The sequence below is a fragment of the Mycobacterium sp. TKK-01-0059 genome, from assembly GCF_000709305.1.
In the GTDB taxonomy this organism is placed as follows: Bacteria; Actinomycetota; Actinomycetes; order Mycobacteriales; family Mycobacteriaceae; genus Mycobacterium; species Mycobacterium intracellulare.
In genome coordinates, this window is sequence record NZ_KL446993.1 from 515137 (window position 1) to 630479 (window position 115343).

At 68.1% G+C, this 115343-nt stretch carries 108 protein-coding genes, 1 tRNA gene and 1 pseudogene (2 of these 110 only partly in view); 57 read left to right on the forward strand and 53 right to left on the reverse strand.

The genetic code is table 11. The features are described from left to right. The 27 genes from K883_RS02680 to nuoN form a co-directional block, all read left to right on the forward strand. Nucleotides 1–859 carry the 3' portion of an acyl-CoA dehydrogenase family protein gene (locus K883_RS02680; protein ID WP_008259399.1) on the forward strand. Its footprint begins 347 nt before the window's first position, so the window shows 859 of its 1206 coding nt (coding positions 348–1206); the start codon falls outside the window, past its left edge; its stop codon occupies nucleotides 857–859. A 132-nt stretch (nucleotides 860–991) separates the two neighbouring features. Next, nucleotides 992–1990: an acrylyl-CoA reductase family protein gene (locus tag K883_RS02685; RefSeq protein ID WP_008259411.1), complete on the forward strand. Its 999-nt coding sequence runs from the start codon at nucleotides 992–994 to the stop codon at nucleotides 1988–1990. Between the two features lie 22 nt (nucleotides 1991–2012). Next, on the forward strand, nucleotides 2013–2984 hold the full coding sequence (locus K883_RS02690) for an NADPH:quinone oxidoreductase family protein (RefSeq protein WP_008259413.1): 972 nt from the start codon (nucleotides 2013–2015) through the stop codon (nucleotides 2982–2984). 242 nt (nucleotides 2985–3226) lie between these two features. After that, nucleotides 3227–4321: a homogentisate 1,2-dioxygenase gene (locus K883_RS02695; protein ID WP_008259415.1), complete on the forward strand. Its 1095-nt coding sequence runs from the start codon at nucleotides 3227–3229 to the stop codon at nucleotides 4319–4321. After that, nucleotides 4321–5517, forward strand: a complete 1197-nt coding sequence (locus K883_RS02700) for an alpha/beta hydrolase family protein (protein ID WP_008259417.1) — start codon at nucleotides 4321–4323, stop codon at nucleotides 5515–5517. The genes K883_RS02695 and K883_RS02700 overlap by 1 nt, the downstream gene beginning before the upstream one ends. Then, complete coding sequence (locus K883_RS02705; RefSeq protein ID WP_008259419.1) at nucleotides 5514–6719, forward strand: CaiB/BaiF CoA transferase family protein; 1206 nt, start codon at nucleotides 5514–5516, stop codon at nucleotides 6717–6719. Before K883_RS02700 ends, K883_RS02705 begins: the two co-directional genes overlap by 4 nt. Beyond that, entirely contained in the window at nucleotides 6716–7627 is a 912-nt protein-coding gene (locus tag K883_RS02710; protein WP_008259421.1) for a hydroxymethylglutaryl-CoA lyase, read from the forward strand. Before K883_RS02705 ends, K883_RS02710 begins: the two co-directional genes overlap by 4 nt. Beyond that, nucleotides 7627–8250, forward strand: coding sequence for a TetR/AcrR family transcriptional regulator (locus K883_RS02715; protein WP_008259423.1), 624 nt, complete (start codon nucleotides 7627–7629; stop codon nucleotides 8248–8250). Before K883_RS02710 ends, K883_RS02715 begins: the two co-directional genes overlap by 1 nt. Nucleotides 8251–8259: 9 nt before the next feature. After that, complete coding sequence (locus K883_RS02720) at nucleotides 8260–9498, forward strand: acyl-CoA dehydrogenase family protein (RefSeq protein WP_008259425.1); 1239 nt, start codon at nucleotides 8260–8262, stop codon at nucleotides 9496–9498. Next, nucleotides 9495–10883 carry a phosphotransferase family protein gene (locus K883_RS02725; RefSeq protein ID WP_020823312.1) on the forward strand — a complete coding sequence of 463 codons (1389 nt, stop codon included), beginning with the start codon at nucleotides 9495–9497 and terminating at the stop codon, nucleotides 10881–10883. The genes K883_RS02720 and K883_RS02725 overlap by 4 nt, the downstream gene beginning before the upstream one ends. Before the next feature lie 11 nt (nucleotides 10884–10894). Beyond that, nucleotides 10895–11308: a nuclear transport factor 2 family protein gene (locus K883_RS02730; RefSeq protein ID WP_008259430.1), complete on the forward strand. Its 414-nt coding sequence runs from the start codon at nucleotides 10895–10897 to the stop codon at nucleotides 11306–11308. A gap of 32 nt (nucleotides 11309–11340) precedes the next feature. Beyond that, on the forward strand, nucleotides 11341–11889 hold the full coding sequence (locus tag K883_RS02735) for a YceI family protein (protein ID WP_170320606.1): 549 nt from the start codon (nucleotides 11341–11343) through the stop codon (nucleotides 11887–11889). A 54-nt stretch (nucleotides 11890–11943) separates the two neighbouring features. Further along, a complete protein-coding gene (locus tag K883_RS02740) occupies nucleotides 11944–12357 on the forward strand; it encodes an Rv3143 family two-component system response regulator (RefSeq protein WP_008259435.1) in 414 nt (137 codons plus the stop codon). Between the two features lie 266 nt (nucleotides 12358–12623). Beyond that, nucleotides 12624–13001: an NADH-quinone oxidoreductase subunit A gene (locus tag K883_RS02745; protein WP_008259436.1), complete on the forward strand. Its 378-nt coding sequence runs from the start codon at nucleotides 12624–12626 to the stop codon at nucleotides 12999–13001. Between the two features lie 8 nt (nucleotides 13002–13009). Next, nucleotides 13010–13564 (forward strand): NuoB/complex I 20 kDa subunit family protein, encoded by a 555-nt coding sequence (locus K883_RS02750; RefSeq protein WP_008259437.1) that lies wholly within the window; start codon nucleotides 13010–13012, stop codon nucleotides 13562–13564. After that, nucleotides 13561–14268: an NADH-quinone oxidoreductase subunit C gene (locus K883_RS02755; RefSeq protein WP_008259438.1), complete on the forward strand. Its 708-nt coding sequence runs from the start codon at nucleotides 13561–13563 to the stop codon at nucleotides 14266–14268. The genes K883_RS02750 and K883_RS02755 overlap by 4 nt, the downstream gene beginning before the upstream one ends. Next, a complete protein-coding gene (gene nuoD, locus K883_RS02760) occupies nucleotides 14268–15593 on the forward strand; it encodes an NADH dehydrogenase (quinone) subunit D (protein WP_008259439.1) in 1326 nt (441 codons plus the stop codon). Before K883_RS02755 ends, nuoD begins: the two co-directional genes overlap by 1 nt. Further along, entirely contained in the window at nucleotides 15590–16348 is a 759-nt protein-coding gene (gene nuoE / locus K883_RS02765; RefSeq protein ID WP_008259440.1) for an NADH-quinone oxidoreductase subunit NuoE, read from the forward strand. The genes nuoD and nuoE overlap by 4 nt, the downstream gene beginning before the upstream one ends. Continuing rightward, the gene (gene nuoF, locus K883_RS02770) at nucleotides 16345–17685 is read left to right on the forward strand and encodes an NADH-quinone oxidoreductase subunit NuoF (protein ID WP_008259446.1); all 1341 of its coding nucleotides are present in this window, start codon (nucleotides 16345–16347) and stop codon (nucleotides 17683–17685) included. The genes nuoE and nuoF overlap by 4 nt, the downstream gene beginning before the upstream one ends. Before the next feature lie 7 nt (nucleotides 17686–17692). Continuing rightward, a complete protein-coding gene (locus K883_RS02775; RefSeq protein WP_008259449.1) occupies nucleotides 17693–20107 on the forward strand; it encodes an NADH-quinone oxidoreductase subunit G in 2415 nt (804 codons plus the stop codon). 8 nt (nucleotides 20108–20115) lie between these two features. Then, nucleotides 20116–21387 carry an NADH-quinone oxidoreductase subunit NuoH gene (gene nuoH / locus K883_RS02780; RefSeq protein WP_008259451.1) on the forward strand — a complete coding sequence of 424 codons (1272 nt, stop codon included), beginning with the start codon at nucleotides 20116–20118 and terminating at the stop codon, nucleotides 21385–21387. Continuing rightward, nucleotides 21380–21925: an NADH-quinone oxidoreductase subunit NuoI gene (nuoI, locus tag K883_RS02785; protein WP_008259453.1), complete on the forward strand. Its 546-nt coding sequence runs from the start codon at nucleotides 21380–21382 to the stop codon at nucleotides 21923–21925. Before nuoH ends, nuoI begins: the two co-directional genes overlap by 8 nt. Then, nucleotides 21922–22746, forward strand: a complete 825-nt coding sequence (locus K883_RS02790) for an NADH-quinone oxidoreductase subunit J (RefSeq protein ID WP_008259454.1) — start codon at nucleotides 21922–21924, stop codon at nucleotides 22744–22746. The genes nuoI and K883_RS02790 overlap by 4 nt, the downstream gene beginning before the upstream one ends. Then, nucleotides 22743–23042: an NADH-quinone oxidoreductase subunit NuoK gene (nuoK, locus tag K883_RS02795; RefSeq protein WP_008259456.1), complete on the forward strand. Its 300-nt coding sequence runs from the start codon at nucleotides 22743–22745 to the stop codon at nucleotides 23040–23042. The genes K883_RS02790 and nuoK overlap by 4 nt, the downstream gene beginning before the upstream one ends. A gap of 10 nt (nucleotides 23043–23052) precedes the next feature. Next, entirely contained in the window at nucleotides 23053–24954 is a 1902-nt protein-coding gene (gene nuoL / locus K883_RS02800) for an NADH-quinone oxidoreductase subunit L (RefSeq protein ID WP_008259458.1), read from the forward strand. Nucleotides 24955–24959: 5 nt separating this feature from the next. Further along, nucleotides 24960–26540 carry an NADH-quinone oxidoreductase subunit M gene (locus K883_RS02805; protein ID WP_008259459.1) on the forward strand — a complete coding sequence of 527 codons (1581 nt, stop codon included), beginning with the start codon at nucleotides 24960–24962 and terminating at the stop codon, nucleotides 26538–26540. Next, nucleotides 26537–28126 carry an NADH-quinone oxidoreductase subunit NuoN gene (gene nuoN / locus K883_RS02810; RefSeq protein ID WP_008259460.1) on the forward strand — a complete coding sequence of 530 codons (1590 nt, stop codon included), beginning with the start codon at nucleotides 26537–26539 and terminating at the stop codon, nucleotides 28124–28126. The genes K883_RS02805 and nuoN overlap by 4 nt, the downstream gene beginning before the upstream one ends. Nucleotides 28127–28145: 19 nt before the next feature. Here the strand turns inward: nuoN and K883_RS02815 are convergent, their stop codons facing one another. From K883_RS02815 to K883_RS02835, 5 genes are read right to left on the reverse strand one after another with little or no spacing between them, the layout of a single operon-like run. After that, complete coding sequence (locus K883_RS02815; protein ID WP_014380857.1) at nucleotides 28146–28610, reverse strand: hypothetical protein; 465 nt, start codon at nucleotides 28608–28610, stop codon at nucleotides 28146–28148. Next, on the reverse strand, nucleotides 28603–29865 hold the full coding sequence (locus K883_RS02820) for a DUF58 domain-containing protein (protein ID WP_036453688.1): 1263 nt from the start codon (nucleotides 29863–29865) through the stop codon (nucleotides 28603–28605). The genes K883_RS02815 and K883_RS02820 overlap by 8 nt, the downstream gene beginning before the upstream one ends. Before the next feature lie 7 nt (nucleotides 29866–29872). Then, nucleotides 29873–30850 carry an AAA family ATPase gene (locus tag K883_RS02825; RefSeq protein ID WP_009952989.1) on the reverse strand — a complete coding sequence of 326 codons (978 nt, stop codon included), beginning with the start codon at nucleotides 30848–30850 and terminating at the stop codon, nucleotides 29873–29875. A 19-nt stretch (nucleotides 30851–30869) separates the two neighbouring features. Continuing rightward, the gene (locus K883_RS02830; RefSeq protein ID WP_036453691.1) at nucleotides 30870–31352 is read right to left on the reverse strand and encodes a hypothetical protein; all 483 of its coding nucleotides are present in this window, start codon (nucleotides 31350–31352) and stop codon (nucleotides 30870–30872) included. Further along, nucleotides 31349–32296 (reverse strand): DUF4129 domain-containing protein, encoded by a 948-nt coding sequence (locus tag K883_RS02835; RefSeq protein WP_014712174.1) that lies wholly within the window; start codon nucleotides 32294–32296, stop codon nucleotides 31349–31351. Before K883_RS02835 ends, K883_RS02830 begins: the two co-directional genes overlap by 4 nt. Before the next feature lie 186 nt (nucleotides 32297–32482). Between K883_RS02835 and K883_RS02840 the strand changes: the two genes are divergently transcribed. Further along, entirely contained in the window at nucleotides 32483–33868 is a 1386-nt protein-coding gene (locus tag K883_RS02840) for an HNH endonuclease signature motif containing protein (RefSeq protein ID WP_036453692.1), read from the forward strand. A 6-nt stretch (nucleotides 33869–33874) separates the two neighbouring features. Here the strand turns inward: K883_RS02840 and K883_RS02845 are convergent, their stop codons facing one another. Together K883_RS02845 and K883_RS02850 are read right to left on the reverse strand one after the other, a co-directional pair. After that, nucleotides 33875–34747, reverse strand: a complete 873-nt coding sequence (locus K883_RS02845; protein ID WP_036453695.1) for an SDR family NAD(P)-dependent oxidoreductase — start codon at nucleotides 34745–34747, stop codon at nucleotides 33875–33877. Beyond that, entirely contained in the window at nucleotides 34744–35346 is a 603-nt protein-coding gene (locus K883_RS02850; RefSeq protein WP_008259472.1) for a TetR/AcrR family transcriptional regulator, read from the reverse strand. The genes K883_RS02845 and K883_RS02850 overlap by 4 nt, the downstream gene beginning before the upstream one ends. A 59-nt stretch (nucleotides 35347–35405) precedes the next feature. On the opposite strand from K883_RS02850, the gene K883_RS02855 reads away from it, so the two are divergent. From K883_RS02855 to K883_RS02865, 3 genes are read left to right on the forward strand one after another with little or no spacing between them, the layout of a single operon-like run. Next, on the forward strand, nucleotides 35406–36542 hold the full coding sequence (locus K883_RS02855) for a phosphotransferase family protein (protein ID WP_008259474.1): 1137 nt from the start codon (nucleotides 35406–35408) through the stop codon (nucleotides 36540–36542). Continuing rightward, nucleotides 36542–37657 (forward strand): Rv3169 family protein, encoded by a 1116-nt coding sequence (locus K883_RS02860; protein WP_008259476.1) that lies wholly within the window; start codon nucleotides 36542–36544, stop codon nucleotides 37655–37657. Before K883_RS02855 ends, K883_RS02860 begins: the two co-directional genes overlap by 1 nt. A 57-nt stretch (nucleotides 37658–37714) precedes the next feature. Continuing rightward, nucleotides 37715–39061, forward strand: a complete 1347-nt coding sequence (locus tag K883_RS02865; protein WP_008259483.1) for a flavin monoamine oxidase family protein — start codon at nucleotides 37715–37717, stop codon at nucleotides 39059–39061. Here the strand turns inward: K883_RS02865 and K883_RS02870 are convergent. The 6 genes from K883_RS02870 to K883_RS02895 all read right to left on the reverse strand — a co-directional run bounded on the left by K883_RS02870 (nucleotide 39056) and on the right by K883_RS02895 (nucleotide 46319). Continuing rightward, nucleotides 39056–40021: an alpha/beta fold hydrolase gene (locus tag K883_RS02870; RefSeq protein WP_020823320.1), complete on the reverse strand. Its 966-nt coding sequence runs from the start codon at nucleotides 40019–40021 to the stop codon at nucleotides 39056–39058. The genes K883_RS02865 and K883_RS02870 overlap by 6 nt on opposite strands. A gap of 175 nt (nucleotides 40022–40196) precedes the next feature. Beyond that, the gene (locus tag K883_RS02875; RefSeq protein WP_008259489.1) at nucleotides 40197–41279 is read right to left on the reverse strand and encodes a helix-turn-helix domain-containing protein; all 1083 of its coding nucleotides are present in this window, start codon (nucleotides 41277–41279) and stop codon (nucleotides 40197–40199) included. Nucleotides 41280–41321: 42 nt separating this feature from the next. Continuing rightward, entirely contained in the window at nucleotides 41322–42485 is a 1164-nt protein-coding gene (locus K883_RS02880; RefSeq protein WP_036453698.1) for a glycosyltransferase, read from the reverse strand. Nucleotides 42486–42633: 148 nt separating this feature from the next. Then, complete coding sequence (locus K883_RS02885; RefSeq protein WP_008259492.1) at nucleotides 42634–44475, reverse strand: CheR family methyltransferase; 1842 nt, start codon at nucleotides 44473–44475, stop codon at nucleotides 42634–42636. A 54-nt stretch (nucleotides 44476–44529) separates the two neighbouring features. Then, complete coding sequence (locus K883_RS02890) at nucleotides 44530–45288, reverse strand: STAS domain-containing protein (protein ID WP_036429425.1); 759 nt, start codon at nucleotides 45286–45288, stop codon at nucleotides 44530–44532. Next, nucleotides 45285–46319 (reverse strand): chemotaxis protein CheB, encoded by a 1035-nt coding sequence (locus K883_RS02895; RefSeq protein WP_036453700.1) that lies wholly within the window; start codon nucleotides 46317–46319, stop codon nucleotides 45285–45287. The genes K883_RS02890 and K883_RS02895 overlap by 4 nt, the downstream gene beginning before the upstream one ends. 156 nt (nucleotides 46320–46475) lie before the next feature. Between K883_RS02895 and K883_RS02900 the strand changes: the two genes are divergently transcribed. Then, nucleotides 46476–48578 carry a catalase gene (locus K883_RS02900; RefSeq protein ID WP_008259503.1) on the forward strand — a complete coding sequence of 701 codons (2103 nt, stop codon included), beginning with the start codon at nucleotides 46476–46478 and terminating at the stop codon, nucleotides 48576–48578. Nucleotides 48579–48650: 72 nt separating this feature from the next. Next, the gene (locus tag K883_RS02905; RefSeq protein WP_008259505.1) at nucleotides 48651–48908 is read left to right on the forward strand and encodes a DUF7218 family protein; all 258 of its coding nucleotides are present in this window, start codon (nucleotides 48651–48653) and stop codon (nucleotides 48906–48908) included. On the opposite strand, the gene K883_RS02910 is transcribed toward K883_RS02905, so the two are convergent. Next, nucleotides 48902–49480, reverse strand: coding sequence for a nucleotidyltransferase family protein (locus K883_RS02910; RefSeq protein ID WP_008259507.1), 579 nt, complete (start codon nucleotides 49478–49480; stop codon nucleotides 48902–48904). The genes K883_RS02905 and K883_RS02910 overlap by 7 nt on opposite strands. A gap of 203 nt (nucleotides 49481–49683) precedes the next feature. Here K883_RS02910 and K883_RS02915 point away from each other — a divergent pair, with 203 nt between their 5' ends. From K883_RS02915 to K883_RS02925, 3 genes are all read left to right on the forward strand, one after another. Further along, entirely contained in the window at nucleotides 49684–50637 is a 954-nt protein-coding gene (locus K883_RS02915) for an acyl-CoA dehydrogenase family protein (RefSeq protein ID WP_008259509.1), read from the forward strand. Beyond that, nucleotides 50634–51416: a PIG-L deacetylase family protein gene (locus K883_RS02920; RefSeq protein WP_008259510.1), complete on the forward strand. Its 783-nt coding sequence runs from the start codon at nucleotides 50634–50636 to the stop codon at nucleotides 51414–51416. The genes K883_RS02915 and K883_RS02920 overlap by 4 nt, the downstream gene beginning before the upstream one ends. A gap of 69 nt (nucleotides 51417–51485) precedes the next feature. Next, nucleotides 51486–52250 (forward strand): endonuclease/exonuclease/phosphatase family protein, encoded by a 765-nt coding sequence (locus tag K883_RS02925; protein ID WP_008259511.1) that lies wholly within the window; start codon nucleotides 51486–51488, stop codon nucleotides 52248–52250. Nucleotides 52251–52260: 10 nt separating this feature from the next. Here the strand turns inward: K883_RS02925 and K883_RS02930 are convergent, their stop codons facing one another. Together K883_RS02930 and K883_RS02935 are read right to left on the reverse strand one after the other, a co-directional pair. Then, nucleotides 52261–52548, reverse strand: coding sequence for a DUF3349 domain-containing protein (locus tag K883_RS02930; protein WP_008259512.1), 288 nt, complete (start codon nucleotides 52546–52548; stop codon nucleotides 52261–52263). 108 nt (nucleotides 52549–52656) lie between these two features. After that, complete coding sequence (locus K883_RS02935; protein ID WP_008259513.1) at nucleotides 52657–52893, reverse strand: microaggregate-binding protein 1; 237 nt, start codon at nucleotides 52891–52893, stop codon at nucleotides 52657–52659. A 179-nt stretch (nucleotides 52894–53072) separates the two neighbouring features. Between K883_RS02935 and K883_RS02940 the strand changes: the two genes are divergently transcribed. Further along, the gene (locus K883_RS02940) at nucleotides 53073–53876 is read left to right on the forward strand and encodes an SDR family oxidoreductase (protein ID WP_008259514.1); all 804 of its coding nucleotides are present in this window, start codon (nucleotides 53073–53075) and stop codon (nucleotides 53874–53876) included. Between the two features lie 2 nt (nucleotides 53877–53878). Here K883_RS02940 and K883_RS02945 read toward each other — a convergent pair whose 3' ends face one another. Genes K883_RS02945 through K883_RS02975 form a run of 7 tightly spaced genes read right to left on the reverse strand, consistent with a single transcriptional unit; the run spans nucleotide 53879 to nucleotide 58349 of the window. Then, nucleotides 53879–55621: a complex I subunit 5 family protein gene (locus tag K883_RS02945; RefSeq protein WP_008259515.1), complete on the reverse strand. Its 1743-nt coding sequence runs from the start codon at nucleotides 55619–55621 to the stop codon at nucleotides 53879–53881. A 4-nt stretch (nucleotides 55622–55625) separates the two neighbouring features. After that, entirely contained in the window at nucleotides 55626–55994 is a 369-nt protein-coding gene (locus K883_RS02950) for a Na+/H+ antiporter subunit C (RefSeq protein WP_008259516.1), read from the reverse strand. Then, a complete protein-coding gene (locus tag K883_RS02955) occupies nucleotides 55991–56935 on the reverse strand; it encodes an MnhB domain-containing protein (protein WP_008259517.1) in 945 nt (314 codons plus the stop codon). Before K883_RS02955 ends, K883_RS02950 begins: the two co-directional genes overlap by 4 nt. Then, nucleotides 56913–57212, reverse strand: a complete 300-nt coding sequence (locus K883_RS02960; RefSeq protein ID WP_008259518.1) for a Na(+)/H(+) antiporter subunit B — start codon at nucleotides 57210–57212, stop codon at nucleotides 56913–56915. Before K883_RS02960 ends, K883_RS02955 begins: the two co-directional genes overlap by 23 nt. Beyond that, nucleotides 57209–57556 (reverse strand): monovalent cation/H(+) antiporter subunit G, encoded by a 348-nt coding sequence (mnhG, locus tag K883_RS02965; RefSeq protein WP_008259519.1) that lies wholly within the window; start codon nucleotides 57554–57556, stop codon nucleotides 57209–57211. The genes K883_RS02960 and mnhG overlap by 4 nt, the downstream gene beginning before the upstream one ends. Further along, complete coding sequence (locus K883_RS02970; RefSeq protein ID WP_008259523.1) at nucleotides 57553–57813, reverse strand: MrpF/PhaF family protein; 261 nt, start codon at nucleotides 57811–57813, stop codon at nucleotides 57553–57555. The genes mnhG and K883_RS02970 overlap by 4 nt, the downstream gene beginning before the upstream one ends. Next, on the reverse strand, nucleotides 57810–58349 hold the full coding sequence (locus K883_RS02975) for a Na+/H+ antiporter subunit E (RefSeq protein WP_008259526.1): 540 nt from the start codon (nucleotides 58347–58349) through the stop codon (nucleotides 57810–57812). Before K883_RS02975 ends, K883_RS02970 begins: the two co-directional genes overlap by 4 nt. Before the next feature lie 323 nt (nucleotides 58350–58672). Here K883_RS02975 and K883_RS02980 point away from each other — a divergent pair, with 323 nt between their 5' ends. From K883_RS02980 to K883_RS02990, 3 genes are all read left to right on the forward strand, one after another. Beyond that, the gene (locus K883_RS02980; protein ID WP_008259529.1) at nucleotides 58673–59071 is read left to right on the forward strand and encodes a heme-binding protein; all 399 of its coding nucleotides are present in this window, start codon (nucleotides 58673–58675) and stop codon (nucleotides 59069–59071) included. A gap of 141 nt (nucleotides 59072–59212) precedes the next feature. Continuing rightward, nucleotides 59213–60268, forward strand: a complete 1056-nt coding sequence (locus K883_RS02985; protein WP_036429590.1) for a DNA topoisomerase IB — start codon at nucleotides 59213–59215, stop codon at nucleotides 60266–60268. 222 nt (nucleotides 60269–60490) lie between these two features. After that, complete coding sequence (locus K883_RS02990; RefSeq protein ID WP_008259533.1) at nucleotides 60491–62284, forward strand: thiamine pyrophosphate-requiring protein; 1794 nt, start codon at nucleotides 60491–60493, stop codon at nucleotides 62282–62284. A gap of 22 nt (nucleotides 62285–62306) precedes the next feature. Here the strand turns inward: K883_RS02990 and K883_RS02995 are convergent, their stop codons facing one another. Then, nucleotides 62307–62966: a UdgX family uracil-DNA binding protein gene (locus K883_RS02995; protein WP_008259535.1), complete on the reverse strand. Its 660-nt coding sequence runs from the start codon at nucleotides 62964–62966 to the stop codon at nucleotides 62307–62309. Nucleotides 62967–63033: 67 nt separating this feature from the next. Then, on the reverse strand, nucleotides 63034–63594 hold the full coding sequence (locus K883_RS03000) for a hemerythrin domain-containing protein (protein ID WP_008259537.1): 561 nt from the start codon (nucleotides 63592–63594) through the stop codon (nucleotides 63034–63036). Between the two features lie 169 nt (nucleotides 63595–63763). Between K883_RS03000 and K883_RS03005 the strand changes: the two genes are divergently transcribed. Together K883_RS03005 and K883_RS03010 are read left to right on the forward strand one after the other, a co-directional pair. Beyond that, entirely contained in the window at nucleotides 63764–64780 is a 1017-nt protein-coding gene (locus K883_RS03005) for a sensor domain-containing protein (RefSeq protein ID WP_008259538.1), read from the forward strand. Between the two features lie 249 nt (nucleotides 64781–65029). Further along, on the forward strand, nucleotides 65030–66001 hold the full coding sequence (locus K883_RS03010) for an aldo/keto reductase (RefSeq protein WP_008259540.1): 972 nt from the start codon (nucleotides 65030–65032) through the stop codon (nucleotides 65999–66001). On the opposite strand, the gene K883_RS03015 is transcribed toward K883_RS03010, so the two are convergent. From K883_RS03015 to K883_RS03035, 5 genes are all read right to left on the reverse strand, one after another. Then, complete coding sequence (locus K883_RS03015) at nucleotides 65998–66765, reverse strand: SDR family oxidoreductase (protein WP_008259541.1); 768 nt, start codon at nucleotides 66763–66765, stop codon at nucleotides 65998–66000. The two genes, K883_RS03010 and K883_RS03015, sit on opposite strands and share 4 nt — an antisense overlap. 105 nt (nucleotides 66766–66870) lie before the next feature. Beyond that, complete coding sequence (locus K883_RS03020; protein ID WP_020823330.1) at nucleotides 66871–68664, reverse strand: sensor domain-containing diguanylate cyclase; 1794 nt, start codon at nucleotides 68662–68664, stop codon at nucleotides 66871–66873. Between the two features lie 86 nt (nucleotides 68665–68750). Beyond that, complete coding sequence (glgX, locus tag K883_RS03025; RefSeq protein ID WP_008259545.1) at nucleotides 68751–70910, reverse strand: glycogen debranching protein GlgX; 2160 nt, start codon at nucleotides 70908–70910, stop codon at nucleotides 68751–68753. Nucleotides 70911–71003: 93 nt separating this feature from the next. Further along, nucleotides 71004–72185 carry a zinc-dependent alcohol dehydrogenase gene (locus K883_RS03030; RefSeq protein WP_009954047.1) on the reverse strand — a complete coding sequence of 394 codons (1182 nt, stop codon included), beginning with the start codon at nucleotides 72183–72185 and terminating at the stop codon, nucleotides 71004–71006. Between the two features lie 66 nt (nucleotides 72186–72251). Then, the gene (locus tag K883_RS03035; protein ID WP_036453703.1) at nucleotides 72252–72959 is read right to left on the reverse strand and encodes a GAF and ANTAR domain-containing protein; all 708 of its coding nucleotides are present in this window, start codon (nucleotides 72957–72959) and stop codon (nucleotides 72252–72254) included. 307 nt (nucleotides 72960–73266) lie between these two features. On the opposite strand from K883_RS03035, the gene K883_RS03040 reads away from it, so the two are divergent. After that, entirely contained in the window at nucleotides 73267–74577 is a 1311-nt protein-coding gene (locus tag K883_RS03040) for an NAD(P)/FAD-dependent oxidoreductase (protein ID WP_020823332.1), read from the forward strand. Between the two features lie 3 nt (nucleotides 74578–74580). Here K883_RS03040 and K883_RS03045 read toward each other — a convergent pair whose 3' ends face one another. Further along, complete coding sequence (locus K883_RS03045; RefSeq protein ID WP_020823333.1) at nucleotides 74581–75117, reverse strand: DUF1360 domain-containing protein; 537 nt, start codon at nucleotides 75115–75117, stop codon at nucleotides 74581–74583. 64 nt (nucleotides 75118–75181) lie between these two features. Next, nucleotides 75182–75562 (reverse strand): MerR family transcriptional regulator, encoded by a 381-nt coding sequence (locus tag K883_RS03050; protein ID WP_008259554.1) that lies wholly within the window; start codon nucleotides 75560–75562, stop codon nucleotides 75182–75184. Between the two features lie 143 nt (nucleotides 75563–75705). Between K883_RS03050 and K883_RS03055 the strand changes: the two genes are divergently transcribed. The 4 genes and pseudogenes from K883_RS03055 (at nucleotide 75706) to K883_RS03070 (ending at nucleotide 78463) form a co-directional block, all read left to right on the forward strand. After that, a complete protein-coding gene (locus K883_RS03055) occupies nucleotides 75706–76155 on the forward strand; it encodes an Hsp20/alpha crystallin family protein (protein WP_020823334.1) in 450 nt (149 codons plus the stop codon). Nucleotides 76156–76248: 93 nt separating this feature from the next. Next, the gene (locus K883_RS03060) at nucleotides 76249–76938 is read left to right on the forward strand and encodes a PAS and ANTAR domain-containing protein (RefSeq protein WP_036455249.1); all 690 of its coding nucleotides are present in this window, start codon (nucleotides 76249–76251) and stop codon (nucleotides 76936–76938) included. 57 nt (nucleotides 76939–76995) lie between these two features. Continuing rightward, nucleotides 76996–77451: pseudogene (locus K883_RS03065) on the forward strand (DUF5931 domain-containing protein); the annotation flags it as partial. Then, nucleotides 77411–78463, forward strand: coding sequence for a hypothetical protein (locus K883_RS03070; protein ID WP_036453705.1), 1053 nt, complete (start codon nucleotides 77411–77413; stop codon nucleotides 78461–78463). The pseudogene K883_RS03065 and the gene K883_RS03070, both read left to right, overlap by 41 nt. 14 nt (nucleotides 78464–78477) lie before the next feature. On the opposite strand, the gene K883_RS03075 is transcribed toward K883_RS03070, so the two are convergent. The 5 genes from K883_RS03075 to K883_RS03095 form a co-directional block, all read right to left on the reverse strand. Beyond that, on the reverse strand, nucleotides 78478–79560 hold the full coding sequence (locus K883_RS03075) for a PDR/VanB family oxidoreductase (RefSeq protein ID WP_020823338.1): 1083 nt from the start codon (nucleotides 79558–79560) through the stop codon (nucleotides 78478–78480). A 2-nt stretch (nucleotides 79561–79562) separates the two neighbouring features. Then, nucleotides 79563–80486 (reverse strand): alpha/beta fold hydrolase, encoded by a 924-nt coding sequence (locus tag K883_RS03080; RefSeq protein ID WP_036453707.1) that lies wholly within the window; start codon nucleotides 80484–80486, stop codon nucleotides 79563–79565. 17 nt (nucleotides 80487–80503) lie between these two features. Continuing rightward, nucleotides 80504–81412 carry a metal-dependent hydrolase gene (locus K883_RS03085; RefSeq protein ID WP_036453709.1) on the reverse strand — a complete coding sequence of 303 codons (909 nt, stop codon included), beginning with the start codon at nucleotides 81410–81412 and terminating at the stop codon, nucleotides 80504–80506. A 21-nt stretch (nucleotides 81413–81433) separates the two neighbouring features. Beyond that, nucleotides 81434–84682, reverse strand: coding sequence for a thioester reductase domain-containing protein (locus K883_RS03090; RefSeq protein ID WP_020823340.1), 3249 nt, complete (start codon nucleotides 84680–84682; stop codon nucleotides 81434–81436). A gap of 435 nt (nucleotides 84683–85117) precedes the next feature. Next, nucleotides 85118–86149, reverse strand: a complete 1032-nt coding sequence (locus K883_RS03095; RefSeq protein WP_020823341.1) for a diacylglycerol/lipid kinase family protein — start codon at nucleotides 86147–86149, stop codon at nucleotides 85118–85120. Between the two features lie 186 nt (nucleotides 86150–86335). Between K883_RS03095 and K883_RS03100 the strand changes: the two genes are divergently transcribed. Together K883_RS03100 and K883_RS03105 are read left to right on the forward strand one after the other, a co-directional pair. After that, the gene (locus tag K883_RS03100) at nucleotides 86336–87211 is read left to right on the forward strand and encodes an oxidoreductase (RefSeq protein WP_008259588.1); all 876 of its coding nucleotides are present in this window, start codon (nucleotides 86336–86338) and stop codon (nucleotides 87209–87211) included. A gap of 103 nt (nucleotides 87212–87314) precedes the next feature. Beyond that, the gene (locus K883_RS03105; protein ID WP_008259591.1) at nucleotides 87315–88232 is read left to right on the forward strand and encodes a DMT family transporter; all 918 of its coding nucleotides are present in this window, start codon (nucleotides 87315–87317) and stop codon (nucleotides 88230–88232) included. Nucleotides 88233–88282: 50 nt separating this feature from the next. Here K883_RS03105 and K883_RS03110 read toward each other — a convergent pair whose 3' ends face one another. Together K883_RS03110 and K883_RS03115 are read right to left on the reverse strand one after the other, a co-directional pair. After that, nucleotides 88283–89590, reverse strand: coding sequence for an MCE family protein (locus K883_RS03110; protein WP_008259593.1), 1308 nt, complete (start codon nucleotides 89588–89590; stop codon nucleotides 88283–88285). A 314-nt stretch (nucleotides 89591–89904) separates the two neighbouring features. Beyond that, nucleotides 89905–91197, reverse strand: a complete 1293-nt coding sequence (locus tag K883_RS03115) for an MCE family protein (RefSeq protein ID WP_008259594.1) — start codon at nucleotides 91195–91197, stop codon at nucleotides 89905–89907. A gap of 271 nt (nucleotides 91198–91468) precedes the next feature. Here K883_RS03115 and K883_RS03120 point away from each other — a divergent pair, with 271 nt between their 5' ends. Together K883_RS03120 and K883_RS03125 are read left to right on the forward strand one after the other, a co-directional pair. After that, entirely contained in the window at nucleotides 91469–92005 is a 537-nt protein-coding gene (locus K883_RS03120) for a hypothetical protein (protein ID WP_008259597.1), read from the forward strand. A gap of 20 nt (nucleotides 92006–92025) precedes the next feature. Further along, nucleotides 92026–92514: a glutathione peroxidase gene (locus K883_RS03125; protein ID WP_008259599.1), complete on the forward strand. Its 489-nt coding sequence runs from the start codon at nucleotides 92026–92028 to the stop codon at nucleotides 92512–92514. Nucleotides 92515–92525: 11 nt separating this feature from the next. Here K883_RS03125 and K883_RS03130 read toward each other — a convergent pair whose 3' ends face one another. The 3 genes from K883_RS03130 to K883_RS03140 form a co-directional block, all read right to left on the reverse strand. Further along, nucleotides 92526–93305, reverse strand: a complete 780-nt coding sequence (locus K883_RS03130; protein ID WP_008259601.1) for an RsiV family protein — start codon at nucleotides 93303–93305, stop codon at nucleotides 92526–92528. A 616-nt stretch (nucleotides 93306–93921) separates the two neighbouring features. Continuing rightward, nucleotides 93922–94872, reverse strand: coding sequence for a nucleotidyl transferase AbiEii/AbiGii toxin family protein (locus K883_RS03135; RefSeq protein ID WP_008259603.1), 951 nt, complete (start codon nucleotides 94870–94872; stop codon nucleotides 93922–93924). Next, nucleotides 94862–95431 (reverse strand): type IV toxin-antitoxin system AbiEi family antitoxin domain-containing protein, encoded by a 570-nt coding sequence (locus K883_RS03140; RefSeq protein ID WP_008259605.1) that lies wholly within the window; start codon nucleotides 95429–95431, stop codon nucleotides 94862–94864. Before K883_RS03140 ends, K883_RS03135 begins: the two co-directional genes overlap by 11 nt. Nucleotides 95432–95671: 240 nt before the next feature. On the opposite strand from K883_RS03140, the gene K883_RS03145 reads away from it, so the two are divergent. After that, nucleotides 95672–98029 carry a DEAD/DEAH box helicase gene (locus K883_RS03145; RefSeq protein WP_008259613.1) on the forward strand — a complete coding sequence of 786 codons (2358 nt, stop codon included), beginning with the start codon at nucleotides 95672–95674 and terminating at the stop codon, nucleotides 98027–98029. Between the two features lie 392 nt (nucleotides 98030–98421). Here the strand turns inward: K883_RS03145 and K883_RS03150 are convergent. The 4 genes from K883_RS03150 to K883_RS03165 all read right to left on the reverse strand — a co-directional run bounded on the left by K883_RS03150 (nucleotide 98422) and on the right by K883_RS03165 (nucleotide 100513). Then, nucleotides 98422–98498 (reverse strand) — tRNA-Met (locus tag K883_RS03150). Between the two features lie 95 nt (nucleotides 98499–98593). Then, nucleotides 98594–99130, reverse strand: a complete 537-nt coding sequence (locus K883_RS03155) for a cupin domain-containing protein (RefSeq protein ID WP_008259615.1) — start codon at nucleotides 99128–99130, stop codon at nucleotides 98594–98596. A 17-nt stretch (nucleotides 99131–99147) separates the two neighbouring features. After that, on the reverse strand, nucleotides 99148–99843 hold the full coding sequence (locus K883_RS03160) for a nitroreductase family protein (RefSeq protein WP_008259616.1): 696 nt from the start codon (nucleotides 99841–99843) through the stop codon (nucleotides 99148–99150). Nucleotides 99844–99862: 19 nt separating this feature from the next. Next, entirely contained in the window at nucleotides 99863–100513 is a 651-nt protein-coding gene (locus K883_RS03165; RefSeq protein WP_008259620.1) for an HD domain-containing protein, read from the reverse strand. Nucleotides 100514–100614: 101 nt separating this feature from the next. Between K883_RS03165 and K883_RS03170 the strand changes: the two genes are divergently transcribed. Continuing rightward, entirely contained in the window at nucleotides 100615–101595 is a 981-nt protein-coding gene (locus tag K883_RS03170; protein WP_020823342.1) for a GlxA family transcriptional regulator, read from the forward strand. Between the two features lie 3 nt (nucleotides 101596–101598). Here K883_RS03170 and K883_RS03175 read toward each other — a convergent pair whose 3' ends face one another. Together K883_RS03175 and K883_RS03180 are read right to left on the reverse strand one after the other, a co-directional pair. Then, nucleotides 101599–104580: a UPF0182 family protein gene (locus tag K883_RS03175; protein ID WP_008259625.1), complete on the reverse strand. Its 2982-nt coding sequence runs from the start codon at nucleotides 104578–104580 to the stop codon at nucleotides 101599–101601. Nucleotides 104581–104653: 73 nt separating this feature from the next. Further along, nucleotides 104654–105676 carry a YlbL family protein gene (locus K883_RS03180; protein ID WP_008259626.1) on the reverse strand — a complete coding sequence of 341 codons (1023 nt, stop codon included), beginning with the start codon at nucleotides 105674–105676 and terminating at the stop codon, nucleotides 104654–104656. Nucleotides 105677–105782: 106 nt separating this feature from the next. On the opposite strand from K883_RS03180, the gene K883_RS03185 reads away from it, so the two are divergent. The 3 genes from K883_RS03185 (at nucleotide 105783) to K883_RS03195 (ending at nucleotide 109487) form a co-directional block, all read left to right on the forward strand. Beyond that, nucleotides 105783–107159, forward strand: a complete 1377-nt coding sequence (locus K883_RS03185; protein ID WP_008259627.1) for a zinc-dependent metalloprotease — start codon at nucleotides 105783–105785, stop codon at nucleotides 107157–107159. A gap of 87 nt (nucleotides 107160–107246) precedes the next feature. Then, a complete protein-coding gene (locus tag K883_RS03190) occupies nucleotides 107247–108062 on the forward strand; it encodes a cyclodehydratase (RefSeq protein WP_081614506.1) in 816 nt (271 codons plus the stop codon). Between the two features lie 81 nt (nucleotides 108063–108143). Beyond that, entirely contained in the window at nucleotides 108144–109487 is a 1344-nt protein-coding gene (locus tag K883_RS03195) for a macrolide-binding ATPase MABP-1 (RefSeq protein ID WP_008259631.1), read from the forward strand. 9 nt (nucleotides 109488–109496) lie between these two features. Here K883_RS03195 and K883_RS03200 read toward each other — a convergent pair whose 3' ends face one another. Both K883_RS03200 and K883_RS03205 read right to left on the reverse strand, forming a co-directional pair. Beyond that, nucleotides 109497–109748: a WhiB family transcriptional regulator gene (locus tag K883_RS03200; protein ID WP_008259632.1), complete on the reverse strand. Its 252-nt coding sequence runs from the start codon at nucleotides 109746–109748 to the stop codon at nucleotides 109497–109499. Between the two features lie 403 nt (nucleotides 109749–110151). Continuing rightward, on the reverse strand, nucleotides 110152–112263 hold the full coding sequence (locus K883_RS03205) for an ATP-dependent DNA helicase UvrD2 (RefSeq protein WP_008259633.1): 2112 nt from the start codon (nucleotides 112261–112263) through the stop codon (nucleotides 110152–110154). 161 nt (nucleotides 112264–112424) lie between these two features. On the opposite strand from K883_RS03205, the gene mrx1 reads away from it, so the two are divergent. After that, nucleotides 112425–112679: a mycoredoxin Mrx1 gene (gene mrx1 / locus K883_RS03210; protein WP_008259646.1), complete on the forward strand. Its 255-nt coding sequence runs from the start codon at nucleotides 112425–112427 to the stop codon at nucleotides 112677–112679. Between the two features lie 11 nt (nucleotides 112680–112690). On the opposite strand, the gene nudC is transcribed toward mrx1, so the two are convergent. The 3 genes in view from nudC to K883_RS03225 are tightly spaced (at most 48 nt apart) and all read right to left on the reverse strand, a layout consistent with a single transcriptional unit that may run on beyond the window. Beyond that, nucleotides 112691–113623, reverse strand: a complete 933-nt coding sequence (gene nudC, locus K883_RS03215; protein ID WP_008259652.1) for an NAD(+) diphosphatase — start codon at nucleotides 113621–113623, stop codon at nucleotides 112691–112693. Continuing rightward, entirely contained in the window at nucleotides 113623–114693 is a 1071-nt protein-coding gene (locus K883_RS03220) for a potassium channel family protein (RefSeq protein WP_008259653.1), read from the reverse strand. The genes nudC and K883_RS03220 overlap by 1 nt, the downstream gene beginning before the upstream one ends. Before the next feature lie 48 nt (nucleotides 114694–114741). Next, nucleotides 114742–115343, reverse strand: the 3' portion of a protein-coding gene (locus tag K883_RS03225) for an ATP-dependent helicase (RefSeq protein ID WP_020823348.1). 2746 nt of this gene lie beyond the right edge of the window; 602 of the gene's 3348 nt are visible here — the last part of the coding sequence; the start codon falls outside the window, past its right edge — the gene reads right to left on this strand; its stop codon occupies nucleotides 114742–114744.

The window sequence follows — 115343 nt, forward strand, 5'->3', positions numbered from 1 at the left end:
GAACGACGAGCAGCTGCAACGCCTCGGCAAGGTGTGGGCGGCGATGGCGATCACCGAGCCCGGCTTCGGGTCGGACTCGGCGGCGGTCGCGACGACCGCCACCCTGGACGGCGACGAGTACGTGATCAACGGCGAGAAGATCTTCGTCACCGCCGGGTCGCGCGCCACGCACATCGTGGTGTGGGCGACCCTGGACAAGTCGCAGGGCCGCGCGGCGATCAAGTCGTTCGTCGTGCCGCGCGAGCACCCCGGGGTCACGGTCGAACGGCTCGAGCACAAGCTGGGCATCAAGGGTTCCGATACCGCCGCCATCCGGTTCGACAACGTCCGCATCCCGAAGGAAAACCTGCTCGGCAACCCCGAAATCGAAGTCGGCAAAGGCTTTTCCGGTGTCATGGAGACCTTCGACAACACCCGGCCCATCGTCGCCGCCATGGCCGTCGGCGTGGGGCGCGCAGCGCTCGAGGAGATTCGCAAGATCCTCACCGAGGCCGGCGTGGAGATCTCTTATGACCGACCGGCGCACGTTCAGAGCGCGGCGGCCGCCGAGTTCTTGCGAATGGAAGCCGACTGGGAGGCCAGCTACCTGCTGTCGTTGCGGGCGGCCTGGCAGGCCGACAACAAGATCCCCAACTCCAAGGAAGCGTCGATGAGCAAGGCCAAGGCCGGCCGGATGGTCACCGACGTGACCCTCAAGTCCGTCGAATTGGCCGGCACCGCAGGGTATTCCGAACAGACCCTGTTGGAGAAGTGGGCGCGCGACTCGAAGATCCTGGACATCTTCGAGGGCACCCAACAGATCCAGCAGCTGGTCGTCGCGCGCCGACTGCTGGGCCTGTCCTCGGCCGAGCTCAGGTAACTCGCGAGTTTCGGCGTCCGCGCCGAACGTGCAACCACGGCGAGACTTCTGCTGCTGATTTCTCGCCCTGAGCACACGTTCGGCGGAATTGGGCAGTGTCGCTTTGGTCTGCGGTCAGGTTAGCGTCGAAGCATGGACACGTTTCACGCGCTCGTCGCGCGCCAAGATGGTGACCGGATAACCGCGTCGGTCGAGACGCTTCGTCCCGACGACCTACCGTCCGGGGACGTGACGATCCGGGTGTTGTATTCGAGCGTCAACTACAAAGACGCCCTGGCGCTGACGCCCGGCGGCGGCGTGGTGCGCAACTATCCGGTGGTGCCCGGCATCGACCTGACCGGCGAGGTCGTCGAGTCCACCTCACCGGACTTCGCCGTCGGCGACGCGGTGCTGGCCCACGGTTATGCGATCGGCACCGGCCACCACGGCGGCTACGCCGAATACGCGCGGTTACCGGCCGACCAGGTGGTGGCGCTCGGCGCGTTGAGCCCCCACGAGGGCGCGGCGATCGGAACCGCGGGCTTCACCGCGGCGATGAGCGTGCAGGCGCTGATCGACTGGGGCATCGCGCCCGACGCCGGCGACATCGTCGTCACCGGCGCGACCGGCGGAGTCGGCTCGGTCAGCGTGGACCTGCTGGCGGCCGCCGGGTACCGGGTTGTCGCCTCGACCGGCAAGGCCGACGCCGCCGAGCGGCTGAAAACCCTTGGCGCCGCGGAGGTTATCGGTCGCCTGCCCGCCGATCCCGACGCCAAGCCGCGACCGCTCGGCAAGGCGCGCTGGGCGGGCGGGGTGGATTGCGTGGGCGGAGCGACGCTCGCCGATGTGCTCAGCACCATCGACTACGGCGGCGCGGTGGCGGCCAGCGGTCTCACCGGCGGTCCCGCCCTGCACACCACGGTGATGCCGTTCATCCTGCGCGGTGTGGCGCTGCTGGGAATGGACTCGGTGCTGATGCCGATCGGGCCGCGGCGCGCGCTGTGGGCACGGCTGGGTGATTCGTTGCGGCCGCGTCACTTGGACTCGCTGGTCAGCGACGTCGACGTGAAGGACGTCGTCGGCGTGATCGATCAGGTGCGCGCCGGCAAGTTCTCCGGCCGGGCCGTGGTGCGGGTCGCCGGCGGCTTTTGAGGCGGCAGTAGGCTCTGCTGGCATGCGCGCGGTACGGGTGACTCGGCTCGATGGTCCAGACGCGGTCGAGTTGGCCGACATCGACGAACCGACAGGTGAGGGGGTCGTCGTCGACGTGCACGCCGCCGGGGTGGCGTTCCCGGACGCCCTGCTCACCCGCGGCCTGTACCAGTACCGCCCGGAATTGCCCTTTGTGCTGGGCGCCGAAATCGCCGGCGTGGTCCGGTCGGCGCCCGCGGGCGCGCACGTGGGTCCCGGCGACCGGGTGGTCGGCCTCACGATGCTGTCCGGCGGCATGGCCGAGGTCGCAATCTTGGCCCCGGACCGGGTGTTCAAGCTGCCCGACAACGTGAGCTTCGAGGCCGGCGCCGGCCTGCTGTTCAACGACCTGACGGTGTACTTCTCGCTCACCGTGCGGGGCCGGTTGCAGCGCGGCGAGACGGTGCTGGTCCACGGCGCGGCCGGCGGCATCGGCACCTCGGCGCTGCGGTTGGCGCCGGCGCTGGGCGCCTCGCGCACCATCGCCGTCGTCAGCACGCAGGACAAGGCCGACATCGCCACGGCCGCTGGCGCGACGGACGTGGTGCTGGCTGACGGGTTCAAGGACGCGGTCAAGGAGCTGACCCACGGCCGTGGCGTCGACATCGTCGTCGACCCGGTCGGCGGCGACCGGTTCACCGATTCCCTGCGCTCGCTCGCCCCCGGCGGACGACTGCTGGTCGTCGGATTCACCGGCGGTGAAATCCCCACCGTCAAGGTAAACCGATTGCTGCTCAACAACATTGACGTCGTCGGCGTGGGCTGGGGCGCGTGGGCGGGCACGCATCCGGGCGCGCTGGCCGAGCAATGGGCCGGCCTCGAACGTCTGCTCACCTCCGGGGAGCTGGCCCCGCCCGAGCCGGCCACCTACCCGCTGGACGAGGCCGCGGCCGCCGTCGCCTCACTCGAGAACCGCACTGCCAAGGGCAAGGTCGTGCTGCGCGTCCGGGGTTGACGGACGTATTTGTTGGCCGCCTCCCAGCGACAAAAGTCTGAGCGGGCGCGTTGCCATCGGAGTTGTCGCTGGGAGGTGGGCACCGAGCGGGTCCGGCCCGCCGGAGACGCCTGTGGCGACTGTGACTGACGCGAGACGACGACGGCCTCGCGCTCTTGCGGCCCTTGTGTCCGACCAAAACAAAAAGTAATGTCACTTTCAGTTTTGTGACCGCCGAGCTTGGCCCATCCGAGGAGCCGTCCATGGAATCCTTTGTGCACCTGCGGAAAGGGAAGACGCCACGCCGGCTTCATGCCGATCTTGACGGGCTCAAGGACGACGAGCTGGGCCGCGGCGGATTCACCGGCCGCACCGCCAACCTCTACCGGCGCAACGATCCCACCGCCTACCGGTCGGTCGGCCCGCTGCGCCCCCTCGACGTGCTGTCCAGCGAGCTCAAGCCCGGCGACGCCACGGACGCGGGCGGCGGGCCGCTGCTGATGTTCCGCAACGACGACTGCCGAATTCTGTTGAGCCGTCGCCATGAGCCGATGCCGTTCTTCGCTCGTCACGTCGACGGCGACCTGTTGTGCTTCGTCCACCAGGGCAGCGGTCTGGCCGAGACGGAGTTCGGGCCGCTGCGCTATCGGGAGGGCGACTGGCTGTACATCCCTAAGGCGTGCACCTGGCGCCAGCGCCCCGATACCGCGACGACGATGCTGATGATCGAGGCCCGCGACGAGTTTCGGATACCGCCGCCCGGCGCGCTCGGCCGCCACTTCCCCTTCGACCCGTCGCAGGTCGTCATCCCCGAGCCGGTCCCCGCCGACGACGACGCATCCGGCGGCGAGTACGAGGTCCGGCTGATCCACGAGGGCGGTCCGACAACGCTGTTCTACCAACACAATCCGCTCGACGTCGAGGGCTGGCGCGGCGACAACTTCGCGTTCACGTTCAACATCTCCGACTACAACGTCGTCACCTCCGACAGCGTCCACCTGCCTCCGACCGTGCATCTGTTCATGCAGGCCACCGGCGTCTACGTGATGAACTTCCTGCCCAAGCCCGCCGAGGGCGTCCCGGGCACCGAGCGCACACCGTGGTATCACCGCAACGTCGACTACGACGAGATCGCCTTCTTCCACGGCGGATCGCTCTACGGCATCCCGATGCCGCCCGGTTTGATTTCGCATGCGCCGCAAGGGGTTCACCACGGGGCACCGGAGAAGGCGCGGGAACGGGCGCGCCGCAAGTTCGACGAATACTCCCGCGTCGACTGGCAGGTGATCGCCATCGACACCCGCCGCCGGCTGACCCCGTCGGCGGAAATACTCGCCCACGACCTAGGACAACATTGATGACCACGCCGGTGAAACCCAAGAAGCACGAGTACGACCGCATCCCCTATCTCGTTGCCTTCCAGAACAATTCCGGTGTCCGGGACGTCTACGGCGGCCTGGCCGAGATCACCGTGCTGGAAAGCTACCTGCTCAAGCCCAAGGACAATCCGTCGGACACCGTGCTGGTGTTCATGCACCCGATCGGCGGTGGCGCCTACCTGCCGATGATCAATGCCCTGGCCCGCGCCGGTCATCACGTCATCTACTGCAACAGCCGCTTCCGCGGCACCGACTCAGCGCTGCTGATGGAGAAGGTGGTCGAGGACCTCGGCGAGTGCATCAAGGACGCCAAGAAACGGCTGGGCTACTCCAAGGTGGTGCTGGCCGGGTGGAGTGGCGGAGGTTCGCTGTCGGTGTTCTACCAGCAGCAGGCGCAGAATCCGACGATCACCTCCAGTCCGACCGGTGACGGCCCCGACCTGACCAAACTCGACCTGCCCGCCGCCGACGGCATCATGCTGCTGGCCGCGCACATCAGCCGGCACGGCACGCTGACCGAATGGCTGGACGCGTCGATCCTCGACGAATCCGACCCCACCAAGCGCGATCCCGAGCTGGACCTGTACAACCCGGACAACCCCAACCAGCCGCCCTACAGCCAGGAATTCCTGGCCCGGTACCGGCAGGCGCAGGTCGACCGCAACCGCCGCATCACGGCGTGGGTCAAAGACAAGTTGGCCGAGCTGAAGGCCGCCGGCCGGCCGGACGACGAGTTCGGGTTCGTCGTGCACGGCACCATGGCCGACCCGCGATGGCTGGACCCGACCGTCGATCCCAACGAACGCGCCCCTGGGACGTGCTACCTGGGGGATCCTCAAGTGGTGAACATGAGCCCCGTCGGGTTGGCCCGGTTCTCGACGTTGCGCGGCTGGCTCTCGCAGTGGAGTTACGACGACGCCCGCGGCGACGCGGTGTCCTGCGGCCCAGACATCGCGATCCCGGCGCTGGTGATCGGTAACCTGGCCGACGACGCGTGCACACCCAGCCACACCCGGCGGCTTTTCGAAGCGATCGGACACCCCGACAAGGAGATACACGAAATCCCCGGCGCCACACACTATTACGCGGGACCCGACCAGCGCGACGCGCTGCGCACGGCGGTCACCATCGTCACGGACTGGCTGGTCCGGCACGACTTCGCGAGCGCCGAGTGATTCCCACTGGTCCGCTGGACGGCGTCCGGGTGCTCGAACTGGGCACCCTGATCGCCGGCCCGTTCGCCGGGCGGCTGCTGGGCGACATGGGCGCCGACGTCATCAAGGTGGAACTACCCAAGGCCCCGGACCCGTTGCGCACCTGGGGCCAGGCCGAAGTCGACGGGCAGCACGTCTTCTGGACGGTGCACGCCCGCAACAAACGAGCCATCACCCTCGACCTGCGCCACCCCCAGGGCCGCGAACTGTTCTGCGAGCTCGTCGAGAAATCCGACATCGTGGTGGAGAACTTCCGCCCGGGCACCCTGGAGAAGTGGAACCTGGGCTACGACGTGCTGTCCGAGCGCAACCCCGGCATCATCCTGGTGCGCGTGTCCGGTTACGGACAGACCGGACCCGACGCGTCCAAGGCCGGTTACGCGTCGGTCGCCGAGGCGGCCAGCGGACTGCGACACCTCAACGGCTTCCCTGGCGGCCCACCACCCCGGCTGGCGCTCTCGCTCGGCGACAGCCTCGCGGGCATGTTCGGCGCCCAGGGAGCGCTGGCCGCGCTGTACCGCCGCAGCGTGACCGGGCGCGGCCAGGTGGTCGACGTCGCGCTCACCGAATCCTGTTTGGCCGTCCAGGAATCCACGATCCCCGACTACGACGTCGGCGGCGTGGTGCGCGGACCGTCGGGCACCCGGCTCGAGGGCATCGCCCCGTCCAACATCTACCGCAGCGCCGACGGCTCGTGGGTGGTGATCGCCGCCAACCAGGACACCGTCTTCGCGCGGCTGTGCAAGGCCATGGGGCGCCCGGAGCTGGCCACCGACGACCGGTTCGCCACGCACGTCGCGCGCGGCCGCAACCAGGACGAGCTCGACAACATCATCGGCAGCTGGGCGGCCGAACGCCAGCCGGGCGAGATCATCGAAACCCTTTCCGCCGCAGGGGTGATCGCGGGTCCCATCAACACGGTCGCCGAGGTCGTCAACGACCCGCAGCTGCGGGCCCGCGACATGCTGGTCGAGCACTACGACGAGCGGTTGCGGCGCAATGTCCTCGGACCCGGCATCGTTCCGGTGCTCTCGGAATCTCCGGGCCGGCTGCGCAACGCCGGTCCGGCGCGTCCGGGCGAACACAACGACGACGTCTACGTCGGGTTGCTCGGCAAGACCGCCGAGGAGCTCGACGAGCTGCGGGCCCAGGAGGTGCTATGACCACCCAGCATGTCCAGATTCGGGAAGTAGCCCTGCGCGACGGCCTGCAGATCGAGGCGCCAATCCCGTTGTCGGCCAAGCTCGAACTGCTGGCCGCGGTGGCGGCCACCGGCGTCCGCGAGGTGGAGGCCACCGCGTTCGTCTCCCCGACGAAGGTGCCGTCGATGGCCGACGCCGCCGAACTCGCCGCCCACCTGCACGACTACCCCGACATCGAATTCTCCGCCCTGGTCGCCAGCCCCAACGGGGCCAGGCGGGCCGTCGCGGCGGGGCTGCGCTCCATCGAGTACGTGGTGGCCGCCGACGACACCTTCAGCAAGGCCAACGTCGGGCGCACCAGCGCGGAAGCGACCAACCAGATCGACGAGATCGTCGCGATCGCGCACGACGGCCCCACCGGCGTCCCTGTCACCGTCGAGGTCGTCATCGCCACGGCGTGGGATTCGCCGTTCGAAGGCCCCACCTCGCCGCAGCGGGTGCTCGACATCGCCGCGGCCGCACGCGAGCGCGGCGCCGACCGGCTGTCGATCGCCGACACCATCGGCACCACCACCCCGGGCCGCGTGAGTTCGCTGATCGCGCAACTGCGTCCGGTCATCGGGGACATGCCGCTGGGCGGCCACTTCCACAACACCCGCGGCTCCGGACTGGCCAGCGCCTACGCCGCGGTCACCGCCGGGGTGACCCGGCTGGACGCCTCGGTCGGCGGGCTGGGCGGCTGCCCGTTCGCCCCCGGCGCCACGGGCAACATCGCCACCGAGGACCTGGTGTATCTGCTGCGCGACAGCGGTATCGACGTCGACGTCGACCTGCAAGCCGCCATCGCCGCGGCCGCCGTGGCGAAGTCGTTGGTGGGCCACGATTTACCGAGCTCCCTGCTGCGCGCCGGCGACCGGATACAGAATTGATGTCCGCCCCGGAGGCAACCCGCGAGCTGACCGCCAAAGGCCGCCAAACCAGGCAGGCCATCGAGCAGGCCGCCCGTAAACTGTTCGCCGAACGGGGCTTTCACGGCACCACGGTGGCCGACATCACGTCGGCCGCCGGGAAATCGCCGGCGGTGTTCTACCGCTACTTCACCGACAAGGAAGACCTGCTGGCGGCGCTGGCGAAATCGTTCCTGCACGAGGTGGTGACGCCGTCGGGGGCCAGTGTTCACCTGCCCGACGCAGCCGACGACGACGCCTTTTTCACCTCGGTGGTCACCGGCTACTGGAACATGTTCAAGCAGAACATCGGGATCATGATCGCGGTGGCCCAGCTGGCCGCCACCCAGCGCCGGTTCGCCGCCGTGCAGAACGAATTCCGGCGATTGGGCATCGATCTCGTGGCGGCCTCGGTGCGCCGCGCCCAGGAGCAGGGCTACGGCGCCGAATTGAACCCCGAACACACTGCGGCGGCCATCGCGCTGCTGTTCGAGAACTTCACCACCGTGTTCGTCGGTCCCTCCAACCTGGGCATCAAGATCAGCGACAAGGACGCCATCGCCACGCTGTCGACGATCTGGAAGAGAACCCTGTACGGCGCATAAGGAGAAACCATGGATTTCACGCTGCCCGAGCACCTTCCGGGTGTGCTCGCCGAGATGGACGAGTTCATCGAGGCCGAGATCAAACCGCTGGAACGCGAGAACATCCAGTATTTCGACCAGCGCCGCGAGCACGCGCGCACCGATTGGGACAACGACGGCATTCCCACCCGCGAGTGGGAGGACCTGCTCGCCGAGATGCGCAGGCGCGCCGACAAGGCGGGCTGGCTGCGCTACGGCCTGCCGGCCTCGCTCGGCGGCCGCGACGGCAGCAACGTCGACATGGCCGTCATCCGGGAACACCTGGCGCGCAAGGGACTTGGCCTGCACAACGACCTGCAGAACGAGTCGTCGATCGTCGGGAACTTCCCGCAGGTGATCATGATAGAGCGCTTCGGCACCGACGAGCAACGCCGGGTGTGGTCGGAAGCGCTGATCACCGGGGAACGTTCGATGGCGTTCGGATTGACCGAGCCCAAGCACGGCTCGGATGCCACCTGGCTGGAAACACACGCCGAACGTGACGGCGAGGACTGGGTGATCAACGGCTCCAAACGGTTCAACACCGGCGTGCACCGCGCCACCCACGACCTGGTCTTCGCACGCACCTCCGGGGAGCCCGGCGGCGCACGCGGAATCACCGCGTTTCTGGTGCCGACCGATACGCCGGGGTTCGAGGTTCCCTACTACTGGTGGACGTTCAACATGCCCACCGACCACGGCGAGGTCGAGCTGACCGACGTTCGGGTGCCCGCGGACGCGGTGCTCGGCGAGGTGGATCGCGGCCTGGAGGTGGCGCAAACCTTCCTGCACGAGAACAGGATTCGGCAGGCGGCCAGCAGCCTGGGCGCCGCGCAATACTGCATCGACCGCGCCGCCGAATACGCCGGCGGCCGAACGGTGTTCGGCAAGCCGCTGTCGGTCAACCAGGCGGTGCAGTGGCCGCTGGCCGAGTTGCAGACCGAAGCGCAGATGGTGCGCCTACTGGTCCAATACGCCGCCTGGCATCTGGACCGCGACCACCACATGGAGGTCTCCGACACGGTGTCGATGGCGAATTACCGCGCCAATCGCCTGGTCTGCGACGCCGCCGATCGCGCCATGCAGATCTTCGGCGGCCTCGGGTACAGCCGGCACGAGCCGTTCGAGCACATCTACCGACACCACCGTCGTTACCGGATCACCGAGGGCGCCGAAGAGATCCAGATTCGCCGGGTGGCGCAGCGGCTGTTCAACTTCGGCCGAAAATGATGCACGACGACGAGTCGGCACAGCTGCCGGCCAAACTCGCCGCCGTGCTCACGTCGGCCATCGGCGCCGACACGGCGGTCGAGAACCTGCGCGCGCTGACCGGCGGCGCCAGCAGAACCACCTGGGCGTTCGAGGCGGTGACCGGCGCGCAACGCCGCTCGCTGATCCTGCGCACCGGTCCACCCGACGACGTGCATGCCGGCATGGAACTCGAGGCCCGGTCCCAGGCCGCCGCCGCGGCCGCCGGCGCTCCGGTCCCCCACGTCCTGATCGCCGACGATTCGCCTGCGGCACTGGGTAATCCGTTTCTTATCTGCGATGAGATCAAGGGCGAGACCATCGTGCGGCGCATCCAACGCCGGCTCGACGCCGGTGACGGGCACGCCGGCCGCGCCCGATTGCTGCGGCAGTGCGCGCAGGCGGCGGCCGCCATTCACCGCGCCGACCCACACGGCCCGGGCCTGGCACACGAGGACCAGCTCGACGAATGGCGCCGGCGCCTCGACGACATGGGCGACACCACCGCCACCTTCGAATGGGGGTTTCGCTGGCTGGCCGCAAACCGGCCCGACCCGACGCCGGCGGTGCTGGTGCACGGCGACTTCCGGATGGGCAACCTCATCGTCGACGGATCCGACCTTGCCGCCGTGCTGGATTGGGAACTTGTGCACGTCGGCCAGGCGTACGAAGACCTGGCGTGGTTCTGCATCCGGGCCTGGCGATTCGGCGCCCCGGCCAGCCTGGGCGCCGGCGGCCTCGGCAGCATCGAGAGCTTCCTGCGGGCCTATGAGCAGTCCGGCGCGACTACCGTCGACCGGGTGGCGTTTCACTGGTGGCTGGTGCTGACCACGCTGCGCTGGGGTGTCATCTGCCGATTCCAGGCGGAACGGCATCTGAGCGGTCAGCACCGCTCGGTCGAGCTGGCCACCATCGGGCGCCGCGTCTGCGAGACCGAGTGGGACTTGCTCAACCTGCTCGCGCCCGCCGACGATGCGCGCCCCGCGGCGGCGCGAGGAGGAGGCGGGCAATCGGGGCCGGGCGCAGCCATGACCGGCGCGTACGGCCGCCCGCGGGCGGCCGAACTCGTGGCCGCGGTGGCCGAATTCCTGGAGACCGACGTGCGCGCGGCGACCGACGGCCAGGTCAACTTTCACGCCAGGGTGGCGGCCAACGCCCTGCGCATCGTCGAGCGCGAACTGCTCGACGACAGCGAGGCCGAATCCCGTGCGGCGCTGGCCGGCCTGGGTGTCGCCGACGAGGACCAGCTGGCCGCCGCGATCCGGTCCGGCGAGATGGACGACCGGGCGGCCGACGTCACGGCCTGCCTGCGCACCCTGGTACGGCGCCGGCTCGCCGTCGCCCACCCCGGATACGACAGCGAATAGGAGCCACCGCCATGCCCGCGTCCCGCGCAGAAACGGTCATCGAGGCCGCCGACCGCTTGTTCACGGCGATCGAGCGAGGCGATGTCGCGGCGGTCGGCGCGATGTGGAGCGACGACATCGCGGTATGGCGCGTCGGCTCGCGCCGCGACCCCCTCAAAACGGACGACAAGGCCCGCGCGATGCGGGTCATCGAGTGGTTCATCGGCGCGACCACGCAGCGCCGCTACGAAATTCTCGACCGGCAGCTCTTCGACGACGGGACCGCTCAGGGCTTCGTCCAGCAGCACGTCCTGCACGCGACCGGGCATGCGGCGCAATCGATCTCGCTGCGCGTGTGCATCGTGATCCGGGTGAACACCGACGGCCGGATCGAGCGCATCGACGAATATTTCGACCCCGCCGGGATCGCGCCGTTGCTGGATTGAGACTAGATTCGCCACCAGACATGGGGGTGACGATGACGACTTTGGAGACACTGCTTCACGATCCCGACCTCGCCGGCGGGTGGAACCTGGTCCCGGATCGCTCGGCCATCACGTTCAAGGTCCGCAACATGTGGGGGCTCGTCAACGTCAAGGGCCGCTTCACCGACTTCACCGGCGACGGCCAACTGACCGGCAAGGGAGCGGTTTTCGGGCGCGTCGACATCCGGGCCGCCTCGCTGGACACCGGGATCGGCCGCCGCGACAAACACCTGCGCTCGGCGGACTTCTTCGACGTGGACCGCTTTCCCGAGATCAGCGTCGTCGTCACCGCGCTGCGCCCCACTCAGGGCCCTCCCAAAGGCAAGGCCGCCAACGTTCGGGCCAACTTCACCGTCAAGGGCATCACCGCGGAGCTGCCGCTGCCCGTCACGATCTCCGAACTCGACGACGGCTCGGTCCGCGTCGCCGGCGAGACCACGCTCGATCGTGCCCGGTTCGACCTGGGTTGGAACCGGCTCGGCATGATCGGCCCGACGGTGACCGCGGCGGCGGAAGCCATCTTCGTGCGCGAATCGCGATGAGATTTCTGCGGGCACCGGCGATAAACCCGCAGCGACCCCAGTAGCATCTGCACCGTGTCCGACAGCCTCCCCCAGTCCAGCGTCGCCCTGCGGATCCTCGTCTACAGCAGCAACGCCCAAACCCGCGAACGGGTGATGCGCGCGCTCGGCAAGCAGCTGCACCCGGATTTGCCCGAGTTGAGCTATGTCGAGGTGGCGACCGGTCCGATGGTGGTGCGGACGATGGACGAGGGCGGCATCGACTTGGCCATCCTGGACGGCGAAGCCACCCCGACGGGCGGCATGGGAATCGCGAAACAGCTCAAAGACGAACTCGAGACCTGCCCGCCGCTGGTGGTGCTCACCGGGCGTCCCGACGACGCGTGGCTGGCGTCCTGGTCGCGCGCCGAGGGTGCGGTGCCACATCCCATCGACCCCATCCTGCTGGGCCGCACGGTCCTCAATTTGCTGCGGACCCCGGTTCGCTGACTTTCTCCTAGCCGCGGCGTTGCCGCGGCTTTTGCCTTCCGCTGACCGCCTGCGGCGGTTCTGACCACCGGCGCCGGTCCGAGTTCGCGCAGCACAGCACGCGCGCGGCCCCCCAATAGTGCAAAACGCCCACCCCGGGCAAGCGCACCGCGCGCCGCGACGCTATGTTGAAGATCACTGTGACGGGCTCCAGACCCAGTTCGTCACAGCAGCCCGGTTACCGCCTGGCCGCTGCAGGCGGCTCGTACGACGGATCATGGAGCGAATTGAACGTCTACATACCCATCCTGGTGCTCGGTGCGATCGCCGCGGCCTTTGCCGTGGGCTCGGTGGTGATCGCGAGCCTGGCGGGCCCGTCACGGTTCAACAAGTCGAAGATGGCGGCCTACGAGTGTGGGATCGAACCCACCGAGACCTCGGTGAGCGGGCCGCATGCGACGGCAGGACAGCGGTTTCCGGTGAAGTACTACCTGACCGCGATGCTGTTCATCGTCTTCGACATCGAAATCGTGTTCCTGTATCCGTGGGCGGTCAGCTACGACGCGTTGGGCACGTTTGCTCTGGTCGAAATGGTCGTGTTCATGCTCACGGTCTTCGTGGCCTACGCCTACGTGTGGCGCCGCGGCGGCCTGACGTGGGATTGAGGTAAAACGTGGGTCTTGAGGAACAGCTGCCCGGCGGGATTCTGCTGTCCACGGTCGAGAAGGTGGCGGGCTATGTCCGCAAGAACTCGCTGTGGCCGGCGACATTCGGGTTGGCCTGCTGCGCCATCGAGATGATGGCAACCGCCGGGCCAAGATTCGACATCGCGCGGTTCGGCATGGAACGCTTCTCGGCCACCCCCCGGCAGGCCGATCTGATGATCGTCGCCGGCCGGGTCAGCCAGAAGATGGCACCGGTGTTGCGGCAGATCTACGACCAGATGGCCGAGCCGAAATGGGTGCTCGCCATGGGCGTGTGCGCGTCGTCGGGCGGAATGTTCAACAACTACGCGATCGTCCAGGGCGTGGATCACGTGGTCCCGGTGGACATCTACCTGCCCGGATGCCCGCCACGGCCGGAGATGCTGCTGTACGCAATCCTGAAGCTGCACGAGAAGATTCAGGAGATGCCGCTGGGCGTCAACAGGGAAGACGCCATCGCCGAGGCCGAGCAGGCGGCGCTGTCGGCCCGGCCCACCATCGAGATGCGCGGACTGCTCCGATGAGTTCGCCGAATCAGGATCCTCACGAGGCGATCGGCCGCGCCGACGAAGAAGTCATCGACGTACGCCGCGGAATGTTCGGCGTCCAAGGCTCGGGTGACACGTCCGGCTACGGCCGGCTGGTGCGCGAAGTCCTGCTTCCGGGCAGCAGCCCGCGGCCCTACGGCGGCTACTTCGACGAGCTCGTCGACGGACTGGCCGAGGCCCTGAAAAAGGGTGGCGTCGAATTCACGGACGCGATCGAAAAAGTGGTGGTGTACCGCAACGAGCTCACCTTGCATGTGCGCCGGGAGGCGCTGCCGCAGGTCGCCCAGCGCCTTCGCGACGAACCGCAACTGCGCTTCGAAATGTGCCTGGGCGTCAGCGGGGTGCACTACCCGCACGAGGCCGACCGCGAACTGCACGCGGTTTATCCGCTGCAATCGATCACGCACAACCGCCGCGTCCGCCTGGAAGTGTCTGCGCCCGACGATGATCCGCGCATCCCGTCGCTGTTCGGCATCTATCCGACCACCGACTGGCACGAGCGTGAGACCTACGACTTCTTCGGCATCATCTTCGACGGTCACCCGTCGCTGACCCGCATCGAAATGCCCGACGACTGGCACGGACATCCGCAGCGCAAGGACTACCCCCTCGGCGGAATTCCCGTCGAATACAAAGGCGCACAGATACCCCCGCCCGACGAGCGGAGAGCGTACAACTGATGAGCACCACCACCGAATCGACGCACGACGGCGCCGGCGAGACACTCGTGGTCGCCGGCGGCCAGGACTGGGACAAGGTCGTCGAAGCCGCCCGCAACGCCGATCCCGGCGAACGCATCGTCGTCAACATGGGGCCCCAGCACCCGTCCACGCACGGGGTGCTGCGGCTGATCCTGGAAATCGAGGGCGAGACGGTCACCGACGCCCGCTGCGGGATCGGGTACCTGCACACCGGCATCGAAAAGAACCTCGAATACCGCTACTGGACCCAGGGTGTCACCTTCGTGACCCGGATGGATTACCTCGCACCGTTTTTCAACGAGACCGCCTACTGCCTGGGCGTGGAGAAGCTGCTCGGCATCACCGACCAGATACCCGAGCGCGTCGATGTCATCCGGGTGTTGATGATGGAGCTCAACCGGATTTCGTCGCACCTGGTGGCCTTGGCCACCGGCGGCATGGAACTGGGCGCCATGACCCCGATGTTCGTCGGTTTCCGGGGCCGCGAGATCGTGCTGACCCTGTTCGAATCGATCACCGGCTTGCGGATGAACAGCAACTACATCCGGCCCGGCGGCGTGGCCCAGGACCTGCCGCCGAACGCGCAGACCGAGATCGCCGAGGCCCTCGAACCGCTGCGGGAAGTGCTGCGCGAGATGAGCGGTCTGCTCAACGAGAACGCGATCTGGAAGGCCCGCACCCAGGACGTCGGCTACCTGGACCTGACCGGGTGCATGGCGCTGGGCATCACCGGGCCGATCCTGCGTGCCACCGGGCTGCCGCACGATCTGCGCAAGAGCGAACCGTACTGCGGATATGAAAACTACGAATTCGACGTAATCACCGAGGACACGTGTGATGCTTACGGGCGCTACATGATTCGTGTCAACGAGATGTGGGAGTCGATCAAGATCGTCGAGCAGTGTCTGGACAAGCTGAAGCCCGGCCCGACCATGGTCGAGGACCGCAAGATCGCCTGGCCGGCCGACCTGAAGGTGGGGCCCGACGGCATGGGCAACTCGCCGGAGCACATCGCCAAGATCATGGGCGGTTCGATGGAGGCCTTGATCCACCACTTCAAGTTGGTCACCGAGGGCATCAGGGTTCCGCCCGGCCAGGTGTACACCGCGGTCGAGTCGCCGCGCGGGGAGCTCGGCGTGCACATGGTCAGCGACGGCGGCACCCGGCCCTACCGAGTGCATTACCGAGACCCCTCCTTCACCAACCTGCAGTCGGTCGCCGCGATGTGCGAGGGCGGGTTGGTCGCCGACCTGATCACCTCGGTCGCCAGCATCGACCCGGTCATGGGCGGGGTGGACCGGTGACCGGCCCGCAGGGACAGCCGGTCTTCCTCCGGCTCGGCCCGCCGCCGGACGAGCCCAACGCGTTCGTCGTCGAGGGCGCGCCCACGTCGTATCCGCCCGAGGTGCGGGCCCGGCTGGAGGTCGACGCCAAGGAGATCATGGGCCGCTACCCCGAGAAGCGCTCGGCGCTGCTGCCGTTGCTGCACCTGGTGCAGGCGCAGGATTCCTACCTGACGCCGGCGGGCCTGGAGTTCTGCGGTGAGCAGCTGGGACTCAGCGGGGCCGAGGTGTCCGCGGTGGCGAGCTTCTACACCATGTATCGCCGCGGTCCCACCGGCGACTACCTGGTGGGCGTCTGCACCAACACGCTGTGCGCGGTCATGGGCGGCGACGCCATTTTCGATGCCCTGAAAGAACATTTGGGCATCGGCAACGACGAGACGACGGCCGACGGATCGGTCACCCTGCAACACATCGAATGCAACGCCGCCTGCGACTACGCGCCCGTGGTGATGGTCAACTGGGAGTTCTTCGACAACCAGACTTGCGAATCGGCGCGCGAACTCGTCGACTCGCTGCGTTCCGGTGAGCCCAAGGCCCCCACCCGCGGCGCGCCGCTGTGCGCCTTTCGGGAGACGTCGCGCATCCTGGCCGGCCTGCCCGACGAGCGGCCCGACCAGGGGCAGGGAGGCGCCGGTGCGGCGACCCTGGCCGGCCTGAAGGTAGCCAAGGAACACGGCATGCAGGCGCCCGGCGCGCCGGAAGGCCAGCAATGACAACCACTTCCGAAACGTCCGGCGCCACGCCGCTCACTCCGGTGCTCAGCCGCTTCTGGGACGACCCCGAGTCCTGGACGCTGGAGACCTACCGCCGGCACGGTGGCTACGAGGCGATGAAGAAGGCGCTGGCGATGGAGCCGGACGCGGTGATCGGGCTGGTGAAGGATTCCGGGCTGCGCGGGCGCGGCGGCGCGGGCTTCTCGACCGGGACCAAGTGGTCGTTCATCCCGCAGGGCGACACCGGCGCGGCCGCCAAACCGCACTACCTGGTGGTCAACGCCGACGAGTCGGAACCCGGTACCTGCAAAGACATTCCGCTGATGCTGGCGACACCGCACGTCCTCGTTGAGGGCGTCATCATCGCCGCCTACGCGATCCGGGCCAACCACGCGTTCATCTATGTGCGCGGCGAGGTGCTGCCGGTGCTGCGCCGCCTGCAGAACGCGGTGGCCGAGGCGTACGCCGCCGGATACCTGGGCCGCGACATCAACGGCTCGGGATTCGATCTGGAACTGGTCGTGCACGCGGGCGCCGGCGCGTACATCTGCGGCGAGGAGACCGCGCTGCTGGATTCGCTGGAAGGCCGACGCGGCCAGCCGCGGCTGCGGCCGCCGTTCCCCGCGGTCGCCGGCCTGTACGGCTGCCCCACGGTGATCAACAACGTCGAGACCATCGCGAGCGTGCCGTCGATCATCGGCAACGGCGTGGACTGGTTCCGCTCGATGGGAAGCGAGAAATCCCCGGGCTTCACGCTGTATTCGCTGTCCGGGCACGTCGCCCGCCCCGGGCAGTACGAGGCCCCGCTGGGAATCACGTTGCGGGAGTTGCTCGCCTACGCCGGCGGGGTGCGGGCCGGTCACCGGCTGAAGTTCTGGACGCCCGGCGGCTCGTCGACCCCGCTGCTGACCGACGAGCACCTCGACGTTCCGCTGGACTACGAGGGCGTGGGCGGCGCCGGCTCAATGCTGGGCACCAAGGCGCTGGAGATCTTCGACGAAACCACCTGCGTGGTGCGTGCGGTGCAGCGCTGGACGTACTTCTACAAGCACGAATCGTGCGGCAAATGCACGCCGTGTCGCGAGGGCACCTTCTGGCTGGACAAGATCTACGAGCGGCTGGAGGCCGGCACGGGCACGCACGAGGACCTCGACAAGCTGCTGGACATCTCCGACGCCATCTTGGGTAAAGCGTTCTGCGCCTTGGGCGATGGCGCCGCCAGCCCCGTCATGTCGTCGATCCAGTACTTCCGCGACGAATACGTCGCCCATGTCGAGGGCGGCGGGTGCCCGTTCGACCCACGAGACTCCATGCTGATACCGAACGGAAAGGCATGACGAGCTGATGACGAGCCTTGCCAAAACCGAGACCGGCGACGAGGTGCGTCCGCCGGAGATGGTGACACTGACCATCGACGGCATCGAAATCAGCGTTCCCAAGGGAACTCTGGTGATCCGGGCCGCCGAACTGATGGGCATCCAGATCCCGCGGTTCTGCGACCATCCCCTGCTGGAACCGGTCGGCGCGTGCCGCCAGTGCCTGGTCGAGGTCGAGGGCCAGCGCAAGCCGATGGCCTCGTGCACCACCGTGGCCACCGACGACATGGTCGTGCGCACCCAGCTCACCTCCGAGGCCGCCGACAAGGCGCAGCACGGCGTGATGGAGCTGCTGCTGATCAACCATCCGCTCGACTGCCCCATGTGCGACAAGGGCGGCGAATGCCCGCTGCAGAACCAGGCAATGTCCAACGGGCGGGCCGATTCTCGCTTCACCGACGAGAAGCGCACCTTCGCCAAGCCGATCAACATCTCCTCGCAGGTGCTGCTCGACCGCGAGCGCTGCATCCTGTGCGCGCGCTGCACGCGATTCTCCGAACAGATCGCCGGCGACCCGTTCATCGACATGCAGGAGCGGGGCGCCCTGCAGCAGGTCGGCATCTACGCCAACGAGCCGTTCGACTCCTACTTCTCGGGCAACACGGTGCAGATCTGCCCGGTGGGCGCGCTGACCGGGACCGCCTACCGCTTCCGGGCCCGTCCGTTCGATCTCGTCTCCAGCCCGAGCGTCTGCGAACACTGCGCCTCCGGGTGCGCACAGCGCACCGACCACCGCCGCGGCAAGGTGCTGCGCCGGCTGGCCGGCGACGACCCGGAAGTCAACGAGGAGTGGAACTGCGACAAGGGCCGGTGGGCGTTCACTTACGCGACCCAGCCCGACGTGATCACCACTCCCCTGATTCGCGACGCCGGCGGCTCGCTGCAGCCGACCTCGTGGTCACACGCGATCGCCGTCGCGACGCAGGGCCTCGAGGCGGCGCGCGGGCGCACGGGGGTGCTGGTCGGCGGCCGCGCGACCCTGGAGGACGCCTACGCCTACTCCAAGTTCGCGCGAATCGTGCTGGACAGCAACGACATCGACTTCCGCGCCCGGCCGAGCTCGGGCGAGGAGGCCGACTTCCTGGCGGCCCGCATCGCCGGCAGGCCGATGACCGTCAGCTACGCCGACCTCGAATCGGCGCCGGTGGTCGTGCTGGCCGGGTTCGAGCCCGAGGACGAGTCGCCGATCGTGTTCCTGCGGCTGCGCAAGGCGGCCCGCAAACGCGGGTTGCCCGTCTACGCGGTGGCGCCGTTCGCCACCCGGGCGCTGGACAAGATGTCCGGCCGGCTGATCAAGACCGTGCCCGGCGCCGAAGCCACGGCGCTGGACGGGTTGGCCACCGGCGAGGTGGGTGACCTGCTATCCACCCCCGGCGCGGTCATCATGGTCGGCGAACGCTTGGCCACCGTACCCGGCGGATTGTCCGCCGCGGCGCGGCTCGCCGACACCACCGGCGCCCGCCTGGCCTGGGTGCCGCGGCGCGCCGGCGAGCGGGGCGCGCTGGAGGCCGGTGCGCTACCCGGGCTGCTCCCCGGCGGCCGTCCGGTGGACGACGAGACCGCCCGGGCGCAGGTGGCGCGGGCCTGGAACGTGTCCGAATTGCCCTCCGGCCGTGGGCGTGACGCCGACGGCATCCTGGCCGCCGCCACCGACGGGACGCTGGGCGCGCTGCTGGTGGGTGGCGTCGAGCCCGACGACTTCGCCGACCCCGAAGCGGTGCTGGCGGCGCTGGACGGCGCCGGCTTCGTGGTCAGCCTCGAGATGCGGGACAGCGCCGTCACGCAGCGCGCCGACGTGGTGTTCCCGGTCGCGTCCACGACACAGAAGGCCGGCGCGTTCGTCAACTGGGAGGGCCGCTTCCGGCCCTTCGACGCCGCGCTGCGCAACACCCAGGACGCCACCCAGTCCGACCACCAGGTGCTCGACGCGCTGGCCGACGAGATGGGCGTCTACCTGGGCATGTCCACCGTCGACGCGGCCCGCGAAGAACTGGCCGCGCTGCGGCACTGGGACGGCAAGCGCCCCGCGAGCCCGGACGTCGCGGCGCCGCAGCCACCCGAGGTCGGCGCTGGTGAGGCGGTGCTGGCCGGCTGGCGGATGTTGCTGGACAACGCCCGAATGCAGGACGGTGAGCCACATCTGGCGGGAACGGCCCGCAAATCCGTCGTGCGGCTGTCCGCCGACACGGCCGCCGAGATCGGCGCCGCCGAGGGCGACGCGGTGACCGTCAGCACGTCACGCGGGTCCATCAGCCTGCCGCTGCTCGTCACCGACATGCCCGACCGGGTGGTGTGGCTCCCACTGAACTCGTCGGCGTCGGCGGTGTACCGCCAGCTCGGGGCAACCCCCGGCAGCATCGTCGCGATCGGAGTGAGCGCATGACTACCGGCTTGACGGTCTTCGGGCACGACACCTGGTGGCTGGTGCTCGGCAAGGCGCTGGCCATCTTCGTGTTCCTCATGCTCAACGTGCTCGTCGCGATCCTGCTCGAACGCAAGATCCTCGGCTGGATGCAGCGCAGGCCCGGACCGAACCGGGCGGGACCCTGGGGCGTCCTGCAGAGCCTGGCCGACGGAATCAAGTTGGCGCTCAAGGAAACGATCACGCCCGGCGGTGTCGACAAGTTCGTCTACTTCGCGGCGCCGGTCATCTCCACGATCCCGGCGTTCACCGCCTTCGCGTTCATCCCGTTCGGCCCGGTGGTGTCGGTGTTCGGCCACCGGACGCCGCTGCAACTGACCGACCTCCCCGTCGCGGTGCTGTTCATTCTGGGGCTGTCGGCCATCGGGGTGTACGGAATCGTGTTGGGCGGCTGGGCATCCGGGTCCACCTATCCACTGCTGGGCGGGGTGCGCTCCACGGCCCAGGTCATCTCCTACGAGGTGGCGATGGGACTGTCGTTCGCGGCGGTGTTCCTCTACGCCGGGTCCATGTCGACGTCACAGATCGTCGCCGCGCAGGACCGGGTCTGGTACGTGTTCCTGCTGCTGCCGTCGTTCGTGATCTACCTGATCTCGATGGTCGGCGAAACCAACCGGGCGCCCTTCGATTTGCCCGAGGCCGAGGGTGAACTGGTCGCGGGATTCCACACCGAGTACTCGTCGCTGAAGTTCGCGATGTTCATGCTGGCCGAGTACGTCAACATGATGACGGTGTCCTCGCTCGCCACCGCCTTGTTCTTCGGCGGCTGGCATGCGCCGTGGCCGCTGAACATGTGGGCCGGCGCCAACACCGGGTGGTGGCCGGTGCTGTGGTTCACCGCCAAGATGTGGACCTTCTTGTTCATCTACTTCTGGCTGCGGGCCTCGCTGCCCCGGCTGCGCTACGACCAGTTCATGGGCCTGGGCTGGAAGCTTTTGATCCCGGCCTCGCTGGTCTGGGTGCTGATCGCGGCGGTGATCCGCACACTGCGCAACCAGGGGTATCAGCACTGGACCCCGATACTCGTGGTGAGCAGCATCGTGTTCGCCACGGTCCTGGTGCTGTTGCTGCGAAAACCGTTCAGCGCGCCGGGGATTCGCGCGCTGGAGCGCCAGCTGCGGCGTCAGGCGAAGAAGCTGCCGGCCGCATCGATCTCCACACCGGTATTCCCGACACCGCCGCTGCCGGCGAAAGAGATGAAGTCGCTGGCGGCGGCGAGCAAGGAGGAAGCACATGGCTAAATTCTTGGACGCCGTGGCCGGATTCGGCGTGACGCTGGGATCGATGTTCAAAAAGCGCGTCACCGAGGAGTATCCGGAAAAGCCGGGACCGGTCATGCCCCGCTATCACGGGCGTCACCAGCTGAACCGCTACCCCGACGGCCTGGAGAAGTGCATCGGCTGCGAACTGTGCGCGTGGGCGTGCCCGGCCGACGCGATCTACGTCGAGGGCGCCGACAACACCGAGGAACTCAGGTACTCCCCCGGGGAACGCTACGGCCGGGTGTATCAGATCAACTATCTGCGCTGCATCGGCTGCGGCCTGTGCATCGAAGCCTGCCCGACCCGGGCGCTGACGATGACCAACGACTACGAGATGGCCGACGACAATCGCGCCGACCTCATCTACGAGAAGGACCGGCTGCTGGCCCCGCTGCTGCAAGACATGCTCGCGCCGCCGCATCCCAGGACCGAGGGCGCCACCGACAAGGACTACTACCTGGGCAACGTGACCGCACACGGGCTGCGAGACAACCAGCACGCCGGAGACTCCCGGTGACCGGTTTCGCGGGCCACGCCGTCACGTCCGTGACGGCCTCCAGTTTCGCCCACGACACCATCGCTCGAACCTCCACCGGCGAAGCGGTGACGTTCTGGGTACTGGGGGCGCTGGCGGTGATCGGTGCGCTCGGGGTGGTGTTGGCGGTCAACGCCGTCTACTCGGCGATGTTTTTGGCCATGACGATGATCATCCTGGCGGTGTTCTACATGATCCAGGACGCGTTGTTCTTGGGCGTCGTTCAGGTCGTCGTCTACACCGGCGCGGTGATGATGCTGTTCCTGTTCGTGCTGATGCTCATCGGCGTGGACTCCGCCGAATCGCTGCGGGAGACGCTGCGGGGTCAGCGCGTCGCCGCGGTGGCCGCCGGTGTCGGGTTCGGCATCCTGCTCATCGCCGCCATCGGCAACGTGGCCACGGGCGGCTTCGCCGGGCTGACCACCGCGAACGCCGCCGGCAACGTGGAAGGGCTGGCGGCGCTGATCTTTTCCCGCTACCTGTGGGCATTCGAACTCACCAGCGCATTGCTGATCACCGCGGCCGTCGGGGCCATGGTGCTGGCGCATCGCGAGCGTTTCGAACGCCGCAAGACGCAACGCGAGCTCTCCCAGGAACGATTCCGGCCCGGCGGGCACCCCACCCCGCTGCCCGGCCCCGGCGTGTACGCCCGCCACAACGCCGTCGACGTGGCCGCGCTGCTGCCGGACGGCTCGTACTCGAAGCTGTCGGTGTCGCCGATGCTGCAAAGCCGCGGCGCCGACGGCAAGAAGACCCCGTCCCCCGAGGCAAGCTCGAGTCTGTCACAAGGCGGTCCGTCGTGAATCCCGCTAATTACCTGTACCTTTCGGCGCTGCTGTTCACCATCGGGGCCGCCGGTGTGTTGCTGCGCCGCAACGCCATCGTGATGTTCATGTGCGTCGAGCTCATGCTCAACGCCGTCAACCTCGCGTTCGTCACGTTCGCGCGGATGCACGGCCACCTGGACGGGCAGATGATCGCTTTCTTCACGATGGTGGTGGCCGCCTGCGAGGTGGTCATCGGCCTGGCCATCATCATGACCATTTTCCGTGCCCGCAAATCGGCGTCCGTCGACGACGCGAACCTACTCAAAGGCTGAAGAGCGCCACGTGACGAATCTTATTGGGACTCAATACAGCTGGCTGCTGGTCGCGCTGCCGTTGGCGGGTGCCACCATCCTGCTGTTCGGCGGGCGGCGCACCGACCGCTGGGGGCATTGGCTGGGCTGCGCCACCGCGCTGGCGGCGTTCGCCCTGGGCCTGAGCCTGCTGGGCGAGTTGCTCGGCCGCCCCGCCGACGACCGCGTCATCCACCAAAAGGTGTTCAGCTGGATCCCGGTCAGCCAGCTCCAGGTCGACCTCGGGCTCCAGATCGACCAGCTGTCGGTGTGTTTCGTGTTGCTGATCTCCGGGGTCGGCTCGCTGATCCACATCTATTCGGTCGCCTACATGGCCGAAGACCCCGACCGCCGGCGGTTTTTCGGCTACCTCAACCTGTTCCTCGCCTCGATGCTGCTGCTCGTGGTCGCCGACAACTACGTGGTGCTCTACGTCGGCTGGGAAGGGGTGGGCCTGGCGTCCTACCTGCTGATCGGGTTCTGGTACCACAAGCCGACCGCCGCCACGGCCGCCAAGAAGGCTTTCGTGATGAACCGGGTCGGCGACGCCGGGCTGGCGCTCGGAATGTTCTTGATGTTCAGCACTTTCGGCACGCTGTCGTACGCCGGGGTGTTCGCCGGGGCGCCGGCCGCAGGGCGGGGCGCGCTGACCGCGATGGGACTGTTGCTGCTGCTGGGCGCCTGCGCCAAATCCGCGCAGGTGCCGCTGCAGGCCTGGCTGGGTGACGCCATGGAGGGCCCCACCCCGGTGTCCGCGTTGATCCACGCCGCCACCATGGTGACCGCCGGGGTGTATCTGATCGTGCGGTCCAACCCGCTGTACAACCTCTCGCCCGACGCGCAACTGGCGGTGGTCGTCGTGGGTGCCGTCACGTTGCTGCTCGGGGCGTTCATCGGCTGCGCCAAGGACGACATCAAGCGGGCGCTGGCGGCCTCGACGATGAGCCAAATCGGTTACATGGTGCTGGCCGCGGGCCTGGGCCCGGCCGGCTACGCGTTCGCGATCATGCATCTGCTCACCCACGGCTTCTTCAAGGCCGGGCTGTTCCTGGGATCCGGCGCGGTGATCCACGCGATGGACGAAGAGCAGGACATGCGCCGCTACGGCGGCCTGCGGGCCGCGCTGCCGATCACGTTCGCCACGTTCGGCCTGGGATACCTGGCGATCATCGGTGTGCCGCCCTTCGCGGGCTACTTCTCCAAGGACGCCATCATCGAGGCGGCGCTGGCCGTCGGCGGCGTCCGGGGTTACGTGCTGGGCGGGGCGGCGCTGCTGGGCGCGGGGGTCACCGCGTTCTACATGACCCGCGTCATGCTGATGACCTTCTTCGGTAAAAAGCGCTGGGCGCCCGGCGCCCACCCGCACGAGGCGCCCGGCCTGATGACGTGGCCCATGATCCTGCTGGCGATCGGCTCGGTGTTCTCCGGCGGCCTGCTCGCGGTCGGTGGCACCTTGGCGCGCTGGCTCGAACCGGTCGTCGGGAAACACGAAGAAGTCACCCACGCGTTCCCGGTCTGGGTCAGCAGCGCGCTGGCATTGGGTGTGGTCGCCATCGGGATCGCCGTCGCCTACCGGCTTTACGCCAGCGCGGACATCCCCCGGGTGGCCCCGCTGTCGGTCTCGGCCCTGACGACGGCCGTCCGCAAGGACTTCTACGGCGATGCCTTCAACGAGGAGGTGTTCATGCGCCCCGGTGCGCAACTGACCCACGCGCTTGTCGAAGTCGACAACGCGGGCGTCGACGGCTCGGTCAACGCGCTGGCGGCGCTGGTGAGCCAGACGTCGAATCGGCTGCGGGGCCTGCAAACCGGCTTCGCCCGCAACTACGCACTGTCGATGCTGACGGGCGCGGTGCTGGTGGTCGCGCTGATCCTGGCGGTGAAACTGTGGTGAACCCGATGACCTCGGTTCCGTGGCTCAGCGTGCTGTGGCTGGTGCCGCTGGCCGGAGCGGTGCTGATCATCCTGATGCCGCCCGGGCTGCGGCAGCTCGCCAAGTGGACGGGCCTGGTGTTCGGCGTCGCGACTCTGGCGGTCGCGATCGTCGTCACCCTCGGGTTCAAGACCGGCGGCGCCCCGTATCAGTTCGTCGAAAAGCACCAGTGGATCCCGGCTTTCGGGGCCGGCTACACCCTGGGCGTCGACGGCATCGCGGTGGTGCTGGTGCTGCTGACCGCGGTGCTGATCCCGGTGCTGCAGATCGCCGGCTGGAACGACGCGGGCCAGCGCACGCGAGGCGTGCACGCCTACGTCGCGCTGACGCTGGCCATCGAATCCATGGTGCTGATCTCGGTGATCGCGTTGGACGTGCTGCTGTTCTACGTGTTCTTCGAAGCCATGCTCATCCCGATGTACTTCCTGATCGGCGGCTTCGGCGGGGGGCCGGGCCGCTCACGCGCGGCCGTGAAGTTCTTGCTGTACAACCTGTTCGGCGGGCTGATCATGCTGGCCGCGGTGATCGGGCTGTACGTGGTGACCTCGCAGCACGGGTCGGGCACGTTCGACTTCCGTGAGATCGTCGCCGGCGTCGCCTCCGGGCGCTACGGGGCGGACTCCGCGGTGTTCAAGGCGCTATTCCTGGGCTTCATGTTCGCGTTCGCGATCAAGGCCCCGCTGTGGCCGTTCCACCGCTGGCTGCCCGACGCCGCGGTCGAGGCCACCCCGGCCACCGCGGTGCTGATGATGGCCGTGATGGACAAGGTCGGCACCTTCGGCATGCTGCGCTACTGCCTGCAGCTGTTCCCCGATGCCTCAACGTATTTCCGTCCGCTGATCGTCGTGCTGGCGGTCATCGGGGTGGTCTACGGGGCGATCGTCGCCATCGGCCAGACCGACATCATGCGCCTGATCGCCTACACGTCGATCTCGCACTTCGGGTTCATCATCCTCGGCATCTTCGTGATGACCAGCCAGGGCCAGAGCGGGTCGACGCTGTACATGCTCAATCACGGGCTGTCCACGGCGGCGGTGTTCCTGATCGCCGGCTTCCTGATCTCGCGGCACGGCAGCCGGGCGATCGCCGACTACGGCGGCGTGCAGAAGGTGGCGCCCATCTTGGCGGGCACCTTCCTGGTCTCCGCCATGGCCACCCTGTCATTGCCCGGCCTGGCCCCGTTCATCAGCGAATTCCTGGTCCTGCTGGGAACTTTCAACCGGTACTGGCTGGCCGCCGGATTCGGCGTCACCGCGCTGGTGCTGTCGGCCGTGTACATGCTGTGGCTCTACCAGCGCGTGATGACCGGGCCGGTGGCCACCGGCAACGAGAAGATCGGCGACCTGAGGGCGCGCGAATTGATCGTCGTCGCACCGTTGATCGCGCTGCTGCTCGTGCTCGGGATCTATCCCAAGCCCGTCCTCGACATCATCAATCCGGCCGTCGAGAACACCATGACCACCATCGGCCAGCACGACCCCAAACCGACGGTGCCGGTGGGCAATCCCAGACCGGCCCAAGCCCGGACCGCTGAAGGACCGCGATGACCCTCCCCACCCCCAGCATCCAGTACTTCCTGCTGTCCCCGACCCTCATCGTGTTCGGCATCGCCGTGGTGGGGGTCCTCGCCGAAGCGTTCCTGCCCAGGCGCATTCGCTACAGCGGCCAGGTGGCGCTGGCCCTCGGCGGCTTGATCGCGGCGTTCGTCGCCGTCGTCGCCGTGAGCCGCTCGATCAAGAGCTCGGGGCGGGCCGCGGTCCTGGGCGCCATGGCCATCGACCGTCCGACGCTGTACCTGCAGGGCACCGTGCTGCTGGTCGCGGTGATGGCCGTCATCTTCATCGCCGAACGGACCCAAACCAAAACGGAGAGCAAGGTTTCCGTCGCAACGGGCGCCGGCGGCACGGGAGGCCTGGACTCGTTCACCCCGCAGGCGTCGGCGGTGCCCGACAGCGACGCGGAGCGGGAGGCCGAGCGGGCCGGAGCCGCCCAGACGGAGCTCTTCCCGCTGGCGATGCTGTCGGTCGGCGGCATGATGGTCTTTCCGGCGTCCAACGACCTACTGACGATGTTCGTCGCGCTGGAAGTGTTGTCCTTGCCGCTGTACCTGATGTGCGGCCTGGCCCGCCACCGTCGCCTGCTGTCGCAGGAAGCGGCCATGAAATACTTTCTGCTGGGCGCGTTTTCGTCGGCCTTCTTCCTCTACGGTGTGGCGCTGCTCTACGGCGCGACCGGCACGCTGCTGCTGACCGGTATCCGCGATGCGCTGGCCACCCACGGCGACAGCTCGCTGGCGCTGGTCGGTGTCGCGCTGCTGTCGGTCGGCCTGCTGTTCAAGGTCGGCGCCGTTCCGTTCCACTCGTGGATTCCCGACGTGTACCAGGGCGCCCCCACCCCGATCACGGGATTCATGGCGGCGGCCACCAAGGTGGCGGCGTTCGGCGCGCTGCTTCGGGTGATCTACGTGGCGCTGCCGCCGCTGCATGACCAGTGGCGGCCGGTGCTGTGGACGATTTCCATCCTGACCATGGTGGTGGGGACCATCACCGCGGTGAACCAGACCGACGTCAAGCGGATGCTGGCCTACTCCTCGGTCGCCCACGTCGGATTCATCCTCACCGGCGTCATCGCCGACAACCACACCGGGCTTTCCTCCACGTTGTTCTATTTGCTCGCCTACAGCTTCAGCACCGTGGGCGCGTTCGCCATCGTGGGCCTGATTCGCGACGACGACGGTGTCGAGGATGCCGCGCTGTCGCACTGGGCGGGGCTGGGACAGCGGTCCCCCATTGTGGGCGTGATGTTTTCGATGTTCTTGTTGGCGTTCGCCGGCATCCCGCTGACCAGTGGATTCGTCAGCAAGCTCGCCGTGTTCAAGGCCGCCGCCCAGGGGGGCGCCGCGCCCCTGGTGATCGTCGGTGTGGTCGCCAGCGGTGTCGCCGCCTACTTCTACGTGCGGGTGATCGTGTCGATGTTCTTCACCGAAGCCACCGAGGACACCCCGCACGTGGTGGCGCCGGGCATCCTGAGCAAGGCCGCGATCGCGGTCTGCGCCGCGGTCACCGTGGTGTTGGGCATCTTCCCGCAGCCGCTGCTCGACCTGGCCGATCACGCCGCGCACCTGCTGCACTGACGGTGACCGACGTCGGCGCTCAGGCCAAGAACGGCCGGATCGCCAGCAGGTAGATCACCAGCGCACCCAGCGGGGCGGCCAACGGCAACCACGGCAACTGCAACGGGAACGACGTTGCGACCAACCCGGCGAACGTAAACCCCACCGCGGCAACGGCCGTCGGCCAGCTGCTCAGCACCACCGGGGCGGCCGCGCCGGCCGCGTGGCGGCACACCAGGTAGGCGGCCGCGCACAATCCGGACAGCGCGACGAACACGACCGGCGGATCGGACAGCGTGACCGTCACGACCGCTAGCAGCACGGCAACCGTTGCGGCGAACCGGAATACCGTCCCCGCACCCACCGAAACCAGGGCCGCCACCCACGCGGCCACGGCGAAACCGTGCGAGCCCCCGGCCGCCGATCCGACCATGAGCAGACCGAACCCGGTCGCGAACGCGGGCGACCCCAGCCGACCGAGCGCGCCCGCACCACCGCTATCCACGCAGCCTCCCGCGCACCCGACGGCGGCGATCGGGCAGCACACCCATCGACTGCTCGAGACCGCTGTCGCCCCGCCACGACACGATGTCCACCCCGACGGTGGCCATGTCGCGATACATCGCGGAGCGCTGCAGCGCCCACATCCGATCGACCAACGGATCCTGATCGTCTTCGAACGGCGAACTGTCGAGGATGTCGACGGCCAATACGACATGGCCCCGCCTCCGCAGATCGATGAGGGCGAGCGCGAATTCGGTGTCGAGCAGCGTGGAAAACGCGATGACGATCGCCCCGGCAGGCACCGCCGCGCGCGGCGCCAGCGTGCCCGTGGTGCGCTCGAATCGGTCACCGGCACCGAGCACGGTGTCGAGCACCCGATAGAACTGGCGCTGCCCGATGTCGGCGCCGAGCCAGCGCGGACGGTTGCCCCCGAGCGCGACGATCCCGGCCCGATCACCGTGCCGCAGGGCGGTTTGCACCACTTGCGCCGCGCCCCGGACGACCCGTTCGGTGGCTACGGTCGCCGGACCCGCCGGCTGCCGGTACCCGTCGATCAGCACGACCACGTCCGCCGCGCGGTCGGTCAACCGCTCCGTGACGTGCAGCTGGCCGCGGCGCGCGCTCACCGGCCAATTCACCGCGCGCAGTTGGTCTCCCGGCACGTAGGCACGAATGTCGGCGTATTCCACCCCGGGGCCGACGTGCCGGGTCAGGTGGGCGCCCAGCCGGTCGAGCAACTCGATCTGCGGGATGGGCGTGGCCTGCGGCGGCGTCAGCGGAAACACGATGACCTCGGCGGCGTCGACAATGCCGGTGCCGGTGAGCAGCCCACCGCGTGCGATCACCTCGACGCGGGCCGCGATCCGGTACCGTCCCCAGCGCTGCGCCGTGGCCGCGACCGTCTTCGCCTGGCCCGCATCGGCATCGGCGATCTCGAGCTCCATCCCGTCGACGTCCGGGACCGTGAGCCGGGCGGCCGACAACCCTTGTTCTTCCCCGCTGATCCACACCCGCAGGTGCGCCTGTTCGCTTTCGAAGCATCGCTGGGCGTCGGGCTCGCCGTGCACGCGAATTTCCGGCACCGGCCGCTGCCAGCTGATCGAACACAGCACGCCGAGCAGCGGCGCCGCGAACGCGATCAGCTGCCACCGGGCGTCGATGACGGCCGCGGACATCGCGAATCCCGCGCAGGTGGCGACCGCGCGCGTCAATCCCGATGCGCGCCAGCGAAACTCGATCTCGCGGCCCCGCGTCACGCCGAACTCATCCGGTGTCCCCCGGGCTCGCGCCGGTGCGCGGCACCGGCAGCCGGTGCAGCAGCTCCCCGATGACGTCGGCGCCCTGGATCTTTCGCACCCACATCTCCGGGCGCAAGGTGATGCGGTGCGCGACCGCCGCGGTGGCGAGCGCCTTGACGTCCTCGGGGATCACGTAGTCGCGGCCGAGCAGCAGCGCGCGGGCGCGGGCGAGCTGGACCAGATCGAGTTCGGCGCGCGGGCTGGCCCCGACCGCGACCTGCGGGTGGTGCCGCGTCGCGTTGGCCAGCGAGACCACGTAGTGCAGGACGTCTTCGTGCACCGTCACCTGCTCGACCGATTCCCGCATCGCCAGCAGGTCGTGCGCGTCCACGACCTGATTGACCGTCGGCTCGGCCGATCCGCGTTCGAGGCGCCGCCGCAGCATGGAGGTCTCGTCGCGTTCGGAGAGATAGCGCAGTTCCAGCCGGATCGCGAATCGGTCGAGCTGCGCCTCGGGCAGCGGATACGTGCCCTCGTACTCGATCGGGTTGTCGGTGGCCAGCACGATGAAAGGCCTTGACAGCTGGTGTGTTTCGCCGTCGATGCTGACCTGTCGTTCGGCCATCGCCTCCAGCAGCGCCGCCTGGGTTTTCGGTGGCGTGCGGTTGATCTCGTCGGCGAGCAACAGGTTGGTGAAGATCGGTCCGGGCCGGAACGCGAAGCGCCCCGACTGCATGTCGTAGATCGTCGACCCGAGCAGGTCCGCCGGCAGCAGGTCGGGGGTGAACTGCACACGGGTGAATTGCAGCCCCAGCGCGGCCGCAAAGGATCTCGCGATCAGCGTCTTGCCCAGACCCGGCAGGTCCTCGATGAGGATGTGACCGCGCGCGAGAACGGCGGTCAGGATGAGCTTGAGCGCGGCGCGCTTGCCCACCACCACGCGTTCTATTTCGTCGAGAATCGCCTCGCAGTGTGCGGTCGTGGTTGCTGCCGGCAGCGTCATGTCTGGATCGCGCCCCCTGTCATACCTGCTCCAACTTTCGCAGAATCTCTTCCAGCGCCGCCCGGCCCGGACCCGGCTGGCGGTCACCGTTGCGGATGACGTTGTTGGGGTTGACCCAGTCCCACAGCTCGACACCGAAGAGCATTCGGCCAGTCGCGTGGAAGGCGGCGGGATCTTTGGCTTGCCGTTGGCCCGTGGCGATTTCGTACCGTCGGGCCAGCATCGGGCGCAGATGCCGGTCCCAGTCGGCCCGGGTGGCCTCCGACCGGCGGATGGTCGTCTCGGTGGTGGAAAGCCAGCGGCGCAACGAATCCCCGAGGTCCTCGGCCTCGGGCTCGGTGCCGGCCTCGGGCCCGCGTCCCAGCGTGCGCCGCAGGCCGAGCAGTACCACGGCCAGCCCGATACCGGAGGCCGCCAACACGAGTCGGCGGTCATGCTGCGTCAGCGTCAGCAGTTCGATGGCGATGATGAGGCAAACCCCGAGGGCCGCGGTCTTTTTCATGCGACGCTCAGCGATCGGAGTTCGTCGAGGACCAATCGAAGCACGCGCACCGCCACGTCGCGGTGTCCCTCGTTCATCACGTGCGGACTGAACCGCGCCTCGGTGAACAGGTTCACCAGTTGTACGGCGTTATCGGCATGCAGGGCATGGCGTTCGACCGCACGGGCCAACACCTCGGACGGGGTATCGAAGTCCTGGGGGACGGCCCCGGGAACATGCGCGAGTTCGCGTTCCATCGCGGCGTAGCAGGCGATGATCGCCTCGCGCGGCTCGCGGCTGAGGTCCGTCATCTCCGCCAGTCCACGCTCGGCGGCCCGCGCCAGCGACCGCGGCGGCGCCGCGGCCGCCGGGGTTTCGGCCGGCTCGTCGGCGATGCGGGGTGCGATCGGGTGCCGCCTTCGCCTCGCCGTGGCGACCGTTCCGGCGACGATCACGAACAACATCGCGGCCGTGCTGGCGAGCAGCACGCCGAGCATGCTCTGGGAGCCGTCGCGCGGCCGGTGCTGCTGCTGCGGTGGTGGCGGCGAGCCGCCATGCCCCGACGGCGGCTGGCCGCCGGTCTCGGATGCGGAGGGAGCCGGGCCGATGCCGTGGGGCGCCAGGAGCCTGCTCAGCAGCATCACGATCAGTAGCCACGCGACGATCACCGCGAGGCCGATCAGCAACACCCGCCAGCTCGGTCGGCCCCTCCCGGTGCCCAGCATGTCGGACAGCGCCCCGGCGGACGGCGCGGGTGCACGGGGGTCTCGCAACCGCGCGACGACCGCGATCGCGACCAAGGCCAGCGTCGCCGCTAGGATCGCGACCACGAACACCATGGCCGCCCGGCCCCCCGCCTCGCTGCGGGCCGCATGCTGCTGAGCCGGGAAATACCCGCGCAGGGCGGCCGCGACCACGAGTAGGAGAACGATCAGGGCCACGACCCGCCCTGTCGGCTTGTCCATACCAGGCATGGGCACACCACTCAACCGGTTGCCTGCCGCCGTTGCGGCACTGGCTTTGCTCATACTTGCACGTCAGGCGGCCCTAGGGCCAGGACTGGCGCCGGGGCGTATCCACAGTCGGCGGTTCATCCCCAGATCGGCCCATGGGGGCCGCTATTCGAACAGTAGTTCGATAGCGTGGGTTGCGTGGGTCCCTTGGTGAACGCGCAACAGGCGCGAGAGCGTATCGGGGCTGCGCTCGACGCGATCGACGCGGCCCACGACGTGCTGCGCCAGACCTCGTCGGATGTAGTCGGCAACGTCTTTCGGGTCGAGGTCGCCGCACGCCTGGAGACCCAGCACCGCACCAACCGGGGCCTGATGTACCGGATCTTCGGCGAGATCGCTGACCCGCCGGACGGACCCGGGCCGGTGGTCTTGGTGCGCGACATGCTGTGGGCGCGCCTTCGTATAACGCCCAAAGAAATCACCCGCCGCTTCAAGCTCGCGGCCCGGATCCGGCCGCGACGTTCCCTGACCGGGCCACTGCTGCAGCCCGAGCTACCGACGTTGGCGGCGGCGGTATCCGCGGGCGCGGTCGGAGAGGACCACATCCGGGCCGTGTGTGCCGCGGTGGACACGTTACCGGCCAGCGTCTCGCCCGCCGACGCGGCGGACGCCGAGCGCAGGCTGGTGCAGCATTCGGCCAAAGTCGACGCCGCCGTTGTCACCCAACTGGGCCGGCGGATCGCCGACTACCTCAATCCCGACGGTCTTTTCAACGACGTCGACCGGGCCCGCCGCCGCGGGCTGCACCTCGGCCCGCAGGGGCCCGACGGGATGTCTCGGCTGTCCGGTCTGTTGGACCCCGAGGCCCGCGCCTACTTCGAAGCCGTCGAAGCGGCCGTGCGGCCCGGCCGCCACCAACCCGACAGTGCGGATGGCGAGCCCGAGGCGCGCGATGAGCGCACGCCGGCCCAGCGCCGCCACGACGCCCTCAAGTTCGGCCTCGAATCCGCCGTCGGCTCCGGCCAACTCGGCGTGCACCGCGGCCATCCCGTCACGGTGATCGCCACCACCACGCTCGCCGAACTCGACCAGGCCGCACGCGCCGCGGTCGACTCGTCCGTCCCGACGCCTACACCGGCGCTCACCGGCGGTGGCTCGCGACTGCCCATGCCGGATCTGCTTCGCATGGCGGCCAAGGCAATTCACTATCTGGCCGTGTTCGACGAACACACCGGGCGCCCGTTGTATCTGGGCCGCCAGAAACGTATCGCGACCGCGGATCAGCGGATCGTCTGCTACGCGCGCGACCGCGGATGCACCCGCCCCAATTGCCTCGAACCCGGTTATCACTGCGAGGTTCACCATGCGCCCGAATGGGCGGACGGGGGCCGGACCGACGCGGACAAGCTGTTTTTCGCCTGCGGCTCCGACCACCGCGCGGCGAGCCGGGGCGAATGGCGAACCACGGTCGCCGGCAATGGGCGACTCCGCTGGACCGACGGCACCGGACCGCCGGGCATCAACCACGCGCACCACCCCGACGAGCTACTCCGCGGCGATCCCGACCCGCCCGAGGGGGATTGACCGGGTCTAGCCGAGCGCGAACGGCCGGAAACTGCCGTCGAGCACCTGTAGGTGCCCGATGGTGCGTCCGGTGACCTTGCCGGGGTCGACGAGCGCCAATTCCACTGCCGCGCGAGCGAATTCATCCGCGGACGCGGTGTCGTCGAAGTTGCGGGCGTAGTAGGAAAGCCCCGGTGTGAGGATCGGCTTGGACGGCGACAGCGCGTTGACCGCGATGTTGTGGTCGGTGAGATCGAATGCCGCGCATTGGGTTAGATGCTCGAGCGCCGCCTTGGACCCACCGTACCCGGGCAGCACACCGCCGCTGCGGTCGGCGTACGGGCCATCACCGGGCAGCCGCGACGCGACCGAGGTGATGTTGATGATCGACCCTCCCCCCGCCTCGATCATGTCGGGGCACACCAACTGCATCAGCTCGTAAGCCGCGAACACCGCGATGTCGAAATGCCGGCGATACGCATGCAAGGGCGTACTGACGAACCCCGGCCAGCCGGGCTTGGCGGCGCCGCTCGGCGGTTTGGCGGGCTTGGGGCGCGGTTCGCCGCCGGGCGCCGGCGGGCGGCCGGGCGCGGTGAAGGCCGCATTGTTGACCAGAATCGCGATCGGGCCCAACGCATCTCGCGCCGAGTCCACCAGCCGGGCGATCTCGTCGCGGTCGGTCAGATCGGCCCGCACCGCGACGGCGCGTCCGCCCGCGGCCTCGATGTCGGCGACCGTCTCACCGATCGTTCCCGGCAGCCGGTCATCCCAGACCTCTTCGGTGCGCCCGCCGACCGCCACCGCCGCGCCCTCGGCGGCCAGCGCCAACGCGATCGCTCGACCGAGGCCGCGGCTGGCACCGGTGACGATCGCGGCGCGCCCGGCGAGCCGGCCCGTCATCGCCGCACGCCGTGCACGACGATGGCCGTGGTCTGTTCCACCCACGCGTCGTCGAGCTCTTCCTCCGGGCGCAGCAGCATCCGCAGCATCGTCGCTCCCCCAATCAACTCGATCAAGCGATCCGGATCCACGTCGGGATGGGCTTCGCCCCGGTCGACGGCCTCGCGCAGCCGCACCCGCACCGCGGCGAACAAGTCCACGAATCGCGACATCACCCGCGCGTTGAGTGCGGGATCGGCCGTCATGTCGGCCACCAGGCCGGGCAGCGCGGCGCGAACCACCGGGGTGGTGAACACGTCGCGGGCGGCCTCGATCATCATCCGCGTGTCGGCGGCGATATCCCCGGCCGGCGCCTCCAGCGCGGTGGGGGCCACGGGGAAGGCCGCCTCGTGCACCAGTTCGGCCTTGCTCGACCACCGCCGGTACAGCGCCGACTTCGTGGTGCCGGCGCGCTCGGCCACCGCGGCCAGACTGATGTTTGAATAGCCCGTTTGGACAAGCAGTTCCGCGGTCGCCGATAGGATGGCCGAGTCGATACGCGGATCGCGCGGGCGGCCGGCGCCGGGGGCCTTGTCAAGGCCGGACGGGTCTGCTTTCATAACGCTACCTACCGTATCGTAATTGCCGCGAAAAAGTCTCAAAGGATGGAGGCACTCCCGTGGCCACTGAACCGGCAGTCGACAACGTCGACCGGCTGCAGCGCTCCAGCCGCGACGTCACCACGTTGCCGACGGTGATGTCGCGCTGGCTCTCCACCGTACTGCCCGACGGCGCAAAACCCGAGGTGACCGTCGAAAGCGGCGTGGATTCGACGGGCATGTCGTCGGAGACCATCATCTTGACCGTCCGCTGGCAGCAAGACGGGCAACCGACCGAGCAAAAGCTGGTGGCGCGGGTGGCGCCCACCGCCGAGGACGTGCAGGTCTTCCCGACCTACCGGCTCGACCACCAATTCGACGTCATCCGCAAGGTCGGCGAACTCACCGACGTGCCCGTGCCCCGGGTGCGGTGGCTGGAGAACACCGGCGACGTCCTGGGCACACCGTTCTTCGTGATGGACTACGTCGACGGGGAGGTGCCGCCCGACGTCATGCCCTACACGTTCGGTGGCAACTGGTTCGCCGACGCGCCCACCGAGCGGCAACGCGAACTGCAAGACGCCACCGTCGGCGTCTTGGCTTCGCTGCACTCGATTCCCGACGCGCAGAACACCTTTGGCTTCCTCACCGAGGGACAAATCGGGGACACCGCGCTGCGCAAGCACTTCAATTGGGTGCGGTCCTGGTATGACTTCGCCGTGCCCGACATCGGGCGGTCGCCGCTTTTGGAACGCACCTTCGACTGGCTGGAGGCCAACTGGCCGGCCGAGACGGCCGCCGCCGAGCCGGTGCTGCTGTGGGGCGACGCGCGCGTCGGCAACGTGTTGTACAAAGACTTCGCGCCGGTGGCGGTGCTGGACTGGGAAATGGTGACGCTGGGCCCGCGCGAACTGGATGTGGCGTGGATGATATTCGCGCACATGGTCTTTCAAGAACTCGCCGGCCTGGCGACGCTGCCTGGGTTGCCGGAGGTGATGCGCGAGGACGACGTGCGCGCGACCTACGCGCGCCTGGCCGGCGTCGAAGTCGGCGACCTGCACTGGTTTTACGTGTACTCGGGCGTCATGTGGGCGTGCGTGTTCATGCGCACCGGCGCGCGGCGCGTGCACTTCGGGGAGACCGAAAAGCCCGACGATGTCGAATCGCTGTTCTACCACGCCGGATTGATGCGACGTTTGATCGGAGAGGACCAGTAATGCTCGGACCGCTCGACGAATACCCGGTACATCAGATCCCCCAGCCGATCGCGTGGCCGGGCTCCTCGGACCGCAACTTCTACGACCGCTCCTACTTCAACGCCCACGACCGCACCGGGAACATCTTCGTCATCAGCGGCATCGGCTACTACCCCAACCTCGGGGTCAAGGACGCGTTCCTGCTCGTCAGGCGGGGGGACACCCAGACCGCCGTGCACGTCTCGGACGCCATCGATCAGGACCGGCTCAACCAGCACGTCAACGGCTATCGCGTCGAGGTCATCGAACCGCTGCACCAGCTGCGCATCGTGCTCGACGAAACCGAAGGCATCGCAGCCGATCTCACCTGGAAGGGGCTGTTCGACGTCGTCCAGGAACAGCCGCACATCCTGCGTTCGGGCAACCGGGTGACGCTGGACGCCCAGCGTTTCGCGCAACTCGGCAGCTGGAGTGGCCGCATCGTCATCGACGGGGAGGAAATAACCGTCGACCCCAACACCTGGCTGGGCAGCCGCGACCGGTCCTGGGGCATCCGCCCGATCGGCGAGGCCGAGCCCGCCGGCCGGCCCGCCGACCCGCCGTTCGAGGGCATGTGGTGGCTCTATGTGCCCATGGCCTTCGACGATTTCGCGATCGTCCTGATCATTCAGGAGGAGCCCAACGGGTTCCGTTCGCTCAACGACTGCACCCGGATCTGGCGCGACGGCCGCGTCGAGCAGCTCGGCTGGCCGCGGGTCAAGATCCACTACCGCTCGGGCACCCGCATCCCGACCGGCGCGACCATCGAGGCCACCTCCCCCGACGGCACCGAGGTCCACTTCGACGTGGAGTCCAAGCTGCCGGTCCCCATTCACGTCGGCGGTGGCTACGGCGGCGATTCCGACTGGATACACGGCATGTGGAAGGGCGAGAAGTTCGCCGAGCGGCTGACCTACGACATGACCGACCCGGCGATCGTCGCGCGCGCGGGGTTCGGCGTGATCGACCATGTCGGCCGGGCGCTGTGCCGCGACGGCGACAAGCCACCGGTGGAGGGCTGGGGCCTCTACGAGCACGGCGCGCTGGGCCGCCACGACCCGTCGGGATTCAAGGACTGGCTGACGGTCGCGCCGTAACCGGTCCGCTTCACGATTTCGCCCTGCAAACCGCGGAAATGCGGTTCACTAGACCGCGTGTCAAAGCCGCCCCGGATCGTCGACGTCGTCGTGGTCGGAGCGGGCTTTGCCGGGCTCGCCGCCGCGCGCGAGCTCAACCGGCAGGGCCACGACGTGGTGGTCTTCGAGGGCCGCGACCGGGTCGGTGGGCGGTCGCTGACCGGCAACGTCGCCGGATTGCCGGCCGACCTGGGCGGCACTTTCGTCGGGCCGACCCAAGACGCCGTGCTGGCGATGGCGGCCGAACTCGACGTTCCCACCACGCCCACGCACCACGACGGCAAGAATCTGATCCACTGGCGCGGCTGGACGCACGCGTATCGCGGCACCATTCCCAAGCTGTCCCTGACCGGCCTGCTGGACATCGGCCGACTGCGCTGGCAGTTCGACCGGATCGCCCGCGGCGTCCCGCTGGCGGCCCCGTGGGACGCCCGCCGGGCGCGCGAACTCGACGGCCTGTCGCTCGGCGGCTGGCTGCGCTCGGTGCGGGCAACCGCCTCGTCGCGCGACCTGCTGGCGATCGTGGCGCGGGTGACCTGGGGGTGCGAGCCCGACGACGTGTCGATGCTGCACGCCGCCCGCTACGCGCACGCGGCCGGCGGCCTGGACCGACTGCTCGACGTCGAGGACGGCGCCCAACAGGACCGCTTTCCCGGCGGCACGCAACAGATCGCGGAGGCCGCGGCCGCCGAACTGGACACGCGAGTGGTGCTGGGCGCACCGGTGCGGCGCATCGAACGCCACGGTGCGGGCGTGACCGTGACGACCGATGTCGGCGAGACCGAGGCCGGCTTCGTCATCGTCGCGATCCCGCCGGCCCATCGCGCCTCGATCGAGTTCACTCCCCCGCTGCCCGCCGAGTACGAGCAGCTCGCCCGGCATTGGCCCCAGGGCCGGCTGTCCAAGGCGTACGCGGCCTATTCCACGCCGTTTTGGCGGGCCAACGGCTTTTCCGGGCAGGCGCTGTCCGACCGGGGCCCCGTTTTCATCACGTTCGACGTCAGCCCGCACCCGGACGGTCCGGGCATCCTCATGGGTTTCGTCGACGCCCGCGCGTTCGACTCACTGCCCGGCGACCAGCGCCGTCGCGACGTGTTACGTTGCTTTGCAACGCTTTTCGGTGACGACGCACTCAAACCGCTCGACTACGTCGATCATCGTTGGGGCGCAGAGGAATTCGCGCCGGGCGGCCCGACCGCGGCGGTGCCGCCGGGGTCGTGGACGCGGTTCGGGCGGTGGCTGCGCGAACCGGTCGGCCCGATCCACTGGGCGGGCACCGAGACCGCCGACGAATGGACCGGGTTCCTCGACGGGGCGATCAGGTCCGGCCAGCGTGCGGCCGCCGAGATCACCGCGCTGCTATGAGCTGATCCGGCTGGTCGCCGCTTGGTGGATCGCCGCTTCGGCCAGCGCGCGCAGCTGGCGGCTCACCTCGCGCGGGTGCTCGAGCATCGAGCAGTGCCCACCGGGCAGCTCCACCAGACCGATCAGATTGGGCACGTCGCGTGCGATCCGGCGGGACTGGCTGATCGGTGTCAGCCGGTCGCGTTCGCTGCCGATGACCAGCGTCGGCACCGTCAGCCCGCTCAGGTCGAGATAGCGGGACCCCATCGACGTGACCAGCGCCCGCGCGCAGCCGGCCCGCCCGCGCGGCGACGTGTCCTCGAAGAGCTCGTAGACGAGGCGGGCGATGCTCGGGTCGGCGTCGCGCCCGGTCGCCAGCATCGCGACCACGTAACGGCTCGGGATGCGGGCCGCACCCGGGACGGGAAACCCGCCGAAGGCGCCGATGAGGGCCTGCCCGGCGAGCACCCGCGCCGGCGACAGCCGGTGGGGCACCGCGAACAGTTGCACGTTGCGGATCAGGTCGCCGCTCGTGGTGTTGATCAGCGCGACGGCGTCGGCGCGCCGTGCAACCTTGTGCCGGTAGCGCTCCGACCACGCGGCGATCGTGATGCCGCCCATCGAGTGGCCGGCCACCACCGCCCGCTCATGCGGCGCCAGCGTCGCATCCAGCACCGAATCCAGATCGGACGCAAGGTGTTTGAGGCTGTACCCCTTGGCCCGCGGTACGCCGCTGCGGCCGTGCCCGCGATGGTCGAACGCGATGACCCGGTAGTCGCCGGCCAGGTCGACGATCTGGTAGGCCCACGCGCGGATCGCGCACGTGATGCCGTGCGTCAGGACGATCGGATAACCGTCAGCAGGCCCGAACACCTCCGCGTGCAGCCAGGTGCCGTCGGCCGCGCGGACCGGCACGGTCTCGCTCGGTGGCAGCCGTTCGGGGAACGGGTCAAAGGCGCGTACCGCCCGTCGAGCACTCATGCGCCGCTCCCCCCTCGAACGCGACCCCGTCGCCGCAGCTAAGGATGAGACGATTTTATCCCGACATTCGGTATGGATTTGGGAAATCCGGCTCTTCGGGTACCACATCGCGCCGACCGACGTACGGACGGCGACCGCGACCGGCGCGGTGCTCAGTGGGGCGCTATGCCGGCCGTCACGCCGGGGTCTGCTGGCGCAGCGTGGTGTGGGGGCTTTGCCCGTAGGTCTGCCGGTACAGCACCGCGAACCGCCCGGTGTGCGCGAACCCCCACCGCTGGGCGATTTCGGTGACGGTCGAGGTGCCCGCCGACGCCGCGATCAGCTCTAGATGGGCGCGGCGCAGCCGGACACGGCGCATGTACTCGGTGGGTGTGGTGTCAAGTTGGCGGCGGAACAGGTACTGGACCGCCCGGGGTGTCAGATGCACCGCGGCCGCGACATCGTTGATGCCGATGTCCTCGGTGGTGTGACGGTGGATGAAAGACACCGCCTCCTTGAGCGTTTCGGGCAGCGTGCCGTCGCCGGCCGGATCCTGCTCGGTCAGATTGGACGGATAACACTCGAGCAGCGCGCCGGCCAACAGGTTGGCCATGCCCGCGGCGATCATCGGTTGCTGGGCGGTGTCGGCACACGCCAACGTCGTCAACACGTAGTCGAGCGCGCGATGCCAGGCCCGCACGGCGGCACGCGAACGTGGTCGCCACTTCAGGAACTGGGTCCGTTGCGACAGCGCCGTGTGCCATTCGGCGGCGACCGCGTGCAGCACCTCCGCCGCGAGGACAACCACATCGAAACGTGCCCCGTTGCAGTGCAATACACACGACATGCCGTGCGCGACGAGGATGGGGAAGTCCGCGGTCGCCGAGGGTCCGCCCGCGACGCTCAACGATCCCGCGCGCGGCTGTATGACGACGACGGTGTCGCCCGCCGGGATCTCGAGCGTCAATCGACCCTGGATCGCCACCTCGTCCACCGTCATCGATCCGGTGTCCCGGCGCCGATGCGACACCGCGCAGTGTCCGGTGAAGCCGGAGAGCCGCCAGCCCGGCCGATAGGCGGCCGCGAAAAGCCGGCACGCCGCCTGCGCATCAATGCCGCGAAACTGCTTGTATTCCACCGCGACTGGCTGAACCCCGTGCTCCACCTCACCTCCGAGCTCGGGACGTGCGGGACGGTACTCGACCCGGGTCTCCTCGCCCGCGGAACCCAGGAGTTCCCCAGAGGGCAAACTGGCGGTCCCGCGGGTCGCGGTGGTCATGGCCGGCTCGGAGGAACGACCGGGGGCAGCATCGTCATTGCATCACCGTGCCGCCGTCGATGACAGATCTGTGGATGCCCGGCCTTGCGCGCCCAGGCTCTGGTAGACATTCAGCGCGTCGAGCGCGATCCGCTCCCATGCGAAGCGTGACTGTGCGCGGCTGCGTCCGGCCGCTCCCATGCTTTCGCACTGAAAGCGCTGGGCGAGAAGCCGTCTCAGCGCGGCGGCCAGGCCGACGGGATTTTCCGGGGGCAGTACGACGCCGGTGATGTCGTCGAGGACGACGTCGGCGAGGGCGCCCACGGTCGCGGCGACCACCACCACGCCACTGGCCATGGCCTGCAACGCGGTCGCGGGGCGCAGCGGTTCGCGAGGGGTGCACACCATGACGTCGGCGGACCGGACCCACATCGGCATTTCGTCGCCGGGGATCGTGCCCGCGAAGCGGACACGATCGGCAACCCCGAATTCCTTGGCGAGATACTGCAGCTGGGCCCGCGCGTCGTCGTGCGCGGTGTTGGTCGCCTCGGTTTCCGCAATGACCAACTCGGCTCCGGGGACGCGGTACAGCGCGCTGATCGCAATGTCAAAACCGTTATGCTGCAGGGGGTTCGGCGCTATACAGAGAACACGCTGCAGCCCGTCACGGGCAATTTCGGGACCGGCCGGGGTGTATCGCTCGGAATCCACCCCGCAGGTCAACGCGGACACCCGGGCCCGGCTGCGGCGCAGTTGGGCCAGCAGGTCGACGTCGGCGCTGCTCTCGCCGGTCGCCCAGGCGGCGCTGCGCGCCAGCAACGGCTCGATGCGCCGCCGTTCGCTCCCATTCACCGCGTGGGCGCGTGATGCCGTGGCGAGGCCCAAGAACGTCTGCACTACCGGGACACGCTGACGTCGTGCGGCCAGCTGGGCGGCCAACCCGCCCAGCCACCCGTACGCGTGCACGACGTCGGGTTGTTCCCTCGACCAGACCCGCTCGAGTTTGGCCGCCCAGTCCCCGACATAGGGCAGCACGTCGGTGGCGGAGGCCGCGGCGCGCGGACCGACGGGAACCGACACGCTGCGGCAGGCACCGCCCCTGGCACGCCGCGGGCCGTTTTGCCGCAGGCAGACCGTCGCGTCGTGCCCCTGGGTGGTCAGCGCGGCGCCCAGCTGCTCGGGGTCCTCCCCGACCACGTCATCGCCGCTGACGATTGCGATCTTCACTCGCGGTTCCCTCCGCGCACGTCATCCGTCCACCCCGACATCACCTGGGGCATACCACCCTGGGGCATCCGCGAAACGAACAAGATCACCGCTTCGTTTGGTGGCCGGCAATTCGTCTGATGGACCACAAGTGTGCTGCTGTGGGCTGTTAGCCCAGGACCTCCATCAGCAGCAGGGCGCCCCCGACGGCGCCCTCGTTCGAACGAAACGGCGTGCAAATGATCCGCACCCGGGCGGGCCGGCCGCGCCGGTTGACGGCGTCCACCACGACTTCCCCGGACGTGTCGGGATCGACGAAGGCGTTCCCGATCAGCGGCAGCACGCCGTCGAGCGGCAGGCCGATGTCGAGCGCGGTCAGCCGCGACCCGCTCGTCTCGTCGGCCCGCAGGCCCCAGAGCTCTTCGCAGCCGCGGTTCCACAGAACGACGTTCATTTCGCGGTCCACCACCACCATTCCGCTCTGGATCGAGTCGACCAGGGCATCCTGGAAGTTCTTCGCGTGGTCCAGTTCCAGGCTGCGTTCGCGCAGCATGTCGTTGATGGTGTGCAGTTCGTCGTTGGTGGACTGCAGCTCCTCGTTCATCGTCTCGAGTTCTTCGTTGGTGGACTGCAGTTCCTCGTTGGTGGTCTCGAGTTCCTCGATGGTGGACTGCAGTTCCTCATTGGTGGTTTCGAGCTCTTCGTTGGTGGACTGCAGCTCTTCGTAGGCCGCCTCCAGCTGGTGGTTGGTGTGCACGACCTTGTCCAGCAGGGCCCGCGTCGCGGTGACGTCGAAGAAGACGATCGACACGCCGAGCAGGCCGTTCTCGGCGTCGACGAGCGGATTCACGTGGATCTCGAACCACACCGTCTCGGCGCCCGGCCGCTGCCATTTGACGTCCTGGATCCGCGCCGGACGGCGCTCCACCTTGGCCTGCTCTAGGTAGGCGCGCAGCTCCACCGGACGGTAGGAGACCTCGAGATCACGCAGCAGCCGGCCGATGTCGCGCGCCGAGAGATTGAACAGGGTTTCGGCCTGCTGGTTGATCATGGCGACGGTGTCCTCGCCGGTCACCACGATCTGGGCTACCGGGCCGGCACGGAAGGCCAGGTCCCGCACCGTCGCCAAGCCCGATAGCTCCGCGTGGCGTTCGTAGAACGCCCCGCCCGGCTCGTAGCGATCCACGCCAACATGGGTCCCCGCCGCCTTGCGGAAGACCCGGTGCTTCAGGCTCAGCGGCGTGAATCGGTCGCCATGACTGAGGAGCATCTCGGCGTGCCCGAGAAACAGCGCGCCCTGGGGTGTGAGCGCAAAGTGCAGTCGCCCCAGCACGTTTCGCTGCGTTTCCGCGTTGAGATACATCAACGTGTTGCGGCACACCAGCAGATCGACGCGTGATATCGGCGCATCGGTGACCAGGTCGTTGCGGCCGAAGATCACCGCTCGGCGCAGGTCTTTGCGAAAGGCGTAGCGGCCGCTGACCTGTTCGAAGTAGCGCCCGAGCATTTCGGGCGGCACGGACTCGACCGCCTTGGCGTCGTAGGACGCGAGGCGCCCCTCGCCGAGCGCGTCCTCGTCGACGTCCGTGGCGTAGATCTTGACCCGCTGCCGAAACTCCTCGGCTCCCAACGCCTCGGCCAGCAGCATGGCCAACGTGTACGCCTCCTGGCCCGACGCGCATCCGGCGCTCCACACCCGAATCGGGTCTGTAGGCCCGCGCTCGGCTAGCAGCCGTGGAACGAGCTCGGCGGCGACGTAGTCCCAGGCCTCCGCGTCGCGGAAGAACGAGGTGACGTTGATCAGGATGGTGTTGAAGAGCGCGGTGAATTCGTCAGAGCTGGCCTGCAAGAAATCGAGGTATTCCCCGAACGTGGCGTAACCCGCCTGGTCCATCCGGCGATGGACGCGACGCATCAGAGAAGTGCGCTTGTAGCCGGTGAAGTCGAAGCCCCGCGAATCGCGCATATAGCGCAGCAGGGCTTCGAACGCCTCGTCAGTCGTGGATTCCAATGCAAGTTCCGTCCGATAACGGTTCGACGACGGACTTGAACACTACTCGCGATGTCAGAGCCGGTTTTCCCGACCGACCATTGCCCACACAGTCTTGCCCGACAACGTGGGGGTGGCCCCCCACCGCCGAGACACCGCGGACACGATCGCCAGGCCCGAGACGATGTGGGCGCCGCGCTCGGCATCTTCATGCCGGGCCGGCAACTGCGGGCTGTTGTCCTCGACCGCGACGGAGATGGTGTCTTGGTAGCTCTCGACGATCAGCACCGGAGCGCTCTCGGTGTGGTCGAGGACGTTTTCGACGAACACGGTCGCCACGGTGGCCGCGACCGCGATCACCTCGCGAATATCCCAGTTGGTAAGCCAATCGGCGACGACGGCACGGGCGAGATCGATGCTTGCGCCGGACCGCGACAGCTCGGTGCGGGCCCGTCGCCGGACCTTGAGGGACTCCCCGTGCACCGCCTCCAGCGCGAGCTTGCGGTCCGGATGCACCGGCACATACCGGGTGACCCCCGCCATGGCTATCGCCCGGCGCACCGCCGGATGTTCGCACACCAGCAGGATCGGGACGTCCGGCCACACGCTGACGTGCCAGCGAGCACTGGTGAACACCGCCCACGCCGAGGCCGACGGCGCATGCAGACCGTTGATATCGACGATCACCGCGCGCGGCGCGTCGATTGCGGCCTTGATCACGGCGTCGCGGATCGTTCGATACGAAGAGCTGTCCAGCACGCCCTCCACCCTCAGGATGGGCGCATCCTCAACGGGTTCCAGCGCTACCCGCGGAGCGGGGCTGCGACCGGTCATCCGGCTTCACCCGGCTGCCGGGCGGCGCCGGACAGCCGGTCGCTGAGCACGTGCAGCGCGCGTTCGGTTTCCTCGGCGATCCCCGCGTAGCGGCGGACGAGCAGTCCGGGCCCGGCCTTGTCGGCCATGTCCCTTGCGAGCCGGGCCTTTTCCTGCAGGCTGCGCACCGCGATCCACAGCGCCCCCTCGAGCTCGTCGTCCCGCGCGCTGAGCAGGGCTTCGGCCGTCCAGGCGTGGCCGACCTGGCAGCGGAAGTTGCCCTCGCTGATGGAGACCAGCGAACCGTTGCAATCGGGGCAGGTGTAGCCCGACGGCGCCCCAAGTTTTTCCGTGTCGAAGTCGGTCGCGAACCGCGACATCATGGCGATGCGGTTCTCGAGCTCCATCGCGGCGTCGCGCTCCATGGCAATATCCTTCGTCTCTCGGTGCGACAGCTGTTTGAGGACCGCGCCGATGTCGGCCGCGGCGGCCTGCCGATCCACCACGCCGGCGGTGACGGCGTTAACGGGCATCGCCGGGAACAGCGCGTCCTCGGGTGCCTGGCCGATGGTGGTGCCGCCTCGGGCACGGATGGCTCCCATTCCCAGCACGCCGTCGTCGAGCACGCCGGAGAGCAGCACGCCGATCGCGCGGGGCCCGAATGCTACGGCGACCGACCGGAACAACGCGTTGATCGCCGGCCGATGCCCGTTCTCGGTGGGCCCCTGGGACAGCAGGACGTGATGGTCGGAGACGAGCAGGTGGCGATCGGGAACCCCGACATAGATGTGCCCCGGCTCCAGCGGCGCGCCGTCCTGCGCGGTGACCGCGGGCAGCGGCCCGCTGCGGTCGATGATGCGCGCCAGGATGCTGGGTGCGTCGGCGGGCACGTGCAACGCCATCAAGTAGGCGAATGGCACATCCGGCGTCAGACCGGCGGCCAGATTCGACAGCGCTTCGACGCCGCCCGCCGAGGCGCCGATCGCCACCACACCGTTGAGGCCCTGGAGGTCGCCCTCGAGATCGCCACCGTCCGCCGCCGCAATCACCACTTCCGTCTACCCGGATCGATGGTAGGCAACCGTCGACGCGATGGACAGGGCCGGATTCGGGCCGTTTTACACCGGTTTCGCTGTGGTACCCCACACCGTTGAGCGGCCCATCACAGCAAATCAGTCCCGATTCCACATCAGGCAGAGAGGGAGGCCATGGCCACCGACCAGAATCCCAAGCAGCGCGACCTGGAATCCGCACGGTTCCGCCGCGACACGGGATACCTGACGACCCAGCAGGGCGTGCGCGTCGACCACACCGACGATTCGCTGTCGGTCGGTGAGCGGGGACCGACGCTGCTGGAGGACTTTCACGCCCGCGAGAAGATCACCCACTTCGACCACGAGCGCATCCCGGAGCGCGTGGTGCACGCGCGGGGTGCCGGCGCCTACGGCTATTTCGAACCGTACGACGACTCGTTGGCGCAGTACACCGCGGCGAGATTCTTGACCACTCCAGGTTTGCAGACCCCGGTGTTCGTGCGATTCTCCACGGTGGCCGGCTCGCGGGGTTCGGCCGACACCGTGCGCGACGTGCGCGGCTTCGCCACCAAGTTCTACACCGAACAAGGCAATTACGACCTGGTGGGCAACAACTTCCCGGTGTTCTTCATCCAGGACGGCATCAAATTCCCCGATTTCGTGCACGCGGTGAAACCGGAGCCGCACAACGAGATTCCGCAGGCACAGTCGGCCCACGACACGCTCTGGGACTTCGTGGCGCTGCAGCCCGAGACGCTGCACACCATCATGTGGCTGATGTCGGACCGGGCATTGCCCCGTAGCTACCGGATGATGCAGGGCTTCGGCGTGCACACCTTCCGGTTGGTAAACGACCGCGGCGAGGGCACTTTCGTGAAATTCCACTGGAAACCGCGGCTCGGCGTGCACTCACTGATCTGGGACGAATGCCAAAAGATTGCCGGCAAGGACCCCGATTACAACCGCCGCGACCTGTGGGAGGCCATCGAGTCGGGCCAGTACCCGGAGTGGGAGCTCGGCGTCCAGCTCGTGCCCGAGGAGGACGAGTTCAGCTTCGATTTCGACCTTCTCGACGCGACGAAAATCATTCCCGAGGAACAGGTTCCGGTGCGCCCGGTGGGCAAGATGGTGTTGAACCGCAACCCGGACAACTTCTTCGCCGAGACCGAGCAGGTCGCGTTCCACACGGCGAACGTGGTGCCCGGCATCGACTTCACCAACGATCCACTGTTGCAGTTCCGCAACTTCTCTTACCTGGACACCCAACTGATCCGGCTGGGCGGCCCCAACTTCGCCCAGCTGCCGATCAACCGGCCGGTGGCCGAGGTCCGGACCAACCAGCACGACGGCTACGGGCAGCACGCGATTCCGCAGGGCCGCTCCAGCTACTACAAGAACACCATCGGCGGCGGCTGCCCAGCGCTGGCCGACGAGAACGTGTTCCGGCACTACACCCAGCGCCTCGACGGGCAGACTATGCGTAAGCGGGCCGAGTCCTTCGAGAATCACTACAGCCAGGCGCGGATGTTCTGGATGAGCATGACGCGCGTGGAGGCCGAACACATCGTCGCGGCGTTCGCTTTCGAGCTCGGCAAGGTGGAGATGCCCGAGATCCGTTCGGCGGTGGTGGCACAGCTCGCGCGGGTCGACGGCGAATTGGCCGCCCAGGTGGCCGCGAAGCTGGGGCTTCCCGCGCCGCCCGAGGAGCAGGTCGACACGGTGACCGCCTCACCGGCGCTGTCACAGGTCACCGACGCCGGCGACACCATCGAATCGCGCAAGGTCGCCGTGCTGGCCGCCAACGGCGTCGATGTGGTGGGGACACAGCGCTTTATCGAGCTGATGGGACAGCTCGGGGCGGTGGTCGAGGTGTTGGCGCCGGTGGCCGGCGGCACGCTCGAGGGCGGATCCGGAGGCGAACTTCCCGTCGACCGGTCCTTCACGACGATGGCCTCGGTGCTCTACGACGCGGTCGTGGTGGCGTGCGGGCCGCGGTCGATCGCGACGCTGTCCGACGACGGGTATGCGGTGCACTTCGTGACCGAGGCCTACAAGCATCTCAAGCCCATCGGGGCGTACGGCGCCGGCGTCGACCTGTTGCGCACCGCCGGCATCACCAACCGCCTCGCCGAGGACACCGACGTGCTCAACGACCAGTCCGTCATCACCACCAAGGCCGCCGCCGACGAGTTGCCCGATCGCTTCGTCGAGGAATTCGCCGGCGCGCTCGCCCAACACCGTTGCTGGCAACGGCGCACCGACCCGGTTCCGGCCTAGCGCCGGTGTTTTCCTCGCGGCCGGGGCGGGCATAACTGAAAAGGTGTCTCATCGTGGACAGGAGGATGGATCATGCCGCGTTCGTCGATCAAGAACGAGAAGCTGTACCAGGATCTGCGCAAGAAGGGTGACTCCAAGGAGAAGGCCGCGCGGATTTCGAATGCGGCCGCCGGCCGGGGCAAGTCCTCGGTGGGTCGCAAGGGCGGCAAGTCCGGGTCTTACCAGGACTGGACCGTTCCGGAACTTAAGAAGCGGGCCAAAGAGCTTGGTATGTCAGGTTATTCGAGCCTGACCAAGGACAAGCTCGTGGCCAAGCTGCGTAATCACTGACGCGACAGGCCGAGCCGGTCGGCCAGCACCAAGAAGGCGACCGCGTAATCGTTTTCGGCGGTCTCCGCCTCGATGCGCTGCCAGTCCAGGCGTTCACGCACCGCGCGCACGGCCGGCAACAGCCGGGCGAAGTCGCAGTGATGCTCCCCCAGTGAGCGCAACTGCTGGACGAGCACCATGGTCGGGGGCAGCACCGGCATGCCGATTGCCAGGACCTCCTGCTGTTCGGCCTGATCCAGCGTCGCGGCATCGACGGGCACGCCGTTGATGCGATGCAGGACGTCGACGAGCGTGTCGCCGGTGCGGGCCTTGAACAACCAGTCCTCCGGGGGACGTTCGATGGCGAACCCCGCATTGGTCAGGGTGGCCACCGCCGTCTCCACGTCGGCCTCGGCCACCACGAGGTCCACGTCGTGGCTGGGTTCCGGTGCGCCGTAAGCCCATAACGCATAGCTGCCCGCCAGGGCGAAGCGCGGCCCATGTTCCTTGAGGGCCGAGGCGGCGCCTCTCAGCGCCTCTCGCAACCGCGAGGCGCAGCTGGTTGCGTCGGCATGTGCGTCGAGGGGTTCCATGGTGCATTAGGTGATACCCCGCGGGCCGGACCGGCAACCTGACGACGGACGATCGTAAGGCCGTTTAACTTGCGCGGAACGGGGAAATCGTCCGTTATGTCAACCGCGGTGCCACGCTCATACGATGCTGCGGCCGTCGTGATTTCGGCCCCCTCCCCCGACCCCCTCAGGCGAGGGGGAACGCTCCCGGTGGGCGGCCCGGCGTGACGGCGGGGCTGGTCGAGCACTGGCTCGAGTCCGGACGGCTCGAGCTTCCCCTGCCTGCGTCGGGACGCACGGCCGAACGCTGGCAGCGGCTGGCGCGGCTGGCCGAGGACAACATCGTCGCGGCCAGGATCGCCGAGTCGCACGTGGATGCGGTCGCGATCCTGCACGAGTTGGGCGGCAAGCCCCCCGACCCCGGTCAGCTGTGGGGCGTGTGGGCCGCCGAAGCGCCGGACACGGCGTTGACGGCAACCGACACCGACGGCGCGTTCACCCTGAACGGCACCAAGGTCTGGTGCGCGGGCGCCGGGTTCTGCACGCATGCGCTGGTGACGGCGCGGCTCGAGGACGGGACCCAAGGCCTATTCGCGGTGACCGTGACCGACCCCGCCGTCAAGGCCCTGCCCAGCACCTGGTGGAACGCGGGGATGGCCGGCAGCGACACCAGGCCGGTCCAGTTCACCAACGCCCAGGCCGTCGCCGTGGGTGACCCCGGGGCCTACCTGAATCGACCGGGCTTCTGGCACGGCGCAATCGGTGTCGCCGCCTGTTGGCTCGGCGGTGCACGCAGGGTCGCCGACCCGCTATACCGCTGCGCCGCAAGCCGATCCGCCGACGCGTACTCGCTGGCGCACCTGGGCGCGGTGGACGCCGCGCTCGCCGCCAGTGACGCAATGCTGGCCGAGGCCGCGGCGCAGGTCGACACGGATCCGTTCGACCGATCCGGAACCGCGCAACTGCTGGCCCGCCGCGTCCGCACGGTCGTGGAACACGCTGTCGACGAAGCGATTACGCGCACCGGCCGGGCCCTGGGCCCCGGCCCGCTGTGCCAGGACGGACGGCACGCTCAACGGGTCGCCGACCTGAGCATCTACATCCGACAGAGCCATGCGGAGCGGGACCTGGCCGAACTCGGGCAGCTGGCGGGCAGACAGGCGATGAGGGCGCCGTGAAAACCGCGCCGGCGGGCAACTGCGCGTTCGCGGCCGATCCGCTGACCCACGGCGGCACACCGGTGCCGTTGTGGCTGGCTGCTTTCGCCGAAAGTCCCCTGCCGACACTGGATCTGGCGGAGTGCCGGCGGCTGATCGTCGTAGCCCCGCATCCCGACGACGAAACCCTCGGCCTGGGCGCGATGGCCACGCAGCTGACCGCGCTGGGGGTTGACGTTCAGGTGGTCTCGGTCAGCGACGGCGGCGCTGCCCAGCCCGGCGTGTCGGTCACGGACCGACTTCGTATGGCAACCATCCGCAGATACGAATTGGGCCGGGCGGCCAGCCTTTTGAATGTCCCCAGCCCGATCTCGCTGGGTTTTCCCGACGGTGAGCTGACCGATCACGAGGACACGCTGGCCGACACGCTGGCGGAGATCCTCGAGGGTGGCGGCCCGGCGACCTGGTGTGCGGCGACGTGGCGGGGGGACGGGCATCCCGATCACGAAGCCGCCGGGCGCGCTGCCTCCGCGGCGTGCGCCCGCACCGGCACGACGCTGCTGGAATATCCGGTGCTGATGTGGCATTGGGCGCGCGTCGCCGATCCTGCCGTGCCGTGGGATCGGGCCTATTCGGTGCCGTCACCGAGTTGGGCGATGGGTCGCAAACGCCGCGCGGCGCAATGCTATCGGAGCCAACTCGAGCCCGCCGGCGGGGAATCCTCGCCCACCTTGCCGGGTTTCGTGCTTGCGCGGCTGCTCGCGGTGGGCGCCGCGATGGGGGAACTCGTATTCCGGTGACCCCCGCGCCGACCCGCGACGAAATGCCGCGGTGAGTGCCCAGGCGGCAAAGTGGGTAGGTGAAAACCTATGCGCGTGGCGACCTTCAACATCCTGCATGGCCGCACGGTCGGGGACGGTGTCGACGTTGCGCGCCTGCGCGATTGCGTGCGCCGTCTCGATCCGGACGTGCTCAGCCTGCAGGAGGTCGACTGCGATCAGCCACGTTCCGAGCGGGCCGACCTGACCGCCGCGGCGGCCGAGGCCATGGGCGCTGTCGAGCACCGTTTCGTGGCGGCGATTTCCGGTACCCCGGGCGCGACCTGGATGGCCGCCACCGGCCGGGAACAACCCGGGACAGCCGCGTACGGAATCGCCCTGCTGTCCCGATACCCCGTGGCCAGTTGGCAGGTGTTGCGACTGCCCCGCATCCCGATGCGGTTTCCGATGTACCTGCCCGGCCCCAACCGGGTGATGATTGTCGACGAGGAGCCGCGGGCGGCGGTCATCGCGCAGCTGCGCACCCCGATGGGCGGGCTGACGGTGGCCAACACGCATTTGTCCTTCGTTCCGGGCTGGAACAGGCGCCAGCTGCTGCGGGTGATTCATGACCTGCGCGGCTTCCCCGGTCCACGGCTGCTGACCGGCGACCTGAACATGACGCCGAAAACCGTTGGCCGCTGGTCGGGTATGCGGGCGTTGGCCACCGCCGAAACGTTTCCCGCCGATAACCCCAACCGCCAGCTCGATCACATCTTGACCGACGATCCCCGGCTGCGCGGCGGAGCGGTCGACGCCAGCCCCATGCCGATTTCCGATCACCGACCGCTGGTGGTCGACCTGCAGCGAGTCTGAGCCCGCGGCGTCAGCACGGGCGATCGCCGGCCGATTTCATGGCACCCAGGACGCGCTCGATGTCGTACGTCGACGGCGCCTCGCCGGTGACCCTGATGATCTCCACTCCGACGTCGGCGCTGTCGACCGGGCGATGCTGGGGCGCAACAAGTTTGCGGGCGATGGCCATGACCTCGTCGTCGGCCACCCGTCGCGGCAACAACGCCAGTAGCGGCGCGTATCCGGTGGCCGGCGCGAGCGGCGGGCAGCCCGCACGCAGAAACGCGACAACCCTGGACACCCGAGCTTGAAGGTTCATGGTCCACCTCGCTCATCCACCGCCCGCCCGCTCCAGCGGGACACGGCAGGGATAACCAGGCGGGGCGGATTGAAACCGGGGCCCGGACCGGACCCTCGAGCAAGCGGCTTACTGGTTTTTCTTCTGGCGCTCTTCGGCCGCGTCCGCGCCGGCCCGCGCCGACTCGGCTTCGGCTTCCTTCTTGCCCGCGTCGCGTTGGGCGTCGGCTTTGTCTTGCTGAGCCCGGCCCTCGTCGGCAAGGTCGTCACGGCCGAGCACGGCCCCGCCGACCTCCTTGGCCTTGCCCTTCACGCCCTCGACGGCGCCCTGCACCGCTTCCTGCGGCCCGCTCTTCTGATCCCCCATGGGTCGACCTCCCTCTCGGTGGTGAGTGACTTGCGCTCGATGGCACCTAGGGCGTTCCCGCCGCGCGCCTCGCCAAACGCCCCGCCGTCGCATCCCACGCCCCACGTATTCCAGCGCCGATCGGTCGGTTTGAACGGGGTTTTACCGGGTAGTAGTACTAGCCGGCGGCGCGAAGGGGGGTGAAGGCGGTGACCACCATCGCCGTGATAGGGGCCACCGGCACGGCCGGGTCCCGCGTTGTCGCCCGGCTGAGGTCGCGCGACGTCGCGGTGGTCGAGATCTCACGCGAGCAGGGCGTCGATGTGTTCAGCGGGTTGGACCTGTGCGAGGCGCTCCAGGGGGTCGACGTGGCGATCGACGTGTCCGATCCGGTGCCGCCCGAGCCGTCCGACATCGGTGAATCTCTGGCCACCGCCTCGCACAACATCGTGGGCGCCTGTGCCATCCAGGAGGTGCATCGCCTGGTGGTGCCGACGATCGCGGGCATCGACGACCCGGAATTGGACGGCATCCCCTACTACGAAGGCAAACGGGCGGCGAAGAACATCGTGCTCGACGGCCCGGTGCCGACCACGATCGTGAAGTCCACCCAGTGGTATGAATGCGCCACCCACTGCGATGCGGTGAGCTGCGACGGCGACGAGGTGATCGTCGAGGACTGGCTGATTCAGCCGATCGCCGCCGACACCGTTGCCGACGTCCTCGTCGAGGCGGCGCTGGGACAGTCGCACACCCCGCGCACCATCACCGGCCCACATCCCATCCGCCTGCCCGAGCTGACATCGAAACTGCTTGCCCAGCAAGGCGATGGCCGGCAGGTGCGGACCGTGCGGCCCGCGGTGGCCGCGCTCGCCAACGGGGCGCTGTTGGCGTCCGGGCACGCGGTGGTCGTCGGTCCCGACGTCGACACGTGGCTGCGGACCTTGGCGCCGAGCACCGACGGCCACCACGCGGCCGACGGCGAAAAACCCGGCGGGAACTGAGCTCACAGCAGCAGCGCACAACTGACGACGATCATCCCGACGGTGACGAACGCGGCGTAGTCGTTGATGCTCCCGGTGTGGACGCGCCGCAGCCACCCCAGCGATCGCGCAACGCCGTCGCGCCGCAGCGCCAGCACCAGCAGCACCACACCGAGGATCAGCTCGATGGCGATGGTTCCCAACGTCTTCGGTTCGACATAGCCAAATCCCACGCCCGGGTCCGGCAGCGTGACCGCCGACCCCAAAGCGCCCGCCGCATATCCCGCCGGGTCGAGCAGCCCGGCAGTGGCGGGGCCGGCGACGTGCGCGACGAACGGGCCGGCCAGCACGCCGAAGCCCAGGCAGCACGCGCTCAACATGATCAGGCTGGCCTTCATGCCCGGCCGGATCGGCTCCAAATGGGAGTAGGCCCGGTTCCGGCGGCGGTAGAAGCCCAGGTATGCGGCGCGCCCCAGGGCGGCGACGGTCAGGACCTGCGCCAGCAGCGCACCGCCCAGCACGGCTGGCTGGTCCGACAAACCCTTGTGTATCAAGCCAAGTGAGGCATAGCCGTTCAGCGGCGGCAGGCCGGCGATCGACAACACCCCGACCGTGAAGGCCGCGGTCAGCAGCGGACGCCGACGCGCCAGCCCGCCCATCTCGGAGAGTCTGGTCAGCCCGGTGGCGTGCACCACCGCGCCGGCGCACAGGAATAGCAGCGCCTTGAACAGTCCGTGGTTGACCAGGTGATAGACCGCACCCGCGACGCCGTCCGCGGTCCTGCTCGCGAATCCCGTTGTCAGGACTCCGGTTTGGGCGACGGTGTCCCAGGCCAGCAATCGCTTGAGGTCGTCTTGCAGCAATGCCATCGCCGCGCCGACCAGCGCCGAGGCCAGGCCGAGTCCGGTCAGCAGGGCCGGCAGCGACGGCAGGTTCACGAAGACCTGCAGCCTGAGGCGGGCCAGCGCCACCACCCCGAGGTCGACCATCAGCGCCGAGAACAGCGCCGACACTGCTCCCGGGACGGGGGTGTGAGTGTCGGGCAGCCAGGCGTGGAAAGGCACCAGGCCGGCCTTGGTCGCGAAGCCCGCCACCAGAAACGCGACCGCGAGCAGCGTCGCCCTGGTGGCACCGGCGGCGACGGCGCCGTGCAGTTGCCCGAAGTTCAGCGCCCCGGTCGCCGAGTAGAGCATCGCGCTGCCGATGAAAACCGAGAAGCCGGCGATGCTGGTGAGGACCAGGTTTTTGAAGGCGGCCTCCACCGCGATGGGGCGTTCCAGAAAGAAACCGGTCAGGCCGTAGCTGGCCAGCGCGGCCACCTCGAACCAGACGAACAGATTGACCGTGTCGGCGGTGAGCGCGGCCCCGATCAGCGCGGCCAACAGCAGCTGCACCAGGCAGGCCAGGCCACCCAGCTCTCGGCGGCCGAGGTCGCCGAGTTCGGAAAGCGCGCTGACCACCAACACGACGCCCACCCCGGCGGCCAGCGTGGCGAAGGTGAGCCCGAAAGGGTCTGCCACCAAGGCGATTCCGAGCGACGCGCCCCGCACCGGGTGTTCGTTGGACAGGAAGTGCGTCAACAGATGACCGGTACCGGCGAACACGCGCGCGGCGACGCCCAGCAGCACCGCCAGCGATGCGCTCAACGCGGTCACCGCCACCCACAGCGGCGCCCGCCGCGCCCGCCGGGCGGCCAGCGGAGCCAGCACCGCGCCGATCAGCGGGAGCACCACTGGCAACGGGAGCAGCTGCGCGGGCGTCGGCACCGGCTCAGCCCCGCAGCTCGGTCAGGTCCGCCGCGTCGACGCTGCGGTAGTGCTGGGCCACCCGGACCACCACCGTCAAGAACACCGCGGTGATGGCCACCCCGATGACCACCGCGGTGATGCAGAAGTTCTGCAGCACCGGATCGGCCACGTTCCCGGCAACCAGGTCTTTTTGAGTGCGCCCGCCCGGCAGCCCGGCGAGCACCGGCGCGGTCGAGTCGTTGCGATAGGCCATCGACACCAAGAGCAGATAGGTCGAGGACTCCATCAGTGACAGGCCGAGGACGATTTTGACCAGGTTGCGGCGCGACGTCACCGCGAACAAACCGAGGCAGAACAACACCCCGGCGGCGACGTAGTTGGCGACGATCATGATTCGTCCTCGTCGGGTGTCCAGTCATGTCCCATGCCCAGCAACGCGAACACCGCGATCGTGATGCCGGTGGCCACCTCCACCAACTCGGCGGCCGAGATCACCTGCAGCGTGCCACCGGCGCGGATCGTCTGTTGGGGCGCCAGCGGAAGCCAATTGGCCAGGAATGAACCGGTCAGCCACATGCCCGCCAGGCCGACCGCGACAATGGCTGCGGCACCGGCCATTTCGGCGACCTCCAGCGTCGCCGGGCGCACCGCGGCGCGCACCGCGCGGTGCCCGAGCGCCGTATAGAGCAGGACGACGCAGCCCGCCAGCACCACCCCGGCGGGAAAACCGCCGCCGGGCGTGTAGCCCCACGCGGCCAGGTAGACCCCGGCGACCGCCAGGATGACCGCGGCGACGCGCGCGCCCACTCGCACCACGACCGTCATCGCGACCGCGCGCTCCGGGGCGGGCGCGCCCAGCACGTCGTCGTCGGCGTGCTCGGGGGCGGGCTCCGGCTCGTCCTGGCGCTCTTGGTCTTCCGCCGCACGCGCCTGTGACTCCCGCGGGTCGGGGCCTTCGTCGGGGTCGGCCTTCTCCTGCTCGGCGCGCCCGGCGCTGGCTTCGCCGACGAACTCCGACCGCGGTTCGCGGCCCCGCGAGAGCAGCAGCACCGCGACGACGGCGGCCAGCAACAGGAACGTCTCGCCGAACGTGTCGAATGCCCGGCTGCCGTAGACCACTTCGCTGACCGCCTCGGTGGTCCCCCACCGCGGCAGAGCGATCGCCATCGCGTGCCTTGCAATGTCCGGCAACGCGTTTGAACCGTCGGGCAAGGCCGTGAGGCCGACGGCCACCACGGCGGCGAAACCGCCGACCAGCAGCCCGCCCAGCCACACGCGGTGCCACCCGGCCTCGCGCGGGGATCGTCGATCAGTCACCGCGGGCACCACCATCGTCGAGGGCCTCGCCCAGCTCACCCCGGTCGAAAACGTCGGTGCGAATCTTCCCGATGGCGATCAAGTACAGGACCGGCTGGGCGATCGCGCCGACCGCGACCGTGGCGAGCGCGACGTCCGGCGCGGCCATGACCACGAACAGCGCGCCCAGCACGGTGCCCATTGCCGACAGGGCCATCACCGAACCGGTGATGCTGCGCTGGAACACCACCAGCACCGCGCAGGCGATGACCAGCGCCAGGCACAGATAGTCGACCGCCCACAGCGATGTCACCGGCCCGCTCCGGGCCCCTCGGGCTGGTCGATGACCGCGCCGTGCCACATCGGCACCCCGGTCTTGTACGCCGCCCGCGCCAACGCGTGCGCGGCGATCGGATTGACCAGCAGGAGCAACACGGCGACCAGCAGCGCCCTCGAGCCGTACTCGGTGAAAGGCCCTTTGGCCACCGCCAGACCGGCCAACAGCGGTAACGCGCCGGCGGTGATTGTCTTGGAGGAACACTGGATTCGCGTGTAGACGTCGGGCATGCGCAGGATGCCGATCGCCCCGCTCAGCGAAAAGAACACTCCCACAACGCATAAGACGACCACTAGCGCCTCGGTGACGACGGAGCTCACAGCAGACCCCGCTCCAGGTACCGCGCCCACACCAGCGCGCCGAGGTAACTGAACGAGGCCAGCCACAGCGCCACGTCCAGATAAATCGCGCGGTCGGCCACGGCGGCGTAGAACAACACCACCAGCGCGCACTGCGTGGAGATGGTGTTCAGCGCGACCACGCGATCCGACACCGACGGCCCCCGCGCCAGCCGAATCAGCAGCAGGCACGCCACCAGCAGTTGCGCGATGCAGACCCCCGAAAGCACGCCGCTCATCCGCTTCTCCCGCCCCGAGCCCGGGCCACCGCGATCACTCGGCTCTCCAGTGGCCCGTTCACCGATTCCCGCGCCGGGCCGCGCGGCACGGCCATCGCGTGATACTGCAACAGGTGCCGGCCGCGGTCGAGGTCGACGAACTGGTTGTCCACGACCAGGGACGTCAGCAGGCCCGTCGCGGCGAGTTCCCCGTCGGAGCGCGCCTGGGTCGGCACGATGATCATGCCCGAGCGCAGCGGCCGCGACGGCGACAAGATGCGGCGCGACAGCGACAGGTTGGCGGCCACGATGCGCGCCGCACAGGCGGCCGCGAGCGCCACCAGCGCGGCGAGGCGGCGCGGCGCCAACGCCGACCACGGCCCGGCGACCGGGCCCAGCGGAGCGAAAGCGAACCCGCACCCCACCGCGACCACCAGGCCGACCAGCAGGTTTTCCACCGTCGGGGTCCAGGTCAGCAGGATCCACACCGCGAAAGCCCACGCCGTCAGCGCCACTACCCGCTGCGCACGCGCCGCAATGCCCACCCCGATGCCCACCTTTCGCCCTCGTATCGCGGGGACGGTCCGGAATACCCGTCGCACGGCATGATCAACCGTCCACGGTCAGCGCACCGCGAATAACGATTGCGTCACGATCGACATCACGATTGGTTAAGAACGGGTGCGTTCTCTTAGAAATTTTCGGACCGCTTCACGGTTCGCTTAGCAAAGACGGCCGCGAGCGCCCTCAACGGCCCAAGCGCGCCCGATCGTTCGTCGTCAGCGAACATCGCCACTGTTTGCCTCCGCTACTTTGGAATTCGAGGATCGGGAGCCTCAGTCGAAAGAAATCCATTTCGTTTCGAAGGACAACAAACATCATGAAAATCAGCAGTATTGTCGCGCGCCGCCGAGTGGCCGGAGTCAGCGCCGGCTGCCTGCTCGGGGGGATGGCCATGGGCATCGTCGGCGCGCCGTCGGCTGCCGCGGCACCCGACTGCAGCCCCGCCGGTGTGAACTCCACCGTCTCCTCGGTGCAAGGATCCGCCGAGCAGTATTTGGCTGCGCACCCCGGGGCCAACCAGGTGGTGACGGCCGCCTATGGCCAGCCGCGCCCCGAGGCCGCATCGAGCCTGCGCAGCTACTTCACCGGGCACCCGCAGGAGTACTACGACCTGCGCGGCATCCTCGCGCCGATCGGCGAGACCGAAAGGCAGTGCAATGTCACCGCCCTGCCGCCGTACCTGGAGTCGGCCTACCACGAGTTCATGGCCGGCTGATCCAGCCCACGAGACGACCCGCCACGACGATGTGGCGGGTCGTTTCCGCGTTGAGCCCCGAGGGCCCGTGTGAACGGCTTTGCGGGCGGGTACTTCTGGCGAATATCGGTGCGGGCGGCGAACGGAAGTGGAGGGCCGATGATGCGACTGCGTCGCAGCGTGCTGAGCAAGCCGGGAATCGCGCGCAAGCGTCGCGGAAAGGGCTTCTCCTACTACGAGCCGGGCGGCAAGCCGGTTTCCGATCCGGAAACCCTGCAGCGCATCAAGGATCTGGTCATCCCGCCGGCGTGGAAGAAGGTGTGGATCTCGCCGCATCCGAACGGCCACATCCAGGCCGTCGGCGTCGACGCCGCCGGGCGCCGGCAGTACCTCTACCACTGCGCCTGGCAGGCCGAACGCGCCGAGGAGAAGTTCGACCGGGTGCTGGAACTTTCGACGCGGCTTCCCGACTGCCGCGCCGAGATCGCCAAAGACCTTGCGCGCCAGGGCTTGACCCGCAAGCGGGTGCTGGCGCTCGCGCTGCGCCTGCTCGACCGCGGCTACTTCCGCGCCGGCGGCGAGCAATACGCCGAGGAACACGAGTCCTACGGGTTGTCCACCCTGCTATGTGAGCACGTGGTGGTCCGGCGCGACGCGGTCGAATTCGACTTTCCGGCCAAGAGCGGGGTTCGTCGCACCGTGGAAATCGAGGACCCCGACGTGGTCCGCGCGGTGCGTGCGCTGATGCGCAGGCCCGACCGCACCGAACGATTGCTGGTGTGCCGCAACTCTTCCGGGTGGATCGATGTGCGCGCCGACGACCTCAACGCCCGATTCAAGGAGCTGGCCGGCGACGACTACACCGTCAAGGACCTGCGAACGTGGCACGGCACGGTGCTGGCGGCCGCGGCCTTCGCCGACGCCGACCCGGCGGTATCGGGCCGGGTGGCCAAGCGCGTCGAGGCCGCCGTGATGAAAGAGGTCGCCGAGGAGCTGGGCAACACGCCGGCGGTGGCGCGCGGATCGTACGTGGATCCCCGCGTCGTCACCGGCTATGAGCAGGGTCTGACCATCGCCGCGGCGACGCGCCGCGCCGAGCGCGCCAAATCGCCCGACGTGGCGCAGGAGATTCTGGACAAGGCCACCCGAATGCTGATCCGGCGCGTGGCCAAGGCCGACAGCGCAAACGGATCGTCCGGCCTGCGCAAGACGGCATAAACGATTCCCCACCCCGGCTGTTAACTCGCTGTGAGTCCGCCGAACGGTTCGTGAAGGGGAATAACAACCCTCTTTGCGGGTAACCCGGCACCTGTGGGAAGTGCCAAAGCCGCCCATGCGCGGCCGCCTGCCGTAGTCACGCCTGCCTGCAGGTGGTTCAACCAACAGCCACACACGCCCACCCGCCAGCACTGAAGAACCGTCTGCCCAGGAGGGAACAACATGTCCAAACAAGAGGTCTCCGACTACCTGCTGGAACGGTTGCGGGCGTGGGGCGTCGAGCACGTGTTCGGCTACCCGGGCGACGGCATCAACGGCCTGCTCGCCGCGTGGGGCCGGGCGGACAACAAGCCCCAGTTCATCCAGTCGCGCCACGAGGAGATGAGCGCCTTCGAGGCGGTCGGCTACGCGAAGTTCACCGGCCGGGTGGGCGTGTGCGCGGCGACGTCGGGCCCCGGCGCGGTCCACCTGCTCAACGGCCTCTACGACGCCAAACTCGACCATGTCCCGGTGGTGGCGATCGTCGGTCAAACCAACCGCAGCGCCATGGGCGGCAACTACCAGCAGGAGGTCGACCTGCTGAACCTGTTCAAGGACGTCGCCAGCGACTACGTCCAAATGGTCACCGTCCCCGAGCAATTGCCCAACGTGCTGGACCGCGCGATCCGCATCGCGATGACCCAGCGGGCGCCGACGGCGTTGATCATCCCCAGCGACGTCCAGGAGCTGCCGTACTCGCCGCCCGAGCACGCGTTCAAGATGGTGCCCTCCAGCCTGGGCATCGAGTACCCGGACATCGCCCCCGACGACGCCGCCATCGCGCGCGCCGCCGACGTCCTCAACGCCGGCAAGAAGGTCGCCATGCTGGTGGGCACCGGGGCGCGCGGGGCCCACGAAGAGCTGGCCGAGGTCGCCGACCTGCTCGGCGCCGGCGCGGCCAAGGCGCTGCTGGGCAAGGACGTCCTGTCGGACGAATTGCCTTGGGTCACAGGATCTATCGGGCTGTTGGGAACGCGGCCGAGCTACGAGCTGATGATGGGCTGCGACACGCTGCTCACCGTCGGATCCAGTTTCCCCTACACGCAGTTCCTGCCGCAGTTCGACCAGTGCCGGGCGGTGCAGATCGACGTCGACGGGCGAATGATCGGGATGCGCTACCCGTACGAGGTCAACCTGGTCGCCGACGCGAAGTCCGCACTGCGCGCCCTGATTCCGCACCTGCGCCGCAAGGAGGACCGGTCGTGGCGCGAAGGCGTCGAGAAGAACGTGGCGCGCTGGTGGGAGACCATGGACAAGGAAGCCATGGTCAGCGCCGACCCGATCAACCCCATGCGGCTGTTCTCCGAGCTCTCCCCGCAGCTGCCCGACAACGCCATTGTCACAGCCGATTCCGGCTCGTCAGCCAACTGGTACGCGCGCAACCTGCGCTTCCGCGGCAACATGCGCGGCTCGCTGTCGGGGACGCTGGCGACGATGGGCCCCGGGGTTCCCTACGGCATCGGCGCGAAATTCGGCCACCCGGACCGGCCGGTCATCGTGTTCGCCGGCGACGGCGCCATGCAGATGAACGGCATGGCCGAGCTGATCACGATCAAGCGCTACTGGAGCGAATGGAAAGACCCCCGCCTGATCATCGCGATCCTGCACAACAACGACCTCAACCAGGTGACCTGGGAGATGCGTGCGATGGCCGGCGCCCCGAAATTCGCGGAGTCCCAAAACCTTCCCGACGTCGACTTCGCCGCGTTCGCGGCCAGCCTGGGCCTGAACGCCATGGCGATCAAGGATCCGGACGAATTGTCCGACGCGTGGCGCAATGCCTTGTCGGCCGACCGCCCCACCGTGCTGGACGTCTTCACCGATCCCGACATGCCGCCCATCCCGCCGCACGCCACCTGGGAGCAGTTCAAGTCGGCCACCACCGCGGTGTTGTCCGGTGACGAGGACCGCGTGGGCTTCGTCAAGGTTGGCCTGAAAACCAAGATGCAGGAGTTCATGCCGCACAAGAAGAGCTGACCCGGCCGGGTCAGCCGAGCGGCTACGCCAGCCCGGAGCGGGCGATGCGCAGGTCGTCGACGAACGACTGGTAGACCTCGTCGCGGCGGTCGCTGCGGTCGCGCAACACCGACGACGGGTGCACGGTCGCCACCACGATGGGCTCGGGCGTCCTTGCGATGTCGACGGACGCCGGGAGCTTCAGCTCCCGGCCCCGCTGCTCGGAAACCCGAAACGTGGTGCCCAGCAACGATTGTGCGGCCGTTGCCCCCAGGCACACGATGACCTCGGGCTGCACGGCCTCGATCTCGGCGATCAGCCAGGGCCGGCAGGCGACGACCTCGGTGCGGCCGGGCTTTTGGTGGATCCGCCGTTTGCCGCCCTTGCGGGTGAACTTGAAATGCTTGACGGCGTTGGTCTGATAGGTCAGCACCGGGTCGATGCCGGCGTCTTCGAGCGCCCGTGCGAGCAGTCGGCCCGCCGGCCCGACGAATGGCTCACCGGCGCGGTCCTCCTGGTCGCCGGGCTGCTCGCCCACCAGCATGATCGGCGCCCCGGGATGCCCGTTGCCGAACACGGTTTGGGTGGCGTCTTCGAAAAGCGCACAGCCGTGGCATGTTTCGGCCGCGCTGCGCAGCGCGTCGATGTCCCGCTCCTCGGGCAGATAGCGGTCGGCGCCGGGGGCCTTCGCGGTGGCTGTCATCAGAATGTGACGGCGTGGGTACCCCCGCTCCCCCACCGAGCGGGGGTACCCAGCCTCGGGTGGCTCGTCAGCCCTTGCCCACGATGGCGTCGCGGGCGCGGTCGAGCATCGCGGCGAACGGGCCCGCGGCCAGGTTGGCCACCTGTGATTCCACACCGGCGTGGGGCCGGGTGGGGGCGATCGCTTCGGCGAGCTGCGCGGCTCGGCCCATCCGTTCCAGCTCGTCGGCGCTCAATTCCTCGCCCAGCTTGGCGAATTCGTCGTGCTCCTCGTGCTCGGCGTGGTCGATCACCGCGTCGCGCAGCTTGGTCAACTCGCGGGTGAATTCCTCGCTGTCGACGTCAAGCTTTTCCAGCCGCTGCAGCACGGTCTTGGCCTCGTGCTCTTCGTGCAGCCGCTTGTCGACCACGGTGGTGCCATTGGCGATCTTGCGCTTGGCCCGCGGGTGAACGATTTCCTCCTCCGCGGTCTCGTGCACGGCGAGCAGCCGCCGAAGCTCGACAAAAGCCTTCTCCCGTGCTTCTCCGGACGCCGCCAGGGTGTCGGCGAACATCGCCTTGATCTGCTCGTGCTGACTGACGAGAAAGTCGACCACGTCGGTGGGCGACGTGATGGCGGTGCGTGCCATGGTGTCCCTCCCATCTCCCTTGGTTCGACGCGCAGGGCTGTTGCGCGCTCACCGAAGCGGCTACCCGGCGGAATCGGCCATCAAACGGGTGTGGCCGGGCCCGGGTGGGGTATGTGTCCCTGGTCGTGGACTACATTTCGGGCAGGTTCGGCCGCGAAGGAGGCACGGCGTGACCAACCCCCAGGACCCGTATTGGCAGAACCCGCTGAGTTACGACCCGCTCGGCCGGGTCCCCCCGATCGAGCCGGTGGAGCCGATCGAGCCCCCGGCGGAACCGCCCGTGATCCCGCCGCCGCCCGCGCCCCCGCCGTACCGCCCGGCCGTCAACACCCTCGCGACGCTGTCACTGGTGTTCGCGTTCGTGTTCGCGCCCGCCGGAGCGGTTCTGGGGCACCTCGGATTGGCGCGGATCCGGCGCACCGGCGAACTCGGCCGCGACCGCGCCCTGGTCGGGGTGACGCTGTCGTACGTGTTCATCCTGTTGGCGGTCGTCGCGCTGGCCGGATGGGCGACGCTGGGGGGCTCGACGTCGTCGCACCGGACGGCACACGACTCGACCACTTCGGCCGGGCCGCCGCCCCCGACCGTCCCACCGGACACGATCACCACGCTGCTGCCCGGATTGGACGCGCTGCGGAACATCACCTCCGACGCGAACCTCGAGGTCGGTCCGACGTGGAACAGCCCCGGCCGCTCGGCGCAGGACGGCAGCATCGACCGCCCGGAATGCTGGGGAAGCATCGCCGCGGGCAGCCCGGACGCCTACACCCCGGGCTCCTTCACCGGGTATCACGCCGGCGAATTCACCGACACGCGCAGCATGTTCAAGTCGATCCAAGTCATCCAGGGCGTGGCGGCGTTCCGCGATCCGGCCGGGGCGCAGTCCCAGCTGGACACGCTGCTGTCCGGATGGCGCCAGTGCGGCGGCTCGACGGTCACCGTGACAGCTTCGGGTGGGCAGCCGATCAAGATGGCGGTGAGCGCTCCCGCTGACGCCGGCAACGGCATCACCACATTGGACCTGACGCCCAAGGGAATACAGGTGCGCTCGGCGCGGGCGGTCGCGGCCAAGGCCAACGTCGTCCTCGACCTGAACGTGTCGGCCAGCGGCACCACGGACGGCGAACGGCCCCGGCTGGCCGCGGTCACCATCGCCAACTACATCCTTGGCAAGATCCCCGGCTGAGCGGCACGCAAGGCCACCGGTTCAGGCGTGGCGACCCGCCGCGCCCGGCTCCGCCGCGCTTGCGATCGCCACCGGCCCACGCGTGGCGACCCGCCGCGCCCGGCTCCGCCGCGCTTGCGATCGCCACCGGCCCACGCGTGGCGACCCGCCGCGCCCGGCTCCGCCGCGCTTGCGATCGCCACCGGCCCACGCGTGGCGACCCGCCGCGCCCGGCTCCGCCGCGCTTGCGATCGCCACTAGGCTGACCGGATGAAATATGTCGACGTCGACGGGGTCGGGCGGGTCAGCCGGATCGGCTTGGGCACCTGGCAGTTCGGCTCCCGCGAATGGGGTTATGGCGACAGCTACGCCGCCGGCGCCGCGGGCGACATCGTGCGGCGCGCGCGAGCCCTGGGGGTGACGCTGTTCGACACCGCCGAGGTCTACGGGTTGGGCAAAAGCGAGCGGATCCTGGGCACCGCACTCGGCGACGAACGCGCCGAGGTGGCGGTGGCCAGCAAGATCATGCCGGTCGTTCCCTTCCCCGCCGTCGTCAGGCAACGCGCGCGAGCCAGCGCCCGGCGGCTGGGACTGGACCGCATCCCGCTGTACCAGATCCACCAGCCCAACCCGGTGGTGCCCGACTCGGTGATCATGCCGGGGATGCGGGACCTGCTGGACCGCGGGACGATCGGCGCGGCGGGCGTCTCGAACTATTCGCTGCAGCGGTGGCAGAAGGCCGACGCGGCGCTGGGCCGGCCGGTCATCAGCAACCAGGTGCATTTCTCGCTCGCCTATCCGAAGGCGCTCAAGAACCTGGTGCCGTTCGCCGAACGGGAGAACCGCATCGTGATCGCCTATAGCCCGCTGGAGCAGGGACTGCTGGGCGGCAAGTACGGCGTCGACAACCGCCCCGGCGGCGTTCGCGCGATGAACTCGTTGTTCGGCACCGAGAACCTGCGCCGCGTCGAGCCGCTGCTGCAGTTGTTGCGCGACGTCGCAACGCAACTCGGCGCCAAGCCGGCACAGGTGGCGCTCGCCTGGTTGATCAGCTACCCGGGCGTGGTGGCCATCCCCGGCGCGTCCAGCGTCGAGCAGCTCGAGTTCAACGTCGCGGCCGCCGACATCGAGCTGCCGACCGAATCCCGTGACGCGCTCACCGAGGCGGCGCTGGCGTTCCGGCCGACGTCGGCGGCGCGCTTCCTCACCGACCTCGCGAGCGAGAAACTCGGCCGGCGCTAGGACTGGTTGGCCTCGGCGAACGCGGCCGGGCTGGCCGGCGCGCCGCGCGCGACCACGAGCGGCATCGACGTCGAGGCGTTGGTGCGCAGGATGGTGTGCACGACGTCGATCAGGTCGTCGACCGGCATCAATTTGCCGGGCATGCAGCCGCGCGACGACCACAGCGGAACCGCCTTCATGGCGAGGTCCATATCCCAGTCGGCGTTCATTCCGGTTGCCGCGTCGCCCTCGCCGCCCGCGCACTCCCCGACGATCAGGTTGGTGAAGCCGACGTCGGAGTGTTCGGCCCGCCACGCCTCCACGAGCCGTTCCAGGGCGGCCTTGCTGACGCCGTACGCGCCCAGGCCCGGCCACGGCGGTCCGAAGGTGCCCGCATCGGAGGACAGGTACACCGCCTTGCCGGCCGACGCGGTCAAGTGCGGCATCGCCGCGGCCGTCACCAACGATGCGCCGATCACGTTGGTGTCGAAGATGCGCCGCCACGTGTCGGCGTCGGTGTCCACCATGCGCACGAGCGGCCCGACGGCGGGTGTGTAGACGAGGTTGTCGATCCCGCCGAGGGCGTCGACGGCCCGACCGATCGCCGCCCGGCAGGACGCCTCGTCGGTGACATCGCATTCGATGGCGGTCGCGTTCGGGCCGGCCTCCTTGGCCGCGGCCTCGATGCGCTGCAGACGCCGGGCAAGCAACGCGACCTGATCGCCGCGCTGCGCGAGACCGACCCCGATGCAACGCCCCAGCCCACTCGAGGCGCCGACCACCACTGTCCTTGACATATTCGCCCTCTCTTGTAACGCGAGACGCTGTCGCGGTGAAACCTACCGGATGCGAAACGTCCGTTGGCGATCACTCGCTACTTAAGTCGCCACTTAGGTCGCCACCACGGCGTTCCGGTCGCCCGACTTGGCCCGGTACATGGCCTCATCCGCGCGCGCGGTGACCGCGTCGACGGACTCGGCGGGAAGGGCGAGCGTGGCACCGATGCTCAAGGTCGCGCCGATCGTGTTGCCGGAAACGTGGATGGGTTCGGCGACGCGTCGGCGGATCTTCTCGGCGATCTGGGCGAGCTCGTCGGCGCTGCGGACGCCGGGCAGCAGGATCAGCATTTCGTCCCCGCCCGTGCGCCCCACGGTGTCCTCGCGGCGGACGCTCGCCCGGATCCGCGCCGCGACGGTCGCCAGCACGACGTCGCCCGTGCCGTGTCCCCACCGGTCGTTGATCGCCTTGAAGTGGTCGACGTCGCAGAACAGCACGCCCACATGCGTTTCGGGGGGCCGCGGTTGCCGCAGCGCGGCGTCCAGGCGGGCCAGGGCCTCGGCCCGGTTCACCAGGCCGGTGAGGGTGTCGAACCGTGCCAACCGTTCCAATTGTTGTTCGGCCTCGACCTGATCGTCGACCACCCGCAGCGCCGCGATCAGCCCATCGGTGCTGCCCTGGGCATCGGTGTAGGGCTTCCCATGACCGTCGACCCAGTGGTATTCGCCGTCGAGGGAACACACCCGGAAGCGTTGGAGCACCTGTTCGCCCCCCGCGATGCGGCGCAGGGCGGTTTGGAGTTTGTCGCGGTCCTCGGGGTGGATGCGGCGGGCGAAATCCGTACCGGTCCACCTCGACAGCGGGCCGCCCAGCGCGGGTTCCACGGACGGGGAGATCCACGCGACCCCGCCGCCGCGAAAGTGCACGATGATGTCGACGGCGTTGTCCGCGAGGATGCGATATCGCGTCTCGGCCTCGGCGCGTTGCTTGCTGGCCAGCTCCTTGGCGATCAGCAGGTGCTGCTCGCGCTGGCTGAAGTAGAAGGTCACCGCGCCGACGACCGCGGTTCCCAACAGGATCGAGAAGGTCCACTGCGCGTTGGCGTCCGGGCCGAGCTCCAAAAAGATCGGCCTCACCACGGCCACGACGAGCGGAAAGCCGGCCAGGATCGCGAGCAACCGGACGAGCGAGGAACGGTCGGGCCGCGCGAGCAGCCACGCGAGCGGAAACCGGTCAACGCGCGCCAGCGACGTGGCCGCGACGAGCAGCAACAGGGCCGCCGCCGTCAGGAACGCCTGGCCCTTTGACGGCGAGACCCCCACCAGCGCCAGCGCGTCGAACAGGTAGGCCCCGGCCGTGACGAACGGGATGGCAGCGCTCGCCGCCAGGCACAGCGGCCAGACCGCGCGGGTGCACCGATCCACCCGGATCAGCGCGACGGCGGTCGCCAACGGCAGGGCCGACAACGCGGTCTGAACGCTCGGGCGCCCCGGCCACGACCACTCGCGCATGCCGACGGCCTCACCGAACCAGATCCTGTCCACGGTGAACGAGCCGAGGCTCGCGTACTCGGCGAGCACGAGGACGGCGAAGGCGGCCGCGGCCGCGGCCAAACACCGTCCGGCCCATCGGCGCTCGCGCGAGGGATTCCCCCATTGCAGCAGGATCGCCGCGCCCAGCGTGGCCAGCCACAGCGCGGTCCACGGCATCATCTGCGGCCAGGTCGGATAGATCCGCGTCAAGCGCTCGATGCCTGCCGTCCAGCCCACCCACGTCAGCGCTGCGACCACGAGCACCAACAGCGCGGCGGCCCGCCCGGAGGTGTTCATCGCCGATTCCAGTCGCGCGTCGGGACCGGGCCTGTCCATCGGCTGTCCCTCTCGTTCCCGGCGCTCGGCGCGCAGCATCAATGCCGCCGCCGAAAAAATTAGCCGATGTGGCTTGTCGGCGAGAGCGATTCACCCGATCCGGGGAACGGGGTGGTCGTCGGGGACTAGCTCGACGGGAGTCCCTGCAGCACCACGGCGGTGTGGGCCTCCACGTTGAGGGTGCCTCCGCCGGGTACCTCGTCGGCGGGGGTGGTCTCGTCGGGCCCGGTGTACACCACGACCTGCCAGGCGCCACCGAATTCCTTTGGCGGAAGCGTGAATTCGATCGGTTCGTGGTGGGCGTTGAAGCACAGCAGGAACGAATCGTCCAGCACCCGTTGGCCCCGCTCATCGCGGCCGGGGATGCCGTGCCCGTTGAGGAACACCGCGACGGACTTGGCGAAGCCCGCGCCCCAGTCCTCGTCGCTCATCTCGGTGCCGTCGGGGGTGAACCAGGCGATGTCGGGCAGCCCGCCCTGGCCGCGGCGGCCCACCGGCTTTCCGGAAAAGAACCGGCGCCGCCGGAACACCGGATGCTCGGCACGCAGCGCCGACACCGTGCGGGTGAACTCCAGCAGGCCCGCGTCGGCGTTGGCCCAGTCGATCCAGGTGAGCTCGTTGTCCTGGCAGTAGCCGTTGTTGTTGCCGTTCTGGGTGCGTCCGAGTTCGTCGCCGTGACAGATCATCGGAACGCCCTGCGACAACAGCAGGGTGGTCAGGAAGTTGCGCTGCTGCCGGGCGCGCAGCGCGTTGACGGCCTCGTCGTCGGTGGGGCCTTCGGCGCCGCAGTTCCAGGACCGGTTGTGGCTTTCGCCGTCGTTGTTGTCCTCGCCGTTGGCCTCGTTGTGCTTCTCGTTGTAGGACACCAGGTCCCGCAGCGTGAACCCGTCGTGGGCGATGACGAAGTTGATCGACGCCACCGGGCGCCGCGCGGTGTGCTCGTAGAGGTCTGCGGAACCGGACAGCCGGTAGGCGAATTCGTCAAGGGTGGCGGGCTCGCCGCGCCAGAAGTCGCGGACGGTGTCGCGGTACTTGCCGTTCCATTCCGTCCACTGCGGCGGGAAGTTGCCCACCTGATAGCCGCCCGGCCCGACGTCCCACGGTTCGGCGATCAGCTTGACCTGGCTGACGGTCGGATCCTGTTGCACGAGTTCGAAAAACGTCGACAGCCGGTCGACGTCGTAGAACTCGCGGGCCAGCGTCGAGGCCAGGTCGAAGCGGAAGCCGTCGACGTGCATCTCGGTCACCCAGTAGCGCAGGGAATCCATGATGAGCTGCAGCGCGTGCGGATGCCCGACGTTGAGGCTGTTACCCGTGCCGGTGTAGTCCATGTAGTACTGCTTGTCGTCGTCGACCAGCCGGTAGTAGGCGGCGTTGTCGATGCCGCGCATCGACAACGTCGGGCCCAGGTGGTTTCCCTCGGCCGTGTGGTTGTAGACCACGTCGAGGATGACCTCGATGCCGGCCTCGTGCAGCGAGCGCACCATGGCCTTGAACTCCTGCACCTGGCCGCCCGGCGTGGTGGCGCTGGAGTACTTGAAGTCGGGCGCGAAGAATCCGATCGTGTTGTAGCCCCAGTAGTTGGACAGGCCCTTGTCGACCAGCGTGGAGTCGTTGGCGAAGTGGTGCACCGGCATCAATTCGATGGCCGTGATCCCGAGATCCTTGAGGTGCTCGATGATCACCGGGTGGGCCACCGCGGCGTAGGTGCCGCGCAGCTGTTCGGGGATGTCCGGGTGGGTCTGGGTCAGGCCCTTGACGTGTGCCTCGTAGATGACGGTGTCGGCGTAGTGGCGGTCCGGTGGGCGGTCGTTTCCCCAGTCGAAGTAGGGGCTGATCACGACCGACTTGGGCATGCTGGCCGCCGAGTCGTCGTCGTTGCGGCTGTCGGGGTCGCCGAAGTTATAGCTGAAGAGCGATTGATTCCACTCGAACGAGCCGTCGATGGCCTTGGAGTACGGGTCCACCAGCAGCTTGTTCGGGTTGCATCGGTGCCCCGCCTGCGGGTCGTACGGACCGTGCACGCGGTAGCCGTAGCGCTGGCCGGGTTCGATGTTGGGGATGTAGGCGTGCCAGATGAAGCCGTCGACCTCGGGCAGGGTGATGCGGCTCTCGGCGCCCTCGGCGTCGAACAGGCACAGCTCCACCCGCTCGGCCACCTCGCTGAACAGCGCGAAATTGGTGCCCGCGCCGTCGTACGTCGCGCCCAGCGGATAGGCCCTGCCCGGCCACACTTCGCCGGTGGGTGTGGGGGCGCCGGCGTCTGCGGCCTCTGGTGGAGTCATGGCGCATCCAATACCCGGCGAAAGCGCCGGTCAAACTCCCGGGCCACCCGCCGGGGCGGCGTCACCACACGGAAAGCCTTGTGGCATAGCCGATCACGGATTGAGGATGACCTTCACCGCTCCGTCCTGCTTTTTCTGGAAGATCTCGTACGCGTGCGGGGCCTCGTCGAGCGGAAGCACGTGGGTGGCGAAGGTGTCGACGCCGAGCGGGTCGTCGTCGGTCAGCAGCGGCATGATGTCGTCGACCCAGCGTTTGACGTTGGCCTGCCCCATCCGCAGGGTGACCTGCTTGTCGAACAGGGTGAGCATCGGCAGCGGGTCCGCCATGCCGCCGTACACGCCGATCAGCGAGATCGTTCCGCCGCGCCGCACGATGTCGATGGCCGAGTACAGGGCGGACAGCCGGTCCACGCCGGCGGTTTGCATGAGCCGCTTGGCCAGCGCGTCCGGCAACAGCCCGGTGGCCTGCTGCGCCAATTTGGCGGTCGGCGAGCCATGCGCCTCCATGCCCACCGCTTCGATCACGGAGTCGGATCCACGTCCGTCGGTCAGGTCACGGATCGCGTCACCGAGCGAGGAGTCGAGCCGGCCCACATCGATGGTGTGGATGCCGCGTTGCGCGGCGCGGCCCAGCCGCTCCGGGACCAGGTCGACGGCGATGACGCGGTAACCCAGGTGATCGGCGATGCGGGCCGCCATGTCCCCGATGGGTCCCAGCCCGAGCACGGTGACCGTGCCTCCCTCCGGGATGTCGGCGTAAGCCACCGCCTGCCACGCGGTGGGTAGCACGTCGGACAGATAGACGAACCGCGAATCGGGCGGTCCCACAGGGACTTTGATGTGGGTGAACTGGGCCTGGGGGACGCGCAGCAGCTCCGCTTGCCCGCCGGGGACTTCGCCGTAGAGCTCCGAATAGCCGAACAGCGCCGCCCCCATGCCCTGGTCGCGCACCTGGGTGGTTTCGCACTGGGTGTAGAGCTGCTGGCCGCACATGTAGCAACTGCCGCAAGAGATTTGGAAGGGGATGACGACCCGGTCCCCCACCCGAAGGTCGCCCGTCTGAGTGCCGACCTCCCGCACGATGCCCATCGGTTCGTGGCCGAGGATGTCCCCCGGCTTCATGAAGGCCCCGAGGATCTCGTAGAGGTGCAGGTCCGACCCGCAGATGTTGGTCGATGTCACCTCGACGATGGCATCGGTGGGCTGCTCGATCTTCGGGTCGGGCACCGACTCCACCCGGACATCGCGCTTGCCGTGCCACGTGACAGCCTTCATGGAAAGGGCGCATACCCGCCTGGCACCCGACGAAACGACGAGCGCCGGCGCCGGCGCCCGTCGTGGTCAGTGCGCGCGGCGCCTGAGCGGATGCTCGCTCTCGATCAGCGCCCGCGCGATCTCGATCAGCTTGATGTTGGATTGTTGCGAGACCCGGGTCAGCAACTGGAACGCTTCAACGGCGTCGATACCGAAGCGCTCCATGATGACCCCCTTCGCCTGCCCGATGATGTCGCGCGAGGCCAGGGCGCTACGGAATTGATCGTTGCGGCGCATCATCGACCACCCGAGGGCAATGTGCGTGGCGAACACCGTGCCGATCTCCACCGACTCCTCGCTGAACGCGTGCGGGTGGTCGGCATAGAAATTCAGCGCCGCCATGCTGCCGCCGTCGATGAACAACTCGAACGACAGGATGGAGCGGATCGGGGTCTGCTCGAGCGCCATGCGGCGGTAGCGCAACCAGCGCCGTTCGGCGGTCAGGTCGGCGATGTGCATGATGTGGTGCTCCCAGGCCGCGGCCAGGCAAGGCCCCTCGCCGGAGGTGTCCTGAATGGCATCCAGCACCATCGGGTAGCGATGCGTGGCGACCACACTGCTGACCGACGCGCCCTTCTCGGCGAGGGTGATCCCCGCGTACTGGGCGCCGGTGACGTGCTGGACCCCGTCGTCGAGCAGTTCGTGCAGGCCGGCCGCGGTGCCGCTATGTTCACGCTCCAGATTGGCCACCAGTTCCACCAAATGATTGGCAATCGTGGCGCTGCCGTCTCGCATCACATCACCCCCGGAACCGTTCGTGGCCCGCAGAGCCCTTCCTGATAGGCGTCGCGATGGCACGCACAGCCCGCGCATACCAACGCTCACCAGAAGTCTATGAGCCATACAACGAAGCGCAAGGCACGATAACGAAACGCCCGGACGATAGCGTAGGCGGCGGCATCCGAGCGGAGGACGCCCTGGGCCGTTTTTGCCCGGCCTGTCTCCGTGAAATCCCGTGTCGAACAGACGTTTTCAAGACATCGTCAGTCTCGGGGCGGCGCGGGACGCTCCTCACCATTGAAGTCCGCCTACACTCGGGTCGGTGACCTCCATTGTGATCGTGGGAAGCGGCTTCACCGGATTCACCTGCGCCCGCCGTCTGGCCCGAATTCTGCGCCGGCGGCACGCGCCCGTCGACATCACGATCATTTCTCCGGTCGACTACATGCTGTACACACCGTTGCTGCCCGACGTGGCGGGCGGGGTGGTCGATGCCCGATTTGTCGCTGTCCCACTGGCCAATTCGTTGCGGGGCGTGCACGCGGTGCGCGGCCGCGTCGACGGGGTGGACTTCGCGCAACAGACGCTCACGTATTGCGATCCCGAGGAACGCAGCCATTCCATGTCCTGGGACCGGCTGGTGCTCACGCCGGGGTCGGTGACGCGGTTGTTCGACGTCCCGGGCCTCGCGAGGCATGCGCGCGGGTTGAAGACCACCGCCGAGGCGCTCTACCTGCGCGACCACTTCGTCGAGCAGCTCGAGCTGGCCAACATCGAGGACGATCCGCGGGTGGTGGCGGCCCGGCGCACCGTGGTGGTGGTCGGCGCCTCCTACTCGGGCACCGAGTTGGTGGCGCAGCTGCGGGCGCTGGCCGACGCGGCGGCCAAACAGATGGGCTTCAACCCCGCCGAAGTGCGATTCCTGCTCCTGGACCTGGCCGAGCAGGTGATGCCCGAGGTGGGCAAGAAGCTAGGCGAGGCCGCGATGAAGGTGTTGCGCAAGCGCGGTATCGACGTCCGGCTCGGCGTCACACTCAAGCAAGCGCACGCCGATCACGTTGTGCTGAGCGATGATTCGCGTATCGACACGCACACGATCGCCTGGGTGACGGGGGTGACCGGCGCCCCGCTGATCCAAGACCTGGGGCTGCCGACCGAGAAGGGCCGGATCACGGTGCAGCCCGATCTGCAGGTGCCCGGTCACCCGGAGGTGTTCGCCGCCGGCGACGCGGCCGCGGTTCCCGACCTCACCCAGCCCGGCAAGATCACGCCGCCGACCGCCCAGCACGCCACCCGGCAGGGCAAGGTGCTGGCCCGCAACGTCGCCGCCAGCCTCGGTTACGGCAGCCCCAAGCAATACAAGCACCGCAACCTGGGTCTGGTGGTCGACCTGGGGCCCCGCTACGCGGTGGCCAACCCGCTGAACATCCACTTGTCCGGGCTGCCGGCCAAACTCGTGACGAGGTCCTACCACCTGTACGCGATTCCGCGCGGCGTCAACCGATGGGCGGTCTCGCTGGCCTACCTGACCGACATGCTGTTCAACCGCTCCGTCGTCTCCATCGGGTTGTCCTCCGAGGACGACGCGCAATTCACGGCCAGCGAGGGCATCCCGATGCCCAAGACCAGCTGATCGTCAGCCTTCGGCGGACTGCTGGGCCATCGCGTAGGCGAGCTGAAGGAAATCCGCCCCGGCCAGCGCGCTGAAGACGCCCGCGATCAGCCGGGTGAACCGGGGTACGAACACCAGGCCGATGGCGAATCCGGTGGCGACCCACATGTCCAGGCAGAACGGGCAGGTCAACAACTCGCCCAGGCTGTGCCGAAACTCGCTGTGCTCGCGGACCTCTTCCTGGACCTCGGCCGGGCCGCCGGTGCCCGCGTAATGCGTGAACGGGGCGCGCAGCGGACTGGTCACCGCGTCTTTGGTCAACGTTCGCGAGAGCTTGTGGGTGCCCAGCGTGAGGATGATCAGGTCCTGAATCCGCCAGCGCGACGGCAACGTGCGCCCGCTGACCACGGCGGCGACCACCGCCGCCGTCACGACGAGGCCGTAGACCACCAACACCGCCAGGTAGCCCCTCAGCGGCCGGGGATTGTCGCCCCGGTAGGCGTCCGCCTCCTGGCGTGCACCGTCCACCACCTGGGCGCCGGTTTCCGTCAACTCACCCATCGCTTCTCCTTGAAGGCATAGGGGGTCGAGTACCCGGCGCCGCCCGGCGCAATCGGCGATCAGCTCACCGGCGCGTGCCCTGCCCGTCCCGGGACTCGGCGGGCTTGGCCGCCTTCGCCGCTTCTCGCAACGTGCGGTTGGTGGACCGCAGGTCGGTGTTGGCGGCCGCCAACGTCTCGTTGTCGTCTTCGAGATCGAGGATGCGCGCGATGCCGGCCAGGTTGACGCCGGCCTCGACCAGACCGCTGATGCGCCGGAGCCGCGCGAGGTCGTCGGCGCTGTAGCGGCGCGTTCCCCCTTGGCTTCTCGCGGGCGTGAGCAGCCCATAGCGTTCGTAGAGCCGCAACGATTGCACCGGAATCCCGGACAGTTCGGCGGCCACCGAGATTCCGTACACGCCGTGGCCGGACGCCGGCGCCCCGGCCTCGCCGCGATGTTCGACCATCGCACATCCCCTCAGCTGATTCACTCAAAAAATCTGTTTAGCACACTTGCATGAATATGTCGACAATGCTATACCGAATCTATGTCGTCAGACATAGGAAATTTGCCGGACTACCGCGTAGATCGGAGTGAGAGGTGACAACCATGCTGATGCGTTCAGATCCCTTCCGTGAGCTCGACCGCTTTGCCCACCAGGTCCTCGGCACGGCCGCCCGGCCTGCAGTCATGCCGATGGACGCCTGGCGCCAGGGCGAGGAGTTCGTCGTCGAGTTCGACCTGCCCGGCATCGATGCCGACTCGCTGGACATCGACATCGAGCGCAATGTCGTGACCGTGCGCGCCGAACGCCCGGCCCTCGACCCCAACCGCGAGATGCTCGCCACCGAGCGCCCGCGCGGCGTGTTCAGCCGCCAGCTGGTGCTCGGCGAAAACCTCGACACCGACAAGATCCAGGCCTCCTATTCCGAAGGCGTCCTGAGTCTGCACATCCCGGTGGCCGAGAAGGCCAAGCCCCGCAAGATCGCCGTCGGCCGCGGCGACGGGCACCACGCCGTCGCAGAGGGCGCCGCCCAGCGCGAGGTCATCAACGCCTGACCGGGCGACGGACCGGGCGGCGGCCGCAGGCGCACGCGCTCGCGTGTGGGCCTCGCGGCCGCCGCCCGCCACGGCAGTGAGCGAGGAGCCACGGTGGAATCGACATGGGAACTCAACGGCGAAACGGCCAGCGTTGAGCAGGCGTTGTCCGGCGGCAACGCGCAACCCGCGGGCTGGTTTCGGTTCCACTTCACCGATCAGCGCTGGGAATGGTCGGAACAGGTGGAGCGGATGCACGGCTACGAACCGGGCACCGTCGTGCCCACCACCGATTTGGTGCTCTCGCACAAACACCCCGATGACCGCGGGCAGGTCGCGGCCACCATCGATCAGATCGTGCACACGCGCCAGGCGTTCAGCACCCGGCACCGGATCATCGACACCGGCGGAAACGTACGCCACGTCGTCGTGGTCGGCGATCGGCTCTACGATGACGACGGCGACGTGATCGGGACGCACGGGTTCTACATCGACGTCTCCGCATCGAACGGGCAGGTACACGAGGACGCGGTCAGCGCGAAACTCGCTGAGATCAACGAGAATCGGGCAGGCATCGAACGCACCAAGGGCATGCTGATGCTGATCTATGGCCTCAGCGACAGCGCGGCCTTCGAATTGCTCCGATGGCTCTCGCAGGAGGCGAATGTCAAGCTGCGCCCGCTCGCCGAGCAGATCGCCGAGGACTTCCGCGGCGCGGGCTTGCCGCTCAACACCCAGTCGGAATTCGACCATTTGCTCCTGACGGCGCACCAGCGCGTCCGTCCCGCCGACGACCGCGGATAAGGCGCTGCGGCCCACGTCTTTTCGGCGTGGGCGACCCGCTGGGGACCGTCCGCATTTATGCTGACCACGATGGCGAATCACGGCCCCGATCCCACGACGCCGCTGTGGCGCGCGGCGCAGGTTTTTCGGTTGCTGAGTTGCGTGTATGCCGCCGGGTTTCAAATCGCGATCAATCCCGATCTGCGCCGGCCCGCGCTCGGCTGGGTCCTGTTCGCGGTGCTGATCGGCTGGAGCGCGGCGTGCGCCGTCGCCTACCTGCGGGGGTTCGGGCGACGACCGTCCTGGGTGCTGGCCGAGATCGCGATCGCGGTGTTGCTCATGTGGTCGAACACCGTCGTGGCGACGCCGCACTGGGCGGCCGAGAACCAGACCTGGCCGACGACGTTGTGGGCGAGCAATCCCACGATTTCCGCCGCGATCCAGTTCGGCCCCGGTGGCGGGATGCTGACGGGCCTGGCTGTGATGGCCACCAATTTCGCCGTCAAGGACTACCTCGCCCTCAACCTGGGGCACAGGCGACGACGTCGACTCCCATCGCGAGTTCTGGGTCTATCCCGCCTCGGCCACCATCGATGACCTGCTGGTCGAGATTTCTTCCCACTACGTACCGGGAATCGCCGGGCCGGCCGGGTGGTGCGTGTATCTGGACAACGACGACCGATCGCGCCACCGGGAAATCGGCCTCATCTATAGCCGGGATGACCTCAGGCAGCGGGATCACATCTGCAGGTTGTTGCCCGGAAAGACGACCATGAGCGATTTGACAAAACGCGTGGGGTCGCCGGAATTGGGCGTCTATGTGTCCTACCTGACTTTTGACGAAGCGCGACCCTTAAGCCTCGACGAGGTTGAGGGAAGTTCCACGTTCACCGGATGCCGGCCCACCAAGCTGGAATCCGAGGCCGCCGCCGACGCCAAACGCGACTGGGTGCTGATGCGCGAGCTGGACCGACTCGCGCGGAGCGTCGCCGGGGCGCGCCGCGACTGGGTTCGGGCCAATCTCCTTGCGGCGCCGCCGCCATGGATCGACATCTTCATCGCCCGCAACTTCCACTACCTGACCGAATTGCATTGCCCGGCCAGCATGTCAATAGCCGCAGAGCTTCTCGGCGTCGACGCCTCCCGCGATGAGGACTTGGCGGCAGTGGCCAACGCCGACGCGCGCCCGATCGTCGTGACGCTCGCGATGGTGCTGGCCGCCTTCGAATGGGGAACCCAGCGCGGCACGTGGCGGGCAGGAGAACAGCCATCCCACAAGGTCTACTTGGAGCTGCTCGCCCATTGCGGCTACCGGCTCTCGCCCATCGAACAGGTCATGGCCGGCCACATCAGCGTCGAGCAGCTCAAATTCGACGCGGCGGACGCCGCCAGGCTCGATCGGATCCGCCAACTCCGGGACCAGCAATACCAGCTCCGCATGAGCCGCTACTACGCCAAGACCATCACCGACGAGCAATACCAGGCCGCCATCGGACCCGTGCATGCCGAACTTTCCAGCCTGGGAGAGCTTCCCGGCCCCATGTAGGCGATTCGAAACGCTCAGGCGTCGATGACCACGCGCCCGTTTTTGGCCCGGGACACGCAGACCAGCATCTCGTCGTCACCCTCGGCGGCGCTCCCCCGTCGATCGACCTGTCCGGCAAGGACTTTCACCTTGCAGGTACCGCAGAAGCCCTGCTGGCAGGAATAGGCCGTCGTCGAGTCGCGGTCGAGCATCACGTCGAGTGCTGACCGGTTGGACGGCACGGTGAGGACCCGCTGCGAACGCGCGAGTTCCAGTTCGAACGGGACGCCGTCGATCACCGGCGGCGGTCCGAAACGTTCGTAGTGCAACGGCGCGTTCACGAGTTCGTCGCGCGCGATGCGCACCGATTCGAGCAGCGCGGTCGGGCCACACACGTAGACGGCGGTGGTTGGGCCGGCGTCGGCCAGCAGGTCCGCCGCGGTGGGGATCCGGCCGCGCTCGTCGTCGGCCCAGACTGTGACGCGGTCCGGCGCGACCGCCACCACTTCGTCGAGCAGCGGCATGTAATCGCGGCTGCGCCCGGCATACACGGCGCGCCAATTGATTCCGTGCTGCTGCGCGGTCTGGATCATGGGCAGGATGGGCGTGACCCCGATGCCGCCGATCACGAACAACACCTCGTGCTCGTCGGTGACGAGATAAAACGCGTTGCGGGGGCCTTCGAACTCGATCGAGTCCCCCACGTGCAAGGTGTCGTGCATTTCGATCGAACCACCGCCGCCGTCGGGAATGCGGCGCACGGCGATGCGATAGTCGGTGCGCCGCCCGGGCGCACCACACAGCGAGTACTGCCGGCGGCGTCCCGAAGGGAGCCGGACGTCGATGTGCGCGCCGGGCGTCCAGGATGGCAGCAATCCGCCGTCCGGGTCGGCCAGCGTCAACGCGACCACATCGGGCGCCGGCTCCTCACGTTTGGTGATCACCGCGGTCGTGGTCCGCCGCACGGGCTGGACCCGTGAGGGCGTCCACCGCGACGCCGACGCCATGCCGCCGAACAGCGTGCCGACGCCGTACAACGCGGTGTACATCCGGTCGCGTTTGCGCCGGCCGTAGAGGTCGGCCGGAATGCTGTCCCAAATAGCCCGTGTCACAGCCATCCTCACGCCTGCCCCATGCCGTGACGGCCCGCGGGCTCCGACGTCAGGTTGACCCACTCGCCGGTGAATCCGGCGATGACGTCGGGATGCGAGGTGACCACCCAATGGCCACCCTCGATCGGGACGATCCTGCCGCCGTCCGGAATGGAGCCGGTAAACCGTTGCAGGGCGGGCGATACGAAATAATCCCGCCGGGCGACGAGCACCTGCACCGGCACCCGTGTCTGCGGCAACTGCTTCACCGGCACGAAGAACGGCGCCGGCATGTTCGCCCGGTACAGGTTGAGGCCGTTGAGGTAGTCGTCGATTGACCGGGTCGCCGCCGCCCGCTGCCGGTCGCTGCCGCGGCTGCGGCCGATACGTTCCACCGCGGCAAAGACTTTCCCGGTGGCGCGCGAGCGGATTGCCAGCTCCGGCACAACCGGGCACAGGAAGAACCAGATGTACGACGACGCGAGGGCCTGCTTGACGACGTCGAAGACGGCACGCGGTGTGCGCGGGGACCGTAGGAACCTGCCGGCATAGTTCAGGTGCGGCCCGGAGATCGACGTGAACGAGGCGACCTTGGCCATCACCGTATCGTCGGTGACCGCCGCCCAGCCCTGGATCGAACCCCAGTCGTGGGCCAACAGGTGAACCTGGCCAACCCCGAGGCTGTCGATCACCGCGCCGACATCGGAAACCAGCTGCGGCAGCACATAATCCGTTCGCCGTGCCGGTTTGGAGGAGTCGCCAGACCCGCGCACGTCATACGCCACGACGTTGAACCGGCCGGCGAGTTCACCTGCGACACCGTCCCACACGTGGTGGTTGTCCGGGTAGCCGTGGATCGCCAGAACGGTGGGCCGCCGCGGGTCGATCTCCGTGTAGGCGTGGACGGCCAGCGAAACCCCGTCGGAGGCGATCACTGTGCTGGACTGAGTCATCCCGAACGCTCCCGTGTTCAGTGCGACGCGCGGGCGGCGGGTGAGCGGGCCAAATAGTCGACCGCGCGACCCACCCCGCCCAGCTGGGACGGATGGAAACTCGGCGTGTAGTAGGCGCCGATGACCCGCAGGAACTGGAATGGCCCGGGCACCAAGCCCCTTCGTGCCGCGCGGAAGTAGTCGCGCCAGCGCGGTTTGGTCCCCGGCGGCAGGTACGGGTCGACCGAATACATGAACCGCACGCCGCGGATGAACAGCCACAGCAACGCCGGCGTCACGAGCAGCTGGGTGCGCACCTGCCGCCAATACCCGGCGCGCAGGTGCTTCATGGTGTCGAACGCGACGGCCTTGTGCTCGACCTCCTCGGCGCCGTGCCAGCGCAGCAAGTCCAACATCACCGGATCGGTGCCCAGGGCGTCGTGCTGCGGGGTGTCCAGAATCCATTCGCCCAGGATCGCGGTGTAGTGCTCGAGCGCCGCCACCATCGAGACCCGTTCGAGCAACCAGCTCTGCCGGCGACGCCGGCTCCAGTGCGGCCGGTCACCGATGAGTTGGGTGAACAGCCAGCGCATCTGGCCGGTGAACGGCGTGACGTCGATGCCTCTGGCCGCGAAGTGCCCGAGCACCCCCGCGTGCGCCTGGGAGTGCATGGCCTCCTGGCTGACGAATCCCTGCACATCGCGCCGCAATTGATCGTCTTTGATCAGCGGCAGGGTGTCCTTGAACGCGTCGACGATGAACTCCTCACCCGCCGGCAACAGCAGATGCAGCACGTTGCAGAAGTGGGTGGTGAAGGGCTCGTTCGGCACGTAGTAGAACGGCAGCGTCGACCAGTCGAAGTCGACGTCACGCGCCTGCAGGACGATGCGCTCGTGATCGAGCGAGGCGTCATGCGGGCCCGCTGCCATGTCATCGACGGTGAACATCGTTGCCATCCCCTTTCCGTGCTAGGCGCTGCGTTGGGCCTCGTCCTCTACTTCAGTGATCAGACGCTCGCTGCGCAAGAACCGGACGAGGTGATCGACCGTCTCGGTGAGCGCCGGCTCGCGCAGGCGGACCGTGGCCAGCCCCCGCCGATGACGGTACTGGGTGTTGTCGTAGCGCTTGTCGCGCATCGCCGCGATCTTGCCCGCCGACCGGGTGAGGAAGTCGACCAGCGGATACATCTGGTCGTTCGGCGTGCACCGACGGTCCAGCTGCTCGGCGAACGATTCGATGTCGTGGTACTCAAAGCGGTACCCGTAGCGCTCGGTCAAGATCCGGGTGATGTCGGTCAGGTTGTAGTAGTCGTCGGCCGTCATGTTGAAGACACTGCCCGACTCGTCTGGGAGGTCCATCAGCGCGACGATGTGATCCGCGATGAGGTCCGCCGGCAGCAGGCTGATCTGGTTGAGCGCGTTGACGGCCAGACCGTGCTCGATCATGAATGCCGTGAGGCGCACCAGGATGTCGTCCTGGCTGCCGAAGCCCGCCCGGGTCGGCGAGATCAGCGACGGCCGGTAGATGCGGACGTCGAGGCCCTTCCGCTGCGCGGCCAGCGCCAGCTGCTCGCCTACCCACTTGGTTTGCGAGTAGCCGAAGTCCAGCCCGGCCATCTTCTCGTTCGCGTCCCACTCCCCGACCACCGGTTCGGTGCTCCAGCCGTAGATGAACGTGCTCGAGACCAGGTGGAAAGTCTTGCGGTGGGCGGTCATCGCCAGCCGCAACAGCTCGCGGGTGCCTTCCACGTTCGCGGGCCGCAGCGCGTCGTAGGTCCGCACGTAGTTGACCAGCGCGCCGTTGTGCACGACGGCGTCGACGTCCTCGGCGAGTTGCTGGAAGGCCGCCTCCCCGATGCCCAGCGCGGGCTCGGCGAGATCGCCACAGATCACCCGCACCCGCGCCCGGACCTCGGCCTCGAGCGCCGGCGTCCAGAGCTGGGCGCGGCGCAGCGACGCGACGATACGGTCCAAACCGTGCGCGGCGTCGGTGGCTCGCACCAGCGCGTGCACGTTGTACGACGTCCGGCTGAGCAGGCTGCCCACCAGGAACGGCCCCAAAAACCCGGTCGCGCCGGTCAGCAGGATGTCGGTGGGCGCACCGGCTCGCGCGGGCGCGAGCTCGGGCAGCGGCAGGGCGGCGTCGGCACGCATCTGCGCGGTCTCGTAGGCCTCGTAGTCGGCCGAGATCTGCTCCAGCGCCCGGCGCAGGGCGTCCAGCGGCTGGCCGGATCCCTCGCCGAATTGGCGCATCAGCCCGAAGAATTCGGCCACCGTCAGCCGCTGCAGCAGGCGCGTGTTGACTTCGTCGGCGAGCTCGCCCGCGCCGTGCTCCTCGAGCACGGCCTGCAGGTCGGTGCGGAGTTCGGCCAGCGCCAGCGAATCGATGCCGAGGTCGGCGAACGAGCAGTCCTCGTCGCCGGTGAGGTCGTAGCTCTCGATGAGATTGCGGAAGCGCTCCAGCGGGCCCGCACTGACCTCCACGGCCTCGCGGGTCCGGGTGGCCGCCGGGTTGACCCAACTCGTGAACGCGGGCAGCGTGCCGTCCAGCCACAGCTGGCGGGTCCGCGCGCGCCGGATCTTGCCCGAGGTCGTCTTGGGGATGCTGCGTGGCGGCGCGAACACGATGGTGTGCGGATCGATGTGGCAGTGCCGCCGGATCGCGCGGGCCAGGGCCTTCGCGTCGGGCAGGTTGTGCTCGTCTCGCACCTCGGCGACCACGACCAACGCCTCCTGCTCGTCGCGCTCGACCGACAGCGCGGCGACGCACCCGCTGCGGACCTGGCCGGCGGAGCGTTCGACGACGGCTTCGACGTCGGAGGGGTAGCAGTTGACGCCGCGCACGATGATCAGGTCCTTGCTGCGGCCGCAGACGAACAGCTCACCCTCGTAGAGGAAGCCGAGATCGCCGGTCCGCAGATAGGTGTGGTGGTCATCGCCGGCGATGCGGGCCCCGAACATCTCCGCGGTGAGCTCCGGGCGGTTCCAGTAGCCGCCGCCCTTGGAGGGCCCGTCCAGCCAGACTTCGCCGACCCGACCCTCGCCCAGCGCCGTCCGCGATTCGGGATCGACGATGCGAACCAGGGTTTCGTCGATGGGCTTGCCGCAACTGACCAGCGGGACCTGGTTGCTGTTCTCCGGCAACGCCTTTTCGACGCGTGCGACATTCTTTTCCAGCCCGCGCTTGTTCACTGTGATGGTCTGGCGCCCCCGGATCGAGACGATCAGGGTGGACTCGGCCATGCCGTAGGCGCCGGTCAGCGCCTCGGGCCGCAGGCCGTAGTCGCCGAACCGCTTCCGGAATTGGTCGAAGGTGTTGGCCCGCAACGGTTCTGCCCCCACGACGATGCACTCGAGGCTGCTCAGGTCGACACCGGCCAGCTCGGACGCGGGCAGCTTGTCTTCACGCAGGCAGTATTCGAGCGCGAAGTTCGGTCCCGGCGTGTGCGTGGCGCGCACGTCGCTGATCAGCCGAAGCCAGGACGAGGGCCGCGCGAGGAAGTCCAGCGGCGACATCGCATGGGTGGACCCGCCCAGCAGCAGGATGAACATGTAGGCCGAGATCAGGCCCATGTCGTGATGCTGCGGAAGCCACGAGGCCAGGACCACGTCGCCGGTGAAGGCGGACCCGTTGGCAATCACGTTGGCGTGGCTGACGATGACGCCCTTGGGGTCGTTCGTCGAGCCCGAGGTGTATTGCAGGAAGAGCACGTCCCCCGGCGTGTCCGCCACCGGGGCGCCGCCGAATTCCTGGGCGCCGTCGGTGGCGAACCAGGGCAGCTCCGGCAGGGCGGCGTCGGACCACGCCTGCCCACCGTGGCGCTGGCCGAGCAGCAGCCGGAAGTCGTACTCGAATTGCTTCGTCGACAGCACGGCCTTGGCGCCGCAATCCCGCGCGATGAAACTGAGCTTGGCCAGTCCGGACTCGAACGACATGGGCAGCGGTGGGCTGACGGGGACGGCGATCACCCCGATTCGGGCGCAGGCATACAGCGCCGCGATCATCTCCAGGCCGGGGGGGTAGACGAGCAACGCGCGCTCGCCCGCTTTGAGGTCGGCCTCTTTGGACAGGTAGGCGGCCAGTTCGCGGGTGCGGTCGGCGAAGCTCTGATAGGTGTAGTGCTCGAGTTCGCGCCCGTCGGCGTCGACGAAGCGGAAGAGAGTCTGGTCCGGCTTCAGCGCTTCCCACTTGTGCAGGTAATCGATCAGCGTCTCCATCTTTGGAGCGACCCCCTTCCAGGTTTGGGCTGAGCCCGGGAACGACTTCCGTCATGAATATAAAACCAATGTAACCCTGACGGCCGGTGAAGAGCAAAACATCCAGCATCATTAATGGGCTATGCACAACACATTCACAGCTTCGACTTAAGCGGGGAATTTAATTGCACAAATCCTGATCTGTGTCGATACGGACTTCAGTATCTCAGTGGTGGGTGACCAGGAATTATGCTCGATGTTGCTCCTCAGATACTGACGTACGGATGTACTAATCCACGCAATTCATATGTCCTGTGGCGCGCGCAATAATAACCCTGCCACCCGCGTCTCCTTATGGTCAAATCGCTGAGCCAGAAAAGATTTCCATATTCCGATTTTCCGGGCTTTTTGTGCCCAGGCGCCGGAAGTGGATTGCGAACTAAAAAGTGACAGGCGTCACGGCGCCGGCGCGCTGTGCGCGCGGGCGATGGTGGACGGGGCGACCTGCGCGATGCGGATCCGCGGTCCCGCCCGGGCCACGAGCTTCACGATGCCCAGGAAGCGCTCCCCGTCGATGATGGGTGACAGCGGCTCGTCCTCGGCCTCGATGATCATCTCGTGGCCGTTGACATCGCGCAGCCCCTTGCCGCGGAGCATGCCGTTGGTCAGCGCCGTGGGAAGCTGCGCCACGATCCGCGACGGCCGCAGGTATCCGGCCTGAAAGTGCAGCGCGCCCGGCTCGGAAGCCTTGGGGAACAACCGCAGCGGGCCGCCGATGCGCAGATCGATCGCGCCGGCGTGCAGCAGGCTGTGCGTGCGCGACGGGACCTCCTCGCCGTCGATGACCACGCGGGCGCTCGTGGGGGTGAACAGGATCGAGGCGTAGTTCGGCGTCTTGACCCGGCTCGGGGCGATCTTGGACGTGATGTAGTCGCCGAAGCTGCGGGCGATCACCCGCGCGACGGCGAGCCGACCGTGATCGGGGGCGTCGTAATACCGGTCGTAGAAGCGGTTCCCGACCCCGCCGGCGGCCAGCCCGAAGCAGAGGCGATGAAACGCCGTGCCGTCGTCGGTTTCGCCGTCGAGCACCAGCGTGTCGAGCCACATCTCGGGCGGAGGCTGATCGGCCTCGGCGGCGGCGACCAATGCGCGGATGATCGTCTCCGGCCGGCCGCGGACCCGGGCCTTGCGGGCCACCGCGTTCACGCTGCCCCCGTTGGACGGGACGAACGCCGGCCAACTTTCCGGGTCGCCGATGCATCGCTCGGTTTCGTTGATCAACCAGTGCAGCGCGCCGTCGCCACCGTCGCCCACCAGGTGGGTGACCCGGGGACCGATCTGCGCGATGGTTTCGCGGAGATCGTCGATGGATGCGGTCTCGTGCACCTCGCCCCAGGGACCGACGAGGCGACGCAGTTCGTCGATGCGCCCGCGGGGCGCGGCACGATTCTTCCGCGCTTTCGGATTGACGATGACGCCTAGAAACATCCGGCGGTCCCCCACGCGTACCTGACAAAACACCGCTGTCGTGCTACCCGCGCCGGTGGGATGTCGCTGGTCATCCCAGGCACGATACCTGCGAGCGCCGCCGGACGAGCAATGCGTCCTCACCGCCACCGCGCGGCCGCTCGGCCCAGCGGCGCGCCCGGCAGGTGCGTCGTTAGGGTGTCTGCCATGGCCGATTGGACCGCAGCGGAGCTGCCCTCGTTCGCCGGACGTACCGTCATCATCACCGGCGCCAACGCCGGGCTGGGTGAGGTCACCGCCCGCGAGTTGGTGCGGGTCGGTGGCCACGTCATCCTGGCCGTCCGCAACACCGACAAGGGGCACGCCGCCGCCGCCCGCATGGCCGGCCCCGGTCGGGCCGAGGTGCGCCAGCTCGATCTGCAGGACCTGTCGTCGGTGCGACGCTTCGCCGAGGGCATCGACACCGTCGACGTCCTGGTCAACAACGCCGGCATCATGGCCACCAAACACGCGGTGACCGTCGACGGCTTCGAGGGTCAGATCGGCACCAATCACCTCGGCCACTTCGCCTTGACCAACCTGCTGTTGCCCAAGCTGACCGACCGCGTGGTGACGGTGTCCTCGCTGATGCACCACTTCGGCTATATCAGCCTCAAAGACTTGAACTTTCAGTCGCGGCCCTATTCGGCCTGGCTGTCCTACAGCCAGTCGAAGCTGGCCAATCTGCTGTTCACCAGCGAGCTGCAGCGGCGTTTGGACGGCGTCGGCGCGTCGCTGCGCGCCCTGGCCGCCCACCCCGGATGGTCGCACACGAACCTGCAGGGCAACTCCGGCCGCAAACTGGGCGACGCGGCGGTCCTGGCGGTCGACCGCATCGTGTCGACCGACGCGGAGTTCGGCGCCCGCCAGACGTTGTACGCGGTGTCGCAGGATTTGCCGGGCAACACCTTCGTCGGCCCGCGGTTCGGGCTGTACGGTCGCACCCAACCGACGTGGCGCAACTGGCCGGCCAAGAGCGCGGGCACCGCCGCCGCGCTCTGGGAACTGTCCGAGCGGCTCACCGGAACCGCATTCCCGCTCTGAGCGGGCCGCGTCTGTGCGGCTGGGCAACCGCGGGGCGCGCGGGTCGGCGCCGCGATTAAATTAGTAGTTCGAGCACAAGCCAGCTGGGTGAGGAGGTTATGCCATGTCCGACGTGCATCTGGCGGCCATTCTCGCCCTGTGTGCCGCGCTGGCATCCGCGATCGGCAACGTCGTGCGTCAGCGGTCCGCGCAGGAGGTCACCGACGGGCGGGTGGGCCACCTGACGTTGTTCGGCATGTTGCTGCGCGACACCCGCTGGTGGCTGGGCGGTTTGGGCGACATCGGCAGTTACGTGCTGCTGGCCGCCGCCCTCGACAAGGGCTCGGTGTTGCTGGTGATGTCGCTGCAGGTGACGGCGCTGCTGTTCGCGCTGCCGATTTACGCGCGGATGAGCCAGCACCCGATCACGCGCCGGGAGTGGACCTGGGCGCTGCTGCTGGCGGTCGCGCTGGCGGTGCTGATCGCGATCGGAGACCCGACCGGCGGTCAGCAGCGGGCGCCGCTGCAGACGTGGCTCGTGGTGGCCGCGGTGATCGGCCCGCTGTTGCTGCTGGGCTTGTTGGGCGCCCGCATCTGGGTGGATCGTCCCGTCGCGGCGCTGCTGCTGGCGGCGGTGGCCGGATCGCTGCTCGCGGTGTTCGCGGTCCTGATGAAGGGCGTCGTCGACATCCTCGAGCGCCATCCGGGCCAGGTGTGGCAATCCTTCGAGCTCTATGCCCTGGTGGGCTGCGGGGTGGCCGGGATGATCTATCACCAATCGGCGTATCGGGCCGGCGCGCTCACCGCGTCCCTGCCGACGATCATCGTGGCGAAGCCCGTGGTGGGCGGGATCCTCGGGATCGTCGTGCTCGGCGAGACGCTCGCGGCCGGCGGCTGGGAGTGGTTTGTCCTGGCGGTGACGGCTGTGGTGGTGATCGTCGCGACGGTGGGCCTGGCGCGCGGTGAGGCGGCCACGGTGTCGGCCGGTGCGGGGCGCGATGTGAAATCCAATGAGCGGCCGACCGCCGCTACCCAGGCGTGAGCGGGCCGGAGCGAGACGCGAATCGCCGCCTCTAGCAAGCTTTTCGGCTGCTAGGGGTTGATGGTGTTATCGCCGACCTGGCGGCCCCAGACGTATTCGATCGCGTACGGCGATCCGGTGTCCAGGTGGTTGTAGGGCGCGATGCTGTTGCCGGTGTCCATGACCAACTCGGGTGCGGGCCATAGGTCGCGGCTGATTTTCTGCCAGCAACCCGGGGCGCCGCCGGGGCCGCCGCGGGCGTTCACCCGCGGCAGGTTCTCGGGCCAGATGTAGGGGTTGGGCGCCCCGCCGACCACCCCGGCGACACCGCCCACCAGCGACGCGATGACGGGCACCGCGGACACCGGGTTCGCGATCAGTCCGAGCCCGGAGAGCACTTCGGTGTCCATGTTCAGCGAGTAGCCGTTGAAGCCGCCTTCGGCCGCGCCCGTGGGGCCCAGCGCATCGACTTCGCTGCGCATCAGGCAATAGATCTCGGGGCTGTAGGTGTCGAGCAACTGCGCCGTCGGCACCAGGTCGGCGGCCCCGCGCGCCAGGTACGGGCCGCCCTTGGTGAACAGGTCCGCGCCGGTGTTGCCGAACCCCGCCGCCGACAACAACGCCTGATCCAAATCCTTTTGCTGCGCGTTGATCGTGCGCGAGGTGACCACCGCGTTGTTCAAGAAGTCGAACAGATCCGGCGAGGCGTCCGCATAGGTGTCGCCCAGCGCCGCCAACCGCTGAATGTCCTTGCGCGCCTGCGGCATCCGCGGATTCACCTCATCCAAAACCGCGTTCGCATTCACCACCGACTGCCCGAACCTGTCCCCCAACCCGGCCAACGACTGCGCCGCCGCGCTCAACGTCAAATTCAGCTTGACCGGATCCACCTTCTGCGCGATCGAGGTGATCGTCTGAAACAACGTATTGATCTCGGTCGTCACCGAACGCGCATCCAGCACCGTGTGCGCCGAGATCTTCTGCGGCGACGGATGCGCCGGCGTCGTCAACGACACATACTTGCCACCGAACACCGTCGTCGCCTTGATATCGGCATTCACATTCGACGGGATCAACGCCAAATACCGCGGATAGACCTCTAGCGTGAACTTCGCCGCCGGCTTGCCGTCACGCACCGTCTCCGCAATCTTGCCGACACGGCCGATCTCCACCCCGTTGTAGGTCACCTTCGACCCCGGATCCATCACCAACCCAGCCCGCGACGCCAGCATCGTCAACTCGGTCTTCGGCGTGAAGCCGCCTCGGAACTGGATGTACACCAAGGTGAAGATCACCGCGAGCACCACCACAACGACAAAGGTGTAGACCTTGTAGGGCGGGACCCGGGAGTCGTTGATCTGAACGGGTGAACCTTCCATGGCGCTACACCACGAATCCGAAGGTCGATTCCGCGCTGGGCGGCAGCCAGGCATGCGGTTGGTTATTCATAACCCACCGTCGCCACAGCTGGCCCCTCACGTCGGTGCCGCGGCCTGGCGGCGCTGCGGCAAATCACTCCCCCGACTCACTGCCCGTTACCAGGGGCTCTGTACACAGATGCAATAACGAAGACCAGTGCAATGTACCGCGACGCGGTGGCACGAACAAAGCAACGCCGAACTATCGCGCCGCGCGGCGGGGCCGCCGACCGTGGCGCCACGCGAATGATGGTTCCCGGCAACTCTTTCGCGTGCTACGGGTTGATGGTGTTGTCGCCGACCTGGCGGCCCCAGACGTACTCGATCGCGTACGGCGATCCGGTGTCCAGGTGGTTGTAGGGCGCAAGGCTGTTGCCAGTGTCCATCACGAGTTCGGGCGCGGGCCACAGGTCGCGGGTGACCCGCTGCCAGCAACCCGGGGCGCCGCCGGGGCCGCCGCGGGCGTTCACGCGTGGCAGGTTCTCGGGCCAGATGTAGGGGTTGGGCGCCCCGCCGACCACCCCGGCGATGCCGCCCAGGAGCGACGCGATGACCGGGACGGTGGCGACCGGATTGAGCAACAGACCTAGGCCCGAGGTGACCTCGGTGTTCATGTTCAGCGAGTAGCCGTTGAAGCCACCTTCGGAGGCGCCGGTGATGGGCACGATGTCGTGGTAGTTGTGCAAGGTGCAATAAAGTTCGGGGCTGTAGGTGTCGAGCAGTTGGGCCGTCGGCACCAGGTCGCCCGCGCCACGCGCCAGATACGGGCCGCCCTTGGTGAACAGCTCGGCCCCGGTGTTGCCGAACCCCGCCGCCGACAACAGCGCCTGATCCAAATCCTTTTGCTGCGCGTTGATCGTGCGCGAGGTCACCACCGCGTTGTTCAAGAAGTCGAACAGATCCGGTGACGCGTCCGCATAGGTGTCCCCCAGCGCCGCCAACCGCTGAATGTCCTTGCGCGCCTGCGGCATCCGCGGATTCACGTCGTCGAGGAGCGTATTGGCGTTGACCACCGACTGCCCCAGCTTGTCCCCCAACCCGGCCAACGACTGCGCCGCCGCGCTCAACGTCAGATTCAGCTTGACCGGATCGACCTTCTGCGCGATCGAGGTGATCGTCTGAAACAACGTGTTGATCTCGGTGGTCACCGAACGCGCATCCAGCACGGTATGCGCGGTGATCTTCTGCGGCGACGGATGCGCCGGCGTCGTCAACGACACATACTTGCCACCGAACACCGTCGTCGCCTTGATATCGGCATTCACATTCGACGGGATCAGCTTCAAATACCGCGGATAGACCTCCAGCGTGAACTTCGCCGCCGGCTTGCCATCACGCACCGTCTCCGCGATCTTGCCGACACGGCCGATCTCCACCCCGTTATAGGTCACCTTCGACCCCGGATCCATCACCAGACCGGCCCGCGACGCCAGCATCGTCAGGTTGGTCTTGGGGGTGAAGTCGCCCCGGAACTGCCCATACACCAAGGCCAAAATCATCGCGAGCACGAGCAGGGTGGCGACCGCGATCCACTTATAGGGCGGGGTCCGCTGCGAGTTGATCTGCACAGGTGAACCGGGACTCTGCTGTCTCGACACCACCGTCGCCGCCCCTTACGTTCTCCCCCGGGTCAGAGCCGATACCAGGAGCCCTTGATAGAAAGATCATTAAAATCTACCGCGACGCCCGCACTTATGCGAACCGCCATTAACAAAATTCGTGTTGGCGCCTGTTCCAGCGCTCAACTTTACGAGACGCGCTGGCGCGTCCCCTCTTCGGTGGCGGCGCACCCGTCCGCGTGCGGGTCTACGCTCGGGTAGCGGTAAGGAGAGGTGCGCAATGCTCGCAGCGTTCGGATTCGAATCCCTGGGTGTGGTCGTCGGCGACATGTATTTCGTCGACCCGTCCCCGCTCGAAGGTCAGGAAACCCCGGAGCGGGGCGTCAGACTGGAACTGCGCCTCGTCGACCGGGCCGAGCCCCAGGGCTCGATCTATGCCGGCGTCCCGATCGCCTTCACCCGCCCGGTGTGGCGGGTGGACCTTTTCGGATCGACGGAGAGCCCACCGGGGACGCTGGACCGGGCCCATCACCACCCGCGTTTCGACGGCTGGGAACCCGGACGCCGGCACTTCGTCCCGGAGCTCTCAGCGGACCCGGTGTCGTGGCTGGCCGAGCAGCTGGCCGACCCGTCCGCCGTGCTGACCCGGGCCGGCGTCGACGCCGACGCGGTCAGCGAGGCCGACAAGAAGGGGCTCGCCGCCGCGGCGCCGGAGATCGTCGCCGCGGTGAAGCGGTTGCTCGACGGTGTGCGGGACGGGGAGCTGGCCCCCGAACCCGCCGAGCCGGTTGCCGCCGCCCGTACCGGTTGGCTCTGATCTGCGTTAGCGTCGTCGGCGTGACCCTCAAAGACATCGCCCTGAACACCCTCGACGGCCGGCCCACCACGCTGGCCGAATTGTCCGACGGCGCAACGCTCGTCGTCAACGTGGCCTCCAAATGCGGGCTCACTCCGCAGTACACGGCGCTCGAGAAGCTGGCCAAGGACTACCGCGACCGCGGCCTGACCGTCGTCGGCGTCCCGTGTAACCAGTTCATGGGACAGGAACCCGGCACGGCCGACGAGATCCAGGAGTTCTGCTCGACGACCTACGGGGTGACGTTCCCGTTGCTGGCGAAGACCGACGTCAACGGCGACGGCCGCCACCCGCTCTACGCCGAGTTGACCAAAGCCGCCGACGCCGACGGCCAGGCGGGAGACATCCAGTGGAACTTCGAGAAGTTCCTCCTCGCACCCGACGGTGCGGTGGTGCAGCGCTTCCGGCCCCGCACCGAGCCCGACGCCCCCGAGGTCATCAGCGCCATCGAGGCCGTGCTGCCGCGGTAGGTCGGCGCTCGCTAGGCGAGCATCGGGTCGATCGCGGAGCGCGGCACCAACACCTGAGTGGCGTCGGGCACCATGCGACCTTGGTCGAAAAAGAAGATCACGCCATCGTTGGTGACGGCGAAATTCTGGTAGTTCGCCGGGTCGTAGGCGGCGGCCGGCGCGATGGCCACCGGCGGCGCCGTCGGCGTCTGGTTCGCGGGCGGTGTGGTCTGCGGCTGGTTCGCCGGCGGGGTCTGCGCCGGGTTCGCGGGCGGCGCGGCCTGCTTCTGCAGCTCGCTCTGCACGATCGGCGCGACGGTCTGCAGCGGGTCGTCGACGCGCCACAAGGGCGTGTTGTTCTTGTCGTCCGAGGCGGCGGTCCACACGATCGCCTTGCGATAGGTCTGGTCCCAGTTGAACGACTTGAACGTCGTCTTGGGGGCGCCGGTGTTCTCGACGACCTTGAACACCACGGCCTCGGTGCCGCGCGGTGGTATCGCCGACCCGTAATTCGTCGACGAAATGGTCAGCTGGTAGGGCTGGTCGCGGGGTGCGGACGATTTGGCGGCGTTGAGGAAATCGTCGCGCTCCTTGGTGATAAAGTCGGCCACGGACTTCTGGTCGGGGTAGTTGACCGGGAAGCTGATGTTGACGTTGTAGCCGGGGTCGGCCATCTGGATCTGGCATGCCTGGCCGGTGTTGGCGCCCTTGAGCTCGGCGCAGTAGTCCTTCGGCGGCGCGGCGGCGGCGACGCCGACCGAGCCGAAGAGAACGAGGGCCGTGGCGGACGCTGCCACCTGGATGCTGCGCATGTGGGATCTCCTCCGACAACTCGCGGTACCGATGCGACGGATGGAGGTAAAGATATGCCATCACGCCGCCACCCATGATTGCCGGACTTCCTGAGACGGCTGATGAGCTCGTGGTCGCGGCGGCATGAAAATGGCCCCGGGAGAAGTCTCCGGGGGCCATTTCCGCTGGTAGCGGGGACAGGATTCGAACCTGCGACCTCTGGGTTATGAGCTGACCGGTTGCGGTCTCCGTCACCGCGATCGGACTCATACGTCCACATCAGCCTCTTGTCAGCCGTCCAGCCTGTCTCGCCCCGGCCCGCTTATTCGCGTCAGTTCCACCGTGTTCCGTGTCCAAATCCGTGGCCAAACGCGCCAAGTGGCAAGTGCAGCCGACCAGCCACCTCGAGGGCACCTTGCCGGTAAGCCTCCATATTCGGGCATGGCGTGTTCAGACGCGTGCTCGCTAACCGGTGGACGTTTCACACAGATCCGCAGGTCTCACGTGCAGCTCATGATTAATCTCCCCGTCCGGGTCGTCACGGTAGATACCACGCCATCTCACCGGTTCCGCCGGTTCGTTCACAAATCCGTTCACGCGCAGCAACTTTCGGCGCGATCTGACATAGGGCTGGCGTCATGCCTTGTCGACCTCGGCGATCCAGGCGTTGATCTCAGCGACGGCCGCGTCGAGCGACAGCTCGACGCTGGCTGAGGCGGCAGCCCGCTTGTAATCGTGACCCCAGTGGTCGTGTCCGGTCACCGTCGGCGGCCACGTCCTCGCCGGCAAACCGAGTTGCAAGGCTTCGTCGGCTCGGGCCTGAAAGACGGCCGCACCAGCTGCACGGATCTCGGCCAGCGTCGGGCTTCCGGTCGCGGCCGCGAGGTCACGCAACAGGAGCAGGTCCACAACGTCGCGGGCACGATCGTTGATGGAGTCCGGCGGTTCATGAGGATCGGAAACCGCGTGAATCTTCTGCGCGATCTGGAAGCGCATGGCGATCCCAACGAGGGTGTCGGGGTCCGGCAGGCCAAACCCGCTCAGTGGCGGCGGCTCGATGGACTCGAAGTCCCCGCCGATGCCTGACTCGTCGGGTGAGACCTCGAACTGGATGCGCCTCCAGGTGACACCTCGGAACTCGATAATGATGTCGAACCGACGTGGCTTGATGATCCTGGTGGGAACGTTGACGACCTCGACCTCGCCCCGGCGCAACATCAGAGGGCCCCATGGCTCGGCCAGCGCGTCCTCCAAGGCCAGAAGAAACGCGTCCAGGTCACCGCGGACGAGCCCGTCGACATCCTTGGTGGTGCGGGCGGTGGCGGGCAAGCGGTGCTGCAGCAGGGCGCCGCCCTTGAGGAGGAACAGTTGCCTGCCGTCGACGTCGATTGCGCGTTGGACACATGCGATGGCGACCGACGAAGCGACGAGCCAGCCAAGCCTGCCGCCCTTGGCCTCCGCGCCGAGTTTGCCTTCGGCCTGGGCAATCCAGTTGTTCAGGACGGTCACCGACGCAGGCTGCTTCGTCTTCGGCTTCAGCGTGTGCAGCAGGTCGGCGAGCCGTGAGCCAATACGGTCATCGCCCATCGCGAGCGTCCAATGCCCTGGCCAACTCGTCACGCTCGGCGGTCTTCAAATAGCCCTGGACATGCCCCCGGTCGAGGGCCTGCCGCAGCAGGTAGGTGGGTGTGCCGCAGGCGATGCACTGGGCAACGGCTGTCGCCGCCGTGACGGTGGGAATCTCCTGCCACCAGCCGATCTGCGCTGGCGCGAGGTCCTCCCGGTGGAGCACGTAGTCCTCGCCACCCGCACGGCGCAGCCGCCGGTGCTTGGCGACGGTGATGTGGATACGGTTCGGGTTGACGTCGCTGATGCCATAGGCGTCCATCGCAGTCTCATGGCTCAGACACGCCTCCGGTGCTCGCGTCCACAGCACGGCAAGCATGTAGGGGTCGTACTGCCCGACCGGATACTTCGGGAACCGGTAAACCCCGTGCGCAACACGCATCAGCGTGCCCCGCTGCACAAGCATCTGCAGCGCACCCTTGCCCACACCCAGATCTGCAGCCTGCTGAGCAGTCACGAACCCGAGCTGCGTGGTCGCAACCTCCCAGAGCTCGTCCCGCGCCAGCGGCTTTGTCTGCATGGCAAAAGTATAACGAAATCGTGATACTATCGCCACCTAGCGTCGGGTCCAACGTACCTCATCTATTTCGCGGCTAGACGGCACCTCGGGACTCGACATGGTCGAGAGCCCCCCTTCGCGCGCCCTAATCTGACCGTCTTACCGAGGCGGCTGCCCGACCCTCGCTTCACCGTTTGCGCAGTCGATAGCTTGACGCCATCGGCCCGCATGGCCGAGCTAACGGACCGGCAGACTGTGGTTGTGGAGGAGCGGTTCCCCGGTGAGTTGGAGACGTTGCGCACCGACAATGTGCGCTTGCGTCGGCTACTGAAACTCAGCGAAGAGCAGGCGCGAGCGGCGGATCCGGATCAAGCCACCCTGTCTGGCGCGCCGGAGTCGCCGGTCAGTATGAGGTCGGTGCCCGAAGCTAAGGTTCGCTTCTTCCTCGATCTGTTTCGTTGTCGCTCCGACGTTTACGCGCTGCGTTGGGAGAACCGCCGCGACGGCCGATCCGGTTGGATGCCGGCCATCCGCGGCTACTGGCGCAAGGGCATGAACCGCGCCGACGCACCGTATCTTCCACTGACTCCGGACGTCGTCGACCAACACCTGCGCGGGGAGGTTCATATAGGCCTGTATCCGCTTGGCGACGATGACACCTGCTGGTGGGTCGCGGCCGACTTCGACAAGGAGGCCGCAATGCTCGATGCGCTGGCTTATATGAAAGCCGCACGAGCCCACAATGTTCCGGCAGCTTTAGAGGTGTCGCAGTCGGGCCGAGGTGCGCACGTATGGATCTTCTTCGCACAGGCTATGTCGGCGGCAACAGCCCGCAACATCGCGACCAGCCTGCTCGGCGAGGCTTTCCAACTCCGCGGCAGCATGCATCTCAGCAGCTACGACCGGCTGTTTCCCTCCCAAGATATCCACACCGGCCGCAGCATGGGCAACCTCATCGCCGCCCCCCTCAACGGCAAACGCCGACAGCACGGCACAACGCTGTTCCTCGACCCTGCAACGCTGGAACCATTCGACGACCAATGGGCCTACCTGTCCAGCATCGCAAGGCTGTCGCACAAGGACGTGGCCGCGCTCGCTCGCACTCTGCCCGATCCGCTGTTCGGCCATCGTGTGCGTCGGCTGCAGCTACCCACTTCGTCGAAAATCGTTCCCAGGCCGGCAGCGATCATCCGGGCGACGTTCACATCCCGAATCACTCTGACTGCCAGCGATCTCGGACCCGCGATGATCGCTGCTGTCAAGCACGCCGCCTCCATCCGCAATCCCGAGTTTGATGCTCGCCAGCGCGCTCGACGCAGCACCTGGGATACTCCGCGGTTCCTGTACAGCTACGACGAGACAGTCGAGGGCGATCTTGTGCTGCCTCGTGGCCTGTACGGGCTGCTCACCGACTTGGTCGAGTCAGCGGGAAGTACGTTGCACATCGACGACAAGCGCGCCATCGGCGACAGTCACGAATTCATCTGCTCAACCGAGCTCAGGTCCGAACAGGCCGACGCAGTCCGGCGATTAATTGACGAAGACACCAGCGTGCTGATCGCGCCTCCTGGATTGGGCAAGACGGTGATTGCCTGCGCCGCCATCGCTTCCCGCGCCACCTCGACCATCATCCTGGTCGACCGCAAAGCACTGGCCGACCAATGGCGTGACCGCTTACAGAAGCATCTCGGATTCAAGTGCGGACAGATCGGCGGCGGCCGATCCAAAACCACCGGCATTATCGACATTGCGCTGCTACCTACCCTCGCGCGCCGCGACAACATCGAAGCTCTCACCGCCGGTTACGGTTTCGTCGTCGTCGACGAGTGCCACCACATCGCCGCCAGCGCGTTCTTCCATGTCCTCAATCGAATACCCGCAAAATACTGGCTCGGGCTCACTGCCACACCTGAACGCCGCGACGGGCTCGAAGACCTCATCTACCACCAACTCGGATCACATCACGTCACCCTCGAAGGCCCTACCGCCGGCCAATTCCCCTCGGCAGGCACCGACCTGCTCGCACCGCACCCCCTCCTACACGTCCATCCCACCCAGTTCCGCTACACCGGGCAAGCCGATCCCAGTGCGCCAGGCGGAATGGCCGAGATCTACCGAGCCCTCATTGCCGACGAGGGCCGGCTTGAGCAGATCATCGCCGACGTCCTCTGCGCTCACGCCGACGGCGCCAACATCCTCGTACTTACCACCTGGATCGATCACCTCAACGCCATCGCCGAACGACTCCGAAACGTCGGGAAGGATGTCGTCGTGCTGAGCGGCCAGATGAAGGCGCGCCAGCGCCGCGAGATCTCTCAGCAACTCGCCAACCACACCGCCGACGACGGGCCCTTGCTGATCGTCGGCACCAGCTCGTTCATCGGCGAGGGATTCGACTGTCCGGCCCTGGACACGCTGTTTCTCGCCGCTCCAATCACGTTCAAGAACCGACTCGTCCAATACGTGGGGCGCGTCACCCGGCCCCACGCCGCCAAGTCCGCCGCAACCGTGCACGACTACTACGACGAACTCACCCCAGTACTCGCCTCTTCGCTGCGAAAGCGTGCGCCCGGCTACACCAAACTGGGCTTCCCCGACCCCAGAACACTGCTCCGATAGGCGTCGCCGACCAGTACGGCTGAGCAACTCATACACAGCGCGGGCGGCAAGGTGTTCTTGATAGGCGCGCCCGACGGCCCGAGTAGCCAACGCTCTCAGCGGTCACATCCCACCCTCCAACGGTCTTCCAGAGTCCGACGCGATGCCGCCGATCCGGCGCATGCACGGGCGGTGTACCCGGCCGATGCGAGGTCTCCGCCGATGTCGCGCTTCAGCGGATTTTCCGGGCCAACCTAGCAACCCTTGTCCATTGACCGATACTCAGATAAGTCGCCCACTACCAGGAAGATCCGCGACCGCTCAGGGAGGATCAGCAAAAGCGAATGTGTCCAAATACGTGTCCATACGGCATGAAAATGGCCCCGAGAGATATCTCCGGGGGCCATTTCCGCTGGTAGCGGGGACAGGATTCGAACCTGCGACCTCTGGGTTATGAGCCCAGCGAGCTACCGAGCTGCTCCACCCCGCGTTGGTGAATGCCAGGTTACCGAACCGGTGTCACGGCGACCAAATCGGGCGCTCAGCGGGGTGAGCGGCCTCGTTCAGTGCCCGTGCAGTGCCCGTTCAGTGGGATGGCGGGTTCAGTCCGTAGCGCTGCGCGATGTCGTCCATCCAGTCCGGTGACCCGTAGGTCAGCCCGTATTTGTCGGCGAGTTCGCCGAACTCGGGCAACTCGTGCAGTGGCCTGCCGGCCGGGTCGTCGGCGTGCTCGAGGAGCAGTTCACCGAGTTCGCGGAAATAGTTCTCGAAACCACCGGGCGTGATGACCTCGATGATGCGGCCCGGCTCGCTGCCGGCGTTCCACATCGCGTGCATCTGCCCGCGGGGCTTGGTGATGTAACCGCCGGGCCCCAGGACGACCTCGCTGTCGTCGGAGCGGAAGCCGATCTCGCCCGCCAGCACGATCGAATGCTCGTCCTCGCGGGTGTGCCGGTGCGCCGCGGTGAGCAGACCGACCGCAAAGGGGTGCTCGACAATGGACACCTCGCCGCCGTTGGTCTTGCCGGACAGCTTGAAGACGGCCCCAAAACCGGGCAGGGCAACGTAATCGCCTTCCCCGGGCTGGACCACCGTGACCCCGATGTCGTTCGCGTCGCTCATCTGATCTTCCTCCTTATTCAGAACCCGACCGCGGTCGCTGTGTCCTGCGGCGGCCAAAGCGGTTGCGGCACTTCGACACCGAACGGCATGTACCAGCCGTTTCGGGACGAAACCTCGTGCACGGGATGCCGATTGGCCGCGACACCCCATTTGCCCCTTGGGTAGCCGAGCGCCAGCATCGCCGACATCGTCCAGCCCTCCTCGACGGGGACGCCCAGCAACTCGTTGACCTGATCCGCGAAATTGCGGAGCACCATCGTCATGACGCCGCCGACACCCTCGGCGCGGGCGGCGAGCAGCACGCTCCAGATCGCCGGGAAGATGTTAGCTCCGCCGAGGTCGTCGATCGCGAAGACGAAGAGCAACAAGGGAATTTCGTCGAAATGGTCGGCCAGGTAATCCCCCGACCCCTTGATTCGGCGCATCGTCTCGGCGTGGGCGGCCGGGTCGGCTCCAGGCGCGGACGCCACCATCGGTCCCGTCCCCGCCCCGTACTTCTCGTATTCGAGCGCGCGGGCCCGCCGGAACAGGTCAGCGAACTGGTGGATGAGTGCCGGATCGTCAACGGCGACAAAGTGCCAGCGTTGGGTGTTGGCCCCGTTGGGGGCGCGAATGGCCGCATCGAGGATGCGGGCCTGCGTGTCCAGCGGAACCGGATCCGGCCGCAGTCGCCGCATCATCCTGGTGGTGTACAGCGCTTCGTGGATGTCCATCTGTCTACTCCGTTCCGGGCTATTCCGGCCAGCTGTTGTGCAGGATTTTGTCGACGAAGTCGACGCGCGCGAAGGCGGGATCGAAGTGCGCCAGGACGTCGGCGTTCATGGTGCCGTCGGTGGTCCGCGGGCGGTGCTTCATGCCGTCGTTGAATGCCGCCAGAATGCGGTTCTTGAAATCAGGTCGCGGGTGGGCGGCGGTCACCGCGGCGAGCGCCTCGGAAGCCAGCTGCTCGTGCCCGACGCCGACCACGTCGACTTCCACGCCGGCCTGCAGCAGGGCGACTTCGGGCGCCAGGAACTCGGGCACGCCGGGCGTCGTGTGCAGGGCGATGCCGAGCCACACCGTGTCGGCGTCGGCCTTGTCGACGCCGGCGTCCATCAGGAAGTCGCGCGCCGCGTTGGCGCCGTCGACCTCGAAGCGGACGGTCGAGTTGCGGTAGTGCTCGGTCAGGCCGACGTCGTGAAACATCGCGGCGACGTAGAGCAGTTCCAGGTTGGGGTGGATCCCGCGGCGCAAACCCTGCAGGGCGCCGAAGAAAAACACCCGCCGGGAATGGTTGAACAGCAACTCGTCTTCGGTGTCGCGGATGAAGTCGGTGACCTCGCGCGCCAGCGCGGTGTCGGGCACGTGGATGCCGGCGATGGCGTCGATCGAACTGGTGGTCATGGTCTTGTCTCCTTCTGCGGTGACGGTCGTGCCCAGTGTGCGACGGTCCGCTCGATCCGACGCCGCTCGTTTGAGCCGTCAACTCCTCAGAAAGCGACACAATGGCTGACGTGGCTCAAGAGGGAAAGCATTCGCGGGTGGTGGTCATCGTCGTCTTCGACGGGGTGACGCTGCTCGACGTCGCGGGGGCGGGTGAGGTCTTCGTCGAGGCCAACCGGTTCGGCGCCGACTACCGGCTCAAGGTCGCGTCGGTGGACGGCGCCGACGTGACGAGCTCGATCGGGACCCGGTTGGGGGTCACCGATCGCCTCGCCGCCATCGACTCCGCCGATATCGTCCTGGTGGCCGGCAGCGACCACCTGCCCGGGCGACCGATCGACCCCGCGCTGGTCGAGGCCGTCAGGTCCGTGGCCGCGCGGACCGGACGGATGGCGTCCATCTGCACGGGGTCGTTCATCCTCGCGCAGGCCGGCCTGCTCAGCGGCCGACGCGCCACCACGCACTGGCACGACGCCCGGCGTCTGTCCCGCGCCTTCCGGGACGTCACCGTCGAGCCCGACGCGATCTTCGTCCGCGACGGCGACGTGTTCACCTCGGCCGGGATCTCCTCGGGTATCGACCTGGCGCTGGCGCTGGTCGAAATGGATTACGGGACCGACCTGGTCCGCGACGTGGCCCGGTGGCTGGTCGTCTATCTGAAGCGGGCCGGCGGCCAATCACAATTTTCGGTGCTGGTCGAGGCCGATCCCCCGCCGCAGTCGCCGCTGCGCGCGGTCACCGAGGCGATCGCCGCCAACCCCGGCGCCGACTACAGCGTGAAAAGGCTTGCGGCCCTGGCATCGTTGAGCACACGGCAGCTGACCCGGCTGTTCCAATCCGAGCTCGGGATGACTCCGGCACGCTACGTCGAACTGGTTCGAGTGGATTTCGCCCGCAACGCGCTCGAAGCCGGCCGTTCCGTCACCGAGACCGCGGGCATGGCCGGTTTCGGAAGCATCGAGACGCTGAGACGCGCGTTCGTCAACCACCTGGGCATCAGCCCGAAGGCGTACCGGGACAGGTTCCGAACGGCTTACGCCTGAAGGCTATTTGGTGTTGTTGTACTTGGTGATCGCGTCGTCAAGCCGCTGCAGCGCCGCGCCGTAGCCTGCGAAATCGCCCTTCTTCTGCGCGTCCTTGGCCGCGCCGATCGCCGCCTGGATCTCTTGCAGTACAGCCGCTTTGGCCGGTGACAACGCCACCGACCCGTCCGGCGCCGGCGGAACGGCCGCGGGCGGCGGCGATCCCGGCGTCGCGGCCGGCGCCGGCGCGCTGGGCGGCGGATTCGCCGCCGGGGTCCCCGCCTCGGTGGGCTGAATGCCCGTTGCCGCCGCGCCCGCGCCGGGGCCGAACAGCCCGGTGAGCGCGTCGCGCACCGTCGGGCCGTACCCGATCTTGTCGTTGTACATCATCGCCACCCGGATCAGCCGCGGATAGGACGACGCCGCGTCGCTGGCCCCCGGGGAGGCGTACACGGGTTCGACATAGAGCAGCCCGCCCTGCCCCACGGGCAACGTGAGCAAGTTGCCCCACCGGATCCGGTTCTGGTTGTCGCGCCCGATCACCCCGAGGTCCTGGGACACCGCCGGGTCGGTGGTGATGGCGTTGTTGGCGAGCTTGGGCCCGTTGACCTGGCCCGGGATGGTCAGCACGGTGATCCGCCCGTACGTCGCCGGGTCGGAGCTGGCGCTGATGTAGGCGGCGAGATAGTCGCGCTTGAACCTGTTCATCGCGCTTGTCAACTGATACGACGACGAATTGTCGTTCTTCGCAATGTTTTTCGCGACGATGTAATACGGCGGCTGATAGCTGCTGGCTGTCGGGTTCGGGTCCAGCGGCACGTCCCAGAAGTCCGACGTGGAGAAGAACGTCACCGGATCGTTGACGTGATACTTCGCCAGCAGCATCCGCTGCACCTTGAACAGGTCCTCGGGATAGCGCAGGTGCTCGGCCAGCTCGGGGGTAATGTCGCTCTTGGGCTTGACGGTTCCCGGGAACACCCGCATCCACGCCTTGAGCACCGGATCCTGCTCGTCTTGCTGATACAGGCTGACGGTGCCGTCGTAGGCGTCGACGGTCGCCTTCACGGAGTTGCGGATGTAGGAGACCCGCTTGTCGGGTGCGAGCCTGTTGAACGCCACCTCGTTGGAGTCCGCGGTCGCCGACTCCAGCGACGTGAGTTCGGAATACGGGTAGTTGTCCAGCGTGGTGTAGCCGTCGATGATCCACACCAGTCTCTTGTTGACGATCGCCGGATAGACCGCGCTGTCGGTGGTCAGCCACGGCGCCACCGCCTCCACCCGCCGCGCCGGGTCACGGTTGAACAGGATCTTGCTGTTCGAGCCGATCACGTTGGAGAACAAGAAGTTCCGCTCGGCGAACTTGGCGGCGAACACGCTGCGCGACAGCCAGTCGCCGAGGGGGACGCCGCCGAGTCCGGTGTAGGTGTAGTTCTTGGTTTCGTTGCTGGTCTCGTAGTCGTATTCGCGGTCGGCGCCGTTGCGCCCGACGATCGCGTAGTCCGCCGCCGTGTTGGAGATAACCGGCCCGTAATAGACGCGCGGCTGGTCGAGCGGCGCGGGACCGTCGGAAACCACGTTGCCATTGGCGCCGACGACATTGACCAGGAATTCGGGGTAGCCGCCGTTTTGGTTGGGGTCGTTGGCGATTCCGCGCACCGTGTTGGCCGGTGACGCGATGAACCCGTTGCCGTGCGTGTAGACCGAGTGCCGGTTGATCCAGTCGCGCTGGTTGTCGATGAGGCGGTCGGGATTGAGTTCGCGGGCCGCGACGACGTAGTCCCGCAACGACCCGTTGCGGTCCAGGTAGCGGTCGATGGAGAGCTGGTCGGGGAAGTAGTAGAAGTTCTTGCCCTGCTGGAACTGGGTGAACGCCGGGCTGACGATGGTCGGGTCGAGCAGCCGGATGTTGGAGGTGGTGGCGCGGTCGTCGGCGACCTGCTGGGCGGTGGCCTGCGCGTCGCCGGTGTAGTTGCGGTAGGTGACCACGTCGGCGGTCAGGCCGTAGGCTTGCCGCGTCGCGGCGATGCTGCGGCTGATGTATTCGCTTTCCTTTTGCGCGGCATTGGGTTTGACGCTGATCTGCTCGACGATCAACGGCCAGCCGGCGCCCACGATCAACGACGACAGCAGCAACAGGACCAGGCCGATCGCGGGAATCCTCAAGTCCCGCAGGACGACCGCGGAGAACACCGCGCCCGCGCAGATGAGCGCGATCGCCATGAGGATCAGCTTCGCCGGCAGCACGGCGTTGATGTCGGTGTATCCGGCGCCGGTGAAGGGCTTGCCGCCGCGGGTGTGCGACAACAGCTCGTAGCGGTCCAGCCAGTAGGCGACCGCCTTGAGCAACACCAACAGACCGACCAGGGTGACCAGCTGGATCCGCGCCGACCGGCTCAGCGCGCCGGTGCGTCCGGACAGCCGAATGCCGCCAAAGATGTAGTGGGCCAACAGGTTGGCCACGAACGCCAGGAACACCGCCACGAATAGGTAGGACAGCAGCAGCCGGTAGAACGGCAACTCGAACGCGTAGAAGCCGAGGTCCTTGCCGAACTGCGGGTCTTTGATGCCGAAGTCGCCGCCGTGCAGGAACAGCTGGATCCGCACCCAATAGCTTTGGGCGATGATTCCGGCCAGCAGGCCGATCGCCACCGGGACGCCGGCGCTTACCAGCCGCAGCCGGGAAAGGACCAGGGCGCGGTAGCGCGCCACCGGATCGTTGTCGTTGCTCGGCACGAACACCGGTCGGGTGCGGTAGGCCACCGCGAGCCCGGCGAACACGATGCCGCCCACCAGCAGGCCCGCGATCAGAAAGACCACGAATCGGGTGACGAGCACGGTGGAAAACACCGACCGGTAGCCAAGCTCGCCGAACCACAGCCAGTCGACGTAGGCGTCGATCAGCCGCGGGCCCGCCAGCAGCAGAGCGATCACACCCAGTGCGATCAGGATCAGAATCCGGCTACGCCGAGTCAGCTTCGGCATTCTTGCGGTGGGCCGCATCCCCACTGGCTACGCTCCCTGATCGATTGCTAGACGGTGACAACTCTACGCACTGCACAACCGGCGATCCCGCGCTTGCCTAGCAACTCGGCGGCTGCCCACCGGACGTGATCGCGTGCAGCGCATCTACCGCCTGGCTGAGCGTCTCGACCTTGACCAGCCGCAGGCCGGACGGATTGTCCGAACTGGCCTCGTAGCAGTTCTTCGCCGGCACCAGGAACACCGTCGCCCCGGCCGCGTGCGCGGCGACCATCTTGTGGGTGATGCCGCCGATCTGGCCGACCTTGCCGTCGGCGGTGATGGTCCCGGTTCCCGCGATGAAATTCGACCCGGCCAGGCCACCGGTGGTCAGCTTGTCGACCACGGCCAGGCTGAACATCAGTCCGGCGGACGGGCCGCCGATGTTGGCGAGATTGAAGTCCACGACGAACGGCGCCCACGGCGCGTCGAGCACCGCGACGCCCACGTAGCCGTAGTCGCGGTCCTTGTTGGAGCCCAGCGTGATCTGCGCCACACCGGCGGGTTCGTTCTTGCGGCGGTAGTCGATCGTCACGGTCTGACCGGGTTTGGTGTTCTTCAGCAGCCCGGTGAAGGCGTCGACGGTCGCGACCGGGGTGCCGTTGACCGCGTCGATGGCGTCGCCGGCCTTCAGCTTGCCCGCCGAGGGACCGGGTTCGGGGACCTTCGCCACCGTCACCGCCGACGGATATTTCAGATAACCCAACGCCGCGTATTCGGCGCTGTCCTCGGATTGCTTGAAGTCGGCGCTGTTGGCCTTGTCCACTTCCTCCCGCGACTTGCCGGGCGGATAGATGATGTCGCGCGGCACCAGCTGTTCGGTGTCCGAAAGCCAGAGCGTCAGCGCCTCGCCCAGCGTCAGATCGTCGCGCTGGGACACCGTCGTCATGTTCAGGTGACCGGTGGTCGGATGCGTCAGGGTGCCCTGGATCGCCACCACCTGCTTGCCGTCGACCTCGCCGAGCGTGTCGAAGGTGGGGCCGGGACCCAGCGACACGAACGGCACCGTCACCACCGCCAGCAACACACCGAACACCACGATCGGCACCAGCGCGACCATCAGGGTCAGGATGCGCCTGTTCACGCCGAATACACTAGACGGAGCGCGTCGCCGGTCATTCGGCTGCAAGGCCCCCGGTACGAGGTTCAGCTACAAGCTGACCCGCCGTCGCGCGCCTTCCGATCCCACGGTGAGTACCGTTGGGGTCATGGCTGACCTGCCGTTCGGCTTCTCCTCCGGGGAGGACCCCGACAAACACGGGAAAAAAGATCCCGACTCGGGTTCGAACCCGTCCGACCCGTTCGCCGCGTTCGGCATGAGCGGGGACTTCGGCATGGGTGACCTGGGCCAGATCTTCACCCAGCTGGGTCAGATGTTCAGCAGCGCCGGAGCCGTCGGACCCGGCGGAACGGCTTCGGGACCGGTCAATTACGAACTGGCGCGGCGCGTCGCCTCGAACTCGATCGGCTTCGTTGCGCCGGTGCCGGATACGACGAATTCGGCGATCGCCGACGCGGTGCACCTGGCCGAAACCTGGCTGGACGGAGCGACGGCGCTGCCCGCGGGCACCGCCAAGGCGGTGGGATGGACTCCCGCCGACTGGGTGGACAACACATTGGAGACGTGGAAGCGGCTGTGTGACCCGATGGCCCAACAGATCTCGACGGTGTGGGCGGCGTCGCTCCCCGAGGAAGCCAAGAGCATGGCCGGCCCGCTGCTACAGATGATGTCGCAGATGGGCGGCATGGCGTTCGGCTCGCAGCTGGGGCAGGCGCTGGGGCGGTTGTCCCGGGAGGTGCTGACGTCGACCGATATCGGTTTACCGTTGGGGCCCAAGGGAATTGCGGCGATCATGCCCGACGCCGTCGAGTCGTTCACCACCGGGCTCGAGCGTCCGCGCAGCGAGATCCTGACCTTTTTGGCCGCGCGCGAGGCCGCCCACCACCGGCTGTTCAGCCACGTCCCGTGGCTGTCGAGCCAATTGCTGGGAGCGGTCGAGGCCTACGCGATGGGCATGCAGATCGACATGTCGGGAATCGAGGAGCTGGCCCGCGACTTCAATCCGGCGTCGCTGTCGGATCCGGCGGCGATCGAAAACCTGTTTAGGCAAGGCGTATTCGAGCCCAAGGCCACGCCCGCGCAGACGCAGGCGCTGGAGCGCCTGGAGACGTTGCTCGCCCTGATCGAAGGGTGGGTGCAGGTGGTCGTGGCCGCCGCGCTGGGCGACCGGATTCCCGGCGCCGGCGCGCTCGGCGAGACGCTGCGCCGGCGCCGGGCCAGCGGCGGCCCGGCCGAGCAGACCTTCGCGACGCTGGTCGGGCTGGAGCTGCGGCCGCGGAAGATGCGTGAAGCCGCCGCGTTCTGGGAGCGCCTGACGCAGGCCGCCGGGGTCGACACCCGCGACGGCATCTGGCAGCACCCCGACCTGCTGCCTGACGCCGAGGACCTCGATGAGCCCGCCGGTTTCATCGATCGTGTCATCGGTGGTGACACCAGCGGCATCGACGAGGCGATCGCCAAACTCGAGCGCGAGGACCCCGACTCCGACGGCCCTGTGGACAACTGAACGGGGCCGTCGCCCCCGCCGTGGCACAGTTGCGCGGTGACTCAGCAGTGCCAGGCCGCGCTGTCCACCTACGCGCTGGACCCGGCGATGCCGGTGCTGCTGCGGCCCGACGGCGCGGTGCAGGTCGGCTGGGATCCCCGTCGCGCGGTGCTGGTACGTCCTCCGGGCGGTTTGGCCGCCACCGAGCTGGCCACGCTGTTGCGGTCCATGTCGTCGCCGACCCCGCTGCCGGAGTTGCAGCGACGGGCGCTCGACCGTGGCCTGACCGACACCGAGGGACTGAGAAGCCTGGTGGCGCAGCTGGTTCGGGCCGGGGTGGCGACCGAATGCGGGCGACCGCGCGGCCGGGCGCCGTCGGTGCGCGTGCACGGCCGCGGGCCGCTCTCGGAGTTGCTCGTGGAGTCGTTGCGCTGCTCGGGCGCCCGGATCGCGCACAGCAGTCAACCGCACGCGGCGGTGTCGGCCGGCGACGTCGACCTGGTGGTGTTGTCGGACTACCTCGTCGCCGACCCGCGCATGGTGCGCGATCTGCACGACCAGGGCGTCGCGCATCTGCTGGTGCGGGTGCGCGACGGCATCGGGCTGGTGGGTCCGCTGGTGATCCCCGGCGTGACGAGCTGCCTGGGCTGCGCGGACCTGCACCGCAGGGACCGCGATGCGGCGTGGCCGGCGATCTGTGCGCAGCTGCGGGAAACCGTCGGCGTCGCCGACCGGGCCACCGCGCTCGCGACCGCGGCGCTGGCGCTGTCTCAGGTAAACCGGGTGATCGCGGCCGTGCGCGGCCAGGACGCGGCGTCCGAGCCCGAACCGCCCCAGACGCTGAACGCGACGCTGGAATTCGATCTGCACGCCGGCGCGATCGTCGCGCGGCAGTGGGTCAAACACCCGTTGTGCGCCTGCTGAGGGCGGGCCCGCGCGCTGACCTGCCGCGACGCGGGTTGACAACAAGCGTTGTCGGCTTCTCTCCACATCGCGTGGGCCATCATGGATGATGGTTACGTGGCAGACATCAAACGGGGCCGGGCTGCGCGTAACGCCAAGCTGGCCAGCATTCCGGTCGGATTCGCCGGTCGGGCAGCGCTCGGATTCGGTAAGCGGCTGACCGGCAAGTCCAGGGACGAGGTCCAGGCCGAGCTTCTGGAAAAGGCCGCCCACCAGTTGTTCACCGTCTTGGGTGAGCTCAAGGGCGGCGCGATGAAGGTGGGCCAGGCCCTGTCGGTGCTCGAGGCCGCGATTCCCGAGGAGTTCGGCGAGCCGTACCGCGAAGCGTTGACCAAGCTGCAAAAGGATGCCCCGCCGCTGCCGGCGGCCAAGGTGCACCGGGTGCTCGACGCCCAACTGGGCACCAAGTGGCGGGAGCGGTTCAGTTCGTTCGACGACACCCCGGTGGCCTCGGCGAGCATCGGCCAGGTGCACAAGGGCGTGTGGTCCGACGGCCGCGAGGTGGCGGTCAAGATCCAGTATCCCGGGGCCGACGAGGCGCTGCGGGCCGACCTCAAGACCATGCAGCGGCTGGTCGGGGTGTTCAAGCAACTCGCGCCGGGCGCCGACATCCAGGGCGTGGTCGACGAGTTGATCGAGCGCACCGAGATGGAACTGGACTACCGGCTCGAGGCCGAGAACCAGCGCGCGTTCGCCAAGGCGTATCACGACCATCCGCACTTCGCGGTGCCGCGCATCGTGGCCAGCGCACCGAAAGTGGTGATCCAGGAGTGGATGCAGGGCATCCCGATGGCCGAGATCATCCGCCACGGCACCACCGAGCAGCGCGATCTGGTCGGCACCCGCCTGCTCGAGCTCACGTTCGACGCGCCGCGCCGGCTGGAGATGCTGCACGGCGACGCCCACCCGGGCAATTTCATGCTGCTCGACGACGGCCGCATGGGCGTCATCGACTTCGGCGCCGTCGCGCCGCTGCCCGGCGGCCTGCCGATCGAGCTCGGGATGAGCATCCGGCTGGCCCGCGACAAGAACTACGACCTGCTGTTGCCGACGATGGAGAAGGCCGGGTTCATCCAGAAGGGCCAGCAGGTGTCGGTGCGCGACATCGATGACATGCTGCGCCAGTACGTCGAACCGGTCGAGGTCGAGGTCTTCCACTACACCCGCAAGTGGCTGCAGAAGATGTCGGCCATCGAGATCGACCGGTCCGTGTCGCAGATCCGCACGGCCCGGCAGATGGATCTGCCGCCCAAGCTGGTGATCCCGATGCGGGTGATCATGTCGGTGGCCGCGATCCTGTGTCAGCTGGACGCCCACGTGCCGATCAAGGCGCTGTCCGAAGAGCTGGTGCCCGGGTTCGCCGAACCCGACAACGCGGTCGTCTAGTCTCGCGCGCTAGGCCGCCTTGCGGGGGCGGCCGCGGGGTCGTTTGAAGCTCAACACCGAACCGCGGTCGAAGATCTCGCCGCCCCACACGCCCCAGGGCTCGGCCCGTTCCAGCGCGGCCGCCAGGCACTGGCGGCGCACCGGGCAGTCGACGCACAGCGACTTGGCGCGTTCGAGATCGGCCGGCGCTTCGGCGAACCAGAGATCGGGATCGCCGGCGTGACACGGCAGGTCCGGCCTGGGGGCTATCCGTGCCGACATGTCCTACCACCTACTTCCTGGTCTGGGTTGCTGTCCTTGAGCGGTGATCCGGACCAGGTCGCTTCGTTGCCGACCGATAACTATGGCCACGGATCCTTGACTTCGGGTCCGTGGCCATCTGGGTGAAAACCGGGGCTGCTGCTTACGTTGCCTTCGGTGGGCCCCCGACTCCTACGGACGCGTCGGTCGCGGCGGCGGCGCGATGCTTACGCGCGGCCGCCGACACGGCGGCGTGTGCGGCATGGGAGGTACCCGCGGACAGCTCCGCGCGGGCCACGCCTACACCGAACGCGTCGCTGAGCATCGCGGCCACCTCCTTCGTCCGTAGTGCCGAGTCGCGGTATCGAGGGTAAACGGTCACCGTCGTCGTCACAACCGATTTTCTGACCTGCGCGTTTGCCGGTCAGCGACCGCGAACCAGCTCCAGCACGTCGGGGCCGTACTGTTCCAGCTTGCGCGCGCCGATGCCGGGAATCGCGATCAGCGCCTCGTCGTCGTCGGGCCGCAGCTCGGCAATGGCGATCAGCGTGTTGTCGGTGAAGACGACGTAGGCGGGCACCTTCTGTTCCTTGGCGACGTCCAGCCGCCACGCCTTGAGCCGGAGCAGCAGGTCCTCGTCGATGTCGGCCGCGCAGGTCTCGCAGCGGCGCAGCATGACGGCCGCCGGGGTCGTCAGGTTGTTGTTGCAGATCCGGCAGCGGGTCGCGGTGGCCCGGTTGCGCCGAGACTTGTTCGGCCCCGGCTCGGCCCGCGCCTGGGGTGCGATGCCGTTGAGGAACCGCGACGGCTTGCGCCCCTGACGCCCGCCCGGGCTGCGGGCCAGCGCCCAGCTGAGCGCCAAATGCGTTCGGGCCCTGGTGATTCCGACGTAAAGCAGGCGGCGCTCCTCCTCGACCGCCTCGCTCTCGGCGCCGTGGGCGAGCGCGTGTGAGATGGGGAGCGTGCCGTCGGCCAACCCGACCAAGAACACCGCGTCCCACTCGAGCCCCTTGGCGGCGTGCAGCGATGCCAGCGCGACGCCCTGCACCACCGGCGGGTGCCGGGCGTCGGCGCGCATCCGAAGCTCGGCCAGCAGCCCCGGGAAGTCCAGCTGCGGGCGTTGGGCGACTTCGTCGTCCACCAGTTCGGCCAGCGCGCTCAGGGCCTCCCAGCGCTCGCGGGCGCGGGTACCGACCGGCTCCTGGGCCGTCAGGCCCAGCGGTTCCAGCACCGCGCGGACGACGTCGGGCAGGGGACCCTCCGCACCGCGCGCCGTGGCTCGTTCTGAGGCCCGATGCAGCGCCAGCAGGGCCTGTTTGATCTCCTGGCGATTGAAGAATCCCTCGCCGCCGCGGACCTGGTAGGCGATGCCCGCCTCGGTCAGCGCCTCCTCGTAGATCTCCGACTGCGCGTTGACCCGGTACAGCACGGCGATCTCGGATGGCGGGGTACCGGATTCGATGAGCCGCGCGATCGACGCCGCGACCGCGGCGGCCTCGGCCGGCTCGTCGGGATGCTCGTGGAACGTCGGCGCGGGACCCGGCGGGCGCTGGCCCACCAGGTGCAGCTTGCTGCCGGCGACCCGCCCGCGCGCCGCGGCGATCACCTGGTTGGCCAGCGAGACCACCTGGGGGGTGGACCGGTAATCGCGCTCGAGGCGCACGACGGTGGCGTCGGGGAAGCGTCGGGAGAAGTCGAGCAGGAACCGCGGCGAGGCCCCGGTGAACGAGTAGATGGTCTGGTTGGCGTCACCCACCACCGTCAGGTCGTCGCGGTCGCCCAACCAGGCCGTCAGCACCCGCTGCTGCAACGGCGTGACGTCCTGGTACTCGTCGACCACGAAGCAGCGGTAGCGGTCGCGGAACTCCTCGGCCACCGCAGGGTCGTTTTCGATCGCGGCCGCGGTGTGCAGCAGCAGGTCGTCGAAATCGAGCAGGGTGACGTGTTCGCCGCGCGCTTTGAGGGCCTCGTAGGCGGCGTAGACGCCGGCGATCTGGGCGGCGTCCAGGGGGATGTCCCGCCCGGCGGCGGCCACCGCGGTGGGGTATTCCTCGGGGCCGATCAGCGACGCCTTGGCCCACTCGATCTCGCCGGCCAGGTCGCGCACGTCGTCGGTGCTGGCGTTGAGCCGGGCGCGGCTGGCCGCCCGGGCCACGACCGCGAACTTGCTGTCCAGCAGCTGCCACCCGGTGTCACCGACCACCCGCGGCCAGAAGTACCGCAGCTGCCGGTGGGCGGCGGCGTGAAAGGTTAGGGCCGAGACCGCGCCGACGGCCGGCCCCATACCCGCCGCGGCGTCGATCGCCCGCAACCGGGAGCGCATCTCCCCCGCCGCCCGCTGGGTGAACGTGACCGCCAGCACCTGGCCGGCGGCGACATGACCGCCGGCGACCAGCTGGGCGATCCGGTGAGTGATGGTGCGGGTCTTGCCCGTTCCGGCACCGGCCAGCACGCAGACCGGGCCGCGCGGAGCCAGCACGGCCTCGCGCTGCTCGTCGTCCAGCCCGGCTGTCAGTGGATCGGCGACCGTCGGCATGGCGTCCATAGTGGCTTCCCATACTGACAAGTCGCCGAGCGAGCTGATGCATCGCCACGCCCGAATCGGATCGACCTCCGCATCCCGTCCCCCTCGCCGCTGCGCGGCTGGGCGGTACCCCCGGCGCGGAATGCATCGTCGCCGGGCTACGTTATCGGGCTATGACCACTGCCCCGCTCACCGTCTACACGACATCCTGGTGCGGCTACTGCCACCGGCTCATGACGGTGCTCAAATCCAACGGAATCCCGTATGAGGCGGTCGACATCGAGCACGACGCGGCGGCCGCTGACTTCGTCAGCTCGGTCAACGGCGGCAACAGGACGGTCCCGACGGTGAAGTTCGCCGACGGGTCGACCCTGACCAACCCGAGCGCGGCCCAGGTGAAGGCGAAGCTGGCCGAGACCGGTAGCTGAGCCAGGCCCAGTCAGTCGATCGCGGCCCAGGATTCGATGATCACCCGCGCGATCGAAATCGACCCGGGCAGCAGGAGTTTCGACTCCGAGGAACTCGACCAGTCCCCGGCCGCCAGCGCCTCGCGCACCTCGTCGCGCGTGAACCACGCCGCCTCGGCGATCTCGCCGTCATTGAACGAAAAGTCCTGCGCCGGGTCGCCGACGGCGTGGAAGCCGACCATCAGCGAGCGCGGGAACGGCCACGGCTGACTGCCCAAATAGCGCACGTCGCGCACGGTCAGCCCGATCTCCTCACGGATCTCCCGAGCCACACACCCCTCGAAAGACTCACCGGCCTCGACGAATCCGGCCAACAGCGAGAACATCCGCTCCGGCCACACCGCCTGGCGCGCCAGCACCGCGCGGTCGCCGCCGTCGTGCACCAGACAAATCACCGCCGGGTCGATGCGAGGGAACTCCTCGTGCCCGGTGACCGGGTTCACGCGTGACCAACCCGCCCGGGCCGGACGTGTGGGTGAACCGTCCACCGAGCTGAATCGAGACTTCTCATGCCAATTCAGCAGTGCGACGGCCGATGACATCAGTTGGCCGCTGGTGTCGTCGAAGATCGGGCCGAGGCTGCGCAAGTTCACCACCTCGGTGCGCGCGTCGGGGTCCTCCGGTGCCTGCAGCGCGCCGCGGATCGCCCACACGTGGCGGCCACCCTCGAGGCGCCCCAGAAACACCGCCTCCGACGGCGGCTTGTCGCCGAGTTCGGCGGCGGCACCCAGCACCACCCGGCCGTCGGAAACCAGCACCTGATTGCGCGAGTCCACCCGCAGCAGCGCCGCCTCGGCCCAGCCCGCGGTGGCCGCCTCGACGTCGGTGCGCAGCTGATCGGCTCGGTCGGCTCCGACGCGCGACAGCAACGGGACGCTGCGCAGTTGAAAGTCCGCGATCGCCATCAATGCCCCACGCTTCGGATGTAGAGCAGGCGGTCGTTGGCCTCGACGGCGTCCACCTCCGGGGCGTCGATGCGCCACAGGTGCCCGTCGCGCACCACGCCGAGCACGATGTCGCGCAAATGCCGCGGTGAACCGCCCACTTCGCTCTGCTCGACCTCACGCTCGGCGATGGCGAGCCCGGCGTCGGGCGTCAGGAGGTCCTCGATCATCTCCACGACGCTGGGCGTCGTGGTGGCAAGCCCGAGGAGGCGACCGGCGGTCGCCGACGAGACCACGACCGAGTCCGCCCCCGACTGCTGCAGCAGGTGCTGGTTTTCGGCCTCCCGGATCGAGGCGACGATCTTGGCGTTGGGCGCGATCTCGCGCGCGGTCAGCGTCGCCAGCACCGCGGTGTCGTCGCGGCTGGTGGCGACGATGATGGACGCGGCGTGCTGGGCCCCGGCCAGCCGCAACACATCGGCCTTGGTGGCGTCACCGTGGACGGTGACCAGACCCGCGCTCTCGGCGTGTTCGAGCGTGCTGCGATCGGTGTCGACGACGACCACCTCCGCCTGGATGGTTTCGTCGCCGAGGATCGCGGCCACCGCCGTTTTCCCCTTGGTGCCATAGCCGATCACGATGGTGTGGTTGCGCACTCTGCTCCTCCAACGCTGAATCTTCCACCCTTGGCGAGACCGCTCGGAAAGCACTTCGAGCGTGGTGCCGACCAGCACGGCCAGGAACGCGATCCGCAGCGCGGTGAAGATCAGGGTGTGCACTAGGCGCGCGGTTTCGGTGTACGGCGTGATGTCGCCGTAGCCGGTGGTCGACAGCGAAACCGCCGAGAAATACAGGCAGTCCAGAAATGTCAGCGGCTCGTTGCGCACATCGCGGAACCCGTCGCGGTCCAGATAGACGATGACGGCCGCGCCGAACAGCACCACCAGGGCGATGGCCAGGCGGCGGGTGATGACCCGAATGGGGCTGGCGTGCTCTTCGGGGATGCGCACCACGCCGATCAGCTGGTGACCGCGCTGGGCGGTCAGCGTTTCGTCCAGACCGCTCAGCTTTCGGGACCTACCGTTGCCCACGGCGGCCCGTCATCGGTTTGATTTCCGCGCACGAGACACGCACGCGTCTTATGTAACCACGGGCACCGCCTCCCCAATACTCGGGCGGCGCGGGTCACACCGCGTACCGTCCGGATCGGTCAGCAACCCGGCCAGCTCGGCGGCGCTCGGCAGTTCGTCGGGGACCACGGTGGTGCCGGCGCGCACGTAGTAGAAGGCGGTGCGCACCGACGATTCCGCGACCCCGGCCAGCGCCGCCCAGGCCATCCGGTACACCGCGAGCTGGACGGCGGCCTGGCGCAGCGCCTCCGCGCCGTGCGGCGGTTCGCCCGTTTTCCAGTCCACGACGGTCGCGCCGCCGTCGGGATCGGCGAACACCGCGTCGATGCGCCCGCGGACCAGGGTCTCACCGATCGGCATCTCGAACGGCACCTCGACGGCGACGGGAGTCCTTGCGGCCCACGGAGATTCGGTGAATGCGGCCTGCAGCGCGGCCAATTCGGCGCTGCCGCCGACGTCGGAGTCCGCCGCACCCGGCAGATCGCCGAGATCGAACAGGCATTCGGCGCCGTAGAACTTCTGCACCCAGGAGTGAAACGCATTGCCCAGCAACGCATGCGGATCCGGCCGCGACGGTAGCCGATGCCTCAACCGCTGCGCGGCGCCCGTCG

Coding starts and splice junctions, on each gene's coding strand:
- K883_RS02730 (WP_008259430.1), top strand. CDS start 10,895: ATGCCCGCGTCCCGCGCAGAAACGGTCATCGAGGCCGCCGACCGCTTG.
- K883_RS02995 (WP_008259535.1), bottom strand. CDS start 62,966: ATGACAGCCACCGCGAAGGCCCCCGGCGCCGACCGCTATCTGCCCGAG.
- K883_RS03000 (WP_008259537.1), bottom strand. CDS start 63,594: ATGGCACGCACCGCCATCACGTCGCCCACCGACGTGGTCGACTTTCTC.
- K883_RS02700 (WP_008259417.1), top strand. CDS start 4,321: ATGACCACGCCGGTGAAACCCAAGAAGCACGAGTACGACCGCATCCCC.
- K883_RS02875 (WP_008259489.1), bottom strand. CDS start 41,279: ATGACCACCGCGACCCGCGGGACCGCCAGTTTGCCCTCTGGGGAACTC.
- K883_RS03100 (WP_008259588.1), top strand. CDS start 86,336: ATGGCCGATTGGACCGCAGCGGAGCTGCCCTCGTTCGCCGGACGTACC.
- K883_RS03195 (WP_008259631.1), top strand. CDS start 108,144: ATGGATGATGGTTACGTGGCAGACATCAAACGGGGCCGGGCTGCGCGT.
- K883_RS02685 (WP_008259411.1), top strand. CDS start 992: ATGGACACGTTTCACGCGCTCGTCGCGCGCCAAGATGGTGACCGGATA.
- K883_RS02805 (WP_008259459.1), top strand. CDS start 24,960: ATGACCTCGGTTCCGTGGCTCAGCGTGCTGTGGCTGGTGCCGCTGGCC.
- K883_RS03165 (WP_008259620.1), bottom strand. CDS start 100,513: ATGACCACCAGTTCGATCGACGCCATCGCCGGCATCCACGTGCCCGAC.
- K883_RS02835 (WP_014712174.1), bottom strand. CDS start 32,296: ATGGACAAGCCGACAGGGCGGGTCGTGGCCCTGATCGTTCTCCTACTC.
- K883_RS02755 (WP_008259438.1), top strand. CDS start 13,561: ATGAGTTCGCCGAATCAGGATCCTCACGAGGCGATCGGCCGCGCCGAC.
- K883_RS02935 (WP_008259513.1), bottom strand. CDS start 52,893: ATGGGGGATCAGAAGAGCGGGCCGCAGGAAGCGGTGCAGGGCGCCGTC.
- K883_RS03055 (WP_020823334.1), top strand. CDS start 75,706: ATGCTGATGCGTTCAGATCCCTTCCGTGAGCTCGACCGCTTTGCCCAC.
- K883_RS02710 (WP_008259421.1), top strand. CDS start 6,716: ATGACCACCCAGCATGTCCAGATTCGGGAAGTAGCCCTGCGCGACGGC.
- K883_RS03155 (WP_008259615.1), bottom strand. CDS start 99,130: ATGAGCGACGCGAACGACATCGGGGTCACGGTGGTCCAGCCCGGGGAA.
- K883_RS02930 (WP_008259512.1), bottom strand. CDS start 52,548: ATGAACCTTCAAGCTCGGGTGTCCAGGGTTGTCGCGTTTCTGCGTGCG.
- K883_RS02980 (WP_008259529.1), top strand. CDS start 58,673: ATGAAAATCAGCAGTATTGTCGCGCGCCGCCGAGTGGCCGGAGTCAGC.
- K883_RS03130 (WP_008259601.1), bottom strand. CDS start 93,305: ATGCGCAGCATCCAGGTGGCAGCGTCCGCCACGGCCCTCGTTCTCTTC.
- K883_RS02910 (WP_008259507.1), bottom strand. CDS start 49,480: ATGGAACCCCTCGACGCACATGCCGACGCAACCAGCTGCGCCTCGCGG.
- K883_RS03120 (WP_008259597.1), top strand. CDS start 91,469: ATGCTCGCAGCGTTCGGATTCGAATCCCTGGGTGTGGTCGTCGGCGAC.
- K883_RS02695 (WP_008259415.1), top strand. CDS start 3,227: ATGGAATCCTTTGTGCACCTGCGGAAAGGGAAGACGCCACGCCGGCTT.
- K883_RS02850 (WP_008259472.1), bottom strand. CDS start 35,346: ATGAAAGCAGACCCGTCCGGCCTTGACAAGGCCCCCGGCGCCGGCCGC.
- K883_RS03080 (WP_036453707.1), bottom strand. CDS start 80,486: ATGACTCAGTCCAGCACAGTGATCGCCTCCGACGGGGTTTCGCTGGCC.
- K883_RS02890 (WP_036429425.1), bottom strand. CDS start 45,288: ATGACCGGTCGCAGCCCCGCTCCGCGGGTAGCGCTGGAACCCGTTGAG.
- K883_RS03135 (WP_008259603.1), bottom strand. CDS start 94,872: ATGGGCGATGACCGTATTGGCTCACGGCTCGCCGACCTGCTGCACACG.
- K883_RS02905 (WP_008259505.1), top strand. CDS start 48,651: ATGCCGCGTTCGTCGATCAAGAACGAGAAGCTGTACCAGGATCTGCGC.
- K883_RS02690 (WP_008259413.1), top strand. CDS start 2,013: ATGCGCGCGGTACGGGTGACTCGGCTCGATGGTCCAGACGCGGTCGAG.
- K883_RS03170 (WP_020823342.1), top strand. CDS start 100,615: ATGGCTGACGTGGCTCAAGAGGGAAAGCATTCGCGGGTGGTGGTCATC.
- K883_RS03010 (WP_008259540.1), top strand. CDS start 65,030: ATGAAATATGTCGACGTCGACGGGGTCGGGCGGGTCAGCCGGATCGGC.
- K883_RS03200 (WP_008259632.1), bottom strand. CDS start 109,748: ATGTCGGCACGGATAGCCCCCAGGCCGGACCTGCCGTGTCACGCCGGC.
- K883_RS02715 (WP_008259423.1), top strand. CDS start 7,627: ATGTCCGCCCCGGAGGCAACCCGCGAGCTGACCGCCAAAGGCCGCCAA.
- K883_RS02925 (WP_008259511.1), top strand. CDS start 51,486: ATGCGCGTGGCGACCTTCAACATCCTGCATGGCCGCACGGTCGGGGAC.
- K883_RS03095 (WP_020823341.1), bottom strand. CDS start 86,149: ATGTTTCTAGGCGTCATCGTCAATCCGAAAGCGCGGAAGAATCGTGCC.
- K883_RS03205 (WP_008259633.1), bottom strand. CDS start 112,263: ATGCCGACGGTCGCCGATCCACTGACAGCCGGGCTGGACGACGAGCAG.
- K883_RS02950 (WP_008259516.1), bottom strand. CDS start 55,994: ATGATCGTCGCCAACTACGTCGCCGCCGGGGTGTTGTTCTGCCTCGGT.
- K883_RS02845 (WP_036453695.1), bottom strand. CDS start 34,747: ATGACGGGCCGGCTCGCCGGGCGCGCCGCGATCGTCACCGGTGCCAGC.
- K883_RS03190 (WP_081614506.1), top strand. CDS start 107,247: ATGCCGGTGCTGCTGCGGCCCGACGGCGCGGTGCAGGTCGGCTGGGAT.
- K883_RS03110 (WP_008259593.1), bottom strand. CDS start 89,590: ATGGAAGGTTCACCCGTTCAGATCAACGACTCCCGGGTCCCGCCCTAC.
- mrx1 (WP_008259646.1), top strand. CDS start 112,425: ATGACCACTGCCCCGCTCACCGTCTACACGACATCCTGGTGCGGCTAC.
- K883_RS02830 (WP_036453691.1), bottom strand. CDS start 31,352: ATGAAAAAGACCGCGGCCCTCGGGGTTTGCCTCATCATCGCCATCGAA.
- nudC (WP_008259652.1), bottom strand. CDS start 113,623: ATGGCGATCGCGGACTTTCAACTGCGCAGCGTCCCGTTGCTGTCGCGC.
- K883_RS03030 (WP_009954047.1), bottom strand. CDS start 72,185: ATGAAGGCTGTCACGTGGCACGGCAAGCGCGATGTCCGGGTGGAGTCG.
- K883_RS02985 (WP_036429590.1), top strand. CDS start 59,213: ATGCGACTGCGTCGCAGCGTGCTGAGCAAGCCGGGAATCGCGCGCAAG.
- nuoF (WP_008259446.1), top strand. CDS start 16,345: ATGACAACCACTTCCGAAACGTCCGGCGCCACGCCGCTCACTCCGGTG.
- nuoN (WP_008259460.1), top strand. CDS start 26,537: ATGACCCTCCCCACCCCCAGCATCCAGTACTTCCTGCTGTCCCCGACC.
- K883_RS03045 (WP_020823333.1), bottom strand. CDS start 75,117: ATGGGTGAGTTGACGGAAACCGGCGCCCAGGTGGTGGACGGTGCACGC.
- K883_RS02775 (WP_008259449.1), top strand. CDS start 17,693: ATGACGAGCCTTGCCAAAACCGAGACCGGCGACGAGGTGCGTCCGCCG.
- nuoD (WP_008259439.1), top strand. CDS start 14,268: ATGAGCACCACCACCGAATCGACGCACGACGGCGCCGGCGAGACACTC.
- K883_RS03090 (WP_020823340.1), bottom strand. CDS start 84,682: ATGGAGACGCTGATCGATTACCTGCACAAGTGGGAAGCGCTGAAGCCG.
- glgX (WP_008259545.1), bottom strand. CDS start 70,910: ATGACTCCACCAGAGGCCGCAGACGCCGGCGCCCCCACACCCACCGGC.
- K883_RS02870 (WP_020823320.1), bottom strand. CDS start 40,021: ATGAGTGCTCGACGGGCGGTACGCGCCTTTGACCCGTTCCCCGAACGG.
- K883_RS02900 (WP_008259503.1), top strand. CDS start 46,476: ATGGCCACCGACCAGAATCCCAAGCAGCGCGACCTGGAATCCGCACGG.
- K883_RS03105 (WP_008259591.1), top strand. CDS start 87,315: ATGTCCGACGTGCATCTGGCGGCCATTCTCGCCCTGTGTGCCGCGCTG.
- K883_RS02990 (WP_008259533.1), top strand. CDS start 60,491: ATGTCCAAACAAGAGGTCTCCGACTACCTGCTGGAACGGTTGCGGGCG.
- nuoI (WP_008259453.1), top strand. CDS start 21,380: ATGGCTAAATTCTTGGACGCCGTGGCCGGATTCGGCGTGACGCTGGGA.
- K883_RS02825 (WP_009952989.1), bottom strand. CDS start 30,850: ATGACGCTGCCGGCAGCAACCACGACCGCACACTGCGAGGCGATTCTC.
- K883_RS02970 (WP_008259523.1), bottom strand. CDS start 57,813: ATGAGCGGCGTGCTTTCGGGGGTCTGCATCGCGCAACTGCTGGTGGCG.
- K883_RS03020 (WP_020823330.1), bottom strand. CDS start 68,664: ATGCTGCGCGCCGAGCGCCGGGAACGAGAGGGACAGCCGATGGACAGG.
- K883_RS02720 (WP_008259425.1), top strand. CDS start 8,260: ATGGATTTCACGCTGCCCGAGCACCTTCCGGGTGTGCTCGCCGAGATG.
- K883_RS03035 (WP_036453703.1), bottom strand. CDS start 72,959: ATGCGAGACGGCAGCGCCACGATTGCCAATCATTTGGTGGAACTGGTG.
- K883_RS03085 (WP_036453709.1), bottom strand. CDS start 81,412: ATGTTCACCGTCGATGACATGGCAGCGGGCCCGCATGACGCCTCGCTC.
- K883_RS02955 (WP_008259517.1), bottom strand. CDS start 56,935: ATGGTGGTGCCCGCGGTGACTGATCGACGATCCCCGCGCGAGGCCGGG.
- K883_RS02735 (WP_170320606.1), top strand. CDS start 11,341: ATGACGACTTTGGAGACACTGCTTCACGATCCCGACCTCGCCGGCGGG.
- K883_RS03050 (WP_008259554.1), bottom strand. CDS start 75,562: ATGGTCGAACATCGCGGCGAGGCCGGGGCGCCGGCGTCCGGCCACGGC.
- K883_RS02860 (WP_008259476.1), top strand. CDS start 36,542: ATGCTCGGACCGCTCGACGAATACCCGGTACATCAGATCCCCCAGCCG.
- K883_RS03160 (WP_008259616.1), bottom strand. CDS start 99,843: ATGGACATCCACGAAGCGCTGTACACCACCAGGATGATGCGGCGACTG.
- K883_RS02725 (WP_020823312.1), top strand. CDS start 9,495: ATGATGCACGACGACGAGTCGGCACAGCTGCCGGCCAAACTCGCCGCC.
- K883_RS03075 (WP_020823338.1), bottom strand. CDS start 79,560: ATGGCTGTGACACGGGCTATTTGGGACAGCATTCCGGCCGACCTCTAC.
- K883_RS03140 (WP_008259605.1), bottom strand. CDS start 95,431: ATGCAGACAAAGCCGCTGGCGCGGGACGAGCTCTGGGAGGTTGCGACC.